Source organism: Novosphingobium sp. PP1Y (assembly GCF_000253255.1).
Classification (GTDB): Bacteria; Pseudomonadota; Alphaproteobacteria; order Sphingomonadales; family Sphingomonadaceae; genus Novosphingobium.
In genome coordinates this window covers 3,711,318-3,792,500 of record NC_015580.1, presented here as the reverse complement: position 1 = coordinate 3,792,500, position 81,183 = coordinate 3,711,318, and the positions used below count along the sequence as shown (strand labels likewise).

Here is an 81,183-nt window from a genome sequence, read left to right as displayed (position 1 = left end):
GCTGTCGTTGATGGTGTGGATTCTCAAGCGTGAGGTAAGAGCATTTGGTGGATGCCTTGGCATGTACAGGCGATGAAGGACGTGGCACGCTGCGATAAGCGTCGGGGAGTTGTGAGCAAACTTTGATCCGGCGATTTCCGAATGGGGAAACCCACCTTCACCATTTCTCTCGGTTCGTGAGCGATCACGGGTTGAGTGAGGTGGATAAGGTATCACCTTGGCGAATATATAGCCTTGGTGAAGCGAACCCGGGGAACTGAAACATCTAAGTACCCGGAGGAAAAGACATCAACCGAGATTCCGTTAGTAGTGGCGAGCGAACGCGGACCAGGCCAGTGCTTCTTGTTCAACTAGCAGAACACTTTGGAAAGAGTGACCATAGCGGGTGACAGTCCCGTATGCGAAAGCGAGACAAGAAGACTCGAGTAGGGCGGGACACGTGAAATCCTGTCTGAACATGGGGGGACCACCCTCCAAGCCTAAATACTCGTACATGACCGATAGCGAACACAGTACCGTGAGGGAAAGGTGAAAAGCACCCCGATGAGGGGAGTGAAACAGTACCTGAAACCGAATGCTTACAAGCAGTTGGAGCCTCTTTAGGGGGTGACAGCGTACCTCTTGCATAATGGGTCAGTGACTTAATGTACCATGCGAGCTTAAGCCGTTAGGTGTAGGCGCAGCGAAAGCGAGTCTGAACAGGGCGAATTGAGTATGGTGTATTAGACCCGAAACCCGGCGATCTAGGCATGACCAGGTTGAAGGTGCGGTAACACGCACTGGAGGACCGAACCGGTGAATGTTGAAAAATTCTCGGATGAGTTGTGTTTAGGGGTGAAAGGCCAATCAAGCCGGGAAATAGCTGGTTCTCCGCGAAATCTATTGAGGTAGAGCGTCGAATGATTGCCGTTGGGGGTAGAGCACTGGATGGATGCGGGGGTCGCGAGATCTACCAATTCTAACCAAACTCCGAATACCAACGAGTCTAGTTCGGCAGACAGACGGCGGGTGCTAAGGTCCGTCGTCAAAAGGGAAACAGCCCTAACCTACAGCTAAGGTCCCCAAGTCATCACTAAGTGGGAAAGCATGTGGAACTTCCAAAACAACCAGGAGGTTGGCTTAGAAGCAGCCATCCTTTAAAGAAAGCGTAACAGCTCACTGGTCTAAATAAGAGGTTCTGCGGCGAAAATGTAACGGGGCTCAAGTGATGCACCGAAGCTTAGGGTGTGATCTTCGGATCACGCGGTAGCGGAGCGTTCCGTAGGCGAGTGAAGCGGGAGGGTAACCGACCGTGGACGTATCGGAAGTGCGAATGCTGACATGAGTAGCGATAAAGAGGGTGAGATGCCCTCTCGCCGAAAGACCAAGGGTTCCTGCTTAAAGCTAATCTGAGCAGGGTGAGCCGGCCCCTAAGACGAGCCCGAAGGGGGTAGTCGATGGGAACCACGTTAATATTCGTGGGCCTGGAGATGTGTGACGGATCGCGTGTGTTGTACAACCTTATCGGATTGGTTGTGCTTCGAAGCGGTTCCAGGAAATAGCCTCTCCGTATAGACCGTACCCGAAACCGACACAGGTGGTCAGGTAGAGTATACCAAGGCGCTTGAGAGAAGTATCCTGAAGGAACTCGGCAAATTGCCTCCGTACCTTCGGAAGAAGGAGGCCCCATGTTTGCGCAAGCAGATGTGGGGGGCACAGGCCAGGGGGTAGCGACTGTTTAGCAAAAACACAGGACTCTGCTAAGTCGGCTTCAAGACGACGTATAGGGTCTGACGCCTGCCCGGTGCCGGAAGGTTAAGAGGAGGAGTGCAAGCTCCGAATTGAAGCCCCGGTAAACGGCGGCCGTAACTATAACGGTCCTAAGGTAGCGAAATTCCTTGTCGGGTAAGTTCCGACCTGCACGAATGGCGTAACGACTTCCCCACTGTCTCCAGGATATGCTCAGCGAAATTGAATTCTCCGTGAAGATGCGGAGTACCCGCGGTTAGACGGAAAGACCCCGTGCACCTTTACTGCAGCTTCAGAGTGGCATTGGAAAATTATTGTGTAGCATAGGTGGGAGGCTTTGAAGCACCGGCGCCAGCTGGTGTGGAGCCATAGGTGAAATACCACCCTGTGATTTTTTAATGTCTAACCTCGTACCGTTAGCCGGTACAGGGACCCTCTGTGGCGGGTAGTTTGACTGGGGCGGTCGCCTCCTAAAGAGTAACGGAGGCGCGCGATGGTAGGCTCAGGCCGGTTGGAAACCGGCTGCAAGAGTGCAATGGCATAAGCCTGCCTGACTGCGAGATTGACGAATCGAGCAGAGACGAAAGTCGGTCATAGTGATCCGGTGGTCCCTCGTGGAAGGGCCATCGCTCAACGGATAAAAGGTACGCCGGGGATAACAGGCTGATGATTCCCAAGAGCTCATATCGACGGAATCGTTTGGCACCTCGATGTCGGCTCATCACATCCTGGGGCTGGAGCAGGTCCCAAGGGTTTGGCTGTTCGCCAATTAAAGTGGTACGTGAGCTGGGTTCAGAACGTCGCGAGACAGTTTGGTCCCTATCTGCCGTGGGCGTCGATACTTGAGAGGAGTTGACCCTAGTACGAGAGGACCGGGTTGAACATGCCTCTGGTGTACCTGTCGTGGCGCCAGCCGCGCAGCAGGGTAGCTATGCATGGACGGGATAACCGCTGAAAGCATCTAAGCGGGAAGCCTCCCTCAAGATTAGGTATCTTCGAGTCGTGATAGACCATCACGTTGATAGGCCGGGTGTGGAAGCGTGGTAACGCGTGGAGCTAACCGGTCCTAATAACTCTGATCATGCTTGATGAATCCCACCATCAATGACAGCTCTGCACACCGTGCAGCAGCGTCAGTGATGACCGGACGATCATCCAGCCAGATAATGCACGGATACATTCATCGATTAAAAAGCACGCCAGCTCCATTGCTTGGTGACCATAGCGTCAGTGACCCACCCGATCCCATCTCGAACTCGGCCGTGAAACCTGACAGCGCCGATGGTACTTGCGCTCAAGCGTTGGAAGAGTAGGACGTCGCCAGGCATTGAAGCCGGCGTGCAAAAAACCCATCACAATCTCAAGAACAACGAGGGCCAAGGGATAACTCCCAAGGCCCTCTTTGTGTCTCTAACCTGAGACACGTGGAAATTACGCCGAACCGAAGCCAAGGGCTTCGCAAGGCCGAACGGCCGTCCGAGCTTATGCAAGGATAGCCAAACCGGCGGATGCCGGTGCCGGTAATTGAGGCAACATCATTGACGCGGGGTGGAGCAGCCCGGTAGCTCGTCAGGCTCATAACCTGAAGGTCGTAGGTTCAAATCCTACCCCCGCAACCAATGGTGTACGACTTAAGCCCCCAGCGCCCAGCCGCCGGGGGCTTTGTCGTTTGCAGCCCGCGGCCATGCTTGCCACCGCGGCTGTCACCGCCATGGACCACCACTGCCTCGATCAGAGCGCGGATCGTGTTCCTCGAGGCACTGGCCCCGCGCGCGGCGAGGTGCTCGTGTTCTCACACCGAAGTCTATTGGAACTCTGGCGCGCTTCACCCCATCACTTCAATACTCTCCACGGTACCGGGGAGAGACTTTCACGCAAACATTGCAGGAAAGCGTTGGTTCGCCGACTCCTCCCGTGCCGTGCATGCAGGAGGGCAACAACATCTGCGCTGGGCGGCGCCCAGTCCGGGAGTATTTCCTGCAAGTTTCCTGCGTCAAGGTCGCCAACTACGTCCCACTCGCTGCGGACCATTACGCCCATTCCTGCAAGAGCCCACTGCCGAACGATCTCGCCGTCATTGCTCGACATCACGGGCTTGATCCGAACCGTGACGCTGTCAGAACTATTTCTGGAAAAGCGCCAGAGTGTCACGTCTTCATTGTTCTCACGAAGTGCGAGACATCTATGCGCTGAAAGGTCTCTTGGATGACGCAGTGGCCCATTTGCGGCTATATATGCTGGCGCAGCGCACAGGATACGCCGATTTGGAGCAAGGGTGGTTATCAGCCTGTCGCTCTCGGGCAAGGCGCCTATATGCACGATAAGGTCGCAGCCTTCCGACATTTGCTTCACGGGGTTCTCGGACAGGTCCAGCTTCACTGTTACGCCAGGATGGATCGCGGCGAATGACTGGATGACTGCGGCAACGTATTGTCTTCCAAACCCGTAGGGAGCGGCCACCCGAAGGTTGCCCCGTACCTGCTCGGTTCGTTTGGACAATCGCTCTGACAGATCTTCCAGAGCGTGAGCGATGTTCACACCTTCGGTCGCGATCAGTTCGCCTTCGTCGGTGAGGCGAAGTCCGCGGGGGTTCCGCTCAACCAGTTTGACACCCACCCGAGCTTCCAGTGCGCGCAGGCGCTGGGTCACTGCCGGAGGCGTTACGTGGAGACGGCGCGCTGCCTCGGCCAGGGAGGTCGAGGTTGCGAGGATTTGGAAGAAGAGGAGATCCTCGTGCGTCAGCATTAACCTAGAGCTTTATCTAAAATACAATTTTCATTAATTGCATAGTTTACGCATTCGTATCATTATTCGCAACGCACAATACGATGGATCTTCCAGATGCGCCGCTCCGATTCTTGCGAAGGTAGAAGCTGCAATGACCATAGTGGCGTGTGACATGCACTCAATCGGTAGCGAATGGACGACCGCCGGTCGAAACGGGTCGCTCCATTGCAGGGATCTATTCCGCTCGCGAAGCGGAGATTTTCTGACCGGTCCTTTGCCTCATCACGAGGCTGCGCCTCGTCCGGTCATGGCTAGCGCCAATTCCTGAGCCAATTTTCAATCGCACGCGGAGAAAGCCCATGAGCGAAGCACAAGTTTTCGAAGCCGGTCGGGATTTACCGGACCAAATGACACTCGACGATCTGGAAACTCCCTGCTTGATCCTCGATGCCGAACGCATGGAGCGAAACGTGGCGCGCCTGCGCGCACGGCTTGCGAAGTTCGGCGTAATACTGCGCCCACACCTCAAGACGGCCAAGTCGATCGAAGTTGCGCGGGAGGTGATGTCCTCGCCGCAAGGCCCGGCCACGGTATCCACTTTGCGCGAGGCGGAATTTTTCGCCTCGGCAGGGGTAACCGACATTATTTACGCGGTTGGCATCGCACCGGGGAAACTTGAAAAAGTCATCGAATTGCGCCGCAAGGGATGCGACCTCGCAGTGGTGCTGGACACGGTCGAGCAAGCTCAGGCGGTCGCTTCTGCATCGGTCGATGCCGGAATGGCCATCCCAGCCCTGATCGAGATAGATTGCGATGGGCATCGTTCGGGTGTGCTGCCGGACGACGCAAAACTCCTTATCGACATTGCTGACGCCTTGACGAAGGGCGGGGAGCTTCGCGGCGTCCTCACCCATGCAGGCGCAAGCTACGATGCGCGCGGGGCCGAGGCACTCGGGGTCTGCGCCGAGAACGAACGCCTGGCCGTCGTCTGCGCTGCTGCAATCTTGCGGGATGCCGGCCATGCATGCCCGGTGGTCAGTCTCGGCTCTACGCCCACAGCCCATTATGCCGAGAATCTTGATGGCGTGACGGAAGTGCGTGCCGGGGTTTTCGTCTTTTTCGATCTGGTCATGGCGGGCATCGGCGTTTGCCGGATCGATGACATCGCACTTTCCGTGCTGGGGACGGTGATCGGTCACCAGCATGAAAAGGGCTGGATACTTGTCGATGCGGGCTGGATGGCGATGTCTCGCGATCGCGGGACATCCAAGCAGGAGGTCGATCAAGGTTACGGGATCGTGTGCGACAGCACCGGTCGGCCCTACGAAGATCTGATCCTGGCCGATGCGAACCAGGAACACGGGATAGTCACGGTGCGCCCCGGCTCGAACGCTGCTTTGCCCGATCTGAAGATTGGCGACCGGGTCCGTATCCACCCCAATCATGCATGCGCGACAGGAGCGCAGCATGGATCGTATCGCGTTGTGCGCGGGAGCGACAACGTCGTCGTGAATGAATGGAAGCGCTTCGGAGGCTGGTAATGGACAAGAAACAGCAGGTCATTGAAACGGACAAGGCACCCGCCCCCGCCGGCGCTTATTCTCAGGCCGTTCGGTCAGGGGCGACGCTTTACATTTCGGGCCAATTGCCGATCCGCGCGGACAAGGCACCTCTAGCTGATACGAGCTTCGCCGCGCAGGCTCGTCAGGCAATCGCGAACATGCTTGCCATACTTGAAGCGGCAGACGGTTCGCCAGCGGACCTTTCGCGGGTTACCGCCTACATTGTCGGCGTGGCGAACTGGCCGGAATTCAACCGCATTTACGGCGAATTGCTTGGCGATGCGCGCCCCGCCCGGACCGTCGTGCCGGTTCCGGAGCTGCATTACGGGTTTCTCGTCGAGATCGACGCGGTCGCCACACTCGATGATGATGCCTGATTTTGACGGCTGAGCGATAGCGGCAGGCGCATCAGCCTGGTTCTCGGACCGGGTCCGGCAGTCAGCCCGGGCCAGGTCACCTGCATCGCGATCACGACACTTACTGCTCTGGAGTGTCCTGAATTTGAAACAATCGGCCAGATCCGGCGCAAACTTGCCAACTTTATCGATGCGTGTTGAGCCAGCATGAAGCAAGTTGGCTCAACACTGAAACGGGTTGGTATCATGGCGAGTAGCGCATCACTGTCACCACATTTGGTCGAAGCCTCGGCAGCAGGCCAGCAAGCTGTCAAAGTCAAATCGCGTCTGGCCAATATCGATGCCCTGCGCGGCTTTGTCATGGTTCTGATGCTTTTGGACCACCTGCGCGAAACGTGGTTCGTCAACTACGCCGTGAGCGATCCGATCAATGCGGCAACCGTGATTCCAGCGATTGGATTTGCGCGTTTTGCAGTCAGTTTTTGCGCACCCATCTTCGTCGCGCTTACGGGGCTTGGCGTCTATCTCTTCAGCATGAACCATACGGTCGAGGAAACCTCGTCGTACCTGCTCAAGCGCGGCCTTCTTCTCGTCGCCATCGAATTGTTCTATCTCTCCCCGCTGTACTGGGGGATCGTACCGCAGCCCACGTTCTGGCTTCAGGTCATCTGGGCGATCGGACTGAGCATGATCGCCCTGTCAGTACTGATGCGTCTGCCGCGCCAGGCACTGATCGCGTTCGGCTTGATCATCGTATGCTTCCATAATCTCCTCGATCCGGTCCGGCTGACGCCCGAAAATCCCTGGTTCCCGCTTTGGGCGATCCTGTACCAGCGCGACGTGATCGCGCTGCCATTCGGCTTCGCCGCCAAGACGACCTATCCCCTCTTGCCGTGGCTGGGCGTCATCTCGCTGGGCTATGCCATCGGCAACTGGTTCCGCCCCGATTTCGGGACGGAGAGGCGGCAGCGTAATCTGCTCATCCTCGGCTTCGGAATGATCGCCGGTTTCATCGTGCTGCGCATGCTGAACGTCTACGGCGACAAGCCCTGGTTCGTTGTCGAAGGCGATTTCGTGCGCACCGCGATCAGCTTCATCTCGATGACGAAGTATCCGCCGTCCCTGCTCTTTCTCCTGCCGACGCTTGGCGGAGGGGCGCTCCTGCTGGTCCTGTTCGAGAAGATCAACGATTCCAGGCTGGTGGAGGCGCTAGCGGTATTCGGTGCGGCGCCGATGTTCTTCTACCTGCTGCACCTGACAGTACTGCGCGTGCTGTATCACAGCGCTCTGGCGATCTGGGGCCCGAACAACGGCAGCTACTATATGTTCGATAACTACCACTGGGTCCTGCTGTGGTACGCCTTGATGATCGTACCGCTATATATCCCGACCGTGTGGTATGCCCGACTCAAGCGCCGTCGCCGCGACATTACCTGGCTGAAATATTTCTGATAGTTCAAGGCGCGCCCCGATACGGGGCGCGCACCAGTTTACGGGCGGCTCGGGGCATGTCCATGGCACGGCCACCCGCATGCTGGCCCAGTTCAGCGGATCACTTCGAATTCCATATTCTCACAAGGGGATATGTCTGACCGCAGTTGCCGAATGACTGGCCACCGTGGATCTCGATACGCTTGCCGATGCCGTGTCTCCCGCAGGAGACGATCCAATCTGGACCGATGTGCGAGCGCTGGAGATCGGCGCTGGGACCACGCTCCGTTGAAGCGATCGCCCTGCCAATTTCCGGCAGGCTGACTGACGGAGGGAGCCGGTTGGGCGCAGTCTTGTAGTGGAACCGGGCAGGAGCGCGCTCCTGCCCGGTTTGTCGTTAAAGTCCGCCGATTTCGAGTGGGGAACCGTCCACGAGACGCGACAGGCGAAATGGCGCGGCGTCCACGCATGGGGTGTCGTTCACCAGCAATTGCGAGGCGAGCAGGCCAATCCCCGGCCCCATGCCAAAACCATGGCCCGAACAGCCCGCGGCCAAGACAAGCCCTTCAACTTTATCCGTTTTCGAAATGACAGGCACCGCATCGGGAGAACAGTCGACAAGCGCGCCCCATGCTCCGGCCAATTCGACACCTGCAAACTGGGGAAACGCACGGGCGACGTTGGCCAGGATCCTGCGTACGAGCCATTGCTGGGGATTGGGATCGAGAACGCGGGTTCTTTCGAAAAGCGTTTCATCGTTCCTGAGCAGCGAGAAAAGGGATTCCGGGCCGGTCACGAAGGAGGGCCCGATCGCCAGCCTGACGTTCTTGAGGCGACGCTTGAACTGAGGCAGGAACTCGCGGGAATAACGGATGCCTTGCGGCGTCAGGTCGATCGTTGCCTTACCGCTGATCGCCAGAGTGTAGCTACCATCAAGCCGTCGCGTCATCGCGAAGTCGGGGGCATAAAGACACCCTCCAACGTCGTTCATGGGTTTCGTGCGTATGGCCGTCTGTCGCACGCCGGCTTGCGGGAAGTTGATACCGTGCGGGCGAAGGAACCGCGAGGCCCAGGCGCCGGCTGCACACAGGACCGCATCGGCCTTGATCAGGCCATGTTCCGTATTCACGCCGACAACTCGGCCGTTCGTAATCTCGAGTGAGCGGGCGGCACATCCTTGGTGAATTGTCGCGCCGTGGGCGCGCGCACCGAGCGCGATCGCGGGGGCAGCAAGCGCCGGTTCTGCCTTGCCGTCGTTGGGTGAGGAAACGCCACCGATCCACTTGCGCGAGCCTTCGGGAATATGCCGAGCGATTTCCGCGGCGCTGAGCATTTGCGTCTCGACGCCGTTCTCAAGCCCGTAGGGCTGCCATTTCGCCCATTCGGCCAGTTGGGCTTCGTTATCGGTCGCGTAGAAAAGGCCGCAGCGCTGAAATCCGACGTCGTGGTCGAGTTCTTTCGAGAATTCGTCCCACAGGCGCATCGAAACCGAGGAGAGGGGCAATTCGCGGTGATCGCGATTTTGCTGACGGCACCAACCCCAGTTACGGCTCGACTGTTCGCACGCAATATGGCCCTTTTCGATCAACGCGACCGAATGGCCCTGCCGAGCGAGAAAATATGCCGCCGATACACCGACGATACCGCCGCCCACGATGACCACATCGGCGGTTTCGGGCAGGCGCTCGTCGCTGGATATGCGTTCGACGTATGGTGACATTATCTCTGGCCCTCGACCGATTGTTCAATCCAATCGAGCGGATTATCCCATCGCTCGTTCGGCAAATTATGTCGAACCCTACGCGAAAATTGGCATATTTCGCGCGATTTGCGCTCGCGTTCTCATGGCGTTTTCAATTGTGTTCCAATGATGTGTCGCAACCAGACAGCTTGCTGCCGTTCCTTCGGGCGGCAGCAAGCCGTGCTACCATGACCAAGCCCAAGACAGCCGCAACCAGAAGCTCCAGCTTCCCATCAGCTGCCCCTTTGCAACCGCTTTGCAACTTCGGCTTCCCGGAGGGCAGCGACAGCGTGCCAAACTGGCCGATGGCGCCAGTATCGGAGGCGACGATCCGAAGCGCAGACGAGCCCACGACTGCGCTCGACGTGACGAGGCAGGCGCAGATGCCGGACCTGATCCGCGAAATCCGGCGGCGAAAGGCACAGGGCGTGACGTCTGTCACCCATGGCTTTGGCGTTGCAGGGGAAAAGGGTTCGGGCCAGCGGCCGACCGCGCGTGATCGCGGGACGGCCGCCTTTGCCTGTCCTTGTCAGTGAGCCAGCGGTGCAGCTTCAGCCGCGTCTGCGGGAAGGCCGCCGAGTTGGGTCACGAGCTTCGTGTATGCATCGAGGTAGGCAAGCACGATGATCTGGCCGATCTTGGTGTTCTGGTAGCCGCCACCGGCAACGCCGCCGAAAGTGTTGCCTCCGAACAGGCCGCCGCCACCGAAGCTGATGTCGGACTTGCGGGCATACCCCTCGGTCAGCGCCTCCTCGACCGTCGTGCGCGAATTGACGATGGAAAGCGTCACGTTCGCCTCGCCCTTCTTCACGTTGAGGCCGCCCGCCACCGCGCCGAAGCCGCGACCGAACAGGCCGCCGCCGACACTGCCAAGGATGCCGCCGACGCCGCCACCGCCCGAGTTGGAATTGGTGCTGACGATGTCAGGCTGCAGGAAATAGTCGGCTGCCTTGATCTGGCCCTTGCCGATGTTCGAGCCCCTTTGCAGCTCGCCCTGTTCGGCCAGGGCGCGTTCCATGGCGCTGCTCTGCAGCGAACGGCCGCGATTGACGAGTGTAAAGCAGCCCGAGCGCTGGACGAAGACGCGCAGGATGGCCTCGGGGCTGCCCAGGCTCAGTTCGCGCCACCACTGGTTTTCGGGCTCCACAATTCCGACGGTGCCCAGATTCTTGGTGCAGCGCGGAATGTCGCGGGTTCCCTGTTCCTGCTGCTTGCGGGCCGAAGACTTGTCGGCCGCCGTTGCAACATGCGGCAAGGCAGCGACTGCGATTGCGCCAAGTGCGCAGGCAAGCTTTTTCATGAAATCCATCCCTCCTGACGGGCGATAAACTGGATTCGCCATCAGCCCACTTCCCGGGCTCGAACAAGTTTAGTCAGGATTTCAAAGTCAACAACAGTTGTTTTCAGTGTTTTTTGTCACATTACTGTGGCTGAACCGCCATGTTGTCTATCAGACGCGCCTTGCCGATCCTTGCCGCGACCAGCAGGCGCATCGGCCTCTGGCTGCGCGCGTCGAGCGGAATGAGGGTGTCGGCATCGGCGATCCGGGCATAGTCGATGGAAGAGAACCCGCCGGCCAGCAGCGTGGCCTCCAGTTGCGCGAGGGCGGCGGCGATGGTTTCGCCTGATTCGACGGCCGCGATGGCAGTCTTCATCGCCGAGGGCAGGGTGGCGGCCTGCCCGCGCTGCTCGGGGGTGAGGTACGCATTGCGCGAGGACATCGCGAGCCCGTCCGCCTCGCGCACGGTCTCCACGCCGATGATGTTGTCGGCCAAGGGCAGGGTGAGGTCGAGGTCCCGGGCCATGCGGCGGATGACGGCCAGCTGCTGCCAGTCCTTGGCGCCGAACAGGGCGAAATCGGGCCGGACCTGGTTGAACAGCTTGCACACGACGGTTGCGACGCCATCGAAGTGGCCGGGGCGCGAGGCGCCGCAGAAGCCTTCGCTCACGCCCGAGACCGAGATGTTGCTGGCAAAGCCGTCCGGGTACATGGCATCGACGGTGGGCGCCCACAGCAAGTCCACGCCTTCGGCCTGCAGCAGTGCCGAATCGCGCTCCAACTGGCGGGGATATGCATCGAGATCCTCACCTGCGCTGAATTGCAGCGGGTTGACGAAGATCGAGACCGCGACATGGTCCGCCCGGGACTTGGCCTCGCGAACGAGTGTCAGATGGCCTTCATGAAGCGCTCCCATGGTCGGAACGAGGGCGAGCGATCCACGCGTGCGCAGAGCGTCGACTGCACGGCGTAGTGGATCAAGTCTGTGGACGGTTTGCATTGCTGACGGCTGCTCCGATATGATGCCCTTGACCGGCTGGCGCGCCGGCCATTAGCCGCAGCGCGCCGGGGGCGGCAATGTATTTGACTTGGTGGCCGGGTGAATAGCCCGCATCAACAGGGAAAGCGAACACAGGTCTCGTGACAGCGCATCGCATCGTCTTCGCCAACGAAAAGGGCGGTACCGGCAAGTCCACTACCGCCGTCCACGTAGCCATCGGCCTTGCCTATCAGGGTGCGAAAGTGGCCGCGATCGATCTCGATCCGCGCCAGCGCACCCTGTTCCGCTATCTGGAAAACCGCGTGGAAACCGAACAGCGACGCGAGATCGCGCTGCCCGGCGCGCGTTTTGCGGTTTATGATGGCGACGACGTGAACGAACTCGACGCGCTTTCCGAGGAAATCGCCGAGGGCTACGACTTCCTGATCTTCGATACGCCCGGCCGTGACGATGTCTTCGCCCGCCACGTGGCGACGACCGCGGACACGCTCGTCACCCCGCTGAACGACAGCTTCGTCGATTTCGACCTCATCGGCCAGGTCGAGAGCGAGAGCTTCCGCGTGAAGAAGTTGTCCTTCTATGCAGAGCTCATGTGGGAAACGCGCAAGAAGCGCGGATTGAAGACGATCCAGGATGGTCGGCGCGAGTTGGACTGGGTGGTGGTGCGCAACCGCGTCCAGCACGTCGAGGCGCGCAACATGCGCCGTCTCGACGAGGCCCTGAAGGAATTGTCCAAGCGCGTGGGCTTCCGCATCGCCAGCGGCCTTTCGGAACGCGTCATCTACCGTGAGCTGTTTCCCTCGGGCCTGACCCTGCTCGACAAGGGGCACCTGGGCGAACTGGGCACCAGCCATCTCGTCGCCCGGCAGGAGCTGCGCAGCCTCGTCGCCGGCCTGAATCTGCCGGTGCCGGCCCGCGACAAGGGCGAACTCGAGCTCGCGTCTCAGGCATGAAGTTCCTGTGGCTGGCGGCGCTGGCCTGCATTGCCTGGAAACTGGCTTTCGGGCGCTGGCCATGGGAATCGCGCAAGCGCAGCGGCAAGGCCTTCCCGCGCGTGCGGGCCCGGGCCCTGCTGGGCGTGTCGGAAGGCGCCAGCCGCAAGGATATCCTCGAGGCGCACCGGCGGCTGATCGCGCAAGTGCACCCTGATCGGGGCGGGTCGAGCGAAAAGGTCCACGAAGCCAACGAAGCGCGCGATATCCTGCTGGCCAACCTGCCGCAGGACAGTACCCCCCAGCCATGAGCCATCGCTTCGACCCGACGATCCTGCGCGAGTACGACATTCGCGGGGTGGTCGGCGAGACGCTGGGCCCCGACGATGCCCGCGCCATCGGTCGCAGCTTCGGCACGCTCGTGCGTCGCTGCGGGGGGCGCAAGGTCGCGGTGGGGCGTGACGGTCGGACCAGTTCGCCGATGCTGGAGGCCGCGCTGGTCGAGGGGCTCGTGGGCAGCGGCGCGGATGTCGTGCAGATCGGCCTGGGGCCGACGCCGATGCTCTACTTCGCCGAAGCCACAGGGGCGGACATCGACGCAGGCATCCAGATCACCGGCAGCCACAACCCGCCAGGGCACAACGGCTTCAAGATGGTGCTGGCAGGCAAGCCGTTCTTCGGTGCGGATATCGCCCGCCTCGGCGCCATGGCGCAGGCGGGGGACTGGGACGAAGGCGCAGGCAGTGTCGAGCTGCGCGAAGTCCTCGATGCCTACGTCGCCCGCATCGTCGAGGGGCTGGGCGAAGTGCCGAGGGAGGCGCTGTCCGCGCTGCGGATCGGCTGGGATGCCGGAAACGGCGCTGCCGGGCCGGCGCTGGAAAAGTTGGCGGCGCGCTTGCCGGGGCAGCATTTCCTGCTCTTCACTGCTGTTGACGGCACCTTTCCCAACCACCATCCCGACCCGACCGAGGAAGCCAATCTGGCTGACCTCAAGGCGCTGATCGCTGCCGAGGGCCTCGATTTCGGGATCGCCTTCGACGGCGATGCCGACCGCATCGGCGTCGTCGATGGCATGGGACGGACGATCTGGGGTGACCAACTGCTCATGATCTTTGCCGAAGACCTGCTGCGCATGGTGCCCGGGGCGACCGTCATCGCTGACGTCAAGGCGTCGCAGGCCCTGTTTGACGCGATTGCCGGGCATGGCGGTGAGCCGCTGATGTGGAAGACAGGCCATTCGCTGATGAAGGCGAAAATGGCCGAGACGGGAGCACCGCTCGCCGGAGAGATGAGCGGCCATGTCTTTTTCGCGCATGACTTCTATGGCTACGACGATGCACTCTATGCCGCGGTCCGGTTGATGGCCGCTTCAGTGCGGCTAGGGCGCTCGATCACCGAATTGCGCGGGGCCATGCCGGAACTGCTCAACACGCCCGAACTGCGCTTCCATGTCGACGAGACCCGCAAGTTCGCGGCGGTCGAGGAAGTGCGCCGCCGCCTCGCCGAAGCGGGGGCGGATTTCGTCGCGATCGATGGTGTACGGGTCAGGACACCGGACGGCTGGTGGCTGCTGCGGGCGTCCAACACGCAGGAGGTGCTGGTCGCCCGCGCCGAAAGCGGGACGGCGCAAGGGCTGGAGCGGCTCATCGCCGAGGTCGACGCACAGCTTGCCATGTCGGGTCTTTCGCGGGGGAATTGAAGCGCATCCACCCCTGCGCCTCTCGAAAGATGCCGAGGCACTGCAAGCCTGCAGGACCTTGCAAGTTCAGATCATGAGCAGGGCGGTTACCGTTACCGGAACGGCGCAGGCGATTAGGGGTAGCGTCCCGTGCTTGCCCTTGTGCCAGCCCCCGACGCTGCTGGCGACGAAGGCCTTGAACAGGGTGTTGAGGACGACCGGTACGGCAAGGACAAGCCCTGCAGTCCTCGGCGCCAATGTGCCGGCGGGCAGGTTGCCCAGGGTGATGATTGCGGAATCCACGTCCAGCGCTCCCGACAATGCGAGGACGATGGCCAGTTCCCGGTCGCCGTAGTGCTGGAGCACCCATTGCGCCGCCACCGTCAGGGCCATGACCAGCGCGGTCAGGAGCAGGGCAGGCCCGATGTCGAAAGGGTTGCGCATCTCCACTTCGTGGCCGCCCTTTTCGCGCTTTTCCTGCGCCGATCGCCGTAGGTACCACAAGGTCAGGGCGAGGCTGACAGCCATGCCGGGGGCCACGATTTGGGCCAGTTCGGTCAGCGCCGGCGGTGCCAGCACACTCACGAGCGCGAGCACGCGTATGAACATGACCACGGACGCCAGCGAGATCCCGGCGGCCACGATCATGGTTCCCTGCGTGCCTTCCTTCAGCTTGTTGGCGAGCGAGGCGGTAACGGCCGTCGACGAAACGAACGAACCGGCTGCCGCGGTCGCGAGAATGCCGCGGGTTGGCCCGAGGATGCGTGCGGCGAAATAGCCCGCGAAGGAGAAGCCCGAGACGAGCACGACGACGAGCCAGAGCTTGCGCGGGTTCCATGCGTCGTAGGGGCCGAACGACTTGTCCGGCAGCAGCGGAAGAATGACGAGCGCAATCAGCGCGAAGCGCGCGATGGAGAGCATCTCCTTTTCGCTCAGGCGCTCGATCCAGCCGTGCAACTGGGTACGCATGGCCAGGATGAGGACCATCACGACCGCGATGACGATGCCCAGCAGTTCCTCTCCGGTACCTACGAGAAAACCGCAGGCGAGCGTGAGCAGGGCGACCACGCCGGAGGTGCCGTCGATCCGCTGCGAGTTGCGCGTCGCTCGCTCGTAACCGAGGATCACCAGCGCGCAGATCGCCACCAGCAGCGTCGTGGCCGGCCCCTTGGCATTGGCATAGAGCAGGCCCGCGAGGCTGCCACCCAGGCCGATGAGAGCGAAAGTGCGGATCCCGGCGAAGCGCGAGCCTTCCGGACGGTCGCGCAGGGCCCAGCCGCGCTGCAGGCCCACAAGCAACCCCAGTGCGAGACCGACACCGGCGGCGGTCAGGTGATCGGTGTCGGCAATCGCTATCATTACACCTCCCCGGGGCGTCGCTTCGGCCTTCTTCGAAGATCGCGGAAGGTGTCGCAAGAGGGACATGCCGGAACCGGGAGAGTTCCCGCTGCATTTCCAGTGGGGAACGCTATGCTGCAGACACGATGAGCCGTGCCGGGACAGACCAGGAATGAGTAAGCAAGCGGGAGTCCCGCCCGAGATTGCGCAATGGTTCCAAGCTCGCGGCTGGCGCGCCCGGCGCCATCAGGCCGACATGCTTGCGGCTGCGGACGAGGGGCGCCATGCGCTGCTCGTGGCCGATACCGGGGCCGGCAAGACCCTCGCAGGGTTTCTGCCGACGCTGGCGGCCTTCTGCCCGTCGCGGCTGGGCGGGATGAAGCCTGCAGAGGGTCTCCACACGCTCTACGTCTCTCCGCTCAAGGCGCTGGCACACGACGTGCAGCGCAACCTCGTCACCCCGGTCGAGGAAATCGGTCTGCCGATCCGGATCGAGACCCGCAGCGGCGATACGCCTTCGGACCGCAAGGCCCGCCAGCGCGCCCGCCCGCCGCATGTCCTGCTGACGACACCGGAATCGCTTTCGCTGCTGTTGAGCTACCCCGAGGCGCCGGAGCTGTTCTCGACCCTGCAGCGGGTGGTGATCGACGAGGTGCATGCCTTCGCCACGGGCAAGCGCGGCGATCTTCTGGCGCTCTCGCTCGCGCGGCTGCAGGCACTGGCGCCCGCGATGCAGCGCGCGGCGCTTTCGGCGACCCTGGCGGATCCGGATTCCTATCGCGGCTGGCTGGCACCCTGGGGCGACATCGATACGGTCGCGCTTGTCGCGGGCGAAGCCGGGGCCGAACCCGATGTTTCGATCCTGCTCCCGCGCGACGAGCGCATTCCCTGGAGCGGGCATGCGGCGACATGGGCGATCGACCAGCTCTACGAAAAGATCCGCGCCCACCGCACGACGCTGGTGTTCACCAACACGCGGTTCCTTGCCGAGTACATCTTCCAGTGCCTCTGGGATGCCAACGAGGACAAGCTGCCCATCGGCATCCATCACGGTTCCCTGTCGAAGGAGGCACGTCGCAAGGTCGAAGGCGCGATGGCGCGGGGCGAGTTGCGGGCGCTCGTCTGCACGGCCAGTCTCGACCTCGGCATCGATTGGGGCGATATCGACCTTGTCGTCCAGATGGGCGCGCCCAAGGGCTCCTCTCGGCTGCTGCAGCGCATCGGCAGGGCCAACCACCGTCTCGACAGCCCGAGCGAGGCCATACTGGTCCCGGGCAACCGCTTCGAGTTCTTCGAGGCATTCGCCGCGCAGGAGGCGGTGCGTGAAGGCCGGCGTGATGGCGAGGGGTTCCGTCCGGGCGGGTTGGACGTCCTGGCCCAGCACGTCATGGCCATTGCCTGTTCCGGTCCGTTTCGGGAGGAAGACGTCCTGTCCGAAGTACGCTCCACCCAGGCCTATGCATGGGTGGACGAAGCGATCTTCGCCCGGGTGCTCGATTTCGTGGCGACCGGGGGCTACGCACTGCGCTCCTACGACCGCTTTCGCCGGATCTTGAAGGACCGGGACGGCACCTGGCGGTTGACCCATCCCGAGCACGCGGCGCGCCACCGGCTCAACGCCGGGATCATCGTCGATGCCGAGATGCTGGATGTGCGCTTCCGCAACGGGCGCTCGCTGGGCAAGGTGGAGGAGGGCTTCGGCGCGAGCCTGGAGCCGGGCGATACCTTCCGCTTTGCCGGGATGGATCTCGAAGTGGAATCGCTCAAGGATCTCGACCTTGTCGTCCGGGCGGCGAAGCGTTCGGCGACGATCCCCAGTTACATGGGCCAGCGCATGCCGATTTCGACCCATCTGGCGGATCGGGTCCGTGAGATGCTGGCAGACCGCGCGGGCTGGGCGCGCTTTCCCGATGACGTGCGCGAATGGCTCGAAGTGCAGGACTGGCGTTCGCACCTGCCGGCTCCGGGACGTCTTCTGGTCGAGAGCTTCCCCCATCGCGGATTGGCCTACACGACGTACTATACTTTCGAAGGCTGGCCGGCGAACCAGTCGCTCGGGATGCTGGTGACGCGGCGCATGGAGGATCGCGGCCTCGGCCCTCTCGGGTTTGTCGCGACGGACTACGCGCTGTCGATCTGGGGCCTCAAGCCGGTGGAAGATCCGGCGGTGCTGCTTTCACCGGACATCCTTACGGACGAATTCGTCGATTGGGTTCAGCAGTCCTACCTGTTGCGCCGCGCCTTCCGCGAAGTCGCGGTCATCTCCGGCCTCGTCGAGCGGCAACATCCTGGCAAGCGCAAGTCGGGGCGACAGGTGACCTTCTCGACCGATCTTATCTACGACGTCCTGTGCAAGTACGAGCCCGACCACCTGCTGATCGAGGCTGCCTGGGCCGATGCCCGCTCACGCATGACCGACGTGGCGCGCGTGGCGGACGTTCTCGACCGGGCGGCGCGAGAGATCGATCATATCCGGCTCGACCGGATCAGCCCCCTGTCGGTTCCCGTGCTCTCGATGATCGGGCGCGAGAGCCTGCCCTCGGGCGCGGCGGATGACGAACTCCTGCATGAAGCGGAGAGCCTGGCCTCGCTTGCCATGCGGGTCGATCCGGCGCTCGATGAATAGATGGGGGATGAATAGATGGGCGTGTCGCCGATGCCGGGACGTTTCTTGCGCGCATGAAAAAAGGGGCGGATTTCTCCGCCCCTTTTTCCGTGATCCTTGAGGGATCCGCCGGTTTCGACTTACTTGCCGAATTCAGCGTACTGTTCGTTGCCGACGAAGCCGAACTTCGAAACCTTCGAAGCCTTGATCACCTGCAGCACCTTGGCCGAGAGATCGTAGCTGGCCTGCGGTTCCGGCTGGAACTGCAGTTCCGGCTCGGGATCGATGTTGGTCGTATCCACGAGCAGGCGCTGCAGGGTCGCGCCGTCGATCTGGTTGCCGTTCCACATGATCTTGTCGTCCGAGGTGAGGACGACCTTGTTGCGGACCGGGTCGACCGGCGGAGGCGTCGAGTCCGGGGGAGTCGCGACCGGCAGATCGATGTCGATCGAGTGGGTCGCAACCGGGATGGTGATGATGAACATGATGAGGAGCACGAGCATGACGTCGATCAACGGCGTCGTGTTCATGTCCATCATCGGGGCGCCATCATCCTTGCCGCCTGACATTGCCATGGGGTGTTACTCCTGTTCCTGTACGAACGTCAGGCGTTCGGGTCGACGGGGTTCGAGATGAACCCGACCGTCGGGTAGCCCGAGATCTGGACGTTGTAGATCGCACCGGCAATGCAACGCCACGGGGCGTTCACGTCGCCGCGGATGTGCACCTGCGGGATGAGGTCCGGATTCTTCATCAGGGCCTCGGCGCCGCCTTCGCGCTTCACGATCGAGTCGAGGCGCTTGAAGGCACGGTCGCGCAGTTCTTCCGCAGTGACCGGTGTGATATTGTTGAAGTAGACGCGGCACTCGCCATTGCGCGACGCGCCCGTGTACCCGGGTTCACCAGCGCTGCGTCCGCCATCGTCGGTGGTCGAAACGGTGAGGAGCAGGTTCTCGACCTTGTCCTTCGATTCGACCGACTTGATGATCGGAATGTGCAGTTTTTCGATCGTCTGGATCGCGACCGGAACCGCGATCAGGAAGATGATCAGAAGCACCAGCATGACGTCGACGAGCGGCGTCGTGTTGATGTCGGACATCGGTGAGTCTGCACCGCCTCCGCCCGTGGATATCGCCATAGTCTTATCCTAATCCTAGCGTTGCCCTGGGGAGGCGACGGACACGCATGCATCGCTCCGTCGCCTTGGGCCCCGAAAACGCGGCAGCTTGAGTACCTGCCGCGTTCCTAGCGTCTTACGACTTGGCCGGAGCGGCGGCCGGCTTGGCCGGAGCAGCCTTCGCCGGAGCAGTGGCCATGGCGGGCTTGACGGCACCCTTCGAGTTGATGTTCGCGAGAACGTCGTTCGAGAAGCCGGTCAGCATTTCCGCAATGCGCTTGTTGCGGCTCTGCAGGTAGTTGTAGGCGAGAACGGCGGGAACGGCGACGAGCAGACCCAGCGCGGTCATGATCAGAGCTTCACCGACCGGACCGGCGACCTTGTCGATCGAGGCCGAACCGGCGATGCCGATGGCAATCAGAGCGCGGTAGATGCCGACGACGGTACCGAACAGACCGATGAACGGTGCAGTTGCGCCGACGGTGGCGAGGAACGGCAGACCCGAAGCGAGACGTGCGTTGATGGTCGATTCCGAGCGAGCGAGCGAGCCGTGCAGCCAGTCGTGGGCTTCGAGCGAATCGGTCATCTTGGCGTGCTGGTCTTCAGCGGCGATGCCGTCGTCGACGAGCTGGCGCCATGCGCTGTTCTTTTCGAGCTTGGCGGCGCCTTCACGCAGGGTGGGGGCCTTCCAGAAGCTGGTGCGGACAGTGTTGAACTGGCGCAGGATCTTCGACTGTTCGAACCACTTGGTGAACAGGATGTAGAACGAACCGAAGGACATAATGCCGAGAATGATCACGGTCGCGTAGGCGATGAAGCCGCCCTGCTCGAGGGCTTCTGCGAAACCGAATTTGTTCTGAGGCGCGGCGGCTTCGCCGGCAGCGGCGAGGATGTCAACGATAAGCATGCGATTTTACCTCTCAAGAAGAATGCAGGAGTTGGCCTAAGTCCGCATGGGACCCTGCCGTACAGGAGTTAGTTGAGCTTGTAGACGATCGCGGTCGAATACGTATCCGTCGTCGGATTACCCGCGGTGTCGAGGGCCGGGTTGAAACGAGCGTAACGGGTCATGCCGTCACATGCTGCTTCGTCCAGGTCCGGGCTGCCACTCGAGCTCGTGACCGAGCAGGAGGACACCCTGCCGTCCGCGTTGATGGACACTCGCACGCCAACGCGACCTTCACGCTCTTCACGAGCGGCGCGGGTCGGATAGTTGGCCTGAATGCGGGCTGCCCAGCTGTTCATGCCCTTGGGCGTGGCGCCCTTGGACTTGGATGGCGGCGGCGGCGGCGGCGGCGCTGCGGTCTGGATGACCACCGGCGGCGGCGGCGGCGGGGTGATCACAGTCTGCACCGGCGGCGGGGCCGGAGCGATGTTGATCGGCGGCGGCGGCGCCACAATGGGCGGCGGCGGCACATTTTCCTGTTTCGGAGGCGGCGGTGGCGGCTCTTCCTCCTTGGGTTTCTCTTCCTTGATGTCCACGGTGGTCACCTTGTTGATGACCTTCTTCGCCGCCTCGTAGGCGAGGCCCGTGACTAGCGCATAGCCGACGAAGACGTGGATCAGCGCGACAATGACAAGCGCGGTAATCTTATTACCGCTCATTTGCTGGTCAGCGTAAGCCATTCAGACGCATCACTCCATTACCAAGCCCCGGACGAATCCAAGGGCGACCATGGCCTTCGCAGTTGCGAAACCCATGACGAAACTTAAATTACCCACCCTGACGGCTGACAACCCTTAACCCGCAGACGGTGCAACGGGGGTCCGGGCCGAGGGGCTATTTTTTATTTTTGCCCCGTTTTGCGAGCTTCCTTAGCGGTGAAGCCCCCCCTACGCAATGTCTTATGAGCGTGGCAGAGGTTAACCGTCAATTCAGCCCCATTCAGATGAAATTATCGCCAAGCGATTTTGAGCCTGTCAATCGACAAGCCTATACAGGCCGTTCTTTCTACGGAGATATCGTCTCATGTCATCCAAATTGCGCGTACTTGCGACTGGCGTCGCAGGGATATTGCTCGCTTCGCAAGCTCTTCCCGCGATCGCGCAGGAAAACGCAGCTGCGCCTGCCGGCGTGACTTACGCCGACATCGCCGACCTAGCTGATTCGTCAGGTCTGGTGATCCACGCGCAGATTCGAAAGATGGTGCGGGTGGCCGACGAAAGGGCTCCCGGCCTCAAGCCCGGCCTGGCCCGTTTCTACGTTCAGGCCGATACCAAGGCTTTGCTGACCGGCTCGACGCCGCTCGGCGAATCGGTTGCCTATCTCGTCGACCTGCCGCTCGATGCGCGTGGCAAGGCTCCCAATCTGAAGAAACAGGACGTCCTTCTTTTCGCACGTGCGGTAGAGGGGCGGCCCGGCGAGATCCAGCTTGTCGCGCCCGAGGCGCAACAGCTCTGGACGCCGCAGGCCGACGCCGAAGTGCGCCGGGTGCTCCAGGCTCTCGTCTCGCCGGATGCTCCGGCGAAGGTGGCCGGGGTCCGCGAGATCCTTTACGTGCCCGGAACGCTGGCCGGGCAGGGGGAAACCCAGATATTCCTGTCGACCAGGGACGGTTCCGCAGCGTCGATCACCGTGCGCCATGAGCCGGGGCAGCCGCCGATCTGGGGAGCTTCCTTTTCCGAACTGATCGCCGATGTCGGCAATCCGCCCAGGCGCGATACGCTCGAATGGTACCGCCTCGCCTGCTTCCTGCCCAACACCCTGCCGCCGAAGGCCAACGTATCCGAAGGTTTCGCGGCCCGGCGCCAGGCCGAATCCGATTACCGCATGGTGCTGGGCGAATTGGGGGTGTGCCGCCGCACGCTCGGTCAGGGCGGCTGAGGGCGCCGCCGCTTCCGAATGGCGCAGGTATCGTCTGTCTGCGCCAAGGTTGCGGGTAGGCCAAGATTGAGCATAGTAGCGGGAAGGTACTGGCAATTCCGCCCCGCCTCGCCTAGGGCGCGCTCCCGAAAGGGAAGTCCATGGTAGAACCGCTCAATATCGCGCTTGCAGGTCTGGGTACCGTCGGTACCGGCGTCGTCCGTCTCATCGAGACCAATGCGGAGCTCATTGCCCGCCGTGCAGGGCGTCCGATTCGCATTGCCGCGGTGAGCGCGCGCGACCGTACCAAGGATCGCGGCGTCGACCTGACGCAGTACACCTGGGAAGACGATCCGGCCGCGCTTGCCGCCCGCGAGGACGTCGATGTCGTCGTGGAACTGGTCGGCGGCTCCGATGGTCCGGCGCTGTCCCTCGCTCGCAAGGCGATCGGCAATGGCAAGGGGTTGGTCACCGCCAACAAGGCGATGATCGCGCACCACGGCCTTGAGCTGGCCTCGGCGGCAGAGGGTGCCGGCGTCGCCCTCAAGTTCGAAGCCGCGGTCGCGGGCGGTATTCCGGTGATCAAGGGCCTGAGCGAAGGCGCCGCTGCGAACAAGATCGAGCGCGTCTATGGCATTCTCAACGGAACCTGCAATTACATCCTCTCCACGATGGAGGATACGGGCCGCGATTTCACCGACGTTCTCGAGGAAGCGCAGCGCCTCGGTTATGCCGAGGCCGATCCGACCTTCGACATCGAAGGCATCGACGCCGCGCACAAGCTGTCGATCCTCGCCGCCATCGCCTTCGGTTCGCGCCTGCGTTTCGATGCCGTCGAAACCATGGGCGTTTCGCCGGTCAAGGCTGCTGACATCGAGCAGGCCCGCTCGCTGGGTTACGTCATCCGCCTGATCGGCATGGCCGAGATCGACCGGCTCGATGGCGGGGTCGGCCTGTTCCAGAGGGTGCGGCCGCATCTGGTCCCGATCGACCACCCGCTCGCGCATGTCGACGGGGCTACCAATGCCGTCGTCGCCGAAGGCAATTTCATGGGGCGCCTGCTGTTCCAGGGGGCCGGTGCTGGCGACGGACCGACGGCCAGCGCCGTGGTCGCCGACATTATCGACATCGCCCGCGGCGAAAAGGGCGCGGCTTTCTCGATGCCCGCAAGCGAGCTTGAGGACATTGCACCGGCGCCGACCGGCCATCGGTTCGGCCGATCCTACCTGCGCTTCATCGTCCATGACCGTCCGGGCGTGCTTGCCGAGATCACCGCCGCCATGCGCGATGCCGGCGTCTCGATCGAGAGCCTGATCCAGAAGGCGCCGTCGGACGACGCCGGCGAAGTGATCATCGCCGTTGTCACCCATGAAGGTCCGGAATCGGCCGTTACCGAGGCAATGCGCATTCTCGATGGCTCGGACAGCCTGGCGGGCCAGCCGCTGGTAATGCAGATCATCGCCAATTGATTGCGCGGCGGATCGGGGTTTCGGGCGCAGTCTAGCGCGCCGATTCTTCGTCATGTCTTCAGTTGGCGCGCATTTCGCCCTTGGCGATCTTGTCAGCGTCGGAGCCTTCCGGGGCCTTCGGGATCGACGAAAGATCGATGATATAGGGCTGGGTTACGCTGCCGAAACCCATCGTCGCCTTGCCCTTGAAGATGCCGTTCCCGGCAACATCGGGCGCGCGAAGCTGCCCATCGTCGAGCGCTTCCTTGGAATTGGGATCGCTGTCGGCGGTGGACGGCATGCGAAACTCGTCCTGCTTGGGAGCGCAGACGACGATGTCGCCGCGTCGTTCCGGCGTCGAGCAGCGATTGGTCAGCTTGTCCTGCGTTATCCGGCCGCGTGCCATCATTCTTTCCGCCAGTTCCCGGTCGGCTTCGCTCACCTGTGCAGTTGCCGGGATGGGTGCACATGCAAACAGCACGAAAACGAACGGCCAACTTCTCGACAATTTCAATTCCTCTGTCTAAGCGGGCCGAACCTTTCCTCCTCGGATTAATCCGGAGTGAACATGTCCGACAAGAAAACTCCTGCAAGTAAAGTTCTCGATCGCGTTCTCGTTCTCGAAATGGTGCGCGTTACTGAGGCGGCAGCCATTGCCGCTTCCGAACTCATTGGTCGCGGTGATGAGAAAGCCGCCGATCATGCCGCCGTTGAGGCCATGCGCAAGGCTTTTGACGAACTTTATATCGACGGGACTGTCGTGATCGGCGAGGGAGAGCGTGACGAGGCTCCCATGCTATTCATCGGCGAGAAGGTCGGCGGCGCTCCAGATCGTGGGCCGAAGATCGACATCGCCCTCGATCCGCTTGAGGGCACCACGATCACGGCCAAGGCCGGACCGAATGCTCTGGCCGTCCTGGCTGCCGCCGAAGAAGGCGGCCTGCTCAACGCGCCGGATGTCTACATGGAAAAGCTGGCCGTGGGGCCGGGCTATCCCGAGGGCGTGATCGACCTCGACAAGACGCCGACCGAGAACATCAAGTCGATCGCTGCGGCAAAGGGCGTCGATCCGCACGAGATCATCGTGTGCGTGCTCGACCGTCCTCGCCATGCAGACCTGATCGAGGAGCTGCGCGCCATCGGCTGCGGCATCCAGCTCATTCCCGATGGCGATGTTGCCGGCGTGATCGCGGTTACCGACGAGACGACCACCATCGACGTTTACATGGGCTCGGGCGGCGCGCCCGAGGGCGTCCTCGCCGCCGCTGCGCTTCGCTGCGTGGGCGGGCAGATGCAGGGCCGCCTGCTGTTCCGCAACGACGATGAGCGGGCGCGTGCGCGCAAGTGGGGCATCGAGGATCTGAACAAGATCTACACGCTCGGCGAACTGGCCAAGGGGGATTGCATCTTCGCGGCGACCGGTGTGACCAGCGGCTCGCTGCTCGACGGTGTGAAGCGCCTCAAGGGCGGCAAGATGACCACTGAAAGCGTCGTCATGCGCGCAAGTTCGGGGACGGTTCGCTGGATCAAGGGCGAACACCGCCACTGATCGCGTCGTCCAGACGATTCAGGCAGTTAGGCCGGGTCCGTTGGCGCGGGTCCGGCCTTGCTGCTTGTGGCGGGGGAGAAAAACCTGCCGCGCTCTATTGCAATCGCATGACGCATGGCTAGAGGCCTGCGCCATCAGCCCAAAAACTATCGGCCGTCTCGGGGATTCGCGATGAAGATCATGTCCGGCAACAGCAACCTTCCGCTTGCACGCGCTATCGCGGGCTATCTGGAGTTGCCGCTAACCGATGCCAGCGTCCGGCGTTTCGCCGACGAGGAAATCTTCGTCGAAATCCATGAGAACGTGCGCGGCGAAGACGTCTTCGTCGTCCAGCCGACGAGCTTTCCGGCTAACGACAACCTGATGGAACTGCTGATCGGCATCGATGCGCTGCGCCGTGCTTCGGCCAAGCGGATTACCGCGGTCGTTCCCTACTTCGGCTATGCCCGCCAGGACCGTAAGCCGGGACCTCGCACGCCGATCTCGGCGAAGCTCGTTGCCAATCTGATCACCGAGGCCGGGGCCGACCGCGTTCTCTCGGTCGACCTGCACGCCGGGCAGATCCAGGGCTTCTTCGATATCCCGACCGACAACCTCTTCGCAGCGCCGGTCATGGCGGCCGACATCCAGGCCCGCTACGGCGACCAGTCGCTTATGGTGGTCTCGCCCGACGTCGGCGGCGTGGTTCGCGCCCGCGCGCTGGCCAAGCGTCTCGACAATGCGCCGCTGGCCATCGTCGACAAGCGCCGCGATCGGCCGGGCCAGTCGGAAGTCATGAACATCATCGGCGACGTCAAGGGCCGCGCCTGCATCCTGATCGACGACATCATCGATTCGGGCGGCACTCTGTGCAATGCGGCGCAGGCGCTGATGGACGAGGGCGCGGTCAGCGTGACGGCCTACATTACCCACGGCGTGCTTTCGGGCGCGGCGGTTTCGCGCGTGAACAATTCGGCGCTCAAGGAACTGGTAATCACCGATTCGATCCAGGCTACCGATGCAGCGCGCGAATCGGATCGCATCCGCATCCTGACCATCGCCCCGCTCATCGGTGAGGCGATTCGCCGTATCGCCGATGAAAGCTCGGTTTCCAGCCTCTTCGACTGAGGCCGATCCGCTTGTGATCGCATGATGAAGGGCTGGCGCTGCGGAAGCGGCGCAGTCCGGTCAGGCCCAGGGCCTGTCTTCTCCGGGTTGGAGCCGCTTTAGCGCTTCCAGCCTGCGAGCCTGTCGCGATTCCAGCGCCAGGGTCAGGATCGGCTGCGGCGTGCTCTGGAACTGGCGGGGCGACATTCCGAACAGTTCGGTGAACTCGTGGATGAGGTGGCTCTCGTCGTAATAGCGCAGCGCGATCTCGTCGCCTTCGTTCCGGTCCGCCACCCCGCGCAAATGGCTGGCCATGTCGAGCGCGCGGGCGCGCCGCAGCACTTGCTTGGGTGACATGCCGAAGTCGCGGCTGACCATGCGTTCAAGCTTGCGGCGCTCGACACCGCAATCGCGCGCTGCCTGCGCGACTGCGATGTTGGGGTTGCTGAACGCCAGTTCCTCGAATCGGGAAATGATAGGGTCGGGCTGCTTCGCATCGATCTGCTCGATCCGTTGCCGGACCATCTCTTCCAGTTGCTGCAGCCAGTCTTCAGGGCTCCCGTCGGGGTCGATGCGGGAGAGGATCTTGGCCGAGGGCGTTTTGACCTCGTCGGTAAGGACCAGGCGGTCCACGAACTCGCGGACGTGAAGGCCCTGCAGCGTGAGGCAGGCGCCCGGGCGCAGGATCAGGCCGACGCTCGTGAAGCTGCCGGTCACCGTGACGGGCATGCGCCGGGACTGAGGGCCGAAGAACAGTGCGGCCTTGCCGTATTGTTCGGGGCCGGTAGCCGTCACCGCCTTCCAGTCGCCGGCAAGTTGGATTCGCACGCAAGCGGTGTCGTTGAACAGCCCGCAGGACAACTGATAGTCCTCGGGAGCGGTAACTTTTGTCACATAGAGACGACCCACCCACGGAGCCAGGTCCGGCGCGGGAGCTCGGTTATAGGAAAGGGGCTGGCCTCCGCTGGTCACCCCCTGTTCCGGCGCTATGGATGTATCCACGGCCGGACGTTTCTTGCGATGCATGCCCCTCTTTCGTTAAGTTAAAACCCCTTAACCATGAAATACGATGCTGCTCCAAGTCCCGCAATGGAGGAAATCTATACATTCCTTCTAACCGACCTGCAATTTTCTTACAGGTGCTGAAGTTAAGACATTGTCGCTTGACCAGTCCGGAAAGCTGCGGGCACAGGATGTCCATGAAGATCGATCAGGACCTCGCCCTTGCCCTGCGGCTGGCAGATGCCGCCGGAGATGCCATCCGTCCGCATTTCCGCTCCAGGCTCGATGCCGAGCGCAAGGCCGATGCCTCGCCGGTTACGGTGGCCGACCGCGCCGCCGAAGAGGCCATGCGCCGGATCCTCAAGGCGGAAGTGCCACGCGACGAGATCGTCGGCGAGGAATTCGGCACCGAAGCCGGGTCCTCGGGCCGGACCTGGGTGCTCGACCCGATTGATGGCACAGTCTCGTTTATCGCGGGGCGCCCGATCTTTGGCACCCTGATCGCGCTGTTGGTCGACGGCTGGCCTGTTCTCGGGGTGATCGACCAGCCGATCCTGCGCGAACGCTGGGTCGGTGCAAGCGGGCTGGCGACGACTTTCAACGGTCGCGAGGTGCGCACGCGTCCGTGCCGGGAACTTTCCGATGCCATGCTTGCCACGACCGGCCCCCAGTACTTCGATGACCACCAGGGCGAGCACTTCATGGCGCTGGCCGCCCGTACCGATCACAAGCGCATGATGATGGGTGGTGACTGCTACAACTACGGCCTTCTTGCCTCTGGGCAGATCGATCTCGTCTGCGAGGCCGGACTCAAGCTGCACGACTGGGCTGCACTTGTGCCTGTGGTCGAAGGTGCGGGCGGAACGATGTGCGACTGGAACGGTGAACCGCTCCATGCGCAGTCCGAAGGCCATGTCCTGGCCATTGGCGATCCGGCGCGGCTGGAAGACGTGGTCGAGGCCATGGCCTGCCATCACTGATCGGTTGCGGCGCGCGAAAGTGACGCGGCTGAGGCTCTTCGTTTACGGCACGCTTCAACCCCAAGCGGGAACCCGAATGGGCGCGTGGATCGCCGCGCGCTGCCATGCCAGCGCAGTAGCGAGCCTCCCGGGACAGATCCATGCGATCCGCGGCAGCAACGGCTGGTTTCCCGCGCTGGTCCCGGCTGCCTCGGCGCAGCGCGTGCGCGGTACCTTGTGTGAGCTCGAACTTGCGCCCGGTGAACTTTCGCTGCTCGACCGCTATGAAGGCGCCGAGTACCGCCGCGCCGCACTGCCGGTGCGTCTCGGCAATGGCGCGCGGGTCGCGGCACAGGTCTATCTCTGGCGGATATCGCTTCCTGTTCATGCCCGCCCGATAGCTGGCGGCGATTACCTTGCGTGGTTGGAGGAAAGCCGGTTGAGTGCCTTCACCACGTTGCGTGGCGGGGCCTGAGCACCACTCGGCGGCGTCTTCGCGCTTGCCTTGCCGCGATCTTCCCACTAAGGGCGCGACCTTCAATCGACACGGTCGAATCTCCGCGACGGGGATTCGGCGTGCTGGTCTGGCCATGAAGGGCTGCCACGGCTGGTGCGACGTGTCCCTGAAAAGGAGTCGAAAATGCCCAAGTTGAAGACGAAGAGCGGCGTCAAGAAGCGCTTCAAGCTCACCGCCACCGGAAAGGTGAAGCACGGCGTTGCCGGCAAGCGTCACCGCCTGATCAGCCATAACGGCAAGTACATCCGCCAGAATCGCGGCACCGAGGTCATTTCCGACGCCGATGCCAAGACGATCAAGAAGTGGGCGCCCTACGGGCTCAACTGAGGAGTACTGACCGATGAGCCGTATCAAGAGGGGTGTTACCACCCGCGCCAAGCACAAGCGTATTCTGGACCAGGCCAAGGGCTACCGCGGTCGCCGCAAGAATACGATCCGCGTCGCTCGCCAGGCCGTCGAAAAGGCCGGCCAGTACGCCTATCGCGACCGCAAGGTTAAGAAGCGGACTTTCCGCACGCTCTGGATCCAGCGTATCAACGCTGCCGTCCGCGCCGAAGGCCTGACCTACTCGCAGTTCATTCACGGCGCCAAGCTCGCCGGTATCGAACTCGACCGCAAGTCGATGGCCGACCTCGCCATGAACGAGGGCTCGGTTTTCTCGGCGGTGATCAAGCAGGCGAAGGAAGCGCTTCCGGCCTGCTCGGAAATCGCTTTCCACCCGGGCCATTGGCCCGGACCGAGATTTGGATAATGGGCGTGGATGCATGAATCCGCGCCCATTTTCTTGCGTGTTGACATCTTTGCTTTAGGTTTGCCGGTTCAGCGAGGAGCTTGAAAGGATGCCCCCGTCCTGCAAGGTAACTGCGGAATACATGAGTACCTCTCCGAGGTTGCAGCGCTATTTCGCGGGTGTGTTCCTCATCGAGATCGAAGTCGAAGGGGACGGCTTCATCGAAGATTTCATGTTCCCTGACTGGGCCACCCTGCGCTTCAATCACGTGCCGCTGGTCGGCGGCGCCACGCGCGGCGGCCAGGCCCTGGGCAAGGCGACTTTCTCCGTCTCCGGGCCGCGCACGCAGGAGGCGTACCTGCGGACGGGGACCATTCGCCAGTGGGGTGTCCTGCTTCATCCGCTTGGCTGGGCCCTGCTGGTCGGGGCACCCGCGCACGAATATGCCAATCGGCTGGCCGATGGCATGACCGATCCCGCATTCGCAAAGTTCAGGCCCCTGGCCGAAACACTGTTCGGTCCCGAGCCGGACAGGCAAGGCGAACTTGACCGCCTCACCGGCTTTTTCGACGGGCTCGAGCCGCTTCGCGACCCTTCTGCCCGCAGCATCGCCGAAGTCTATGAGGCGCTGTATGATCCGGAGATCGATACGGTGCCGGAGCTGGTCGAGCGGTCGGGCGTCAGCCGCCGCACGCTGGAGCGCCTGTGCCAACGGGCCTTCGGCTTCTCCCCCAAGACCTTGCTGCGCCGGCAGCGTTTCCTGCGCAGCCTTACCGACTTCACCGTCGACCCGACCCTGAGGTGGATGGGGGCAATGGACGCGGCCTATCATGACCAGGCGCAGTTCGTGCGCGACTTCCGGGAATTCATGGGCATGACCCCCTCGGAATACGGGCAATTGTCCAAGCCGGTCGTCGAGCCGGTCATCCGTGAACGCACGCGCTATGCCCGCGAAGTCGCACGCGAGTTGAAGGAAGGTGCGAGCTGGCACGGGATCAAGCCCGACTTGTGAAGAATTGCGCCTTCGCGCCCCGTTATCCTGCTCTTTCGTTGCGATTCGCGGCTGACCTGCCTAAGGACCGCGGCTCGATACCAGCAACGCAGCAGGCAGACGACACGTGGACTACGCAGCAACCGGCCAGGAGGCGCTCTCGCGGATAGCGGGGGCATCCGATCTCGATACGCTGGAGGCGCTGCGCGTCGAGTTTCTGGGCAAGCAGGGCTCGATTTCCGGCCTGCTCAAGACCCTGGGCAAGATGAGCCCGGATGAACGCAAGACCGAAGGTCCCAAGATCCACGGCTTGCGCGAAAGCGTGACCGAGGCGTTGACCTCGCGCAAGGAAGCGCTCGAAACCGCCGCCCTCGACGTCCGCCTCGCTTCGGAGACCATCGATCTCTCGCTGCCCGCGCCCGACCAGCCGCGCGGATCGGTGCACCCGGTTTCGCAGGTCATGGACGAACTGGCCGAAGTCTTCGCCGACATGGGCTTTGCCGTTGCCACTGGCCCCGAAATCGAGGACGACTGGCACAACTTCACCGCGCTCAACATGCCCGAGAGCCATCCGGCGCGTGCGATGCACGACACTTTCTATTTCCCCGATCACAACGAGGACGGGCTCGAGATGCTGCTGCGCACGCATACTTCGCCGGTGCAGATCCGTTCGATGATCGCGCAAGGTGCGCCGCTGCGGGTGATCGCGCCGGGCCGTGTCTATCGCTCGGACAGCGATGCCACCCATACGCCCATGTTCCACCAGATCGAAGGCCTCGTGATCGACAAGGGCATTCACCTGGGACACCTCAAGTGGACGCTCGAAACTTTCCTCAAGGCCTTCTTCGAGCGTGACGACATCGTCCTGCGCCTGCGTCCCAGCTACTTCCCCTTCACCGAGCCTTCGGTCGAAGTCGACGTGGGCTATGCCTACGAAGGCGGCCGCCGCGTCGTGGGCGGATCGGGCGATGCGCCGGGGCACGCCTGGATGGAAGTGCTCGGTTCGGGCATGGTCAATCGCCGCGTCATCGAGGCCGGTGGGCTCGATCCCGACGAATGGCAGGGCTTTGCCTTCGGCACCGGCGTCGATCGCCTCGCCATGCTGAAATATGGCATGGATGACTTGCGTGCCTTCTTCGATGGCGACGTTCGCTGGCTCTCTCACTACGGATTCTCCGCCCTCGACGTGCCGACCCTCTCGGGCGGCGTCGGTACGCCGGCCTGAGCGGAAGGAAAGAACACATGAAATTCTCGCTCGCCTGGCTCAAGCGCTACATCGAAACCGAAGCGACCGTCGAGGAAGTGGCGGCAACGCTCAATGCCATCGGCCTTGAAGTCGAAGCCATCGAAGACCCGGCCGCCAGGCTCGCTGGCTTCCGCGTCGCCAGGGTCCTGACCGCTGCGCGTCATCCCGATGCCGACAAGCTGCAGGTGCTCACGGTCGATACCGGAGACGGCGATCCGCTTCAGGTGGTCTGCGGTGCGCCCAATGCGCGGGCCGGCCTCGTCGGCGTACTGGGCCTGCCCGGCGCGACGGTTCCGGCCAACGGCATGGTGCTCAAGGTTGCCGCGGTGCGCGGCGTCGAATCGAACGGCATGATGTGCTCCACGCGCGAGCTGGAGCTGGGCGATGACCACGACGGCATCATCGAACTGCCCGAAGATGCGCCGGTCGGCACCGATTTCGCCGCCTATCACGGCGCCAGCCCGATCATCGAAGTGGCGATCACGCCCAACCGGCCCGACTGCATGGGCCTCTTCGGCATTGCCCGCGATCTGGCCGCGGCCGGTCTCGGCACGCTCAAGCCGATGAAGGTAGAGCCTGTCGAAGGCACGTTCCCGTGCCCGGTCGAGATCCGCACCGACGATCCGGAAGGCTGTCCGGCCTTCTACGGCCGCGTCATCAAGGGCGTGAAGAACGGCCCGTCACCGCAGTGGCTGCAGGACCAGCTGCTCTCGGCAGGTCAGCGTCCGATTTCGGCGCTGGTCGACATCACCAATTATCTCATGCTTGGCCACGGCCGCCCGGCCCATGCCTACGATCTGGCCAGGCTTTCCGGTCCCGTGGTCGCCCGCCGCGCCCGCGATGGAGAGACCGTCGTTGCGCTGAACGAGAAGAGCTACACGCTCGATGGCGAGATGACCGTGATCGCCGACGACAGCGGCGTGCATGACATTGCTGGCATCATGGGCGGCGAGCATTCGGGCTGTTCGGACGAGACGACCGACGTCCTGCTCGAGATCGCCTATTTCGATCCGGTCCGCATCGCCAAGACGGGGCGCAAGCTCAATCTCACCTCGGATGCGCGCAGCCGCTTCGAGCGCGGCATCGATCCGCAGTTCCTCGATACAGGTCTCGATTACCTGACGACGTTGATCCAGATGATCTGCGGCGGTGAGGCTTCGCACGTGGTTCGCGCCGGTGCGGCGCCGGCTACGCCCAGGATCGTCCATTTCGAGCCCGGCCTGACCGAGCAGCTCGGCGGCGTTGTGGTGAAGCCGGAGGAGCAGCAGCGAATCCTCGAGGCGCTGGGCTTCTCGGTGGTCGTCGAGGAAGCGAATTTCGACAAGGCCTGGGCCGTGACTGTCCCGGGCTGGCGTCCGGATATCGACGGCGCGCCCGACATCGTCGAGGAAGTGGTGCGCATTCACGGGCTCGACAAGGTGGAGAGCGTGGCCCTGCCGCGTGCCGACGGTGTCGCCCTGCCGACCGCCACGGCCATGCAGAAGCTCGAACGCCGCGTTCGCCGCGCTGCCGCAGCGCGCGGGATGCATGAGGCGGTGACCTGGTCGTTCCTTCCCGAAGCGGAAGCGGCAGCCTTTGCCGATGGCGAGGGCCCCCTTTGGACCTTGTCCAACCCGATCAGCGAGGACATGAAAGTCATGCGCCCTTCGCTGCTGCCGGGCCTGCTTTCCGCCGCTCGCCGCAATCTGGACCGCGGCGCCGCCAGTCTGCGCCTGTTCGAGATTGGCCGCCGCTATCTGCGCGGCAAGGCGGGCATGAGCGACGAGCGCCTGACCCTCGGCGTGGTGCTTGCAGGCGAGAAGACGCCGCGCGGCTGGGCATCGGGCAAGGCGACTGCCTTCGACGCCTTCGACGCCAAGGGCGAAGTGCTGGCCCTGCTTGCCGAAGCAGGTGCCCCTGCCGACAAGCTCCAGGTCATGGGTGAGGCCGGGCCGCAGTTCCATCCCGGCCAATCGGCCACGCTGCGGCTTGGGCCCAAGAACGTGCTGGCCCGGTTCGGCATGATCCATCCCGGGGTGGCGAAGCAGTTCGACATCGACGGGCCGGTGGCCCTGGCTGAGATCTATCTCGACGCCATCCCGGCGAAGAAGGGCGCGGCCAGTTTCGCCCGCATCAAGTATGCGCCGCCTGCGCTCCAGGCGATCACGCGCGACTTCGCCTTCCTCGTGCCGGCCGAAACGCCCGCGGGCGATCTCGTGCGGCTGGTGCAGGGTGCGGACAAGGCCAACATCGTCTCGGCCCGGCTCTTCGACGATTTCCGCGGCACGGGCGTTCCCGAGGGACAGAAGTCGCTGGCCCTTGAAGTAACGCTCCAGCCGCAGGAGAAGAGCTACAAGGAAGAAGACCTCAAGGCGATTGCCGACAAGGTGACCGCCGCGGCCGCCAAGCTCGGGGCCGTTCTTCGCGGCTGACAGACACGGACAGGAGATCGCCGGTGCCGGAAGTGGAATTGCTGACTATCGGTTCCGGCGATCTGACTGCCCGGATCAACCCTTTCGGGGCCGAGTTGTGGTCGCTGACCGATGCCCTCGGGCGCGAGTTCATGACCGATGCCGATCCGGCGTTCTGGGGCGGCCATGCTCCGCTGCTGTTCCCCATCGTCGGCGCGCTCAATGGTGACAGGTACCTGCTCGAGGGGCAGGAATACGCACTGCCCAAGCACGGCTTTGCCCGCAATTCCCTGTTCGAAACAATCGCAGCAGAAGAGTGCCGCGCCTGCTTTCGGCTGACGGACAGTGAGGCGACGCGCGCGGTCTATCCCTTCGCCTTCGCGCTGGAGGTGGAGTTCCGCCTGGAGGGCATGACGCTGCACATGACGGCGACGGTCCGCAACACCGGCGAAGCGCAGTTGCCTTTCAGCTTCGGCTATCATCCAGCCTTTGCCTGGCCGCTGCCCGGCGGGTCGGAAAAGGCCGATCACGTCATTGCCTTCGCCGAGCCCGAGCCGCAGCCGATCCGGCGAATCGATCCGCCCAGCGGCCTGCTGCTTTCCGAAGTCTTCGAATCCCCGGTCGAGGGGCATCATCTGGAGCTCGATGCCGCGCTGTTCGAGCCGGATGCGATGATCTGGGACGCGCCGACGAGCCGTTCGCTGACTTTCGGGACGCCCGGCGGCTCGCAGCTTGCCATCGCCTTTCCCGATACGCCGATGCTGGGCATCTGGCAGAAACCCGGCGCACGCTACTTGTGCATCGAGCCCTGGCAGGGCCATGCCGATCCGGTGGGATTCGCCGGAGAGTTCCGCAGCAAGCCGGGGATCGTCGAACTCGAACCCGGCGCCAGCCGTTCGTTCCGCATGGACGTGACCGTCCTGACGGCCGATTGAAGGAGATCAATATGAAGACCGTTCTCGTCACCGGTGCCACGTCCGGTATCGGCGAAGCCTGTGCCCGCGCTTTCGTGAAAGCGGGTTGGCGCGTGGTGGCTACCGGCCGCCGGGCGGAGCGGCTCGAGGCTCTGGCAAGCGAGCTGGGGGCGGACAAGGTCCATCCTTGCGTATTCGACGTGCGCGATGAAGCAGCCCGCGACGCTGCATTGGCCGCGCTTCCCGAAGATTTTGCGCAGATCGACTGCCTCGTGAACAATGCCGGGCTCGCGCTCGGCACCCAGCCGGCGCAAAAGTCCGATCTCGCCGAATGGAAGACGATGATCGAGACCAACGTGACGTCGCTGGTCTCGCTCACCCACAAGCTCTTGCCGGCGCTGATCGAACGCAAGGCGGTGATCGTGAACCTTTCCTCGGTTGCGGCGACCTACCCCTACACCGGGGGCAACGTCTATGGCGGAACCAAGGCCTTCGTGCGCCAGTTCTCGCTGGGCCTGCGCTCGGACCTGTCGGGCACCGGTGTGCGCGTGACCTCGATCGAGCCGGGCATGGTCGAGACCGAGTTTACCGTCATCCGCACCGGCGGCGACAGGGAGGCCTCCGACCGCCTCTATGCCGGCGTGAACCCGTTGACGGGGGCGGATATCGCCGATGTCGTGCTGTGGGTCGCCAGCCAGCCGCCGCACGTCAATATCAATGCTCTTGAGCTCATGCCGGTCAACCAGTCCTTCGCCGGTTTCCAGGTTGCCCGCGAAGGATAGGCGCGCGAAAGTTGCGGTAAGGCGCGCGCGCCACTAAAGGCGCGCCCATGACTGCATCGCGCCGCACCTTCGCCATTATCTCGCATCCTGACGCGGGCAAGACGACCCTGACCGAGAAGCTCCTGCTTCAGGGCGGGGCGATTCACCTTGCCGGACAGGTCAAGGCGCGCGGCCAAGCGCGCCGCGCGCGCTCGGACTGGATGAAGATCGAACAGCAGCGCGGCATCTCGGTGACCAGCTCGGTCATGACTTTCGAGCGTACCGATGCCGATGGCAACACGATCACGTTCAACCTGCTCGACACGCCGGGCCACGAGGACTTCTCCGAGGACACCTACCGCACGCTCACCGCGGTCGATTCGGCGATCATGGTCATCGACGCGGCCAAGGGCATCGAGCCGCAGACCCGCAAGCTGTTCGAGGTCTGTCGTCTGCGGTCGGTGCCGATCATCACTTTCGTCAACAAGGTCGACCGCGAAGGCCGGGCCTGTTTCGACCTGCTCGACGAAGTGGCCGACATGCTTGCGCTCGATGTCTGCCCGATGTCGTGGCCGGTCGGCATGGGTGGCCTCTTCCAGGGTATTCTCGATCTCAAGAGCGGCAAGGTCAGCCGTCCGGAAGGCGGCAGCAAGGAATTCCTCGGCAAGGTCGACGAAAACGTCGAACTGCCCGAGGAAGTCGCGGAGGAAATCGAGCTGGCCCAGGCCGGCTATCCCGAGTTCGACATCGAGGCCTATCGCGGGGGCGACCTGACTCCGGTGTTCTTCGGTTCCGCGCTCAAGAACTTCGGCGTGGTCGAACTGATCGAGGCGATCGCCAACTTCGCGCCGCCGCCGCGCCCGCAGCCGACCGAGGCAGGGCCGGTCGATCCCGAGCACAAGGAAGTCACTGGCTTCATCTTCAAGGTCCAGGCCAACATGGACCCGATGCACCGCGACCGCATCGCCTTCATGCGGCTGGTCTCGGGCACCTTCAAGCGCGGGATGAAGCTGACGCCGTCGGGGCTGGGCAAGCCGATCGCGGTGCATTCGCCGATCCTCTTCTTCGCGCAGGACCGCGAGATCGCGGACAGCGCCGAGCCCGGCGATATCATCGGAATCCCCAACCACGGCACCTTGCGCGTCGGCGATACCCTGTCCGAGAAGAACCAGATCCGTTTCACCGGCCTGCCCAACTTCGCGCCGGAAATCCTGCGGCGCGTCGCGCTCAGGGATCCGACCAAGACCAAGCAGCTGCGCAAGGCGCTCGACGACCTGTCCGAAGAGGGCGTGATCCAGGTCTTCTATCCGGAGATCGGCTCGCAGTGGATCGTTGGCGTCGTCGGCCAGCTCCAGCTCGACGTGCTGATCTCGCGGCTGGAGGCCGAGTACAAGGTCGAGGCGGTGCTCGAGGCTTCGCCCTTCGATACGGCGCGCTGGATCAAGGGCGACGACAAGGCGCTCCGGGACTTTGCGGATTTCAACAAGATGAACCTCGCCAAGGACCGCGACGGCGATCCGGTGTTTATGGCCAAGTCCGCCTGGGACGTCAGCTACCAGCAGGAACGCAATCCCGATCTGACCTTCAGCGCCACCAAGGAGCGTTGATCCGGCCGCTGAGCAGGGAACTCTGCCCCTCTCTCGCGGATTGATCCTGTACAGACCTTGGCAGCTCCGGATCGTCGGAGATACTCTGCTGCAAGGGCGGCCCGGTCGGGGCCGGCAGGAGCGGTTTCGCGCGTGAAGATCAGGTTCGCCAGCTACAACATCCACAAGGCGGTCGGTCTCGACCGCCGGCGCGACCATGAGCGCATCCTGCGGATCCTGCGCGAAGTCGATGCCGATATCGTGGCTCTGCAGGAAGTCGACCGCCGCTTCGGCAGGCGGATGACGGCGCTGCCCCTCGACGCGATCCACGATGCAACGGATTATCGTCCGGTCCCGATGTCGATGAAACCCGACAGTCTGGGCTGGCACGGGAACGCGATCCTCGTGCGCAAGGGCATAGACATTGTCGAAGCGGCGCCCGTACCCTTGCCGGTCCTGGAGCCGCGCGGGGCGGTGCGGGCCGATCTCATGGTGGAAGGGCAGCGGTTCCGGGTCGTGGGGATGCATCTCGACCTTTCAGGGCTGCGCCGGCGTCACCAGGTCCGCAGCGTCCTCACCCACGTGGCCGAGTGCGATCACGATTGCCCCACGGTCTTGATGGGCGATCTCAACGAATGGGCCGTCCACGGCGGCTGTTTTCGCGAATTCGACGCGAGTTGGCGGGTCCTGGCACCAGGGCAAAGCTTCCCTGCACGCAGGCCGATTGCCCGATTGGATCGCATTATCGTGTCGCGACAATGGCAAGTGCACGAAGCGAAGGTCCATCACAGTCCGCTTTCGGCGGTCGGTTCGGACCACTTGCCCGTCCATGCCTCGCTAGAGTTGCCTAAAAAATAGGCAACTGCTCAGGAATCGGGCGTTGACCTGTGCCTGACTTGAGGCAGGCGCGTTCGAGTCCGCCTTGAATCTTGCCATTCCGTAAATTGGCACGCTGCTTGCTTATCATGTCTGCAGCCGGCGCTGGGCCGGTGGCAGACAGGGGATAGGCATGAAGTTCATCATAGCCATCATCAAGCCCTTCAAACTCGACGAAGTTCGAGAAGCGCTGGGTGCGATCGGTGTCGCAGGCATGACCGTGTCCGAAGTGAAGGGATTCGGGCGCCAGAAGGGCCAGACGGAAATCTATCGTGGGGCCGAGTATTCGACCAACATGTTGCCGAAGGTGAAGATCGAGGTCGCCGCGACCGACGATCTGGCCGCCAAGATCGTGGAAACGATCCAGCAGGTAGCAAGCACCGAAGCAATCGGCGACGGCAAGATCTTTGTCCTCGACCTTGCTGCGGCTGTGCGCATCCGCACCGGCGAATCCGGCGACACCGCGCTTTGACAGGCGCTTCCGACAGGAGGGAATCCACGATGATCCGCAAGATGATTTGCGGCGCTGGCGTACTCGGTGCGTCCATGTTCGCTGCCATGCCCGCCTGGGCCCAGGAAGCCGCCGCTGCGGCCGCTCCGGTGCCCAATCCCGGTAACAATGCCTGGATGATGACCTCGACCGTCCTGGTCCTGCTCATGATCCTGCCCGGCCTTGCCCTGTTCTACGGCGGCCTGACCCGCTCGAAGAACATGCTTTCGACCATGACCCAGATCGGCGCGGCGGCTGCGCTCGCCATGATCATCTGGGTGGTCTATGGTTACTCGACCGCTTTCGGCCCCGAAGGCAACGCCTTCTTCAGCTGGGGCAACGCGTTCCTGGCGAAGACCACGCCGGACAGCACGGCCGCCACGTTCTCTGATGAAGTGATCAGCGAATACGTCTTCATCTGCTTCCAGATGACCTTCGCCGCGATCACCGCCGCCCTCGTCCTGGGCGCTACGGTTGAGCGCATGAAGTTCTCGGCAGTGATGGCTTTCACCGCTGTGTGGCTCACCATCGTCTATTTCCCGATCGCGCACATGGTGTGGGCGGGCGGCGGCCTTCTCTTCGAGATGGGCGCTCTCGACTTCGCCGGTGGTACGGTCGTTCACATCAACGCCGGTGTCTCGGCTCTCGTTGCCGCGCTGATCCTCGGCAAGCGCAAGGGCTACCCGAGCGAACCGATGCCGCCGCACTCGCTGACGCTGACCATGGTCGGCACCGGCCTGCTGTGGGTGGGTTGGTTCGGCTTCAACGCCGGTTCCGAACTCGAGGCTGACGGTACCGCCGGTCTCGCCATGATCAACACTTTCGTCGCCACCGCTTCGGCCGGCCTGTTCTGGATGCTTGCCGAGCGTTTCTCGGGTCACAAGGGTTCGGCACTGGGTTTCTGCTCGGGCATCGTCGCCGGCCTCGTCGCCGTCACCCCGGCGGCTGGCAACTCGGGCCCGTTCGGCGCGATCGTGCTTGGCGCCATCGCTTCGATCATCTGCTTCATCATGGTTTCGAAGGTGAAGCCGGCCCTCGGCTACGATGACTCGCTCGACGCTTTCGGCGTCCACGGCATCGGCGGCATCGTCGGCGCCATCGGCACGGGCTTTGTCTATCAGCCGGGCCTTGGCGGACCGGGCGACGGTTCGACCGCGATGGGCGCCCAGGTGTGGATCCAGATCCAGGCGGTTCTCGTCTCGATCGCATGGGCCGCCGTCGGCACCGTCATCGCGATCTTCATCGCCAAGCTGATCACCGGCCTGCGCGTCACTCCCGAAGTCGAGCAGGAAGGCCTCGACATCGGCGAGCACGGCGAGCGCGCCTACAACTAAGTTCCTAGAGTTTGGCGGCGGCGGGTACTTCCTCCTCTCCTCCCATCCGTCGCCGCCTAACGGTGTTCCTCCTGCGAACACAAACTGTAAGGGCCGGAGCCAGCCGCTCCGGCCCATTTTTCATGCTCTCGCCATTTTCCTATGTTTCGCGGCTGCAATGTGGGATGCTGCATCGCGGTTTCGGCACGGGCCGGAACAAACGCGCTAGCGGGCGGGGTGCGCGATGAAATACATCACGGCTATCATCAAACCCTTCAAGTTCACGGAAGTGAAGGACGCACTCGGATCGGCCGGGATTTCCGGCATGACGGTTTCCGAGGTCAGCGGTTTCGGGCGCCAGAGAGGGCAGACCGAGGTTTACCGCGGCGCGGAATATACCTCGGCCATGTTGCCCAAGATCAAGCTCGAGATCGCGGTTCCGGACGGCCTTGCCGAATCGATCGTGGAAGTCATTCGCCGCACCGCGTGCAATGACGAGATCGGCGACGGCAAGATCTTCGTTTACGAGCTTGCCGATGCCCGGCGCATCCGGACCGGAGAGCAGGGCGAACTGGCGCTCTGATCGCGCGCCCGGTCGGCCGGTTCAGCTCTGCGCAGCGAGCATTTCAATCAGCTGGCGAATCGGGGATACGTCATAGCCTGCGGCCGCCGCCTTGGAGGCAATCACGGTCGGATTGTCGCCTGCCTTTGCCCGCGCGAGGGCCCAGAGCAGGGTCGAACGGGTTCCCGAACGGCAATAGGCCAGCACCGGGCCGCCCGCATTCTCCAGCGCATCGTACATCGCGTCGACCTGGGCTTCGCTGAAACCGGCGTGCGTTACGGGGATCGAGACATAGTCCATTCCGGCGGCTTTCGCGGCAGCTTCGATCTCCGCTCCCGAGGTTTGATCGTCGCTCTCACCTTCGGGGCGATTGTTGATAATCCGCACGATTCCCATCTCTTTTGCGGTCGCAATGGCGTCGAGGCCAATCTGCGGGCTGGCAAAAACGGTGTCGGTAATCTGGCGGAACATGATCGTGTTTCTCCGAATTGGCGGCCTCGGCGAAGACGCATGGCACCTTCAGGGCGGCGCGATCAAGAGGCGCTCTTGAAGCAACTGGCAAGCCAAATCGACGATCCGGATGGTCCAATTCCGCGCAGTTCAACGAAAAAGGTACGTAATTCTGTTCGCCATGGGCTTGAGACTAGTGTATGAACCGTGACCGCAGAAAAGATCCGGGCGCATGTCCGGTAAGTTTTCTGACGTTCGGCGCGGATCGTCCACGCGTCCGAGTGAATGCTTGTGGGGCGCATCGAAGGTACGTTCGTAAAGATGGGTTTTGACAGAGGTCGTCGCGGAAGGGGACGCGACAAGCGGGATCGGTTTGGAGAGGACGATTTCGATCCGTTCTTCGCCGGACAGGATCGATTTGGAGGCGGTGATCGCTTCGGTGGTGGCGACCGTTTCGGCGGAGGCGGTGATCGCTTCGGCGGCGGCGGCGACGACCGTGGTGGCGGTGGCCAGCGCGGCGGCTTCGGTGGCGGCGGCGGTGGTCGCGGCTTCGGCGGCGGTGGCGGCGGTGGCGCTCCTCGCGGCGGTGGCATGCCGGCCCAAGTCGTTGGACAGGGCCGCGGCGTCGTAAAGTTTTTCAACTCGGCAAAGGGCTTCGGCTTCATCCAGCGGGATGAAGGCGGCGACGATGTGTTCGTACACATCAGCGCGGTCGAACGCGCGGGTCTTGAAGGCCTGGCCGAGGGACAGCAGCTGGAATTCCAGCTCGTCGATCGTGGCGGTAAGGTTTCGGCCAGCGACCTCGTGGTCGTCGGTGACGTCATTCCCGTCCAGAAGCGTGAAGTTGCGCCGCAACGTCAGCTTACCGGCGAGAAGGCCACCGGCACAGTGAAGTTCTTCAACTCGATGAAGGGTTTCGGCTTCATCACTCGTGACGATGGGCAGCCCGATGCTTTCGTTCACATCAGCGCTGTCGAACGTTCGGGCCTCAGTGCCCTGAACGAGGGCGATCGCGTGGAGTTCGACATTGAGGTCGATCGACGAGGCAAGTACTCGGCGGTCAACCTGTCGCCGCTTCAGGGTTGATCAGCCTGCTTTGATCCCGGTCGTTTGACCGGGGCATTGCAACAGCATAAAAGCGCGCAGATGGCGGTCCGGATAGGGCCGCCATTTGTCGTTTGCGATTCACCATTTCGTCTCATTGTTCCGTTTCGAGGATTACCGACATGTCGATCACCCCGCTGATGCCCGTATACCCCCGGTGCGGAGTTCGGCCCGTTCGCGGCGAACACTGCCATCTGATCAGCGAAGATGGTCGGCGATTCCTCGATTTCGCCAGCGGCATCGCGGTCAATGCCCTCGGTCATTCGCACAAGGGCCTGATCGGAGCGCTGCAGAAGCAGGCAGAGACGCTGATGCATGTCTCGAACCTCTATGGCAGCCCCCAGGGCGAAGCCATTGCGCAGCGGCTGGTGGACCTGACCTTCGCCGATACGGTGTTCTTCACCAATTCGGGCGCCGAGGCGGTCGAATGCGCGATAAAGACGGCGCGTGCCTATCACCAGTCGGTCGGCAACGATGGGAAATATGAACTCATCACCTTCAACAATGCCTTCCACGGCCGCACGATGGCGACGATCAGCGCGTCCAGCCAGGAAAAGATGCACAAGGGTTTTCTGCCCCTCCTGCCCGGCTTCAAGTACGTCGATTTTAACGATCTTGAAGCCGCAAAAGCCGCGATCGGGCCGAACACGGCCGGATTCCTGGTAGAGCCGATACAGGGCGAAGGCGGCATCCGCATCGCCGACGAGGCTTTCCTGCAGGGCCTGCGTCAGCTTTGCGACGAACATGACCTCATGCTCGTACTCGACGAAGTGCAGAGCGGTGTGGGCCGTTCGGGCACGCTCTATGCCTACGAACAGTACGGTATCGAGCCGGACATCATGGCGACGGCCAAGGGCATCGGCGGCGGCTTCCCGGTTGGCGCCTGCCTTGCCACCGAAAAGGCTGCCCGCGGCATGGTCGCAGGAACACACGGTTCGACCTACGGCGGCAACCCTTTCGCAATGGCCGCGATTGGTGCAGTGCTCGACGTGATCGCCGACGATGAGTTCCTTGAAGGCGTGCGCGCGACGGGTGAGCGACTGAAGGCGCGTCTCGAACAGTTCATCGGCAACTATCCGGATCTCTTCGAATTGGTTCGTGGTCGCGGCCTGTTCATCGGGCTCAAGATGAAGGTCGAGCCACGTCCCTTCGTGGCGCACATGCGCGACAATCAGCAGGTGCTGGCAGTTTCGGCCGGCGACAACGTGGTGCGCGTGCTGCCGCCGCTCGTGATCGATGACAGCCACATCGACGAATTCATGGAAAAGCTGTCCGCCGCAGCGGCCAGCTACAATCCCGAAGAGGTATCCTGATGACCCGGCATTTCCTGAGCCTGTCGGATGCAGGCGGTGACACGCTCGCCGCGATGCTGAACGATGCGATCGATCGCAAGGCGGCGCGCAAGGATTGGCCCAAGGCTCGCGTCGATGCGGACGGGCCCTTGGCAGGCCACGTTCTGGCGATGATCTTCGAGAAGAATTCGACCCGTACCCGCGTATCCTTCGACATGGCGATGCGCCAGCTTGGCGGCAGCGCGCTCATCATGGAGGCAGGAAGCACGCAACTCGGCCGCGGCGAGACTGTGGCCGACACCGCACGCGTGCTCAGCCGCATGGTCGACGCGATCATGATCCGTACCGACGATCACGCCAAGATCGAGGAGCTGGCGCATTATGCCGAGGTTCCGGTGATCAACGGCCTGACCGACCTGTCGCACCCGTGCCAGATCGTCGCGGACCTGCTGACCGTCGTCGAACGCGGGTTCGCGCTGCCCGGTCTTCAGGTCGCGTGGCTCGGGGACGGCAACAATGTCGCCAATTCGCTGATCGAGGCGGCGGGGCAGATGAAGTTCACCGTGCGTATCGGCGGGCCTGCCGGCTACGAGCCGAACGCCGGCTTCATCGAGCAGGCGCGCGCTGCCGGTGGAGAGGTGATTCTCACCCAGGACCCGACCGAAGCGGTCAAGGGTGCGCAAGTCGTCGTAACCGATACCTGGGTGTCGATGGGCCAGCCGGGCGGGGAGAAGCACGTTGCGGCGATGCAGCCCTATCAGGTCAACACCGCGCTCATGGCGCAGGCGGATCCTCGTGCGATGTTCCTGCACTGCCTGCCCGCGCACCGCGAGGAGGAAGTGACCAACGAAGTGATCGACGGACCGCAGTCTGCCGTTTGGGATGAGGCGGAGAACCGCCTTCATGCTCAGAAGTCGGTCCTGTTGTGGGCACTGGGCAAGCTGTGAGCGAGGACTATCTGATCGTGAACGAGGAAACTGGTTTCGACCGGGTCCTCGCTTTTACGGTTCCCGATCGGCACGCCCGCGGGCGCCTCGTGCGTCTTGGTCCTGCACTCGAGACGGTCCTTTCAGCTCACGACTATCCCAAGAAGGTCAAGCACCTGCTAGCCGAGGCGCTGGTCCTGACAGCACTCATGGGCTCGCTCCTCAAGGAGAACGGGTCGCAGCTGACGGTCCAGGCACAGGCAGACGGCGGCCCGATCGACCTGCTTGTCTGCGATTACCGAGACGGTGAAATTCGCGGCTATGTTCGTCATGACGACGATCTGCTGGCGCAGCTCGGTGAAGATGAGACGTCGCTGGAAGCGCTCTTCGGCAAGGGCTATTTCGCCATTACGTTCGATCTGGCCGTCACCAAGGAGCGGTACCAGGGCGTGGTTCCGCTTGAGGGGGAATCCCTTGCACAGGCCTGTGAATCGTATTTCGCGCAGTCCGAGCAGGTGCCGACGCTGATCCGCGTGGCCGTTCGGTCGAATGATCCGCGCTGCGTGGCCGGTGGCCTGCTGGTCCAGCACCTTCCCGAAGGGGAAGAGGGCAAGGCACGGCTCCATGCCCAGGAAGATCATCCCGACTGGGCCCATGTTTCGATTATGGCAGGCAGCACCAAGCCTGAGGAGCTGGTCGATCCAGTCCTCAATCTCGAGCAGCTCGTCTGGCGCCTGTTCCATGAGGAAAGCGAAGTTCGCGTCGAGCAACTCGGCCATCTTCGACGCGGTTGCCGTTGTACGGTCGAACATTACCTGTCGATTCTTTCCCGCTTCGAGGAAAAAGAACTGGCGGAGATGCGCGATGACGACGGGACGATTCCGGTCGACTGCGCCTTCTGTTCGAAAGTATTGCAAATCCCGGTTTAACGGCGGCTTGGCTGCCGGGTCCTTGTTTTTCATGTCCGGATTGCCGATATTGGCACGGAATGACTGAATTGGCGAAGACTCTTGTAGTCATGCCTCAAGGATGACGACTGGAAAGATGAGCAAACTTGCGTTGGCAATGCTGTTTGGTGGTGCCTCGCTTGCCGTGGCCCTGCCGGCTTACGGGGAGCGAAACTCCCTGTCGATGCTCGATCATCTCGAGAGCGGCGACTGGGAGCTGCGCCAGAGGGACGGTGCCGGGCAAAGCAACATTTGCCTCGATAGTGGTCGCAAATTGATCCAATTGCGCCATCCGGGGCTGAATTGCAGTTCCGTGGTCGTCGAGGACACGCCCAATGAGGTGACGGTTCAGTATACCTGTCGTGGGCAAGGCTACGGTCGTACGCATATCCGGCGTGAGACCGACAGCCTCGTCCAGATCGACACCCAGGGTATCGTGAACGGCAGGCCCTTCGTCTACGCGGCCGAGGCGCGGCGTATTGGCAATTGCCGCAGCTGAAGGTTGTCAACGCGGTAATGCAGGCCTAGCGGGGCGCCATGCAGGATCATTCTTCCAACCAGCCCCGGCAAGCCGTTGTCCTGCTTTCCGGTGGGCTCGATTCCATGGTCTCGGCCGGTCTGGCCAAGGAGGCCGGTTTCGCCGTCAATGCGCTGACCATTGACTACAACCAGCGGCATCGCCGCGAGATTGATGCGGCGCGCAGGATTGCGGAGGAACTTCGTGCGGAGCGCCATGTCGTCTTGCCGTTGGATTTGCGCCGATTCGGCGGGTCGGCGTTGACCGACGATATTGATGTACCCAAGGACGGCGTCGGCCCGGATATCCCGGTGACATATGTTCCCGCGCGCAATCTCGTCTTCCTGTCGCTGACGCTGGCCTGGGCCGAGACGGTCGGCGCCAAGGACATCTACATTGGCGTGAATGCGCTCGATTATTCGGGATATCCCGACTGCCGGCCGGAATTCATAGCGGCCTTCGAAAATATCGCTACCCTCGCGACCAAGGTGGGTGCGCAGGGCAACGCTTTCACCATCCATGCGCCGTTGCAGTACATGAGCAAGGCGGAAATCGCGAGCGAGGCACATCGGCTTGGCCTCGATGCCGGGATGAGCTGGTCCTGCTACGATCCGCAGCCCGATGGCCGGGCATGTGGCCTGTGCGATAGCTGCCGCCTGCGCAAAGCGGGCTTCGAGCAGGCGGGCCTGGTGGATAATACCGACTACGCGGCGTAAAGCCGTCAACAGTCAGCGGTAATGAACCAACGGGCGTGATCGCCAGGTCACGCCCGTTTCATGTGTGCGTGACCGGTAGGCAAAGCGGTGGCCTGTTTGGGGCAAAAGAAAAGGGGGACGGATTGCTCCGTCCCCCCGATCTTGTCACCGTTGCCGGTTCGCTTACATGCCCGAGCCCGGACCGTAAGTGATCTCGACGCGGCGGTTCTGCAGCTCGCGCACACCGTCTGCGGTGGGAACGCGCGGGTTGGCTTCACCGAACGCTTCGCTCGAGATCGCACCGTCGGGGATGCCGTGGCTGGTGAGGTACGAACGGACCGAAGCGTTACGACGCTCGGAGAGGCCCATGTTGTACTTCACGGTACCCGAACGGTCGGTGTAACCGGCGAGCATGATCGGCACGTTGTCGCAGTTGCCATAGGCACTGACAGCGCTGTCGAGAATGGTCGCGGCTTCCGGCGTGATGTCCGACTTGTCCCAGTCGAAGAACACGATGTACGGGCCCTTGTTGCAGACCACCGGCGGCGGGGGCGGCGGGGGCGGCGGAGGCGGCGGGGGCGGCGGCGGCGGCGGGCGGGGCGGCGGAGCCGCTTCTTCGCCACCGAAGTTGTAGCCCAGGGTCGCCATCAGCGAGTGCGAGCGCCAGCGGGTGCTGGCATCGCTACCGCCCAGAACCACATCGACGTTGTCGACGTTCATGAAGCGGTACTTGAGGCCTGCGTCCCAATGCTTGGTGATCGGAGCGCGAACACCTGCGAGTGCCTGCCAGGCGAAGCCGGTGTCGGAGTCGCTGCCGACGCCTTCGAAGCGATAGTCGACGCGACCGACGCCGACGCCACCGCCGACGAAGCCCTGGATGCCGTCATCGGGGCCGAAGTCGAGCAGGCCATTGACCATGAACGAGAGCATCGAGCTGTGACCGCGGTCGCTGAACGTACCCAGGTCAATGTCGCTCACTGTGTCGTTTTCTGCACGACGATAGCTGGCTTCGGTTTCGAGGCGGAAGCCACCGAAATCGTAACCGATTGCTGCACCGCCGTCATAACCGGTGTGCGTGTCAAGAGTTGCAGCGTTGTTGACGCCATCAATATCGAAGTCAGCGTCTTCGACGATCATGCCGCCGAAGTCGAGTTCCAGATACCAGCTGTCGTCGCGCGCGAACGCGGGCGTGGCGATAGCTGTAGAAGCCAGCGCCAGTCCAATGACGAGTTTCCTCATACGTTTCCCCTACTGATAGAGATTTGGAGCCACCGAGTGGGTGGAGTGTCTAACCCTTCAACAAACCGGGTGCAAGCGCACAATGACGGCGACTGTTGCAGAAATGTCGCGTTTTCGGGGGGTTGGCGCTGTGCGACGACGCTGTACTGAGCGTTGAAAATCACCTGCTGAACCCCTGTTCATCGTTTCCGGTTACGCCGAGGGAGAGATACCCAAGGCTTGCAGGACCGCGATTATCTCATTGATCGAGGCCCGAGCCTCCTCATCAACGGTCGAGCCTCCAACTGGTTCCTCAAGAATGGAACCTTTTCTCCAAAAAGCAAAAAAGAGCCGTTCCTGCCCGCTGGACCGATCAAAGATCCGCATGCCGTCGTGCGGTTGGAGAAAGATCCAGTTACCTCCCTGCCTCGCGGCGATCTCGTGTTCGTGGCCTGCCCATTCGCCTTGGGAATCGGCGCTGACCAGCCAGCTGTCTCCTTCGGCAGGATTTTCGGGCGGCTCCGGGTTTTCCCCTAGAATTGTGCAGTGCACGGCAGCATCGATCCGCGCAAAGGCCTCGTTGACGAGGATCTCTTTCCCGGCCTGTCCGGAATACAGCAGGGGCAGGGCCAAACGCGGGCTGTTGCTTTCGAATATAACGGGATCGCTCATTTGGAGGTCCTTTGCATCACGGATCAGGAAACAGGGCGCAGAAGCAGCGGCGCGGACAGGGCATGCGTGCCTTGCTGGCGTACGTGGAGCGGTTGCGCCGGGTAGGCGGCGGACAGCTGCGCCAGCACGTTGGGCGCGATCGCGAGTTCTGGCGTCTGGGTGTGCCAGCTCGCGGCTGGAGCATCGAGGGGGCCGAGGGTGACGAGATAACGCTCGGCTTCCTCGACTAGCGGGACATCGACGCCGTCCTGCCAGGGCCATGCGCCGCGCGCGCGGCGTGTCCACGCGAGATGCAGGCTCCCATCGCTTCGGATCGCGTGGCGCGGATGAACCGGTGCAAGAGGCCGCAGCGTGATGCCGGCGAGCAGAATCGAGGCGGTGGCCGGTTCGCTGTCGCCGCGGCCGATGGCGAGAACCTGCCGACCATCGCTTGTGCCGAGCGTCGAGGCGTCGAGCGCGACAAGTCGGGAATCGAGCAGGACGAATCTTTCGCCGATCGCATGATCGGCCATGGCCCTTTCGGTTCCGCCCCGCCCTCGCAGGAATCCGCTCAATTCCCATCGGCCCTCTCCAAGCGGCAGGGCCTTGGCGAATTGGACGATTTCCTCGCCGAGCAGGGCCAGATTCGCACCCTGTGCCATCTGCCGGAGCGAGGCGGGACCGAGGGACATTGCCGGATCGACGAGAGTGACTTCTACGCTGCGCTCCCGATCGAACAGCAGGGGGTGTCCGGGTTCCAGTCTCGTGGCCGCTGCCCCGATGGTGCTGCGCGTCCGTCCACTGGGGCCGAGCGGCAGCATCTCGCCATCGCCCCTGTCGGCATAAAGCGCAGCCCCGCTCCAGTTCGACGAACCCGCCGACACGGCCACAAAGGCATGGGGGGTGTCCGCATTGCCGTTCGCCGTGCCCAGCGGGAGTTCGAAAGCGACCAATTCCGTCGATGCCGTCGGGAGGTCCGCGGGCAGGTTCGCGCGGCCACTGTCGGCCTTCAGGCCGGGAGTGCCGATCGCACCTGGCGGTGGCAGGCGCTCCAGCGAGAGTTCAACGCCGCTTGCACGCCATTCCCATTCGGCCACGCGCCATGCCCCCGCCACGCCGGGTACCGAAACGGTCGATCCCGGCACGATGGCAGGATCGAGTTCACAGGAGCGCCAGGCCATGCGTTCACGTGTCCAGTCGATCCGGCGCGAGGCTCTCTCGATCAGGGCTCGCGCCTTCTCCGCATCCAGTGCTGCCGGAAGTTCGATGCAGCGCGGTTGCCCCGGCGGAGGCGAGCCGGACGCGTACTGTATTCCGGGCAGGTAGTCCCGCGCCGCATCGAAATAGCGCAGGCATCGCACCGGATGCTGCGATGCCGGCAGCCGATGGCGGGTAAAGCCCAGAGGCCCTCCGAAATCGCCATCCTCGACAGAGATCGCGGCGGCCGGCAACGGCACCGGGCTTTCCCCGCGGCTCTCATGACTGATCGCAAGGGCTTCGCCGTTTCCCGAGACGCTCAGCGGGATCACGAGATCGAACGTTTCGATGCTTTGCGCTACCGGACCGTCAGCGGTGTAGCCGCCGATACCGTCGAGCGGGACCTGCGCGTCGATGGCATCGACCAGTTCACCGACCACGTCCTGAAGATCGAAACTCTCGTCGGCAAGGACCTCGAAGGTCATGGCGGGAAGACGATTGTAATATTCGGAGAGATCGAGGTCTTCGAACACCACGTAAGCGAGTCCGCGATAGGCCGGGCAAAGCGCAGCGCCTTCGCTGGAGGCGATGAGCGGATCAGGCGGCTGGTCGCCCTCACCGGTATACAGCCGCATGGTGCCGCCGACTTTCAGATCGCCCTCGGCGCCGCGAAGCAGCTTGCCATCCGCCCAGATGCGGCCGATGCCCAGGATCGGGCGACTGGCGAGGGCCACGGCCAGATTGGCGGTGTAGCTGTATGTCGTGACGGCGGGGGCGCCCTTGCCGCCGCCCTGCGTCTCGCTGTGTTCGATGAGGTCGGTGGCCCAGATGATCGAACCGGCCACCCGCATGGCGCCGAAATGGCGCGGGAGCGGCTGACCGTATGTCGAGGCCGTGACCTGCAATTCCTGCAGTCTCGGTCCTTCGCGCCGATCGGAGCCGAAGATCGCGGTGTCGACGCCCTGGCCGACGAGGCTGCCGATCATTCCGCCGATCGGGCCGCCAAATGCCGTGCCGACAGTGCTGAATATTAGCGTCGCCATATCATGTCCTCAGTCGCAAGAATTTGGGCGCCAATGCCCGAGTGTCGCCCAGCCTTCGGGCAAGGCGCCGCAGACGACCTTGCGCAGACCTCCGTGGGCGTGGACGAAGCGGTCCGGGCCGATGGCTATGGCCAGATGATGCTGGCAGGGGCCGGGCCTCAGCAGCAGGACGTCACCGGGCAGGCAGGACCCGCCTGCCGGTCGGAGCGAGAGCTGCCGTGCGATGCCGTCAAGGCCGGGTATCCTGCGCGCTCGCAGGGAGTAGCCGTTGGGAAGCGGGCCCCGTTGACCGCAAGATGCCGCAGCGACTGCGAGGACGCCGACGCAATCCAGGCCGTGGCGAGGATCGCGCCCATGCAGTTTCCAGCGCGTGCCGACCAGTTCCTGAGCGGCACGCGCCAGTTCATCGCCGGTCATTGTATAGGGGAGGGATAGCGCGTGAGCATGTCGTTGCCGGGCAGGAACGGCTCGCCGCGGAAGTTGACGGCATTGCCGAAGCGGGCCGCGCATGTTTCCAGCGTGCGGTCGCAGCCTTCCCGCAGCACCGCTGCGCTGCCGGGCGGGGTCGCTTCGTCCAGTGGCGCATCGAGCACGAGGCCGCCCGCCGGGTCTGCCGACATGATCGTCATCGCGATCCCGGCCCGGGGGCCGTCGACCCAGCGCAGTTCGCCGCCAACATAGAGCGCGGCATCGACGTCCGTCTCGAAAGTGGCCGCGTTCGCCCGCGCGTCGATGGTGAGAAGCTTGACTTCCCGGGTGAACCTTTGCGGATTGAGGTTGCATCCCGGTCCGCAAAACGCCGCACGGCATGTCGGGCTGGCGCGGGGGATCGGATCGCGCTGCAGTTCCGCCTTGCGCGAGGCAAGCGACGCGGAGAAGTCTTCGCCCTCCTGCGTTACTTCACCCAGCGTTCCGGAATAGAGCGTCATCCTTTCCAGGGTCTCCCAATCGATCAGGCCGATAAGCACACGCGAACCGTCGAAGCGCCCGGAGGCAAGGTCGGCTCCGCTGATCGCATCGTCGCTGAGCATGCCTTGAACTTCTACGCTGTCCGGATCGAGGTCGGCGCGCTTGCGGATCGAGGAGGGGACCATTCCCGGCGATGCGCCGTGCAGCACGCCGTCGAACCACAAGTCGCGGTCATGGGTGGTGAAGCCAAAGGTCACGCCGTCGCGGCGCAGGATCCGCCAGAAGGTCGCAACCGTTTCGAGATCCTGTGCAAACCAGGTCCGGGTCATGCCGCCTCCCGGATTTCGATCACGGGAACGCTGGGCGCTTCCCCGGCCGCGAAGGCTGCTCCCGAAATGTCGAGGCGGTCCTCGGCAAAGCGGACCGGCACGTCGAAGAGAAAGCCTGCCCGAACCACGCTCCCCGCCGCCGGGGGATCGTCGAAGAGGATCGTCCCGCCGCCGACCAACGACCAGTTCCCGGCCTGCACCGTGCCATCGACGCTGATCAGGATGGTCGCGAAATCGGGTCGCGTGATCCTGCGGACTTGTGCCTCTTCGCCCTCGCCGTAGCGCTTGACCAGCGCGAAAGCGGTTCGCGCGCCGTCGCCGATACCGATGGACTGGTCGAGCGCAGTCGGCGTCCCGGTCATGGCGTTGGAGCTGTAATCGCTTGGATCGCGCAGGCGAAAGCCGCGTGCCGGACCGCGCCGGGCGCGGAAGAAGGCGATGAGCTGGCCCAGCTCCTGCTCGGAGCGAATGCCCGGCCCGACATCGAAACGCAGGCGGGCATCCGACCACAGGCTGTTGCGCCGCTCGAACCCGGACGCGGTGACGGAAACGGCAGTCGAGAACTCGGGCGAAACACTGGCGTCGTGCCCGAGACGCAGCGGATAGGGTACGTCGTCGAAGGCTTGCATGGCGCTTCCTTGGCTGGCGATGGAAGGGAGGCGGACGAAGCCGTCGCGCGCGATCTGCGGCAGGGCCCAGACGACGATTTCGTGCGGCGCCCGCAATGTGGCTTCGTCGATCCCGGCATCGATCAGGCGCCACTGATCGGCCTGAGTCTGGTAAAGGACGAAGCCGGCCAGATAGTCCTGCTCTTCGGGCGGATAGCCGAGGCGGGCGTTGACTTCTTCATAGGCCCGGCGGCGCGGCGCATCGGCGCCCGCGGTCAGCCAGTCGTAATCTTCCACCTGAAGTCGGTCGAATGCCGGGGCCGCCCAGCCGAGAGGCAGGTTGGCGCGCTTCAATTCGGGCATCTCGGGATCGAGCAGGGTGGGCGTGAAGACGAGGGCAAGCGCTTCCACCGGCTCGGGCGCAACCGCGCCGCGCACGGCAGCGATCACGTCCGCCGTCGATTGCGCAAGCAGCGCGCCTGCTGCGTCGAGCAGGGCCTTCTGTGCATCGTCCAATGCGGCGCGCATGTCGGAGATCGCGGGCGGTGCCCCGCCAAGAGCCGCGACGGCGGCTTCGTCGTAGAGGCAGATGCGGCCATCGGCAAAAGTCCACCACCACGGCTCGCCCACCTGGAAGCGCACCGGCGCGCCCGCTTCGGCCATGAGCAGGGCGAACTCGGCCGCGACCGACTGGAGCCAGGCCATCGCCGCGTCGTTGGCAGGCGAGAGCACGGTCGATGGCGGCGCCCAGCCGGTCAGCGCCGGCTGGCCGAGATGGTCGCGCTGTTTCCAGCCTTCGGGGCAATGCTGGTCGAGCAGTTCGTAGGAAAGCGAAGCCATCGGGCTGAAACCCAGGCGCAGGCACTCGGCAAAGAATGTGCGGTGCCAGTTGCGGGTCGGGGTGTTGAGCGGATCTGCGCTGCTGCCGGTCAGGTAGCTTCCGTCTTTGGCGGCGAGGCGGAAATAGTGGCTCATCCCGAGGTAGAGCACGACCGAGCCACGATAGCCCAGTTGCCGCACATTGCGCAGGAGGCGTGCCGGAGTCTGGACGCCCTGGTCGTCGAACCCGGTGGCCAGGGCAAGGCCATGCGGCGGCATCATGACGTCACCGATTTCCAGCATCGCGCGCGAACCGCCGACCGCGATTTCGCTGATCTCGATCCAGCCTTCGGCTTCGGCGGGCAGGGGATCGGCGCTGCCGTCGTAACCGCGCGGCGCGAAGGAGATGAACATGCGGTCGATGTCGCCCGGCCAGATGCGTTCGCCCGGCAGGGAAAACCCGCTTTCTAGGTCGGAAAAGCGCAGGTCGATCTGCGCGTCCTCGCCGTTGCCTTCGGCATAGTTCCACAGGCGGACGTACCAGGTGCGCGCTGCCCCGCTCTCGTCGCGGCCCTCGATCGTCAGCGTCGGGCCGTAGACGGCATCGAGCGGCAACACACCGCCCGAACGCCAGCGGAAACGGAGCGAGGTATGCGCGTAGTTGCGGTCGGTGCGATAGGCGAGGAGTGGGTGGTCGAGCGTGTCCTCGCTGGCCCAAATCAGGCCGCCGAGATCCGCCTTGCGCAGGAACGACGCATCGACGCGCAGCGCGTCGGCGGCGGTCGAGATCACGGTGGCGACCATCGGGCGGGGGAAGTTGACGGTCCAGAAGCGCGCGTCGAAGCGCTGGATCCAGTCGCTTGCCTGTCCTTGGCGCTGCGATGCGAGCCAGAATGCCATCGGGGTTCTCCGGATTGGGTGAAATATCTGCTTGCTGCCCCGGCGAATTTCCGGGGAGGAAGGCAGTCAGCTTCGGGAAAGCGCGCGCCGCACCGCGCTGGCGACCTGCCGGCTGGAGCGCTGCAGCGATTGGGGGGCGCTCGATCCGCGCGGGGCGACGAGGTTGATGGACACGCGTACGTCGCGCCCCGCCAGTTGGCCGGCCGATCCGGGTTCGACGCGTCCCGCTGAAGTCGGCACGAAAAGTTCCGGGCCCCGCTCGCCGACGAGGTAGCCCCGCCCGGGCGAAACATTGCCGCCGGTAGCCCGGCCGGGCAGCCCGAGCGCCGAGCCGAGAATGCTCCCGAAGTCGACTGGTCCGCCCGAAGCGCCAGCACCGATCCCAAGTGCCGAGGTCAGGCCTTGCGCCGCCTGCGCAGCTATGGCGCCCAGCGCTTCGCTGGCCACGCGCTTGAGATCGTCGAAGCCCATGCTGCCGCTGCGAATGGCCCCGGAAAGGCTGCGTTCCAGTGCATCGCCTGCTTTCGTGAAGCCGGAAACCAGGTCGGTTTCGACACTGGTGCGCATCGCCGCGATGTCGCGGCTAAAGCCTTCTGTGCTGGCCCGCACGTCGACCAGCAGGCTTTCGATTTCGTCATCCATGATCGTTTTCCATCAGCCTTTGCAGCGCCGCGCGGTCGATGCCGGCCGCGGCAGGGTGGATGGGCGCAGGCAGGGCGGCGGCCAGTTCGCAGGGCGTGGCGGACCAGAATTCGTCCGGTCGCCAGCCCAGGTGGCGCGCGGCCACTGCGAACAGGACCAGCGCATGCTCGCCGAACGCAGGGCTCATCCGCTGCCCTTGAGGATCTGGGAGAGCAGTGCGCGCAGCGGTCCGGCACACGCGGCCAGGCCGCAACGGGCGATGGCCTCGCCGATAGCCTCCCGGGATAGCGACTGCCGGTCGGCCAGGCAGTGCCAGAACAGCGCCGCCAGTTCGGACAGACGCAGCTCTCCGGCTCCCGCCCGTTCGACGAGCGCGAAGAGCGGGCCCAGTTCTTCCTCGGCGGCGACCAGGGCGCTGAAGGTCGGGCGCAATACATGCGCGCTGCCGTCGATATCCAAAGCCGCTTCACCCCTTAGCGGATTTGGCGGCGCGCGGTCTGCCTGAGCCTGCCTCATGCCGCCGAAACCTCGCCCGAGCTTTCGAGCTGGAGCGTGTAATTGCGCTCGCCGTTGAAATCGCCGGCATAGTCGAGCCGCTGGACGAGGAAGCTGCCGCGCAGTTTCTCACCGTCCTCGAAGCTCAGTTCGTAGCTGTCGAGCGTGCCGTTCATGGCGTTGGCGCGGATCTGCGCTTCGGCGGCGCTGCCAAGGAAGATTCCTGCGGCGCTGACCGACACGGCACGGACGCCCGCGCCGGAAAGCAGTTCGCGCCAGCCACCGCTGTCCTTGCTGGTGACGACCACGGGTTCGCCGGTGACGGACATCTGCGTGGTGCGAAGGCCGGCCACGGTCTGGAACGCGGCCGGATCGCCTCCGTCGGAGATCTTGAGAAGGAAGGCGCTGCCTTTCTGTGCGGACATCTGCGTACTCCTTGAAAAGGGGAGGGGCTGGGGGATTACTGCGAGAGCAGGCGGAACCTGTATTCGAGCAGGATCGCTCGCCTGCTCTCGGTGCGCTGCTCGGCGCGGGCGCGCAGGAACCGGGCCGAGACGATCGAGAACCCTGACTGTTCGCGCGGCATGGCCTCGATCCGCGCCTCGATGGCGGTGACGAGCGTGGCCGCGGCATCGGGCCGGTCGCCGCGGCAATGCAGTTCCAGCGCCACGCGTACCTCGCGGCCCGAAGCAGTCTTGGTGCTCCAGTCGATGCTGGCGCTGGCGGCAATCGCGAGCCAGGGCAGGCTGGTGCGCAGGGGAGCTTCCTCGACGATGGCGTTCAGCTGTTCTGCCAAAGCGGCATCGGCGGCCAGCCAGTCGAGCAGGGCAGCGCGCAAGGGCACTTCCATGGGTTATCCTTTCGGGAACAGGGGCCAGACCAGTTCGGCGCGGCGCCAGCGGGTCTCGTCGCTGCGGCGGGAAAGATCGCGGGAGCGGGCGCGGGCCTTGCCGAGCCTCGATGCTGCTGCGGTCAGCCGCGAGACGAGCGCGTCTAGAGCCGCGCCCGCTTCGGCTGCAATGAAGCGGCCGGTCATGCCAGGCGCAGACTTCGCCATGGTCGCCAGAGCGCGGCGACGGAGGCGGGCGGCAGCGGGGCCGCCCCCTCCGTTTCCCGCTCCCGGTGCTGGTGCGCGGCGAGGCGGATCACGCCGTGCCGCAGGGGCGGGGGCAGATCGTCCCATTCCGCCGCGAGGCCGGCGGTAAAGCGCACCGCAATGCGCCTGTCCGGCACGTTCGTCAGCAGGCGGACGCGCCCCGTCCCGTCGGCATCGAGATCGATGTCGTAACGGTCTGCCGCAAGCTGCGCACGGGTGCCATCGGACCTTACGGCATAAAGCGCGGTGATCGCGTGTACCGGGCGCGTGGCGAGAGTGAGCCACCCCGAAGCGGCGTCCAGTATTTCCTCGCATTCGGACTCGAGCGGCCTTTGCCCGGTGAAGGACTCGAACAGGTCGAGCGCGGTTTCCAGCAGGGCCTGCAGTGCCCCATCGTCCTGCGTGGTGGTAATGCCGAGCCATTGCTTGATTTCGGCGAGCGCCGAACTCGGCAGCGTGGCCGGCGAAAGGATGACCCGGTTCATCGGTGTCTCCATCGATAGGGGAAGTGTGTCGTCCCGGCGCAGGCCGGGACGACCGTTCGATCAGGCCGCGATCTTGAGGAGCTTGATCGCGTCGCTGTCGAGCACCTGTCCGCCGATGCGCTTGGTGGCGTAGAAGTGGACGAAGGGCTTGTTGGTGTAGGGATCGCGCAGGATGGCGGTCGCGCTGCGTTCGGCGATCAGGTAGCCGGCGCGGAAGTTGCCGAAGGCGATCGGGCACTGCCCTGCAGCGATGTCGGGCATGTCCTCCGCCTCGATGACCGGATAGCCCAGCAGGCGATCGGGCTGGCCTTCGACGAGGCCCGGCTGCCAGACGAAGGCGCCGTCGCTGGTCTTGAGCTTGCGCACTTCGGCCAGCGTCGCCGAGTTCATCACCCAGCTCGCCCCCTGCCGGTGCCCGGCCTTGAGTGCATGGACAAGGTCGATCAGCTTGAGATCGGGCGCAGTATCGAAGCCCCCGGCATCGCCCGAGACGAGGTGCTGCAGCGTCCCGAAAGTGCGCGCGGCATCGGCGGCGGTGCTGGTTGGGGCGGAGAGAAAGCCCATCGGCTGGTTGACCCCGTCACCGCCGACGAAAGCCGCGCCCTCGGCCCGGGCGAACTCGGTGGCGATCTCGTCGGCCAGCCAGGACTGGAGGTCGAAGACCGCGTCGTCGAGCATCGTCTGGCTTGCTGCCGGATTGGCATAGAGTTCCCCGGTCGGCGGGGCGATTTCGGCGAAGCTGGGCGTGTCGGTCTGCGGGCGCGCGGCGGTCTCGCTGACCCAGCCGGAGGCAGTGCCGCCGGTCGTTACCAGCTTGCGGTAGCCCGCGCTGCCGGTCTGCACGACCTGGGCGATTGCGCGGATCGGGCTGATCGCGGTGAGGCGCGAGGCGATCAGCGCGTCGATTTCCTGTGGCACGGCATAGCCGCCATCGGCTGCGACGGCGCCGGAGATCGACTTGAGCTCGGTCTCCCGGCCGTGGCGCAGGTAGCCCTCGACGAAGCCCTTCACTTCAGGGCTGGCGGGGGCGCTGCCGGCGATCACCGGGCGTGCGGCGGCGCGGCTGACGCGCTCGAGGCGGGACTTTACGTCCGCGACGTCGGTGCGGATCTCGGCCACGGCGGCCTCCGTCGCATCCTGCCGGGCGACGAGATCGAACGAGGCTTCGAGGTTTTCGGTGGGCACGGGGGTTTCCATCAGCAATTGCCTTTCGGTCGGTGGGGAAAGTGGGTGCAGCCCGGAAAAGGGCACGGTTCAGCAGACGAGGTGAACGCGCGCGCCGTGCTGCATGGGGCGGGTGACGAGGCTGACTTCGAACAGGTCGATGTCGAGCAGTTCGCGCCCTTTGCGGCCGGAGCGGCTGGCCCGGGCGCGGTAGCCGAACGAGAGTCCCGAGACGGCCCCGCGCCGCAGGGAGAGGGCTGCCCCGCCCTGCGTATTGTCCAAGGCAGCGATCACGCGCAGGCCCCGCGCATCTTCGGCCAGAGATTCGACCCAGCCGATGCGCAAGTCCGGACGGTGCTGCCAGAACAGCGGCACCGGATCGCGCCGCTCGGCAAGGGTGCGGGCGAAGGCGCCGCTTCGGATCGTGTCGCGGCCGGCGTCAGGGCGGTCGAACAGGGCGGCGTAGCCGGCAAAGCGCGGGCCGTTCATCGCAGCAACTCCGTCGCGCCGAGGCGGACTGCAATGCCAAGGAGCAGCAGGGCCAGCAGTCCGCGCACGATCCAGCCGATGGCCGCCGTCTGGGCGCTGGCCTTGGCGTCGCGCCAGGCCTGCAGCAGTTCTCGCAACTCGCTTACGTCCTCGTGGGCGGTGGCATCGTCGAGGCCGATCCGTTCGAGCATCCGGCTCGCGCCCAGCTCGCTCGCTTCCTCGACGATGGCGCGCAAGGTGACGATGTCGTTGCCCTTGTCCGCCGCCTGCGAGACGAGGCCGGTCAGCATGTCGCTCTTGGTCATCACTTGTCCTCCGCATGATCAGGGCGTTCGGGCAGGCCGAGCAGGGCGCGCTTTTCCGAAGCGGCGAGGAATTCGGCAGCGCCGACTTGCGCCCAGAGCCGCTCACGGTCTTCGGCAAGCGCCGGAATCCGGTCGAGATCGACGGCGAGCGTGGCATCGGGGAACCACGGGGCCAGGCCTTCGCCGATTGCCGCCAGCAGCTTGGCGGCAAGCGGCAGCAGGGTCAGGCGCCAGAGCGCGCGGTTGGCCTCCCGGTAGTTGGCGTAAGTCGAATCTCCCGGCAGGCCGAGCAGCATCGGCGGCACTCCGAAGGCCAGCGCGATGTCACGCGCTGCAGCAGCCTTGAGCGTGGCGAAGTCCATGTCGGCGGGGCTCAGCGCCATGGCCTGCCACTTGAGCCCGCCTTCGAGCAGCATCGGGCGGCCTGCGTTGCCCGATCCGGCAAAGGCTGAGGACAGTTCGCTGCGGAGACGCTCGAACTGGTCGCCTGTCAACGCGTTGCCGTCACCCGCTTCATAGACGAGCGCGCCTGAGGGCCGGGCGGCGTTCTCCAGCAATTGCCGGTTCCAGTGCGAGGCGGCGTTGTGGGTGGCTATCGCCTCATTCGCGGCGGTCAGGCACCCGGCGCCGTAGTGGTCGTCCGCCGGATGGAAGTGGCGGATGTGGATGAGGTTGGGCGATGCGTCCTCGTCGAGCAGGGGAATGGTCAACTGGCGCCCGGCGACGGCGTACGTGAATGCGCTCGGCCAGCCGTCGTCCCCGGCCACGATCGTCATCCTTTCGGGCCGCAGGGCGAATAGCTCGGCAGGGCGGCCGCGCCCATCCTTGATGACCTGCACATAGGCGTTGCCATGCAGCAGCAGGTGCGAGGCGATGGTTTCTAGCAGGGATTGCCCGGCGCTTGTCGCTGCGACGAGGGCCATGAGCCCCGGATCGCCGGACTGCAGGGGCGCGCCGGCGATCCCTTCCGCTACCAGCCGGACCGCGCGCTGGGCCACCGGATTGTCGAGATAGGCCTGGCGCACGGCACGGTTGTATTCGAAGGGTATCCGCCCGCCGCCGCCATCGGCGAAGAACCATGGCGAGGCTGGCCTTCGCGCCAGAGGCGCGCGGGCACTCTCGCCCTTGAAGGCGGCGGCGAGCGTATCGATGAAGGACATGGGAATTGCCTTTCGCTGGTTGGCTCAGGTGACGCGCACGCGCGGCGCGGCGGGGCGGTCGAGCAGCAGTTCGGTAAGGGCCCAGACAAGGGCGTCGGCGCGGTCGGGCGAGCGGCCCGGGCCCTGGTAGGCACCGCCCGCGATCAACCCGCAAAGCTCGTCCTCAAGCGCGGGAAACTGTCCGGCGTGGCGGACCTTTCCTGCCTCGTAGAGCGCGGCGACCGGCTCGGCCCGGGCGACCTTGCCGCGGCTGGCGTGGACCAGCCGGATCGGCAGCGAGACGTCGGCGGCGCGCAGGACGCTGGCGACCATCGCTCCGCCCTGGTTGGCTTCGGCGACGACGCGGTCGGCCTGCCATGCAGCCGCAGCGCCCGCCACGGCGCGGGCCCAGCGTTCCGGGCTCGCCTTTTCGACCGAGGCATCGGCGAGAACATGCCCGCGGCCTTCCCCGCAGCGGGCTGCCACGACGATCCCGCAGGCGTCGCCGCCTGCCGACGCAGGCGGGTCCACGCCGATGACGACGCGAACCGGTTCGGCGGGCGCGCTTGTCCGGGTCGCTTCGATCAGGACGCGGGTCCAGAGCGCGCCTTCGATATCGTCGAGCAGTTCGCCGTCGAGCTCCTGGCGTCCGAGCAGGGACTTGCCGAAGGTGCGCCGCATGTCGCGCAAGTAGCTGGGCGGCAGGTTGTCGCGGTTGTCCTCGGTCCTGCCGCGGGTGATGGCGAGTTCGTCGCCGGGTTCGGCAAGCAGGCGCTGGACCAGCGGGACGGCGCGCGGCGTCGTCGTCGCCATGGCCTGTGCCCTGTCGCCAAGGCGCAGGCCGAACAGCAGATTGTCCCAGGTACGTCCTGCCTTGCCACCGGCGTTATCCCATTTGGCGATCTCGTCGCACCAGGCATGGCTGTGCTGCGGACCGCGCAGCGATTCCGGTTCGCCGGCCGAATAGAGCAGGGCCTGCGCGCCGCTGGGCCAGATCAGCCGGCGCAACGACGGCTCGAAACCCGGCGCGCGGCACGGCGGAGAGATTGCGAGCAATCCGCTTTCGCCCTCGACCATGACCGCGCGTACTTCGGGCAGGGTCGCCCCCACCAGCGCAATGCGCGCCGCGGGATCTGACTCTGCAATCGAACGAACCCATTCGGCACCTGCGCGGGTCTTGCCGAAACCGCGGCCGGCCATGACCAGCCATGTCCGCCAGTCGCCCGCAGGGGGAAGCTGCCCGGGGCGTGCCCAGAGCCGCCAATGGGTGAGGAATTCGGCCTGTTCGGCCTCGCTGAGTTCGCGCACCCGCCTGCGTCTCTCGCGCAGCGGCAGCGAAAGCAGCCAGGCCAGGCGTTCACTGCGTCTCATCGGCAACCCTGTCCTCATCCGAGATGGCAGCACTGCTGCGGGCGCGCATCCGGTCCAGCTTGGCGTCGATGGCATCGAGGATGGCCCCGGCATCGCGGCTTTCGCGCTGTGCTCGCTGCCTGGAGACCGCTTCGCGGTGGAGTGTGAGCAGGCGCAGGGCAGTGGCGTTGTCGAAGAGGCGCGCGCCGCGCCGGGAACCGGCCGCGGGCTTCACTTCCCCTTCGCGCAGCCGATGCAGCAGGTTCATCTCGAGGTGGTCGTAACCCTCGCAAAGCGCCTCGTGCCAAGCGCGACAGAATTCGGGGTCCTGGCGCCGGGCTTCGTAGGCCAGCGCCGGGGCAATACCGGCCTTGCGGGCAGAGGCGGCGACGTTCGAGCTTGCCGCCAGTTCGGAAAGGAAGCGCGCGCGCCAGTCATGCTCGGCCGACGACGCGGGTTCCGCCGGAACGGGACACGCGATGCGGCCGGACGAAAGTGTGTCCGTCATGATCGATCCATGATGAGAGGAATGCTCGCGAACCGAGGCCCTTGGGCGACCCGGTTTATCGCGATGTTCCTGCTGTGTACCGAAAGAGCGTGACGATGTCAAGCATAAATAACCAAATAGGTTATTACTTGTCGGGAAACCCGCCTGCCTCTAAGCACGCGCCTACTGAATCCTCCGGAGAATTCGATGCTGCGTCGCCTTTACGATTGGACCATGGCCAAGGCCGCGCATCGGCATGCCGAATGGTGGCTGGCTGCCTTCGCCTTCGTGGAGGCCAGCTTCTTCCCGGTGCCGCCGCATCCCTTGCTGGGCCTGATGTGCCTGGCCGAACCGAAGAAGGCGATTCGCTTTGCGATCATCGCCACCCTTGCTTCGGTAGCCGGCGGCCTGCTCGGCTACGCGATCGGCCATTTTGCCTACGAAGCCTTCGGCGAAACGCTGCTGCGCGCGCTGGGCCTGTCGGAAAGTTTCCCCAAGGCGGCCTGCTACTTGCGCGAATACGGGGCGGAAATCATCGTCGTGAAGGGGGCGACGCCGATCCCTTTCAAGCTGCTGACGATCACCGCAGGCTTCATCGGCATGAACCTCGCGGTGTTCGTAGGGGCGTCGATCGTTTCCCGTTCGATCAGTTTCATGATCGTAGGCGTGCTGTTCCGACTCTTCGGCGCGCCGATCAAGGCGGTGATCGACAAGCATCTGGGCAAGGTCACCGCCGCTTTCGCTGTGCTCGTGGTAGCCGGTTTCCTTGCCATTGCCTTCCTCGGCGGCGGCGCGGAGCAGACCAACGAGAAGTGCGAAGCAGTTGCGGTGACGCAAACGGCATGATCCCGCATAAACAGGCGGAATCGTAAACGTCGGCTCAGGGATTCATCGCGGTTGCGGAGATACTTGACTGGAATATGACTTGTGGCATTCTCTACTTGCTGCACTGCAATATGTGGGCAGTGCCGGAAGGAGGGCTATGGCTGTTCGGATGGATGGAGCAAGTCAGGATTTCATGAAGCAGCTCGAAGGCTACGGGCTTTCGACCATAGAGATCCACTATTTCCTGCCGGACCATCCGAAGCTGCTTCAGCTCTTCGCATTTCAGCAATACGATGTGGCGCCGCGCTTCCCGGTACTTCGCGGATTTCTCGACTACTGGAGCCGGGAGATCGAAGGACCGCTGCATTCGGTCCGGATCGCGCACAAGCACCTGATCGGTCCACAGGAATGGCAGGCCGTGGACGGGATCATTTCCATCCACTGACGACTTGAGGCACAAGGCGTAGCGGGAACGGCAGGGGCCGACGCGGGTTCTTGCCGTAACCGGTAACAGGAGAACGCCATGCCCCTCAAGATAGCCGTCATCGTCGGCAGTTTGCGCGACGAATCGTTCAATCGCAGGCTGGCCAAGGCGATGGTGGCCCTGCCCGAAGCGCAAGGCCATAGCTTCACCTTTGCCGATATCGGTGCGCTGCCGCTCTACAATCAGGATCAGGACGACGATCAGCCGCAGGCCGTCAGGGACCTGAAGGCGCTTGTAACCGAGTCCGACGGGGTGATCTTCGCGACGCCGGAATATAACCGTTCCATCCCCGGCGTTCTCAAGAACGCGATCGATCATGGATCGCGTCCCCCGGGGCATAGCTGCTGGAAAGGCAAGCCGGCGGGCGTGATCGGCACTTCGCCGGGGAAGCTGGGCACCGCAGCCGCGCAGCAGCACTTGCGCAACGTTCTGGCCGTCCTCGACATGCCCACCCTGGGCTTGCCGGAAGCCTATCTGCAATGGAGCGACGACCTGCTGACCGCGCAGGGCCAGTTCGCTGAAGGCACGGTCGGCTTTGCGGGGAAATGGATGACGGCGTTTCTTGGCTACGTCGCCCTGCATTCCGGCAAGGGTTGAGCGCACGGGCGAGGTGCAAGGATCGACAGGCGCACGCTGACGCCTGCCGATCGCGTCGTGTCAGATGATGCCCACTGTCTTGCCGGCGCGCGTGAACATGCCGATGATCTGCTCGACCTGCTCGGCCGAATGTTCGGCGCATAGCGAGCAGCGCAGCAGGGTCATGTTGGCGGGGGTTGCCGGCGGCCTTGCGAGGTTCACGTAAAGGCCCTCGTGCAGCAGCGCTTCCCACATCGCCGCGCCGCGCTCGAGGTCGGGCATGATAACCGAGATGATCGCGCTTTGCGGCTCGTTCGTGCCCAGTTCGAACCCGGCTTCGCGCAGGCCCTTGTGCAGCGTGCGCGAGTTTTCCCAGAGGTGCGCCCGCTTGTCGCTGGCATTCATCAGCTTGCGGATCGAGGTGCAGGCGGTGGCGACCACGCTCGGCGGAAGGCTTGCGGTGAACACGTAGGGGCGGCACACGAGGCGCATAATCTCGAACTTGGGATGGTTCGAGACGCAGAACCCGCCGACCGTGCCGACCGACTTGGAGAAGGTGCCGATCACGAAATCGACATCTTCGAGACAGTCCTGGTCTTCGGCGACGCCGCGGCCGTTGGGGCCGATGAAGCCCATTGAATGCGCCTCGTCGACCAGCACCATTGCGCCGTACTTCTTGGCGACGGCGATCATTTCCTTGAGCGGGGCGATGTCGCCCAGCATGGAGTAGACGCCTTCGAGAATGACGAGCTTGCCGGCGCCTTCGGGAATGCGGCGCAGGCGCTTTTCCATCGCCTCGATGTCATTGTGCTTGAAGGGCACGACTTCGGCGTCGCCCATCTTGCAGCCGTCCCAGATCGAGGCGTGGCTGTCGATATCGAGGACGATGTAGTCGCCCTTGCCCGCGATGGTCGAGATAATGCCGAGGTTGGCCTGATACCCGGTCGAGAAGACCATGGCGTGATCCATGCCGTAGAATTCGCAAAGCGCTTCTTCGACGGCCTTGTGCCCGGCGTAGGTGCCGTTGAGCACGCGGCTGCCCGTGGTGCCCGAGCCGAAATCGTCGAGCGCCTGCTTGCCCGCCTCGATCACGTCGGGATCGAAGGTCATGCCCATGTAGTTGTAGGTGCCGAGCAGGATCGTCTCGCGGCCGTTGCACATTGCCACGGTCGGTGAAAGCACCCGCTCCATCACGAGGCCGAAGGGATCCGTGACGCCGGAGGCGAGCAGGTTCTCGCGCATCTGGATCAGCGGGTCGAACTTGCTGAAAAGGTCTGCGTGGGTTTCGGTTACATTGTCGCTGAGCATGTCGGTCATGGGCCGTTTCCTTGGGAGTTCCGTCAGCCCTGGAGCTTGACCACGGCGTCGACGAGCTGGCCGTAATTCTCGATCTCGGCCTGCTGGTTCATCGAGATGATGATGTCGAATTCGTCTTCGATCGCCGCGACGAAATCCATGACGGTGAGGCTGTCGAACTCAAGGTCGTCGGTAAAGCGGGTCGAGTCGGTGATCTCAATGCCCTTCTTGTTGAAGGGTTCGATCAGTGCGGCGATCCGGGCCGAGGTTTCTTCGCGGTCCATGGTCTTTTCAACTCCGATAGGGTCCGGCGGCTCTCTGGCCGGGAAATGCGGCGCAAAAGCGGCGCTGCACGGCAAAGTCAAGCTTACTCGTAGGCGGCCGGATCATAAACGCTCTAGATCAGAGCCTTCACGGCCTGCATGAAGGGGCCGATCGAGACCGGCTTGGCCAGATAGCCTTCTGCGCCTGCCTCGCGAATCCGCTCCTCGTCGCCCTTTCCTGCATAGGCGGTGACCGCCAGGACCGGGATCGTGCGCAGGATAGGGTCCTTCTTGGCGGCCTCGATCAGGTCCAGGCCTGATACATTGGGCAACTGGATGTCCATGATGACGAGGTTGGGCACGAAATCGCGCGCGCGGTCGAGCGCATCGAGGCCGTCGGCAACCGGCTCCACGGCGAAGCCCTGGCTCTTGAGCACGTCGCAAAAGAGCTTCCGATTGAGGTCGTTGTCCTCGACAACGAGGATTCGCTTTGCCATTCGACGCCTGGACACCATCTAGGGGTTCCCTACCGCTCTATGTGACGCAAGCGAGGCTGACAATTCTCAGAGACAAGCCATCCCCAGCCAACGACGATCCGCAGGCCCTGGCCTTGAATGCCCTGGGCTGGGTGCTGGGCGACGACGATCGAGCGACCCGTTTCCTTGCCCTGACCGGACTGACGCCCGATTCGCTACGCGCTTCGCTGGGCGAACCGGCGACGCTGGCGGCGGTCATCGAGTTCCTGTGCGCGCACGAGGCCGACCTTGTTGCCGCTTCCGAGGCACTGGGCATTGCTCCGGGAACGCTGGTCGCGGCGCGTGAAAGGCTGGCACGATGAAAAAGCCCCTGCTCATTACCGACTGCGATGAAGTACTGCTCTACATGGTCACGCACTTTCGAGACTGGCTGGCCGAGGATGAAGGCGTGACCTTCGATCTCGCCCGTAGCGACTTCTACCGGTCGATGCGCCGTGCCGACAGCGACGAGCCGCTTGCTGAACAGGACGCCTGGCGTCTGCTCAACAAGTTCTTCGACGGCCAGATGCACCGGCAGACCCCGGTTGAGGGCGCGATTGCGGCGATCGGGACGATCTCCGAACATGCTGACGTCGTCGTTCTCACCAATCTCATGGATTTCCGCAAGGAAGCGCGCACCCGGCAACTTGCCGACCACGGCATCGACCTGCGCGTCTATACCAACCAAGGACCGAAGGGGCCTGCGCTGAAGGCAATTCTCGATGAGTATGCGCCGAGCCAGGCGGTATTTATCGACGATCTGGCCGTGCATCATGGCTCGGTTCGCGACGTCGCCCCAGACATCGGCCGGCTGCACTTGTGCGCGGAGCCGAGCATCGCCCCGCATATTCCCTGCGCCCACAAGGCCGGGGACGCGCATGTCCGCATCGACGATTGGGACAGCGCACTGCCCTGGTTGCTCGACCGCCTCGTCAATCCCACGAAGGCTGCTCCCCAGGCCGCCGAAACTTCGAAGGACAGTGAAGACAAATGAGTGAAATCGACGCCCGCCTTGAACAGCTTGGCCTCGTCCTGCCCCAACCGGCCGCGCCCGTTGCCGCCTATGTCCCCGTCGTCGTTTCCGGCGACGTGGCCTATGTCTCGGGCCAGTTGCCTTTCGTCGAGGGCAAGCTGGTGACCGGACGCCTCGGCGAGGATGTCTCGCTCGAGCAGGGCATCGAGGCAGCGCAGGCCTGCGGGGTGATGATCCTCGCCCAGCTCAAGGCAGCGATCGGGTCGCTCGACCGGGTCGAGCGCGTGGTGAAGCTCGGGGCCTTCGTCAATTCCACCGGCGACTTCACCGATCAGCCCAAGGTCGCCAATGGCGCCTCGGAGCTGATGGCTGCCGTCTTCGGCGAAGCCGGGCAGCATGCGCGAAGCGCAGTCGGCGTGCCGGTGCTTCCGCTCGGCGCCGCCGTCGAAGTGGATGCCATCATTGCTCTTCGCCCTGCTTGATCGCTGGATCGCGCCGGCCCCCGATCCGCGCAAGGTCGCGTGGGTCGGCGCGCATAACTACGCCCATCGCGGGCTTCATGCACCGGGCGTGCCCGAGAATTCCTGCGCCGCCATAGAACGTGCGATTGCCGGCGGTTACGGGATCGAGTGCGACGTGCAGCGTTCGGGGGACGGCCAACCGGTCGTCTTTCATGACTTCGACCTCGATAGACTGACGCAGGAGAGCGGGCCGGTGGCCCGGCGCAGCGCGGCCCAGCTCGGCGCCATGCAGCTGTCGGGAACGGCGCAAACGATCCCGACCCTGCGGCAGGTCCTCAAGCTCGTCGACGGACAGGTGCCGATTCTGATCGAGGTAAAGTCGAGCCGCGAGCAGCGCGTGGCCGCGACCTGCCTGGCCGTGCGCCGCGTGCTGGAAGGCTATACCGGCGCGCACGGAGTGATGAGCTTCGATCCGCGCGTCGCGGGCTGGTTTCGCAGGCACTCGCCGCACACCGTGCGCGGCCTTGTCGTGACCGAGGGGGAAGATCGCGCCCTTCCGGGGAGGATCCGCAGGCGTCTTGCACTCTGGCACGCCAGACCCGATTTTCTGGCCTACGACATCCGCGATCTGCCCAGCAGGTTCGCTGCGAGCCAGCGGCGGCGGGGCATTCCGGTCGCCACCTGGACGGTGCGTTCGGCCGAACATCGCGATCGTGCGGCGGTCCACGCCGATGCCCCGATCTTCGAAGGCGTCGTGGTGGCAGAGAAAGGAGCGGGCGCGGCAGCGTGAGCGAAGGCGAATTCACGGCGAAAATCCATTCCGCCATCGGGGCGCTTCCCGCTGGTGAGTGGGATGCCCTTGCCGGGGGCGGCAACCCTTTCGTTTCCCACGCCTTTCTCAGCGCGCTCGAGGAATCGGGCAGTGTCGGCGGGCGCAGCGGCTGGCAACCGGTCCCGATCACTATCGAAGGGCCGAACGGAAGCCTTGCCGCAGCCTTGCCGTCCTATCTCAAGCAGCACAGCCAGGGCGAATATGTCTTCGACCATGCCTGGGCCGATGCCTGGCACCGGGCCGGGGGCGAGTACTATCCCAAGCTGCAGATCGCCGTGCCCTTCACCCCGGCAACCGGCCCGCGCCTGCTGACGCCGCATCCCGAACTGACATTGCCACTGCTGCGCGCGGCGGAAACGCTGTGCCGGGACAACGGTTTTTCCTCCGCTCACGCCACTTTCATCGAGCCTGCGCAGGTCCCGCACTTCGAGAAGGCCGGTTGGCTCCTGCGCGAGGATATCCAGTTCCACTGGGAAAACCGCGAGTATGCGAACTTCGAGGAATTCCTGGCCGCGCTGTCGTCGCGCAAGCGCAAGGATATCCGCAAGGAGCGCGCAAAGGCGCAGGAGGGCGTCGAGATACGCACCCTGCGCGGCGAGAATATCCGCGAGGAGCACTGGGACGCGTTCTGGGAGTTCTATCAGGACACCGGAGCCCGCAAGTGGGGGCGGCCCTACCTGACGCGATCGGCCTTCACCCTCATGGGCGAGACGATGGCGGACCGCATTCTGCTGGTGCTGGCCTTCATCGACGGCGAGCCGGTGGCCGGTGCGCTGAACTTCATCGGCGAGGAGGCGCTCTACGGTCGCTACTGGGGCGCGCGGATCGACAAGCCGTTCCTGCACTTCGAGCTGTGCTACTATCAGGCGATCGACGCCGCGATCGCGCTGGGCCTCTCTCGCGTCGAGGCCGGGGCCCAGGGCGGGCACAAGCTGGCGCGTGGCTATGAGCCGGTGCGCACGGTTTCGGCGCACTACATCGTCCACGACGGCCTGCGCGAGGCGATTGCCGAGTACCTTGAGCGGGAACGCGCCGGCATCGCCCAGGACCAGCTGTGGCTGGGCGAGAGAGTGCCCTTCCGCAAGGCCTGAACCGGGGCCGAGCGATCCGTCGCAGGGCGTTCTAGGCGGCGCGGCGCATCGAGGCCGAGAGCCATTCGCGCGCGCGGCGCTGGGCTTCGGCGATTTCGCGCGCCGTCATTTCATCGGCGACTTCCGCGCGGCAGGTAGCGGCTTCCTCGTGACCGGCTACGGCGGCGAGGTTGAACCACTTGTGCGCTTCGATCAGGTCGCAGGCGGCGCCATGGCTGCCCGTTGAGTATGCGACTCCGAGATCGAAATAGGCGGACACGTCTCCTTGCGACGCAGCAGCAAGGCAATTAGCGACCAGCAGGTCTTCAGCTTCGATATCCGCGGCCGAAGCGCTGGTGAATGCGTCGTTCTTGATCCAAACAGTTTGCATCTTCCGATACCCCCCCTGTCCAACAAAGCCCGTTTTGGCAGTTCGACACGGCTAGGCTGGACCAGTGATGGTCAACAAACCGTTAACGTTGTTTGTGGAACTTTGCGCATGTCCTCGCGAACCCGCGCCGTTTCGAAGCCGGATTCACGTTTTTTGTGGAAGGGGGCGCATCTGCCCTTGTGCCGCGCATACCGCGCATTTATAGGCGCGACCAACCGCGGATCTTCGAGAGGTTACCGGAAAAACCGGGGCCGCAGGGCGATGAAGGTTCGGGGCATACGTGCGGAGATTCTCTGGATGGCAACGGCCCTGTCTGATGAAATTGATGTGCTTTCGAAAGCAAAGCGCGTCCTGGGCGGCTCTTATGTCGCCGAACCTGACGAACCCTACATGTGCGAAGCGCAGCAGGATTATTTCCGCCGGCTGCTCATGGCCTGGAAACGGCTGATCCTCGACGCTTCTGCGGGCACCCTGCAGCAGTTGCAGGACGGTCCGATTCGCGAGCCGGACCTCAACGATCGCGCGTCGAGCGAGACCGACTGGGGTATCGAACTGCGCACCCGCGACCGTCAGCGCAAGCTGATCGCCAAGATCGATTCCGCCCTGCGCCGTATCGAGGAAGGCGAATATGGTTTTTGCGAAGTGACCGGCGAACCGATCGGCCTCGGCCGACTCGAGGCGCGTCCGATCGCGACCATGACCGTCGAGGCGCAGGAAGCGCACGAGCGCCGCGAAAAGATTTCCCGCGACGACTGACCCATTCTGGCACGGTAGTTCATCTCGCCTGAGGGATTACCGTGCCGTTAACTCTTTTTTCGTCACTCGGGACTAACCTTCGTCAGGTAGCGTGTCTGCTCGTGCAAGTCTCTGTTTGTACGGGCATTATCGGCACTGGATGGAGCTTATGATCAAAGGCGAAAATCGGCAGATCGCGCGCGACAGCCTGTTTCTGCTGGCCGATCTGCGTGTCGATGGCCTCGACGGCGAATTCCGCATCAAGGTGCGCAACCTCTCCGCTGGCGGGATGATGGGCGAAGGCACGGTCCGCGTGGTGCGCGGATCGAAGGTCTCGGTCAGCATCCGCAATGTCGGTTGGGTCGACGGGACAGTCGCCTGGGTGCAGGAAAATCGCTTCGGCGTCGCCTTTCAGGATGACATCGATCCGAAACTGGCGCGTGCGCCGGTCAGCATCGGCGAAGATCCCTCGCCGCGTTTCGTGCGCAATCACCAGCCGCCGGTTACGGGCGTGAAGGGGCTGCGCAAGATCTGATTCCTGTCCGCCGGCCGTCGCAGGGCAAAGGCGTTTTTCCCACAAGATCGAGAGTTTCGTGCGAAATCGTCGCTTGCGCATTTGCGGCGCGGCGGAAATCGATTAGTCCGGCAAGCATGCTCCCCACGCGCAAAGCCTTCCGGGCCCTTGCCCCCCTGGTCGCGCTGACGCTGGGCGCCTGCAGCGGCTTCGACAACTCGACGCTGAATGTGGCGGTGATCGGGGAACTGAGCGATCCGTTCCAATCCGGCAAGGATGTGACGGCATCCGGCCAGTTGATCCGCGCCGCGACGGTAGAAGGCCTTGTCGCCTTTGACGAAAAGGGGCGGGTGATCCCCGCGCTGGCCGACCGCTGGATCGTGACCGACGATGGCCAGAGCTACATCTTCCGCCTGCGCGATGGGGATTGGGCCTCGGGGGACCCGATCTCGGCGGAATCGGCGAAGAAGGCGCTCGATACTGCGCTGAAGTCCCTGCGACGCACTACCTTCGCACTGGACCTGGCCGGGCTCGACGAAGTGCGCGTCATGGCCGGCCGCGTCATCGAGATCCGTCTCGATCGCCCGATGCCTTACCTGCTTCAGCTTCTCGCCCAGCCTGAACTTGGGCTCTATGAGGACAAGCAGGGCAATGGTCCGATGCGCATGAAGAAGATCGGCGATGTCGCGCGCCTGACGCCGATCGATCCATCGACCCTGGGCCTGCCGGAAATCCAGAACTGGGACAAGCGCACCCGCAACATCGACCTGCTCTCACTCAGCGGACCCGAAGCGGTCCAGCGCTTCAACGACGGCAAGACGGACCTGGTCCTCGGCGGACGGATCGAGGATTTCCCGCTGACCCGTTCGGTTGGCATCTTGCGCGGGACGATCCAGCTCGATCCGGTGGTCGGCCTGTTCGGGCTTCAGGTCATGAACGACAAGGGCTTCCTTGCCGATCCGGCCAATCGCGAAGCGCTGGCGATGGCGATCGACAGGGATGCGTTGATCGAGCAGTTTCGCCTCGGCGGCTGGAAGCCCACGACCCGGATCGTGACGCCCAGTCTTGATGGCGATCTCGGCACTATCGGCGAGCGCTGGAGCGAACAGTCATTGGAAGAGCGGCGTGCCGTCGCCGCCGCGCGCGTGCGCATCTGGCAGGCTTCCGCAAAGCAGGACGGCGACAAGGAAAAGAAGGCGGGCAGGGCAGAGACCGGCTCGGGTGGCGGAGCGGCGGCCGGGCCGCAGATCAGCATCTGGCTACCGCAAGGGGAGGGGTCCGACATCCTGCTCGAGAAGCTCGGCAACGATTTCGCGGCGATAGGGCTGCGCCTCGAAAAGGCGGAGAGTGACGATACTGCAGACCTGGCGCTTGTCGACGACGTTGCGCGCTATCCCCGGGCGGTCTGGTACCTCAATCATTTGTCCTGCCGTGCGAAATTCGGTCTGTGCTCGCAGGAAGCGGATGCGCGTGTCAGTGAGGCCCTGGCGGCAGCGACGCCGGAAGAACGCGCCGCGCTGATGACCGAAGCCGAGGCGGAACTGACCGCGGAAAACGTCTATATTCCCTTCGGTTCGCCGATCCGCTGGTCGCTGGTGCGCGGCAGCGTCGATGGCTTTGCCACCAACAGCTGGGGGTGGCATCCCTTGATGCCCCTGGCATGGCTCCCCAGATAGGAAGCTGAGTAAAGGCAACCAGAAGGAGTGGCCGAGCCTTGGCGATCGGAGAGAATTCCGCGCGGCGGATGAACATGGAACTGCCGATCGGCACCGATCCGATGTCGATCCGCCGCCGCATCGAGGCGCTGGAACTGGTCCTCGAGCGGGCCTTCGAAGTGCCCGGCATCCGCTACAAGGTCGGTCTCGACGCCATCGTCGGCCTGGTCCCCATCGCCGGCGACCTGATCGGTGCGGCGCTGGGCATGTACCTCGTCTGGGAAGCCCGCAACCTGGGCATGTCGAAGTGGCAACTTGCGCGCATGACCGCCAATGTCGGCGTTGACACCGCGCTTGGCGCAGTCCCGCTGGTGGGCGATGCCTTCGACTTCGTGTTCCGCTCGAACAGTCGCAATCTCAGGATCATCCGCAAGCACCTCGACAAGCATCATCCCGAAACCCGGATCATCGAGGGTTGAGCAAATCGATGCGCAGATTTGTCTCGCTGGCCGCCGTGTTGGTTCTTGCTGCATGCGGCAAGGGCGAGAATGACCCCGGTCCGGGCGGCGTGACCGTCGGCGAGGCCCGCGCGCTCGACGAAGCTGCGCAGATGCTCGACGATCGCCGACCGCCTGATGAGGCACTCTATTCGACCGACGCTCCCGCAGAATCGGCCACCGGCGCGCTCAGCAGCCAATAGTCCTGACGTAAAACCTCAGTCGAAGCTCACCTTGCCGCGTCCGGCCTTCACGGCGCCGCGGATCTTCTTGCCCTTCAGGCGCTGGGTCTTGCCAACGCGATTGAGGCGGCTCTTGGCGCGCTTTTCGGGCAGCTTGTGCGCCTCGCGCAGCAGTTCGGCCATGCGCTCGCGCGCATCGGCGCGATTGGCTTCCTGGGTGCGGAACGTGCGTGCGGTGAGCACCAGTTCGCCCTTGCCGGTCATGCGGCTTCCGGCGAGCTGCTTGAGCCTTGCGAAGACCGGTGGGGCCAGGCGCAGGGCGTAGACGTCGAGGCGCAGCTGCACCGCCGTTGCCACCTTGTTGACGTTCTGGCCGCCCGGACCGGCCGAGGCGATGAAAGACTCGGTCGCGAGGGCGTTGGCGCGCTCGACGACCGCTTCAATCATCGGCAGGGCTGAGGTCTTCGGAGCCGGAGTCTTCAAAGCCGGGGTCGACGAAACCGAGGGCGGCGAAGTCTGCGGGAAGCGGGGCGATGGCGACGATGGGGGCTTTCTCGCCGCGCGGAACGGTGAGGGCGGCGGCATGAAGCATGGTCCGTGCCCCGGCCTTCTTCGTCCCATAGACCGGATCGCCGAGCAGCGGCATGCCGAGGCCTGATGCGGCATGCACGCGGATCTGGTGGGTCCGGCCGGTTTCGGGGCGGAATTCGATAAGCGTCAGGCCGTCGCGCGTGTCGAGCTTGCGCCAGTGCGTCACCGCGGGCTTGCCCTTGCGCGCCGGGATCATGCGCCAGCCGTCCTTGGCCGTGCTCACCTTGGACAGCGACAGGGCGATCGTGCCCTCGTCCTCGGCCGGAACACCGGTCACGATGCCGAGATAGCGCTTTTCGACGAGGCGCTCCTCGAACGCCGCGGCAAAGCGCTTGAGCGCCTTGGGATTGCGGGCCAGCAGCAGGCAGCCGGAGGTGTCGCGGTCGAGGCGGTGAACGGGCGCGGGCTCACGCTGGAAGCCCAGCTTGAGCGTGTCGATATAGTCGTCAAGGCTCACCCCGCCGGCCCGGGGGCGGTCGAGCGGCAGGCCTGCAGGCTTGTCGATGACGAGCGCTTCGCCGTCTTCGAAGAGAATTTCCAGTTCCATCAAGTGACTTTCATCAGGCAAGGGCCTTCGCAATGCGGCGCAATGCCTCGGTAAGTTTGGCCTCGTCGGCGGCGAAGCTGATGCGGAAGCCGTTGCGGCCGCCGAAACCCGATGCCGGAACGATCGCGACGCCGTTTTCGAGAAGGTGGAGCGCAAGGCCGGTATCGTCGCCGAAACGCTGCATCAGCGGGGCGGCATCGACCATGCAGTAGAAGGCGCCGTCGGGCGTCGGGGTCGAGAGACCGGGAATGGCGTTGATCGCCGAGACCACCATGTCGCGGCGGGCGCGGAAGCGCTCGCACCACTCTTTCAGGAAGTCCTGCGGGCCCTCGAAGGCGGCCACGGCAGCCGCCTGGCTGATCGAGCAGGGATTGCCCGATGAATGCGACTGCAGCTTTTCCATGGCCCTGATCAGCCATTCCGGTCCGGCGGCCACGCCGATGCGGAAGCCGGTCATCGCATGGCTCTTGGATACGCCCGAGATGGTCAGGATGCGGTCGGCAAGGTCCGGGCACAGGTTCGCCAGGGTCGCGTGCGGCTCACCGGTGTAGTTGATCGGCGCGTAGATGTCGTCCGAGAGGACCATGATGCGCGGATGGCGGCGTAGGACTTCGCCGATGCCGCGCAGCATGTCGGCCGGGTAGTAGGCGCCGGTCGGATTGCCCGGGCTGTTGAGCAGCAGCCATTGCGTGCGCGGCCCGATCTGCGCTTCGAGGTCGGCAGCGGTAAAGCGGAAGTTGTCCCGCGCCGAGGTCATCAGCGGCACGACGCTGCCGCCAGCGAAGCGGATGATCTCCGGATAGCTGACCCACCAGGGGCAAGGTACGATCACTTCCTCGCCCTCGCTGATCGTGGCGAGCAAGGCATGGAAGATCGCCTGCTTGCCCCCTGCGCTGACCGTGACCTGCGAGGCGGGGACCTCGATGCCGAGGTCGCGCGCGAAGTGCAGCGCGGCGGCCTGCTTGAGCCGCGAAGTGCCGCCCACCGCGGTATACTTGGTGTCGCCTGCGTCGAGCGCGGCCTTGGCGGCCTCGATCACGTGGGGCGGGGTGGCGAAATCGGGTTCGCCAACCGACAGCGAGATAATGTCGACGCCTTGTTCGCGAAGCTGGATGGCGCGGTCTGTCATCGCCGTCGTCTGGGACGGGGCGATGCGGGAGAGGGCATGGGACGTGTGCATCAGGTGAGCAGTCTGGCCGGAATGAGGCCGCGCAGGGCGTTGCCGATGAAGAACCCGCCGGCAAGATCGTCGAGCGTCAGCGCGGCTTCGGCGGCGCGGCCCTCGTCGAGCAGCGAGCGGCGCAGGACGCCGGGCAGCAGGCCGAGATCGGCAGGAGGGGTAAGCAGCTTGCCGTCGCGTTCGACGAACAGGTTGGTAAAGCAGCCTTCGGTGACGAGCCCGTCGTCGCGCAGGAAGATCGCTTCGTGCGCCCCGGCTTCTTTTGCCGCGACGAGGCCAGCCTCGTAGAAGCCGCGGTCGCTGGTCTTGTGACGCAGGCGCCAGTCGCCGCTGTCGACCGGCATGCGCAGCACCGCAACCGTCGCCGGTTCGGGCAGGCTTTCGGTCACGTCCGCCAGTTCGAGCGCGTAGGCTCCGCTGCGCGCGGCGACGAGGCGCAGCTTGGCAGGGCCTTCGGCATCGAAGCACAGCGCCTGGATCGCATTGCGCACGGCGTGGCGATCGAAAGTGAAACCGAGCGCGGCGGCGCTGGCCTTGATCCGTTCCAGATGCAGTTCGAGCAGCGGAATGCCGTCTTCCGGCGTAAAGCGCATGGTCTCGATCAGATCGAAGCTCGCGGGCGAGGCCGTGCCACCCATATGACGCGCTTCCGACTCTCTCACGAAACCCCCTTTGATCAGGCATTCCCGCCATTCGGGAAGCGCTTGCGAATCGGCAACGATGGCCGATCCGACCCCTAGCACCGCTTTGCCCCCGCCATTCTCGCCGGGAGTGAGCCGCAAGGTGCGGATTGCCACATTAAACGCGGCATCGCCAGAGGGTTCGATCCGCCCGATAGAGCCGCAATAGGGCCCCCGTAAGTGGCGTTCGACCTGCGCGATCAGTTCCATTGCCCGGATCTTGGGCGCACCGGTGATCGAGCCGCAGGGAAACAGCGCGCGCAGCACGTCCACTGCGCCATTGCCCGGGGCAAGCGTCGCGCCGACCGAGGACACCATCTGGTGGACGGTCGGGTAGGTCTCGATCGTGAAGGGATCCTCGACCCGTACAGACCCCGCTTCGGCCACGCGCGAAAGGTCGTTGCGCATGAGATCGAGGATCATCAGGTTCTCGGCGCGATCCTTGTCGGAAGCCGCCAGTTCCTCGCGCAGGCGCTCGTCCTCAGCCTCGTCGCGTCCGCGCGGGCGCGTGCCCTTCATCGGCTTGACCCGCACCGACCGGTCCTTGAGCGAGAAGAACAGTTCGGGCGAGAAGCTCAGGATCCAGTGGCTGCCGTCATGGATCAGCCCGCCGTAGCCGGCGCCGGCGGCGGGTCGGATGGCTGCATAGAGCGCGAAGGGATCGCCCCGCCATGGCCCTTCCAAAGGCATCGTCAGGTTGGCCTGATAGATGTCGCCGTCGCCGATCGCGCGGTGCAGCGTGTCGAAGGCTTGCTCGTAGTCCCCGATCGGGACTTGCGGGTCGAGCGGGCCGATCGCCGCGGCATCGTCGGGCGCGCAGGAGGCCAGCCAGGTCGGCACGTCGGCAGCCGGGATGGTCTCGTAGCCTGCGAAGACGCCGAACCATACGAGCGGGCCGACAGCGCCGGTGCGCTCGGCAAGCAAACCGGCCAGCCGCGGCTCCAGCGCAAGGCCGGCCTCGTAGGCCATGTATCCGGCCAGGTGGCGGCCTTCGCGCTGCAGGGCTTCCAGGCGTTCCAGCGCCGGCGCGACGTCCTGCGCCCGCCGCGCCTCGACGATTTCGAGCGGTTCGCGGTAGAGCCGGGCTCCGGCTGCGCCCAGGGTGCGGGCGTCATCGAGAAGGACGAATGGACTGGTCATGGTGCGTGTTTCGCCCCGCCTTTAGCCGCGCAATCGCCGGCTGGCAAAAACCCTCTCGCACTCAGGGAAATGCAGCCTTATCACTGGGACAAGACTGGCGAAACAAGGGAGCCCGGGACCGGCAATGAGCGATATCTTTCTGGGGCTTGGCGCCGATGGAAACCGACAGGCGCTGCGGCTGGGCCGTGCCAATCGCCATGGGCTGATCGCCGGCGCGACGGGCACCGGCAAGACGGTGACGCTCCAGACCATTGCCGAGCAGTTTTCCGCGCAAGGCGTGCCGGTGTTCATGGCCGACGTGAAAGGCGACCTTTCGGGAATTTCGATGCCCGGCAGTCCGACCTTCAAGCATGCCGACAAGCTGGAGAGCCGGGCGAAGGAAATCGGTCTTGCCGACTATGCCTATTCCGACAATCCGGCGGTCTTCTGGGACATCTACGGCGAGCAGGGCCATCCGGTCCGCACCACGATTTCCGAAATGGGGCCCTTGCTGCTCGCGCGGCTGATGGATCTCAACGATACGCAGGAAGGCGTGCTCAACATCGTCTTTCGCTATGCCGACGAACAGGGGCTGCTGCTGCTCGACCTTGAGGACCTGCAGTCGATGCTGGCCTATACGGCCGAGAACGCGGCGGACCTCTCGGCGAAGTACGGCAATGTGACCAGGGCCAGCGTCGGCGCGATCCAACGCCAGTTGCTGGCGCTGGACAGCCAGGGGGCGGCGCAGTTCTTCGGCGAACCGGCGCTGGAGATCCAGGACTTCATCCGCTGCGACGATCAGGGCCGCGGCTACATCAATGTGCTGGCCGCCGACCGGCTCATGCGCAGCCCAAAGCTTTACGCGACGTTCCTGCTCTGGCTGCTGTCCGAACTGTTCGAGGCGATGCCCGAAGTCGGCGATCCGGAGAAACCCAAGCTGGTCTTCTTCTTCGACGAGGCGCACCTGCTGTTCGACGATGCCCCCAAGGCCCTGCAGGATACCGTCGAGCAGGTCGTGCGCCTGATCCGCTCGAAGGGCGTGGGCGTCTATTTCGTGACGCAGAACCCGATCGACATTCCCGAGGATATCGCCGGCCAGCTGGGCAACCGCGTCCAGCACGCGCTGCGGGCCTTCACCCCGCGGGACAAGAAGGCGATCAAGGCGGCTGCCGAGACTTTCCGGATCAATCCCGAACTGGACGTCGAGGCTGCGATTACCGAACTCAAGGTCGGTGAAGCGCTGGTCTCGACGCTCGACGAGGAAGGCGCGCCTACCGTCGTCCAGCGTACGCTCATCGCTCCGCCCCGCTCGCGGCTGGGTCCGGTGTCGGAGAAGGAGCGGGCAATCATCCAGTCGATCAGCCCGTGCGAGGGCAAGTACGATACCCGCGTGGATCGCGAGAGCGCCGAAGAAGTGCTTGCCGCAAAAGCCGCCGATGCCGCGGCCACGGCCGAGGAAGTGGCCGAGCAGGGCGAAGCTGAAGTGCGCAAGCGCGAAAGGCGCAGCCCGAGCCTGTGGGACGGTCTGGGCGGCAAGGTCGCCAAGGCCGCTGCCGGTGCGGCCGCCGCCAGCGCCGGTTCGATCCTCGCCCAGACCCTGCAGGGCAAGAAGAGCCGCGCCAACCCCAAGGCGTCCGCCGCCAGCGCGGCCGCGGGCACGATCGGAAGCACGATCGAGAAAGCCATCGGCATCCCGGGAATAGGCCGCTTTGCGCGCAACCTGATCGGTGGCCTGATGCGCTAGCGCGGCGTGGGGAGGGGGCGGTTGTTTCGCACCGTTCCGGCGCTCAGCCGATGGGAATGGCGATTCGAGCGGTCAGGCCTTCGACCTGGCCGTCGGCCGCGTGGCGGTTGGACAGGCTGAGGGCGCCGCCATGTTGCTCGGCGACGGCGCGGGCCAGCGCGAGGCCAAGGCCGGCGCCGCCGGTCAGCGAATTGCGTGAGGGATCGCCGCGCGTGAACGGGTCCATCATCGCATCGATGGTGTCTTCGGGAATGCCCGGCCCCACGTCCTCGATCCGGATGACGGCGAGATTCCCTTCGCGCTTGAGCGAGACATTCGCGTTCTCTCCGTAGCGCAGGGCATTGTCGATCAGGTTGCGCATGGCGCGGCGCAGCCACGTGGGGCGCAGTTCCAGGACAATCCGCTCGCTGTCGCCCAGTTCGACCGGGTTGCCGAGGTCTTCGTATTCCTCGACCACCGAGGCGACCAGTGCGGAAAGTTCGGTGCGTTCGCGCGGGTCGCTGGGCCTGCCGACGCGGGCCAGCGAGAGGATATCGTCCAGCGTGCGCACGATATCCTCGATGGTCATCGCCATGCGGGAACGTTCGGCTTCGTCCTGCACCGATTCGATGCGGACGCGCAGGGCGGCCAGCGGGGTCTTGAGGTCGTGCCCGATGGCACCGAGCATGACGTCCTTTTCATCGAGCATGGCGGCAATGCGCGCTTCCATGGCGTTGTGGGCGACGATCAGCCGGCGCATGTCCTCGGGGCCCGACGGCTCCAACTGGCCATCGGCGTCCTGGGTCATGGAAAAGCGCTCGACCCGATTGGTAAGGGCCGCCAGCGGGCGGGTGATCCGGCGCAGGATCAGCGCCACGGCACCGACCAGCACTACGTAGATGAACAGGGTCTGCAGAACGATCGGCATGAGCAGGATGTTCATGGCGCGCGGCGTACGCACCCTTGCGATCATCCAGTTGTCGCGCTGCTTGGGCCTGACCGCAACGACCAGCAGGTGGTCGTCCATGGACTTGGCGATTTCTTCCGGCTCCAGGTGATGGGCGCGGCCTCGCATCACCATGCCAAGCCGCGCGACCGGGTCCTGTCCGACCGCGCGGTGGACAACGATGACGTCGGAATCGGGAAAATCCTGATCACGCAGGATGTCGCTCAGGCGGTTCTGCGCGCGCTCGTCGCGGATCTCGCCTGCGCCGATAGGCAGACGGGTCGAGAACTCGAGGGGAAAGCCGCGCGGCGCAGGGCCGGCGAAGGGCGCATCCTCCTGCTTTCGCAATTTGCGGGCGACCCATTGCGGGCCGCGGGTTTCGGCGATGAGGCGGAAGGCGGCGGCGTTGAGCATGCCGGTCTCGTAGCCTTCGCGCTGGGCACGATAGACGAGCACGGCACCAAGGCCCTGGACGAGCAGCAGGGCCACGGCGACGGCCAGCAGCATCTGGCCCATCAGGCTGCGGGGCTGGAGGAACTTCATTCAGGGGCGAGCGGTACGCGCTTGACGTCGGTGGCGAGCATATACCCGCCGCCCCACACCGTCTGGATCAGTTGCGGATTGCGGCTGTCGACTTCGATCTTGCGGCGCAGGCGGCTGACCTGGTTGTCCACCGCGCGGTCGAACAGGTGCGCCTCGCGGCCCTGCACCATGTCGAGCAGGCGATCGCGGTTGAGGACCTGGCGCGGATGCTCGAGGAAGGCCATCAGGAGGCGGAACTCTACCGAGGAGATCGCCACGACGGCGCCTTCGGCATCGGTCAGGCGGCGCTTGAGTGGATCGAGGTGCCAGCCTTCGAAGACGAACGCTTCGTTCTCGGCCGGAGCCGCGGGCACGCGCGAGGAACGGCGTAGCACGCTGCGAATGCGGGCAACCAGTTCACGGGGTTCGAAGGGCTTCACGACATAGTCGTCGGCGCCGATTTCGAGCCCGACGATGCGGTCGGTCGCCTCACCGCGCGCGGTCAGGAAGATGACCGGCAGATCCTGCGATTCGACGAGGTGGCGGCACAGCGAGAGGCCATCTTCGCCCGGCATCATGATGTCCAGCAGGACCAGCTCGGGCTTCTCTTCACGCAGGCGGCTGCGCGCTTC

87 protein-coding genes, 1 tRNA gene and 2 rRNA genes (1 of these 90 cut by a window edge) are annotated in these 81,183 nt (G+C 64.1%); 49 read left to right on the top strand and 41 right to left on the bottom strand.

All coding sequences use genetic code 11. The features are described from left to right. Positions 1-24 precede the first annotated feature (24 nt). The 3 genes from PP1Y_RS23920 to PP1Y_RS23910 all read left to right on the top strand — a co-directional run bounded on the left by PP1Y_RS23920 (position 25) and on the right by PP1Y_RS23910 (position 3,347). Positions 25-2,818, top strand: a 23S ribosomal RNA gene (locus PP1Y_RS23920). Between the two features lie 121 nt (positions 2,819-2,939). Continuing rightward, positions 2,940-3,054, top strand: a 5S ribosomal RNA gene (gene rrf / locus PP1Y_RS23915). A gap of 216 nt (positions 3,055-3,270) precedes the next feature. Beyond that, positions 3,271-3,347 (top strand) — tRNA-Met (locus PP1Y_RS23910). Positions 3,348-3,561: 214 nt separating this feature from the next. Here PP1Y_RS23910 and PP1Y_RS23905 read toward each other — a convergent pair. Then, positions 3,562-4,473, bottom strand: a complete 912-nt coding sequence (locus tag PP1Y_RS23905; RefSeq protein ID WP_013834467.1) for a LysR family transcriptional regulator — start codon at positions 4,471-4,473, stop codon at positions 3,562-3,564. 341 nt (positions 4,474-4,814) lie between these two features. On the opposite strand from PP1Y_RS23905, the gene PP1Y_RS23900 reads away from it, so the two are divergent. The 3 genes from PP1Y_RS23900 to PP1Y_RS23890 all read left to right on the top strand — a co-directional run bounded on the left by PP1Y_RS23900 (position 4,815) and on the right by PP1Y_RS23890 (position 7,825). Continuing rightward, positions 4,815-5,996: a DSD1 family PLP-dependent enzyme gene (locus PP1Y_RS23900; RefSeq protein WP_148275062.1), complete on the top strand. Its 1,182-nt coding sequence runs from the start codon at positions 4,815-4,817 to the stop codon at positions 5,994-5,996. Further along, entirely contained in the window at positions 5,996-6,394 is a 399-nt protein-coding gene (locus PP1Y_RS23895; RefSeq protein ID WP_013834465.1) for a RidA family protein, read from the top strand. The genes PP1Y_RS23900 and PP1Y_RS23895 overlap by 1 nt, the downstream gene beginning before the upstream one ends. Positions 6,395-6,619: 225 nt before the next feature. Continuing rightward, positions 6,620-7,825, top strand: coding sequence for a DUF1624 domain-containing protein (locus tag PP1Y_RS23890; protein ID WP_013834464.1), 1,206 nt, complete (start codon positions 6,620-6,622; stop codon positions 7,823-7,825). Between the two features lie 376 nt (positions 7,826-8,201). On the opposite strand, the gene PP1Y_RS23885 is transcribed toward PP1Y_RS23890, so the two are convergent. Further along, on the bottom strand, positions 8,202-9,524 hold the full coding sequence (locus PP1Y_RS23885) for an FAD-binding oxidoreductase (protein WP_013834463.1): 1,323 nt from the start codon (positions 9,522-9,524) through the stop codon (positions 8,202-8,204). Positions 9,525-9,850: 326 nt separating this feature from the next. Here PP1Y_RS23885 and PP1Y_RS23880 point away from each other — a divergent pair, with 326 nt between their 5' ends. Further along, positions 9,851-10,081 (top strand): hypothetical protein, encoded by a 231-nt coding sequence (locus PP1Y_RS23880; protein WP_148275061.1) that lies wholly within the window; start codon positions 9,851-9,853, stop codon positions 10,079-10,081. Here PP1Y_RS23880 and PP1Y_RS23875 read toward each other — a convergent pair. Beyond that, complete coding sequence (locus tag PP1Y_RS23875) at positions 10,075-10,845, bottom strand: CsgG/HfaB family protein (protein WP_013834462.1); 771 nt, start codon at positions 10,843-10,845, stop codon at positions 10,075-10,077. The genes PP1Y_RS23880 and PP1Y_RS23875 overlap by 7 nt on opposite strands. Before the next feature lie 121 nt (positions 10,846-10,966). After that, positions 10,967-11,824 (bottom strand): pantoate--beta-alanine ligase, encoded by an 858-nt coding sequence (gene panC / locus PP1Y_RS23870; RefSeq protein ID WP_013834461.1) that lies wholly within the window; start codon positions 11,822-11,824, stop codon positions 10,967-10,969. Positions 11,825-11,964: 140 nt separating this feature from the next. On the opposite strand from panC, the gene PP1Y_RS23865 reads away from it, so the two are divergent. The 3 genes from PP1Y_RS23865 to pgmG are packed head-to-tail and all read left to right on the top strand — an operon-like array spanning position 11,965 to position 14,455. Next, entirely contained in the window at positions 11,965-12,777 is an 813-nt protein-coding gene (locus tag PP1Y_RS23865) for a division plane positioning ATPase MipZ (protein ID WP_013834460.1), read from the top strand. Continuing rightward, positions 12,774-13,067 (top strand): J domain-containing protein, encoded by a 294-nt coding sequence (locus PP1Y_RS23860; protein ID WP_041559150.1) that lies wholly within the window; start codon positions 12,774-12,776, stop codon positions 13,065-13,067. Before PP1Y_RS23865 ends, PP1Y_RS23860 begins: the two co-directional genes overlap by 4 nt. Continuing rightward, entirely contained in the window at positions 13,064-14,455 is a 1,392-nt protein-coding gene (pgmG, locus tag PP1Y_RS23855) for a phosphoglucomutase/phosphomannomutase PgmG (protein ID WP_013834459.1), read from the top strand. The genes PP1Y_RS23860 and pgmG overlap by 4 nt, the downstream gene beginning before the upstream one ends. Positions 14,456-14,521: 66 nt before the next feature. Here the strand turns inward: pgmG and PP1Y_RS23850 are convergent, their stop codons facing one another. Then, the gene (locus PP1Y_RS23850) at positions 14,522-15,793 is read right to left on the bottom strand and encodes an MgtC/SapB family protein (protein WP_013834458.1); all 1,272 of its coding nucleotides are present in this window, start codon (positions 15,791-15,793) and stop codon (positions 14,522-14,524) included. A 151-nt stretch (positions 15,794-15,944) separates the two neighbouring features. Here PP1Y_RS23850 and PP1Y_RS23845 point away from each other — a divergent pair, with 151 nt between their 5' ends. After that, the gene (locus tag PP1Y_RS23845; protein WP_013834457.1) at positions 15,945-18,398 is read left to right on the top strand and encodes a ligase-associated DNA damage response DEXH box helicase; all 2,454 of its coding nucleotides are present in this window, start codon (positions 15,945-15,947) and stop codon (positions 18,396-18,398) included. A gap of 119 nt (positions 18,399-18,517) precedes the next feature. Here PP1Y_RS23845 and PP1Y_RS23840 read toward each other — a convergent pair whose 3' ends face one another. From PP1Y_RS23840 to PP1Y_RS23825, 4 genes are all read right to left on the bottom strand, one after another. Next, complete coding sequence (locus tag PP1Y_RS23840) at positions 18,518-18,952, bottom strand: biopolymer transporter ExbD (protein ID WP_013834456.1); 435 nt, start codon at positions 18,950-18,952, stop codon at positions 18,518-18,520. Between the two features lie 29 nt (positions 18,953-18,981). Continuing rightward, positions 18,982-19,515 carry a biopolymer transporter ExbD gene (locus PP1Y_RS23835; protein WP_173364740.1) on the bottom strand — a complete coding sequence of 178 codons (534 nt, stop codon included), beginning with the start codon at positions 19,513-19,515 and terminating at the stop codon, positions 18,982-18,984. A 115-nt stretch (positions 19,516-19,630) separates the two neighbouring features. Beyond that, positions 19,631-20,401: a MotA/TolQ/ExbB proton channel family protein gene (locus PP1Y_RS23830; protein WP_013834455.1), complete on the bottom strand. Its 771-nt coding sequence runs from the start codon at positions 20,399-20,401 to the stop codon at positions 19,631-19,633. Between the two features lie 68 nt (positions 20,402-20,469). Beyond that, on the bottom strand, positions 20,470-21,120 hold the full coding sequence (locus PP1Y_RS23825; RefSeq protein WP_013834454.1) for an energy transducer TonB: 651 nt from the start codon (positions 21,118-21,120) through the stop codon (positions 20,470-20,472). A 343-nt stretch (positions 21,121-21,463) separates the two neighbouring features. Here PP1Y_RS23825 and PP1Y_RS23820 point away from each other — a divergent pair, with 343 nt between their 5' ends. Next, on the top strand, positions 21,464-22,318 hold the full coding sequence (locus PP1Y_RS23820; RefSeq protein ID WP_013834453.1) for a hypothetical protein: 855 nt from the start codon (positions 21,464-21,466) through the stop codon (positions 22,316-22,318). Between the two features lie 140 nt (positions 22,319-22,458). Further along, positions 22,459-23,766, top strand: a complete 1,308-nt coding sequence (locus tag PP1Y_RS23815; protein WP_013834452.1) for a homoserine dehydrogenase — start codon at positions 22,459-22,461, stop codon at positions 23,764-23,766. Between the two features lie 58 nt (positions 23,767-23,824). Here the strand turns inward: PP1Y_RS23815 and PP1Y_RS23810 are convergent, their stop codons facing one another. Next, positions 23,825-24,187 (bottom strand): hypothetical protein, encoded by a 363-nt coding sequence (locus tag PP1Y_RS23810; protein WP_148275060.1) that lies wholly within the window; start codon positions 24,185-24,187, stop codon positions 23,825-23,827. Between the two features lie 126 nt (positions 24,188-24,313). Between PP1Y_RS23810 and glpX the strand changes: the two genes are divergently transcribed. Both glpX and PP1Y_RS23800 read left to right on the top strand, forming a co-directional pair. Further along, on the top strand, positions 24,314-25,294 hold the full coding sequence (glpX, locus tag PP1Y_RS23805; protein ID WP_013834450.1) for a class II fructose-bisphosphatase: 981 nt from the start codon (positions 24,314-24,316) through the stop codon (positions 25,292-25,294). Positions 25,295-25,465: 171 nt separating this feature from the next. Next, positions 25,466-26,401 (top strand): ribose-phosphate pyrophosphokinase, encoded by a 936-nt coding sequence (locus PP1Y_RS23800; RefSeq protein ID WP_007012835.1) that lies wholly within the window; start codon positions 25,466-25,468, stop codon positions 26,399-26,401. Positions 26,402-26,461: 60 nt separating this feature from the next. On the opposite strand, the gene PP1Y_RS23795 is transcribed toward PP1Y_RS23800, so the two are convergent. Further along, positions 26,462-27,406, bottom strand: a complete 945-nt coding sequence (locus PP1Y_RS23795) for a helix-turn-helix domain-containing protein (protein ID WP_013834449.1) — start codon at positions 27,404-27,406, stop codon at positions 26,462-26,464. A gap of 173 nt (positions 27,407-27,579) precedes the next feature. Here PP1Y_RS23795 and hisN point away from each other — a divergent pair, with 173 nt between their 5' ends. The 14 genes from hisN (at position 27,580) to PP1Y_RS23725 (ending at position 40,738) form a co-directional block, all read left to right on the top strand. Further along, positions 27,580-28,362, top strand: a complete 783-nt coding sequence (hisN, locus tag PP1Y_RS23790; protein ID WP_013834448.1) for a histidinol-phosphatase — start codon at positions 27,580-27,582, stop codon at positions 28,360-28,362. Between the two features lie 76 nt (positions 28,363-28,438). Continuing rightward, positions 28,439-28,816, top strand: a complete 378-nt coding sequence (locus tag PP1Y_RS23785) for a gamma-glutamylcyclotransferase family protein (protein WP_232512552.1) — start codon at positions 28,439-28,441, stop codon at positions 28,814-28,816. Between the two features lie 165 nt (positions 28,817-28,981). After that, positions 28,982-29,185, top strand: coding sequence for a 50S ribosomal protein L35 (rpmI, locus tag PP1Y_RS23780; RefSeq protein WP_007012839.1), 204 nt, complete (start codon positions 28,982-28,984; stop codon positions 29,183-29,185). A 13-nt stretch (positions 29,186-29,198) separates the two neighbouring features. Then, positions 29,199-29,609: a 50S ribosomal protein L20 gene (gene rplT / locus PP1Y_RS23775; RefSeq protein ID WP_013834447.1), complete on the top strand. Its 411-nt coding sequence runs from the start codon at positions 29,199-29,201 to the stop codon at positions 29,607-29,609. 121 nt (positions 29,610-29,730) lie between these two features. Beyond that, positions 29,731-30,600 (top strand): helix-turn-helix domain-containing protein, encoded by an 870-nt coding sequence (locus PP1Y_RS23770; protein WP_232512551.1) that lies wholly within the window; start codon positions 29,731-29,733, stop codon positions 30,598-30,600. Between the two features lie 106 nt (positions 30,601-30,706). After that, the gene (pheS, locus tag PP1Y_RS23765) at positions 30,707-31,804 is read left to right on the top strand and encodes a phenylalanine--tRNA ligase subunit alpha (RefSeq protein ID WP_013834445.1); all 1,098 of its coding nucleotides are present in this window, start codon (positions 30,707-30,709) and stop codon (positions 31,802-31,804) included. A gap of 17 nt (positions 31,805-31,821) precedes the next feature. Then, complete coding sequence (gene pheT / locus PP1Y_RS23760; RefSeq protein WP_013834444.1) at positions 31,822-34,236, top strand: phenylalanine--tRNA ligase subunit beta; 2,415 nt, start codon at positions 31,822-31,824, stop codon at positions 34,234-34,236. Positions 34,237-34,259: 23 nt separating this feature from the next. Next, positions 34,260-35,150 (top strand): aldose 1-epimerase family protein, encoded by an 891-nt coding sequence (locus PP1Y_RS23755; RefSeq protein WP_086000024.1) that lies wholly within the window; start codon positions 34,260-34,262, stop codon positions 35,148-35,150. Between the two features lie 11 nt (positions 35,151-35,161). Next, on the top strand, positions 35,162-35,911 hold the full coding sequence (locus tag PP1Y_RS23750) for an SDR family NAD(P)-dependent oxidoreductase (protein ID WP_013834442.1): 750 nt from the start codon (positions 35,162-35,164) through the stop codon (positions 35,909-35,911). A 47-nt stretch (positions 35,912-35,958) separates the two neighbouring features. Beyond that, positions 35,959-37,497, top strand: a complete 1,539-nt coding sequence (locus PP1Y_RS23745) for a peptide chain release factor 3 (RefSeq protein ID WP_007012846.1) — start codon at positions 35,959-35,961, stop codon at positions 37,495-37,497. Positions 37,498-37,629: 132 nt separating this feature from the next. Further along, entirely contained in the window at positions 37,630-38,334 is a 705-nt protein-coding gene (locus PP1Y_RS23740) for an endonuclease/exonuclease/phosphatase family protein (RefSeq protein WP_013834441.1), read from the top strand. 151 nt (positions 38,335-38,485) lie between these two features. Beyond that, the gene (locus PP1Y_RS23735; protein ID WP_007012848.1) at positions 38,486-38,824 is read left to right on the top strand and encodes a P-II family nitrogen regulator; all 339 of its coding nucleotides are present in this window, start codon (positions 38,486-38,488) and stop codon (positions 38,822-38,824) included. 29 nt (positions 38,825-38,853) lie between these two features. Then, positions 38,854-40,176 (top strand): ammonium transporter, encoded by a 1,323-nt coding sequence (locus PP1Y_RS23730; protein WP_013834440.1) that lies wholly within the window; start codon positions 38,854-38,856, stop codon positions 40,174-40,176. Between the two features lie 223 nt (positions 40,177-40,399). Then, the gene (locus PP1Y_RS23725; protein ID WP_007012850.1) at positions 40,400-40,738 is read left to right on the top strand and encodes a P-II family nitrogen regulator; all 339 of its coding nucleotides are present in this window, start codon (positions 40,400-40,402) and stop codon (positions 40,736-40,738) included. Positions 40,739-40,759: 21 nt separating this feature from the next. On the opposite strand, the gene PP1Y_RS23720 is transcribed toward PP1Y_RS23725, so the two are convergent. Continuing rightward, on the bottom strand, positions 40,760-41,188 hold the full coding sequence (locus PP1Y_RS23720) for a TIGR01244 family sulfur transferase (RefSeq protein WP_013834439.1): 429 nt from the start codon (positions 41,186-41,188) through the stop codon (positions 40,760-40,762). A gap of 300 nt (positions 41,189-41,488) precedes the next feature. On the opposite strand from PP1Y_RS23720, the gene PP1Y_RS26550 reads away from it, so the two are divergent. The 6 genes from PP1Y_RS26550 (at position 41,489) to queC (ending at position 46,669) form a co-directional block, all read left to right on the top strand. Then, a complete protein-coding gene (locus tag PP1Y_RS26550) occupies positions 41,489-42,253 on the top strand; it encodes a cold-shock protein (protein ID WP_041559516.1) in 765 nt (254 codons plus the stop codon). A 140-nt stretch (positions 42,254-42,393) separates the two neighbouring features. After that, the gene (locus PP1Y_RS23710; RefSeq protein WP_013834437.1) at positions 42,394-43,584 is read left to right on the top strand and encodes an aspartate aminotransferase family protein; all 1,191 of its coding nucleotides are present in this window, start codon (positions 42,394-42,396) and stop codon (positions 43,582-43,584) included. Beyond that, positions 43,584-44,510: an ornithine carbamoyltransferase gene (gene argF / locus PP1Y_RS23705; RefSeq protein ID WP_013834436.1), complete on the top strand. Its 927-nt coding sequence runs from the start codon at positions 43,584-43,586 to the stop codon at positions 44,508-44,510. Before PP1Y_RS23710 ends, argF begins: the two co-directional genes overlap by 1 nt. A gap of 17 nt (positions 44,511-44,527) precedes the next feature. After that, on the top strand, positions 44,528-45,418 hold the full coding sequence (locus tag PP1Y_RS23700) for an Hsp33 family molecular chaperone HslO (RefSeq protein WP_013834435.1): 891 nt from the start codon (positions 44,528-44,530) through the stop codon (positions 45,416-45,418). Between the two features lie 115 nt (positions 45,419-45,533). Beyond that, entirely contained in the window at positions 45,534-45,935 is a 402-nt protein-coding gene (locus PP1Y_RS23695; RefSeq protein WP_013834434.1) for a hypothetical protein, read from the top strand. 38 nt (positions 45,936-45,973) lie between these two features. Next, positions 45,974-46,669, top strand: a complete 696-nt coding sequence (queC, locus tag PP1Y_RS23690; RefSeq protein WP_013834433.1) for a 7-cyano-7-deazaguanine synthase QueC — start codon at positions 45,974-45,976, stop codon at positions 46,667-46,669. 162 nt (positions 46,670-46,831) lie between these two features. On the opposite strand, the gene PP1Y_RS23685 is transcribed toward queC, so the two are convergent. From PP1Y_RS23685 to PP1Y_RS23595, 19 genes are all read right to left on the bottom strand, one after another. After that, a complete protein-coding gene (locus PP1Y_RS23685; protein ID WP_013834432.1) occupies positions 46,832-47,887 on the bottom strand; it encodes an OmpA family protein in 1,056 nt (351 codons plus the stop codon). 192 nt (positions 47,888-48,079) lie between these two features. Beyond that, positions 48,080-48,538 (bottom strand): DUF2793 domain-containing protein, encoded by a 459-nt coding sequence (locus tag PP1Y_RS23680; protein WP_013834431.1) that lies wholly within the window; start codon positions 48,536-48,538, stop codon positions 48,080-48,082. Between the two features lie 23 nt (positions 48,539-48,561). Further along, positions 48,562-50,757, bottom strand: coding sequence for a phage tail protein (locus PP1Y_RS23675; RefSeq protein ID WP_013834430.1), 2,196 nt, complete (start codon positions 50,755-50,757; stop codon positions 48,562-48,564). A 9-nt stretch (positions 50,758-50,766) separates the two neighbouring features. Continuing rightward, positions 50,767-51,174, bottom strand: a complete 408-nt coding sequence (locus tag PP1Y_RS25560; RefSeq protein ID WP_083835241.1) for a hypothetical protein — start codon at positions 51,172-51,174, stop codon at positions 50,767-50,769. After that, complete coding sequence (locus PP1Y_RS23665; RefSeq protein ID WP_013834429.1) at positions 51,171-51,995, bottom strand: DUF2163 domain-containing protein; 825 nt, start codon at positions 51,993-51,995, stop codon at positions 51,171-51,173. Before PP1Y_RS23665 ends, PP1Y_RS25560 begins: the two co-directional genes overlap by 4 nt. Further along, positions 51,992-54,322, bottom strand: coding sequence for a DUF2460 domain-containing protein (locus PP1Y_RS23660; protein ID WP_013834428.1), 2,331 nt, complete (start codon positions 54,320-54,322; stop codon positions 51,992-51,994). Before PP1Y_RS23660 ends, PP1Y_RS23665 begins: the two co-directional genes overlap by 4 nt. A 66-nt stretch (positions 54,323-54,388) precedes the next feature. Next, positions 54,389-54,964, bottom strand: a complete 576-nt coding sequence (locus tag PP1Y_RS23655; protein ID WP_013834427.1) for a hypothetical protein — start codon at positions 54,962-54,964, stop codon at positions 54,389-54,391. After that, positions 54,957-55,151: a phage tail assembly chaperone gene (locus PP1Y_RS23650; RefSeq protein ID WP_041559146.1), complete on the bottom strand. Its 195-nt coding sequence runs from the start codon at positions 55,149-55,151 to the stop codon at positions 54,957-54,959. The genes PP1Y_RS23655 and PP1Y_RS23650 overlap by 8 nt, the downstream gene beginning before the upstream one ends. After that, on the bottom strand, positions 55,148-55,480 hold the full coding sequence (locus PP1Y_RS23645; RefSeq protein WP_013834426.1) for a gene transfer agent family protein: 333 nt from the start codon (positions 55,478-55,480) through the stop codon (positions 55,148-55,150). Before PP1Y_RS23645 ends, PP1Y_RS23650 begins: the two co-directional genes overlap by 4 nt. Continuing rightward, on the bottom strand, positions 55,477-55,884 hold the full coding sequence (locus tag PP1Y_RS23640; protein ID WP_013834425.1) for a phage major tail protein, TP901-1 family: 408 nt from the start codon (positions 55,882-55,884) through the stop codon (positions 55,477-55,479). Before PP1Y_RS23640 ends, PP1Y_RS23645 begins: the two co-directional genes overlap by 4 nt. 35 nt (positions 55,885-55,919) lie before the next feature. Then, entirely contained in the window at positions 55,920-56,309 is a 390-nt protein-coding gene (locus PP1Y_RS23635; RefSeq protein WP_013834424.1) for a DUF3168 domain-containing protein, read from the bottom strand. Between the two features lie 3 nt (positions 56,310-56,312). Further along, positions 56,313-56,495, bottom strand: a complete 183-nt coding sequence (locus tag PP1Y_RS23630; RefSeq protein ID WP_041559145.1) for a hypothetical protein — start codon at positions 56,493-56,495, stop codon at positions 56,313-56,315. Continuing rightward, a complete protein-coding gene (locus PP1Y_RS23625; RefSeq protein ID WP_013834423.1) occupies positions 56,492-57,040 on the bottom strand; it encodes a phage head-tail connector protein in 549 nt (182 codons plus the stop codon). The genes PP1Y_RS23630 and PP1Y_RS23625 overlap by 4 nt, the downstream gene beginning before the upstream one ends. Before the next feature lie 60 nt (positions 57,041-57,100). After that, positions 57,101-58,237, bottom strand: a complete 1,137-nt coding sequence (locus PP1Y_RS23620) for a phage major capsid protein (RefSeq protein WP_013834422.1) — start codon at positions 58,235-58,237, stop codon at positions 57,101-57,103. Between the two features lie 57 nt (positions 58,238-58,294). After that, positions 58,295-58,693 (bottom strand): HK97 family phage prohead protease, encoded by a 399-nt coding sequence (locus tag PP1Y_RS23615; protein WP_013834421.1) that lies wholly within the window; start codon positions 58,691-58,693, stop codon positions 58,295-58,297. Continuing rightward, complete coding sequence (locus PP1Y_RS23610) at positions 58,690-58,998, bottom strand: DUF6127 family protein (RefSeq protein WP_013834420.1); 309 nt, start codon at positions 58,996-58,998, stop codon at positions 58,690-58,692. Before PP1Y_RS23610 ends, PP1Y_RS23615 begins: the two co-directional genes overlap by 4 nt. Then, positions 58,998-60,158, bottom strand: coding sequence for a phage portal protein (locus PP1Y_RS23605; protein ID WP_013834419.1), 1,161 nt, complete (start codon positions 60,156-60,158; stop codon positions 58,998-59,000). The genes PP1Y_RS23610 and PP1Y_RS23605 overlap by 1 nt, the downstream gene beginning before the upstream one ends. Positions 60,159-60,182: 24 nt before the next feature. Next, a complete protein-coding gene (locus PP1Y_RS23600; RefSeq protein WP_013834418.1) occupies positions 60,183-61,508 on the bottom strand; it encodes a DNA-packaging protein in 1,326 nt (441 codons plus the stop codon). Then, the gene (locus tag PP1Y_RS23595; RefSeq protein ID WP_041559144.1) at positions 61,495-61,995 is read right to left on the bottom strand and encodes a hypothetical protein; all 501 of its coding nucleotides are present in this window, start codon (positions 61,993-61,995) and stop codon (positions 61,495-61,497) included. The genes PP1Y_RS23600 and PP1Y_RS23595 overlap by 14 nt, the downstream gene beginning before the upstream one ends. Positions 61,996-62,181: 186 nt before the next feature. Between PP1Y_RS23595 and PP1Y_RS23590 the strand changes: the two genes are divergently transcribed. The 3 genes from PP1Y_RS23590 to PP1Y_RS23580 all read left to right on the top strand — a co-directional run bounded on the left by PP1Y_RS23590 (position 62,182) and on the right by PP1Y_RS23580 (position 63,880). Beyond that, positions 62,182-62,820, top strand: coding sequence for a YqaA family protein (locus tag PP1Y_RS23590; protein ID WP_013834417.1), 639 nt, complete (start codon positions 62,182-62,184; stop codon positions 62,818-62,820). 148 nt (positions 62,821-62,968) lie between these two features. Then, entirely contained in the window at positions 62,969-63,244 is a 276-nt protein-coding gene (locus tag PP1Y_RS23585) for an usg protein (protein WP_013834416.1), read from the top strand. 78 nt (positions 63,245-63,322) lie between these two features. Further along, the gene (locus tag PP1Y_RS23580) at positions 63,323-63,880 is read left to right on the top strand and encodes an NADPH-dependent FMN reductase (RefSeq protein ID WP_013834415.1); all 558 of its coding nucleotides are present in this window, start codon (positions 63,323-63,325) and stop codon (positions 63,878-63,880) included. Between the two features lie 60 nt (positions 63,881-63,940). On the opposite strand, the gene PP1Y_RS23575 is transcribed toward PP1Y_RS23580, so the two are convergent. The 3 genes from PP1Y_RS23575 to PP1Y_RS23565 all read right to left on the bottom strand — a co-directional run bounded on the left by PP1Y_RS23575 (position 63,941) and on the right by PP1Y_RS23565 (position 65,915). Further along, on the bottom strand, positions 63,941-65,176 hold the full coding sequence (locus PP1Y_RS23575; RefSeq protein WP_041559143.1) for an aminotransferase class I/II-fold pyridoxal phosphate-dependent enzyme: 1,236 nt from the start codon (positions 65,174-65,176) through the stop codon (positions 63,941-63,943). 23 nt (positions 65,177-65,199) lie between these two features. Further along, positions 65,200-65,439, bottom strand: a complete 240-nt coding sequence (locus tag PP1Y_RS23570; protein ID WP_007012868.1) for an acyl carrier protein — start codon at positions 65,437-65,439, stop codon at positions 65,200-65,202. A gap of 113 nt (positions 65,440-65,552) precedes the next feature. Next, positions 65,553-65,915, bottom strand: coding sequence for a response regulator (locus PP1Y_RS23565; RefSeq protein WP_007012869.1), 363 nt, complete (start codon positions 65,913-65,915; stop codon positions 65,553-65,555). 41 nt (positions 65,916-65,956) lie between these two features. On the opposite strand from PP1Y_RS23565, the gene PP1Y_RS23560 reads away from it, so the two are divergent. From PP1Y_RS23560 to PP1Y_RS23540, 5 genes are read left to right on the top strand one after another with little or no spacing between them, the layout of a single operon-like run. Further along, complete coding sequence (locus tag PP1Y_RS23560) at positions 65,957-66,256, top strand: DUF3572 domain-containing protein (protein WP_232512550.1); 300 nt, start codon at positions 65,957-65,959, stop codon at positions 66,254-66,256. Next, complete coding sequence (locus PP1Y_RS23555; protein ID WP_013834413.1) at positions 66,253-66,927, top strand: hypothetical protein; 675 nt, start codon at positions 66,253-66,255, stop codon at positions 66,925-66,927. The genes PP1Y_RS23560 and PP1Y_RS23555 overlap by 4 nt, the downstream gene beginning before the upstream one ends. Beyond that, the gene (locus tag PP1Y_RS23550; protein ID WP_013834412.1) at positions 66,924-67,388 is read left to right on the top strand and encodes a RidA family protein; all 465 of its coding nucleotides are present in this window, start codon (positions 66,924-66,926) and stop codon (positions 67,386-67,388) included. The genes PP1Y_RS23555 and PP1Y_RS23550 overlap by 4 nt, the downstream gene beginning before the upstream one ends. Then, the gene (locus tag PP1Y_RS23545; RefSeq protein WP_013834411.1) at positions 67,360-68,157 is read left to right on the top strand and encodes a glycerophosphodiester phosphodiesterase family protein; all 798 of its coding nucleotides are present in this window, start codon (positions 67,360-67,362) and stop codon (positions 68,155-68,157) included. Before PP1Y_RS23550 ends, PP1Y_RS23545 begins: the two co-directional genes overlap by 29 nt. Next, positions 68,154-69,290 (top strand): GNAT family N-acetyltransferase, encoded by a 1,137-nt coding sequence (locus PP1Y_RS23540; RefSeq protein WP_013834410.1) that lies wholly within the window; start codon positions 68,154-68,156, stop codon positions 69,288-69,290. Before PP1Y_RS23545 ends, PP1Y_RS23540 begins: the two co-directional genes overlap by 4 nt. Positions 69,291-69,321: 31 nt before the next feature. Here PP1Y_RS23540 and PP1Y_RS23535 read toward each other — a convergent pair whose 3' ends face one another. Next, a complete protein-coding gene (locus PP1Y_RS23535; RefSeq protein WP_007012875.1) occupies positions 69,322-69,660 on the bottom strand; it encodes a sel1 repeat family protein in 339 nt (112 codons plus the stop codon). Between the two features lie 297 nt (positions 69,661-69,957). Here PP1Y_RS23535 and dksA point away from each other — a divergent pair, with 297 nt between their 5' ends. The 5 genes from dksA to PP1Y_RS23510 all read left to right on the top strand — a co-directional run bounded on the left by dksA (position 69,958) and on the right by PP1Y_RS23510 (position 73,264). After that, the gene (gene dksA / locus PP1Y_RS23530) at positions 69,958-70,416 is read left to right on the top strand and encodes an RNA polymerase-binding protein DksA (protein ID WP_013834409.1); all 459 of its coding nucleotides are present in this window, start codon (positions 69,958-69,960) and stop codon (positions 70,414-70,416) included. A 148-nt stretch (positions 70,417-70,564) separates the two neighbouring features. Next, on the top strand, positions 70,565-70,930 hold the full coding sequence (locus PP1Y_RS23525; protein ID WP_007012877.1) for a PilZ domain-containing protein: 366 nt from the start codon (positions 70,565-70,567) through the stop codon (positions 70,928-70,930). A 116-nt stretch (positions 70,931-71,046) separates the two neighbouring features. Further along, positions 71,047-72,585 carry an ABC transporter substrate-binding protein gene (locus PP1Y_RS23520; RefSeq protein ID WP_013834408.1) on the top strand — a complete coding sequence of 513 codons (1,539 nt, stop codon included), beginning with the start codon at positions 71,047-71,049 and terminating at the stop codon, positions 72,583-72,585. Between the two features lie 74 nt (positions 72,586-72,659). Continuing rightward, a complete protein-coding gene (locus PP1Y_RS23515) occupies positions 72,660-73,043 on the top strand; it encodes a DUF4112 domain-containing protein (RefSeq protein ID WP_013834407.1) in 384 nt (127 codons plus the stop codon). 8 nt (positions 73,044-73,051) lie between these two features. Continuing rightward, positions 73,052-73,264, top strand: a complete 213-nt coding sequence (locus PP1Y_RS23510) for a hypothetical protein (protein WP_041559141.1) — start codon at positions 73,052-73,054, stop codon at positions 73,262-73,264. A 15-nt stretch (positions 73,265-73,279) separates the two neighbouring features. On the opposite strand, the gene arfB is transcribed toward PP1Y_RS23510, so the two are convergent. The 4 genes from arfB to pabB are packed head-to-tail and all read right to left on the bottom strand — an operon-like array spanning position 73,280 to position 77,381. After that, the gene (arfB, locus tag PP1Y_RS23505; RefSeq protein WP_013834406.1) at positions 73,280-73,690 is read right to left on the bottom strand and encodes an alternative ribosome rescue aminoacyl-tRNA hydrolase ArfB; all 411 of its coding nucleotides are present in this window, start codon (positions 73,688-73,690) and stop codon (positions 73,280-73,282) included. Then, positions 73,683-74,381 carry an RluA family pseudouridine synthase gene (locus PP1Y_RS23500; protein ID WP_013834405.1) on the bottom strand — a complete coding sequence of 233 codons (699 nt, stop codon included), beginning with the start codon at positions 74,379-74,381 and terminating at the stop codon, positions 73,683-73,685. The genes arfB and PP1Y_RS23500 overlap by 8 nt, the downstream gene beginning before the upstream one ends. A gap of 13 nt (positions 74,382-74,394) precedes the next feature. Then, positions 74,395-75,561: a pyridoxal phosphate-dependent aminotransferase gene (locus tag PP1Y_RS23495; protein WP_013834404.1), complete on the bottom strand. Its 1,167-nt coding sequence runs from the start codon at positions 75,559-75,561 to the stop codon at positions 74,395-74,397. After that, positions 75,561-77,381, bottom strand: coding sequence for an aminodeoxychorismate synthase component I (gene pabB / locus PP1Y_RS23490; protein WP_013834403.1), 1,821 nt, complete (start codon positions 77,379-77,381; stop codon positions 75,561-75,563). The genes PP1Y_RS23495 and pabB overlap by 1 nt, the downstream gene beginning before the upstream one ends. A gap of 124 nt (positions 77,382-77,505) precedes the next feature. Between pabB and PP1Y_RS23485 the strand changes: the two genes are divergently transcribed. Continuing rightward, complete coding sequence (locus tag PP1Y_RS23485) at positions 77,506-79,104, top strand: helicase HerA-like domain-containing protein (protein WP_007012885.1); 1,599 nt, start codon at positions 77,506-77,508, stop codon at positions 79,102-79,104. Positions 79,105-79,147: 43 nt separating this feature from the next. On the opposite strand, the gene PP1Y_RS23480 is transcribed toward PP1Y_RS23485, so the two are convergent. Beyond that, positions 79,148-80,572, bottom strand: coding sequence for an ATP-binding protein (locus tag PP1Y_RS23480; RefSeq protein WP_041559139.1), 1,425 nt, complete (start codon positions 80,570-80,572; stop codon positions 79,148-79,150). Then, positions 80,569-81,183 carry the 3' portion of a response regulator gene (locus tag PP1Y_RS23475; RefSeq protein ID WP_013834401.1) on the bottom strand. It continues 120 nt past the right edge of the window, so only the last 615 of its 735 coding nucleotides appear in the window; the start codon falls outside the window, past its right edge — the gene reads right to left on this strand; its stop codon occupies positions 80,569-80,571. The genes PP1Y_RS23480 and PP1Y_RS23475 overlap by 4 nt, the downstream gene beginning before the upstream one ends.

Bases quoted from the DNA above. Each gene is read 5' to 3' on its own strand.
- PP1Y_RS23905 (WP_013834467.1), bottom strand. From the start codon at position 4,473: ATGCTGACGCACGAGGATCTCCTCTTCTTCCAAATCCTCGCAACCTCG.
- PP1Y_RS23900 (WP_148275062.1), top strand. From the start codon at position 4,815: ATGAGCGAAGCACAAGTTTTCGAAGCCGGTCGGGATTTACCGGACCAA.
- PP1Y_RS23895 (WP_013834465.1), top strand. From the start codon at position 5,996: ATGGACAAGAAACAGCAGGTCATTGAAACGGACAAGGCACCCGCCCCC.
- PP1Y_RS23890 (WP_013834464.1), top strand. From the start codon at position 6,620: ATGGCGAGTAGCGCATCACTGTCACCACATTTGGTCGAAGCCTCGGCA.
- PP1Y_RS23885 (WP_013834463.1), bottom strand. From the start codon at position 9,524: ATGTCACCATACGTCGAACGCATATCCAGCGACGAGCGCCTGCCCGAA.
- PP1Y_RS23880 (WP_148275061.1), top strand. From the start codon at position 9,851: ATGGCGCCAGTATCGGAGGCGACGATCCGAAGCGCAGACGAGCCCACG.
- PP1Y_RS23875 (WP_013834462.1), bottom strand. From the start codon at position 10,845: ATGAAAAAGCTTGCCTGCGCACTTGGCGCAATCGCAGTCGCTGCCTTG.
- panC (WP_013834461.1), bottom strand. From the start codon at position 11,824: ATGCAAACCGTCCACAGACTTGATCCACTACGCCGTGCAGTCGACGCT.
- PP1Y_RS23860 (WP_041559150.1), top strand. From the start codon at position 12,774: ATGAAGTTCCTGTGGCTGGCGGCGCTGGCCTGCATTGCCTGGAAACTG.
- pgmG (WP_013834459.1), top strand. From the start codon at position 13,064: ATGAGCCATCGCTTCGACCCGACGATCCTGCGCGAGTACGACATTCGC.
- PP1Y_RS23850 (WP_013834458.1), bottom strand. From the start codon at position 15,793: ATGATAGCGATTGCCGACACCGATCACCTGACCGCCGCCGGTGTCGGT.
- PP1Y_RS23845 (WP_013834457.1), top strand. From the start codon at position 15,945: ATGAGTAAGCAAGCGGGAGTCCCGCCCGAGATTGCGCAATGGTTCCAA.
- PP1Y_RS23840 (WP_013834456.1), bottom strand. From the start codon at position 18,952: ATGGCAATGTCAGGCGGCAAGGATGATGGCGCCCCGATGATGGACATG.
- PP1Y_RS23835 (WP_173364740.1), bottom strand. From the start codon at position 19,515: ATGGCGATATCCACGGGCGGAGGCGGTGCAGACTCACCGATGTCCGAC.
- PP1Y_RS23830 (WP_013834455.1), bottom strand. From the start codon at position 20,401: ATGCTTATCGTTGACATCCTCGCCGCTGCCGGCGAAGCCGCCGCGCCT.
- PP1Y_RS23825 (WP_013834454.1), bottom strand. From the start codon at position 21,120: ATGGCTTACGCTGACCAGCAAATGAGCGGTAATAAGATTACCGCGCTT.
- PP1Y_RS23820 (WP_013834453.1), top strand. From the start codon at position 21,464: ATGTCATCCAAATTGCGCGTACTTGCGACTGGCGTCGCAGGGATATTG.
- PP1Y_RS23815 (WP_013834452.1), top strand. From the start codon at position 22,459: ATGGTAGAACCGCTCAATATCGCGCTTGCAGGTCTGGGTACCGTCGGT.
- glpX (WP_013834450.1), top strand. From the start codon at position 24,314: ATGTCCGACAAGAAAACTCCTGCAAGTAAAGTTCTCGATCGCGTTCTC.
- PP1Y_RS23800 (WP_007012835.1), top strand. From the start codon at position 25,466: ATGAAGATCATGTCCGGCAACAGCAACCTTCCGCTTGCACGCGCTATC.
- PP1Y_RS23795 (WP_013834449.1), bottom strand. From the start codon at position 27,406: ATGCATCGCAAGAAACGTCCGGCCGTGGATACATCCATAGCGCCGGAA.
- hisN (WP_013834448.1), top strand. From the start codon at position 27,580: ATGAAGATCGATCAGGACCTCGCCCTTGCCCTGCGGCTGGCAGATGCC.
- PP1Y_RS23785 (WP_232512552.1), top strand. From the start codon at position 28,439: ATGGGCGCGTGGATCGCCGCGCGCTGCCATGCCAGCGCAGTAGCGAGC.
- rpmI (WP_007012839.1), top strand. From the start codon at position 28,982: ATGCCCAAGTTGAAGACGAAGAGCGGCGTCAAGAAGCGCTTCAAGCTC.
- rplT (WP_013834447.1), top strand. From the start codon at position 29,199: ATGAGCCGTATCAAGAGGGGTGTTACCACCCGCGCCAAGCACAAGCGT.
- PP1Y_RS23770 (WP_232512551.1), top strand. From the start codon at position 29,731: ATGAGTACCTCTCCGAGGTTGCAGCGCTATTTCGCGGGTGTGTTCCTC.
- pheT (WP_013834444.1), top strand. From the start codon at position 31,822: ATGAAATTCTCGCTCGCCTGGCTCAAGCGCTACATCGAAACCGAAGCG.
- PP1Y_RS23750 (WP_013834442.1), top strand. From the start codon at position 35,162: ATGAAGACCGTTCTCGTCACCGGTGCCACGTCCGGTATCGGCGAAGCC.
- PP1Y_RS23745 (WP_007012846.1), top strand. From the start codon at position 35,959: ATGACTGCATCGCGCCGCACCTTCGCCATTATCTCGCATCCTGACGCG.
- PP1Y_RS23735 (WP_007012848.1), top strand. From the start codon at position 38,486: ATGAAGTTCATCATAGCCATCATCAAGCCCTTCAAACTCGACGAAGTT.
- PP1Y_RS23730 (WP_013834440.1), top strand. From the start codon at position 38,854: ATGATCCGCAAGATGATTTGCGGCGCTGGCGTACTCGGTGCGTCCATG.
- PP1Y_RS23725 (WP_007012850.1), top strand. From the start codon at position 40,400: ATGAAATACATCACGGCTATCATCAAACCCTTCAAGTTCACGGAAGTG.
- PP1Y_RS23720 (WP_013834439.1), bottom strand. From the start codon at position 41,188: ATGTTCCGCCAGATTACCGACACCGTTTTTGCCAGCCCGCAGATTGGC.
- PP1Y_RS26550 (WP_041559516.1), top strand. From the start codon at position 41,489: ATGGGTTTTGACAGAGGTCGTCGCGGAAGGGGACGCGACAAGCGGGAT.
- PP1Y_RS23710 (WP_013834437.1), top strand. From the start codon at position 42,394: ATGTCGATCACCCCGCTGATGCCCGTATACCCCCGGTGCGGAGTTCGG.
- argF (WP_013834436.1), top strand. From the start codon at position 43,584: ATGACCCGGCATTTCCTGAGCCTGTCGGATGCAGGCGGTGACACGCTC.
- PP1Y_RS23695 (WP_013834434.1), top strand. From the start codon at position 45,534: ATGAGCAAACTTGCGTTGGCAATGCTGTTTGGTGGTGCCTCGCTTGCC.
- queC (WP_013834433.1), top strand. From the start codon at position 45,974: ATGCAGGATCATTCTTCCAACCAGCCCCGGCAAGCCGTTGTCCTGCTT.
- PP1Y_RS23685 (WP_013834432.1), bottom strand. From the start codon at position 47,887: ATGAGGAAACTCGTCATTGGACTGGCGCTGGCTTCTACAGCTATCGCC.
- PP1Y_RS23680 (WP_013834431.1), bottom strand. From the start codon at position 48,538: ATGAGCGATCCCGTTATATTCGAAAGCAACAGCCCGCGTTTGGCCCTG.
- PP1Y_RS23675 (WP_013834430.1), bottom strand. From the start codon at position 50,757: ATGGCGACGCTAATATTCAGCACTGTCGGCACGGCATTTGGCGGCCCG.
- PP1Y_RS25560 (WP_083835241.1), bottom strand. From the start codon at position 51,174: ATGACCGGCGATGAACTGGCGCGTGCCGCTCAGGAACTGGTCGGCACG.
- PP1Y_RS23665 (WP_013834429.1), bottom strand. From the start codon at position 51,995: ATGACCCGGACCTGGTTTGCACAGGATCTCGAAACGGTTGCGACCTTC.
- PP1Y_RS23660 (WP_013834428.1), bottom strand. From the start codon at position 54,322: ATGGCATTCTGGCTCGCATCGCAGCGCCAAGGACAGGCAAGCGACTGG.
- PP1Y_RS23655 (WP_013834427.1), bottom strand. From the start codon at position 54,964: ATGGATGACGAAATCGAAAGCCTGCTGGTCGACGTGCGGGCCAGCACA.
- PP1Y_RS23650 (WP_041559146.1), bottom strand. From the start codon at position 55,151: ATGAGCCCTGCGTTCGGCGAGCATGCGCTGGTCCTGTTCGCAGTGGCC.
- PP1Y_RS23645 (WP_013834426.1), bottom strand. From the start codon at position 55,480: ATGAGGCAGGCTCAGGCAGACCGCGCGCCGCCAAATCCGCTAAGGGGT.
- PP1Y_RS23640 (WP_013834425.1), bottom strand. From the start codon at position 55,884: ATGTCCGCACAGAAAGGCAGCGCCTTCCTTCTCAAGATCTCCGACGGA.
- PP1Y_RS23635 (WP_013834424.1), bottom strand. From the start codon at position 56,309: ATGGAAGTGCCCTTGCGCGCTGCCCTGCTCGACTGGCTGGCCGCCGAT.
- PP1Y_RS23630 (WP_041559145.1), bottom strand. From the start codon at position 56,495: ATGACCGGCCGCTTCATTGCAGCCGAAGCGGGCGCGGCTCTAGACGCG.
- PP1Y_RS23625 (WP_013834423.1), bottom strand. From the start codon at position 57,040: ATGAACCGGGTCATCCTTTCGCCGGCCACGCTGCCGAGTTCGGCGCTC.
- PP1Y_RS23620 (WP_013834422.1), bottom strand. From the start codon at position 58,237: ATGGAAACCCCCGTGCCCACCGAAAACCTCGAAGCCTCGTTCGATCTC.
- PP1Y_RS23615 (WP_013834421.1), bottom strand. From the start codon at position 58,693: ATGAACGGCCCGCGCTTTGCCGGCTACGCCGCCCTGTTCGACCGCCCT.
- PP1Y_RS23610 (WP_013834420.1), bottom strand. From the start codon at position 58,998: ATGACCAAGAGCGACATGCTGACCGGCCTCGTCTCGCAGGCGGCGGAC.
- PP1Y_RS23605 (WP_013834419.1), bottom strand. From the start codon at position 60,158: ATGTCCTTCATCGATACGCTCGCCGCCGCCTTCAAGGGCGAGAGTGCC.
- PP1Y_RS23600 (WP_013834418.1), bottom strand. From the start codon at position 61,508: ATGAGACGCAGTGAACGCCTGGCCTGGCTGCTTTCGCTGCCGCTGCGC.
- PP1Y_RS23595 (WP_041559144.1), bottom strand. From the start codon at position 61,995: ATGACGGACACACTTTCGTCCGGCCGCATCGCGTGTCCCGTTCCGGCG.
- PP1Y_RS23590 (WP_013834417.1), top strand. From the start codon at position 62,182: ATGCTGCGTCGCCTTTACGATTGGACCATGGCCAAGGCCGCGCATCGG.
- PP1Y_RS23585 (WP_013834416.1), top strand. From the start codon at position 62,969: ATGGATGGAGCAAGTCAGGATTTCATGAAGCAGCTCGAAGGCTACGGG.
- PP1Y_RS23580 (WP_013834415.1), top strand. From the start codon at position 63,323: ATGCCCCTCAAGATAGCCGTCATCGTCGGCAGTTTGCGCGACGAATCG.
- PP1Y_RS23575 (WP_041559143.1), bottom strand. From the start codon at position 65,176: ATGACCGACATGCTCAGCGACAATGTAACCGAAACCCACGCAGACCTT.
- PP1Y_RS23570 (WP_007012868.1), bottom strand. From the start codon at position 65,439: ATGGACCGCGAAGAAACCTCGGCCCGGATCGCCGCACTGATCGAACCC.
- PP1Y_RS23565 (WP_007012869.1), bottom strand. From the start codon at position 65,915: ATGGCAAAGCGAATCCTCGTTGTCGAGGACAACGACCTCAATCGGAAG.
- PP1Y_RS23555 (WP_013834413.1), top strand. From the start codon at position 66,253: ATGAAAAAGCCCCTGCTCATTACCGACTGCGATGAAGTACTGCTCTAC.
- PP1Y_RS23550 (WP_013834412.1), top strand. From the start codon at position 66,924: ATGAGTGAAATCGACGCCCGCCTTGAACAGCTTGGCCTCGTCCTGCCC.
- PP1Y_RS23545 (WP_013834411.1), top strand. From the start codon at position 67,360: ATGCCATCATTGCTCTTCGCCCTGCTTGATCGCTGGATCGCGCCGGCC.
- PP1Y_RS23535 (WP_007012875.1), bottom strand. From the start codon at position 69,660: ATGCAAACTGTTTGGATCAAGAACGACGCATTCACCAGCGCTTCGGCC.
- dksA (WP_013834409.1), top strand. From the start codon at position 69,958: ATGGCAACGGCCCTGTCTGATGAAATTGATGTGCTTTCGAAAGCAAAG.
- PP1Y_RS23525 (WP_007012877.1), top strand. From the start codon at position 70,565: ATGATCAAAGGCGAAAATCGGCAGATCGCGCGCGACAGCCTGTTTCTG.
- PP1Y_RS23520 (WP_013834408.1), top strand. From the start codon at position 71,047: ATGCTCCCCACGCGCAAAGCCTTCCGGGCCCTTGCCCCCCTGGTCGCG.
- PP1Y_RS23515 (WP_013834407.1), top strand. From the start codon at position 72,660: ATGGAACTGCCGATCGGCACCGATCCGATGTCGATCCGCCGCCGCATC.
- PP1Y_RS23510 (WP_041559141.1), top strand. From the start codon at position 73,052: ATGCGCAGATTTGTCTCGCTGGCCGCCGTGTTGGTTCTTGCTGCATGC.
- arfB (WP_013834406.1), bottom strand. From the start codon at position 73,690: ATGATTGAAGCGGTCGTCGAGCGCGCCAACGCCCTCGCGACCGAGTCT.
- PP1Y_RS23500 (WP_013834405.1), bottom strand. From the start codon at position 74,381: ATGGAACTGGAAATTCTCTTCGAAGACGGCGAAGCGCTCGTCATCGAC.
- PP1Y_RS23495 (WP_013834404.1), bottom strand. From the start codon at position 75,561: ATGCACACGTCCCATGCCCTCTCCCGCATCGCCCCGTCCCAGACGACG.
- pabB (WP_013834403.1), bottom strand. From the start codon at position 77,381: ATGACCAGTCCATTCGTCCTTCTCGATGACGCCCGCACCCTGGGCGCA.
- PP1Y_RS23485 (WP_007012885.1), top strand. From the start codon at position 77,506: ATGAGCGATATCTTTCTGGGGCTTGGCGCCGATGGAAACCGACAGGCG.
- PP1Y_RS23480 (WP_041559139.1), bottom strand. From the start codon at position 80,572: ATGAAGTTCCTCCAGCCCCGCAGCCTGATGGGCCAGATGCTGCTGGCC.